The 98,760-nt window shown below is 63.9% G+C and carries 90 protein-coding genes, 2 tRNA genes, 1 rRNA gene and 1 other RNA gene (2 of these 94 only partly in view); 70 read left to right on the forward strand and 24 right to left on the reverse strand.

Annotation, left to right across the window (positions count from 1 at the left end):
- On the reverse strand, positions 1-1,047 hold the 5' portion of the coding sequence (locus VX159_RS00840; RefSeq protein ID WP_371324106.1) for a cation acetate symporter. It extends 615 nt beyond the left edge of the window; the window shows 1,047 of its 1,662 coding nt (coding positions 1-1,047); the start codon lies at positions 1,045-1,047; its stop codon lies off the left edge, out of view.
- Positions 1,047-1,367: a DUF485 domain-containing protein gene (locus VX159_RS00845; protein ID WP_371324107.1), complete on the reverse strand. Its 321-nt coding sequence runs from the start codon at positions 1,365-1,367 to the stop codon at positions 1,047-1,049. Before VX159_RS00845 ends, VX159_RS00840 begins: the two co-directional genes overlap by 1 nt.
- 134 nt (positions 1,368-1,501) lie before the next feature.
- Between VX159_RS00845 and VX159_RS00850 the strand changes: the two genes are divergently transcribed.
- Positions 1,502-2,278, forward strand: coding sequence for an enoyl-CoA hydratase/isomerase family protein (locus VX159_RS00850; protein WP_371324108.1), 777 nt, complete (start codon positions 1,502-1,504; stop codon positions 2,276-2,278).
- Here VX159_RS00850 and VX159_RS00855 read toward each other — a convergent pair whose 3' ends face one another.
- The 5 genes from VX159_RS00855 to VX159_RS00875 all read right to left on the reverse strand — a co-directional run bounded on the left by VX159_RS00855 (position 2,279) and on the right by VX159_RS00875 (position 4,343).
- A complete protein-coding gene (locus VX159_RS00855; protein ID WP_371324109.1) occupies positions 2,279-3,085 on the reverse strand; it encodes a sulfite exporter TauE/SafE family protein in 807 nt (268 codons plus the stop codon).
- A 4-nt stretch (positions 3,086-3,089) separates the two neighbouring features.
- A complete protein-coding gene (locus VX159_RS00860; protein ID WP_371324110.1) occupies positions 3,090-3,548 on the reverse strand; it encodes an EVE domain-containing protein in 459 nt (152 codons plus the stop codon).
- Between the two features lie 67 nt (positions 3,549-3,615).
- Positions 3,616-3,796: non-coding RNA, 6S RNA (gene ssrS / locus VX159_RS00865), on the reverse strand.
- A gap of 32 nt (positions 3,797-3,828) precedes the next feature.
- The gene (locus VX159_RS00870; protein WP_371324111.1) at positions 3,829-4,146 is read right to left on the reverse strand and encodes a cell division protein ZapA; all 318 of its coding nucleotides are present in this window, start codon (positions 4,144-4,146) and stop codon (positions 3,829-3,831) included.
- Positions 4,146-4,343 carry a hypothetical protein gene (locus tag VX159_RS00875; RefSeq protein WP_371324112.1) on the reverse strand — a complete coding sequence of 66 codons (198 nt, stop codon included), beginning with the start codon at positions 4,341-4,343 and terminating at the stop codon, positions 4,146-4,148. Before VX159_RS00875 ends, VX159_RS00870 begins: the two co-directional genes overlap by 1 nt.
- Before the next feature lie 244 nt (positions 4,344-4,587).
- Here VX159_RS00875 and cobO point away from each other — a divergent pair, with 244 nt between their 5' ends.
- The 15 genes from cobO (at position 4,588) to hypE (ending at position 20,391) form a co-directional block, all read left to right on the forward strand.
- Positions 4,588-5,178, forward strand: a complete 591-nt coding sequence (gene cobO, locus VX159_RS00880) for a cob(I)yrinic acid a,c-diamide adenosyltransferase (protein WP_371324113.1) — start codon at positions 4,588-4,590, stop codon at positions 5,176-5,178.
- Positions 5,179-5,217: 39 nt separating this feature from the next.
- Complete coding sequence (locus tag VX159_RS00885; RefSeq protein ID WP_371324114.1) at positions 5,218-6,474, forward strand: cobyrinate a,c-diamide synthase; 1,257 nt, start codon at positions 5,218-5,220, stop codon at positions 6,472-6,474.
- Between the two features lie 99 nt (positions 6,475-6,573).
- Positions 6,574-7,467, forward strand: a complete 894-nt coding sequence (locus tag VX159_RS00890) for a Tim44 domain-containing protein (RefSeq protein ID WP_371324115.1) — start codon at positions 6,574-6,576, stop codon at positions 7,465-7,467.
- Positions 7,468-7,580: 113 nt separating this feature from the next.
- Positions 7,581-10,253, forward strand: a complete 2,673-nt coding sequence (locus VX159_RS00895) for a response regulator (protein ID WP_371324116.1) — start codon at positions 7,581-7,583, stop codon at positions 10,251-10,253.
- A 284-nt stretch (positions 10,254-10,537) separates the two neighbouring features.
- Positions 10,538-11,743, forward strand: a complete 1,206-nt coding sequence (locus VX159_RS00900; RefSeq protein ID WP_371324117.1) for a hydrogenase small subunit — start codon at positions 10,538-10,540, stop codon at positions 11,741-11,743.
- Position 11,744: 1 nt separating this feature from the next.
- Positions 11,745-12,818, forward strand: coding sequence for a hydrogenase 2 operon protein HybA (gene hybA, locus VX159_RS00905; RefSeq protein ID WP_371324118.1), 1,074 nt, complete (start codon positions 11,745-11,747; stop codon positions 12,816-12,818).
- Position 12,819: 1 nt separating this feature from the next.
- A complete protein-coding gene (gene hybB / locus VX159_RS00910) occupies positions 12,820-13,986 on the forward strand; it encodes a Ni/Fe-hydrogenase cytochrome b subunit (protein ID WP_371324119.1) in 1,167 nt (388 codons plus the stop codon).
- A gap of 21 nt (positions 13,987-14,007) precedes the next feature.
- Entirely contained in the window at positions 14,008-15,720 is a 1,713-nt protein-coding gene (locus VX159_RS00915; protein ID WP_371324120.1) for a nickel-dependent hydrogenase large subunit, read from the forward strand.
- Between the two features lie 173 nt (positions 15,721-15,893).
- Positions 15,894-16,373, forward strand: a complete 480-nt coding sequence (locus VX159_RS00920) for a HyaD/HybD family hydrogenase maturation endopeptidase (protein ID WP_371324121.1) — start codon at positions 15,894-15,896, stop codon at positions 16,371-16,373.
- Positions 16,373-16,651: a HypC/HybG/HupF family hydrogenase formation chaperone gene (locus VX159_RS00925; protein WP_371324122.1), complete on the forward strand. Its 279-nt coding sequence runs from the start codon at positions 16,373-16,375 to the stop codon at positions 16,649-16,651. The genes VX159_RS00920 and VX159_RS00925 overlap by 1 nt, the downstream gene beginning before the upstream one ends.
- Positions 16,644-17,204 carry a [NiFe]-hydrogenase assembly chaperone HybE gene (gene hybE / locus VX159_RS00930; protein ID WP_371324123.1) on the forward strand — a complete coding sequence of 187 codons (561 nt, stop codon included), beginning with the start codon at positions 16,644-16,646 and terminating at the stop codon, positions 17,202-17,204. The genes VX159_RS00925 and hybE overlap by 8 nt, the downstream gene beginning before the upstream one ends.
- A gap of 17 nt (positions 17,205-17,221) precedes the next feature.
- Positions 17,222-17,470 (forward strand): HypC/HybG/HupF family hydrogenase formation chaperone, encoded by a 249-nt coding sequence (locus tag VX159_RS00935; RefSeq protein ID WP_371324124.1) that lies wholly within the window; start codon positions 17,222-17,224, stop codon positions 17,468-17,470.
- Positions 17,470-18,609 (forward strand): hydrogenase formation protein HypD, encoded by a 1,140-nt coding sequence (hypD, locus tag VX159_RS00940; protein WP_371324125.1) that lies wholly within the window; start codon positions 17,470-17,472, stop codon positions 18,607-18,609. Before VX159_RS00935 ends, hypD begins: the two co-directional genes overlap by 1 nt.
- Before the next feature lie 58 nt (positions 18,610-18,667).
- Positions 18,668-19,342 (forward strand): hypothetical protein, encoded by a 675-nt coding sequence (locus VX159_RS00945; RefSeq protein ID WP_371324126.1) that lies wholly within the window; start codon positions 18,668-18,670, stop codon positions 19,340-19,342.
- Complete coding sequence (hypE, locus tag VX159_RS00950) at positions 19,339-20,391, forward strand: hydrogenase expression/formation protein HypE (protein WP_371324127.1); 1,053 nt, start codon at positions 19,339-19,341, stop codon at positions 20,389-20,391. Before VX159_RS00945 ends, hypE begins: the two co-directional genes overlap by 4 nt.
- 42 nt (positions 20,392-20,433) lie before the next feature.
- On the opposite strand, the gene VX159_RS00955 is transcribed toward hypE, so the two are convergent.
- On the reverse strand, positions 20,434-20,646 hold the full coding sequence (locus tag VX159_RS00955) for a hypothetical protein (RefSeq protein WP_371324128.1): 213 nt from the start codon (positions 20,644-20,646) through the stop codon (positions 20,434-20,436).
- Between the two features lie 168 nt (positions 20,647-20,814).
- Here VX159_RS00955 and VX159_RS00960 point away from each other — a divergent pair, with 168 nt between their 5' ends.
- The 4 genes from VX159_RS00960 to VX159_RS00975 all read left to right on the forward strand — a co-directional run bounded on the left by VX159_RS00960 (position 20,815) and on the right by VX159_RS00975 (position 26,611).
- The gene (locus tag VX159_RS00960) at positions 20,815-22,503 is read left to right on the forward strand and encodes an enoyl-CoA hydratase-related protein (RefSeq protein WP_371324129.1); all 1,689 of its coding nucleotides are present in this window, start codon (positions 20,815-20,817) and stop codon (positions 22,501-22,503) included.
- The gene (locus VX159_RS00965; RefSeq protein ID WP_371324130.1) at positions 22,500-23,984 is read left to right on the forward strand and encodes a sigma-54-dependent transcriptional regulator; all 1,485 of its coding nucleotides are present in this window, start codon (positions 22,500-22,502) and stop codon (positions 23,982-23,984) included. Before VX159_RS00960 ends, VX159_RS00965 begins: the two co-directional genes overlap by 4 nt.
- Before the next feature lie 4 nt (positions 23,985-23,988).
- The gene (locus tag VX159_RS00970) at positions 23,989-24,999 is read left to right on the forward strand and encodes a HupU protein (RefSeq protein WP_371324131.1); all 1,011 of its coding nucleotides are present in this window, start codon (positions 23,989-23,991) and stop codon (positions 24,997-24,999) included.
- Between the two features lie 169 nt (positions 25,000-25,168).
- Positions 25,169-26,611, forward strand: coding sequence for a nickel-dependent hydrogenase large subunit (locus tag VX159_RS00975; protein ID WP_371324132.1), 1,443 nt, complete (start codon positions 25,169-25,171; stop codon positions 26,609-26,611).
- A 36-nt stretch (positions 26,612-26,647) separates the two neighbouring features.
- Here the strand turns inward: VX159_RS00975 and VX159_RS00980 are convergent, their stop codons facing one another.
- From VX159_RS00980 to VX159_RS00990, 3 genes are all read right to left on the reverse strand, one after another.
- Positions 26,648-27,823 (reverse strand): MFS transporter, encoded by a 1,176-nt coding sequence (locus VX159_RS00980; RefSeq protein ID WP_371324133.1) that lies wholly within the window; start codon positions 27,821-27,823, stop codon positions 26,648-26,650.
- A 240-nt stretch (positions 27,824-28,063) separates the two neighbouring features.
- Positions 28,064-29,125: a hypothetical protein gene (locus tag VX159_RS00985; RefSeq protein WP_371324134.1), complete on the reverse strand. Its 1,062-nt coding sequence runs from the start codon at positions 29,123-29,125 to the stop codon at positions 28,064-28,066.
- 2 nt (positions 29,126-29,127) lie between these two features.
- On the reverse strand, positions 29,128-29,493 hold the full coding sequence (locus VX159_RS00990; protein WP_371324135.1) for a metal-sulfur cluster assembly factor: 366 nt from the start codon (positions 29,491-29,493) through the stop codon (positions 29,128-29,130).
- Between the two features lie 80 nt (positions 29,494-29,573).
- Here VX159_RS00990 and nikR point away from each other — a divergent pair, with 80 nt between their 5' ends.
- The 9 genes from nikR (at position 29,574) to VX159_RS01035 (ending at position 39,059) form a co-directional block, all read left to right on the forward strand.
- A complete protein-coding gene (nikR, locus tag VX159_RS00995) occupies positions 29,574-30,038 on the forward strand; it encodes a nickel-responsive transcriptional regulator NikR (protein ID WP_371324136.1) in 465 nt (154 codons plus the stop codon).
- Positions 30,013-31,500 (forward strand): sensor histidine kinase, encoded by a 1,488-nt coding sequence (locus VX159_RS01000; RefSeq protein WP_371324137.1) that lies wholly within the window; start codon positions 30,013-30,015, stop codon positions 31,498-31,500. Before nikR ends, VX159_RS01000 begins: the two co-directional genes overlap by 26 nt.
- Before the next feature lie 180 nt (positions 31,501-31,680).
- Positions 31,681-32,505 carry a nickel transporter gene (locus VX159_RS01005; RefSeq protein ID WP_371324138.1) on the forward strand — a complete coding sequence of 275 codons (825 nt, stop codon included), beginning with the start codon at positions 31,681-31,683 and terminating at the stop codon, positions 32,503-32,505.
- An 8-nt stretch (positions 32,506-32,513) separates the two neighbouring features.
- Positions 32,514-34,640, forward strand: a complete 2,127-nt coding sequence (locus VX159_RS01010) for a TonB-dependent receptor (RefSeq protein WP_371324139.1) — start codon at positions 32,514-32,516, stop codon at positions 34,638-34,640.
- 103 nt (positions 34,641-34,743) lie between these two features.
- The gene (locus tag VX159_RS01015) at positions 34,744-35,736 is read left to right on the forward strand and encodes a hypothetical protein (RefSeq protein WP_371324140.1); all 993 of its coding nucleotides are present in this window, start codon (positions 34,744-34,746) and stop codon (positions 35,734-35,736) included.
- The gene (gene hypA, locus VX159_RS01020) at positions 35,729-36,070 is read left to right on the forward strand and encodes a hydrogenase maturation nickel metallochaperone HypA (RefSeq protein WP_371324141.1); all 342 of its coding nucleotides are present in this window, start codon (positions 35,729-35,731) and stop codon (positions 36,068-36,070) included. Before VX159_RS01015 ends, hypA begins: the two co-directional genes overlap by 8 nt.
- Positions 36,071-36,121: 51 nt before the next feature.
- Positions 36,122-37,234: a hydrogenase nickel incorporation protein HypB gene (gene hypB / locus VX159_RS01025; protein WP_371324142.1), complete on the forward strand. Its 1,113-nt coding sequence runs from the start codon at positions 36,122-36,124 to the stop codon at positions 37,232-37,234.
- Between the two features lie 100 nt (positions 37,235-37,334).
- A complete protein-coding gene (locus tag VX159_RS01030) occupies positions 37,335-37,547 on the forward strand; it encodes a hypothetical protein (protein ID WP_371324143.1) in 213 nt (70 codons plus the stop codon).
- A gap of 120 nt (positions 37,548-37,667) precedes the next feature.
- Positions 37,668-39,059, forward strand: coding sequence for a CorA family divalent cation transporter (locus VX159_RS01035; RefSeq protein ID WP_371324144.1), 1,392 nt, complete (start codon positions 37,668-37,670; stop codon positions 39,057-39,059).
- 99 nt (positions 39,060-39,158) lie between these two features.
- On the opposite strand, the gene hemL is transcribed toward VX159_RS01035, so the two are convergent.
- Genes hemL through VX159_RS01050 form a run of 3 tightly spaced genes read right to left on the reverse strand, consistent with a single transcriptional unit; the run spans position 39,159 to position 42,001 of the window.
- Complete coding sequence (gene hemL / locus VX159_RS01040; protein WP_371324145.1) at positions 39,159-40,454, reverse strand: glutamate-1-semialdehyde 2,1-aminomutase; 1,296 nt, start codon at positions 40,452-40,454, stop codon at positions 39,159-39,161.
- Between the two features lie 19 nt (positions 40,455-40,473).
- Positions 40,474-41,118, reverse strand: a complete 645-nt coding sequence (thiE, locus tag VX159_RS01045) for a thiamine phosphate synthase (protein WP_371324146.1) — start codon at positions 41,116-41,118, stop codon at positions 40,474-40,476.
- On the reverse strand, positions 41,111-42,001 hold the full coding sequence (locus VX159_RS01050; protein ID WP_371324147.1) for a hydroxymethylpyrimidine/phosphomethylpyrimidine kinase: 891 nt from the start codon (positions 41,999-42,001) through the stop codon (positions 41,111-41,113). The genes thiE and VX159_RS01050 overlap by 8 nt, the downstream gene beginning before the upstream one ends.
- Positions 42,002-42,235: 234 nt before the next feature.
- Here VX159_RS01050 and VX159_RS01055 point away from each other — a divergent pair, with 234 nt between their 5' ends.
- From VX159_RS01055 to VX159_RS01075, 5 genes are read left to right on the forward strand one after another with little or no spacing between them, the layout of a single operon-like run.
- Positions 42,236-42,622 carry a PleD family two-component system response regulator gene (locus tag VX159_RS01055; protein WP_371325480.1) on the forward strand — a complete coding sequence of 129 codons (387 nt, stop codon included), beginning with the start codon at positions 42,236-42,238 and terminating at the stop codon, positions 42,620-42,622.
- Positions 42,623-42,653: 31 nt separating this feature from the next.
- The gene (locus VX159_RS01060; RefSeq protein ID WP_371324148.1) at positions 42,654-43,019 is read left to right on the forward strand and encodes a response regulator transcription factor; all 366 of its coding nucleotides are present in this window, start codon (positions 42,654-42,656) and stop codon (positions 43,017-43,019) included.
- A complete protein-coding gene (locus VX159_RS01065) occupies positions 43,019-43,531 on the forward strand; it encodes a chemotaxis protein CheW (protein WP_371324149.1) in 513 nt (170 codons plus the stop codon). Before VX159_RS01060 ends, VX159_RS01065 begins: the two co-directional genes overlap by 1 nt.
- 25 nt (positions 43,532-43,556) lie before the next feature.
- Positions 43,557-45,659 (forward strand): methyl-accepting chemotaxis protein, encoded by a 2,103-nt coding sequence (locus tag VX159_RS01070; RefSeq protein ID WP_371324150.1) that lies wholly within the window; start codon positions 43,557-43,559, stop codon positions 45,657-45,659.
- Positions 45,660-45,673: 14 nt separating this feature from the next.
- The gene (locus VX159_RS01075) at positions 45,674-51,160 is read left to right on the forward strand and encodes an Hpt domain-containing protein (RefSeq protein WP_371324151.1); all 5,487 of its coding nucleotides are present in this window, start codon (positions 45,674-45,676) and stop codon (positions 51,158-51,160) included.
- Positions 51,161-51,249: 89 nt separating this feature from the next.
- Here VX159_RS01075 and VX159_RS01080 read toward each other — a convergent pair whose 3' ends face one another.
- Positions 51,250-52,101: a 3-hydroxybutyryl-CoA dehydrogenase gene (locus VX159_RS01080; protein WP_371324152.1), complete on the reverse strand. Its 852-nt coding sequence runs from the start codon at positions 52,099-52,101 to the stop codon at positions 51,250-51,252.
- Positions 52,102-52,316: 215 nt separating this feature from the next.
- Here VX159_RS01080 and VX159_RS01085 point away from each other — a divergent pair, with 215 nt between their 5' ends.
- From VX159_RS01085 to VX159_RS01100, 4 genes are all read left to right on the forward strand, one after another.
- On the forward strand, positions 52,317-54,842 hold the full coding sequence (locus tag VX159_RS01085; protein ID WP_371324153.1) for a carbamoyltransferase HypF: 2,526 nt from the start codon (positions 52,317-52,319) through the stop codon (positions 54,840-54,842).
- Positions 54,843-54,933: 91 nt separating this feature from the next.
- Positions 54,934-55,009 (forward strand) — tRNA-Asn (locus VX159_RS01090).
- Positions 55,010-55,049: 40 nt separating this feature from the next.
- Positions 55,050-55,124 (forward strand) — tRNA-Thr (locus VX159_RS01095).
- Positions 55,125-55,178: 54 nt separating this feature from the next.
- Positions 55,179-55,373: a hypothetical protein gene (locus VX159_RS01100; protein WP_371324154.1), complete on the forward strand. Its 195-nt coding sequence runs from the start codon at positions 55,179-55,181 to the stop codon at positions 55,371-55,373.
- A 63-nt stretch (positions 55,374-55,436) separates the two neighbouring features.
- On the opposite strand, the gene waaC is transcribed toward VX159_RS01100, so the two are convergent.
- Positions 55,437-56,387, reverse strand: coding sequence for a lipopolysaccharide heptosyltransferase I (gene waaC, locus VX159_RS01105; protein ID WP_371324155.1), 951 nt, complete (start codon positions 56,385-56,387; stop codon positions 55,437-55,439).
- 41 nt (positions 56,388-56,428) lie between these two features.
- On the opposite strand from waaC, the gene VX159_RS01110 reads away from it, so the two are divergent.
- Positions 56,429-57,217 carry a glycosyltransferase family 2 protein gene (locus tag VX159_RS01110; protein WP_371324156.1) on the forward strand — a complete coding sequence of 263 codons (789 nt, stop codon included), beginning with the start codon at positions 56,429-56,431 and terminating at the stop codon, positions 57,215-57,217.
- A gap of 101 nt (positions 57,218-57,318) precedes the next feature.
- Here VX159_RS01110 and VX159_RS01115 read toward each other — a convergent pair whose 3' ends face one another.
- Complete coding sequence (locus tag VX159_RS01115) at positions 57,319-58,251, reverse strand: DMT family transporter (RefSeq protein ID WP_371324157.1); 933 nt, start codon at positions 58,249-58,251, stop codon at positions 57,319-57,321.
- 108 nt (positions 58,252-58,359) lie between these two features.
- On the opposite strand from VX159_RS01115, the gene VX159_RS01120 reads away from it, so the two are divergent.
- Positions 58,360-59,292 (forward strand): LysR family transcriptional regulator, encoded by a 933-nt coding sequence (locus VX159_RS01120; RefSeq protein WP_371324158.1) that lies wholly within the window; start codon positions 58,360-58,362, stop codon positions 59,290-59,292.
- A gap of 40 nt (positions 59,293-59,332) precedes the next feature.
- Here the strand turns inward: VX159_RS01120 and VX159_RS01125 are convergent, their stop codons facing one another.
- Positions 59,333-60,442: an L-dopachrome tautomerase-related protein gene (locus tag VX159_RS01125; protein ID WP_371324159.1), complete on the reverse strand. Its 1,110-nt coding sequence runs from the start codon at positions 60,440-60,442 to the stop codon at positions 59,333-59,335.
- A gap of 56 nt (positions 60,443-60,498) precedes the next feature.
- Positions 60,499-61,152 (reverse strand): oxygen-insensitive NAD(P)H nitroreductase, encoded by a 654-nt coding sequence (gene nfsB, locus VX159_RS01130; RefSeq protein ID WP_371324160.1) that lies wholly within the window; start codon positions 61,150-61,152, stop codon positions 60,499-60,501.
- Between the two features lie 284 nt (positions 61,153-61,436).
- Here nfsB and VX159_RS01135 point away from each other — a divergent pair, with 284 nt between their 5' ends.
- Complete coding sequence (locus VX159_RS01135) at positions 61,437-62,351, forward strand: LysR family transcriptional regulator (RefSeq protein WP_371324161.1); 915 nt, start codon at positions 61,437-61,439, stop codon at positions 62,349-62,351.
- A gap of 95 nt (positions 62,352-62,446) precedes the next feature.
- Here the strand turns inward: VX159_RS01135 and lpdA are convergent, their stop codons facing one another.
- Genes lpdA through aceE form a run of 3 tightly spaced genes read right to left on the reverse strand, consistent with a single transcriptional unit; the run spans position 62,447 to position 68,563 of the window.
- Positions 62,447-64,216: a dihydrolipoyl dehydrogenase gene (lpdA, locus tag VX159_RS01140; protein WP_371324162.1), complete on the reverse strand. Its 1,770-nt coding sequence runs from the start codon at positions 64,214-64,216 to the stop codon at positions 62,447-62,449.
- 18 nt (positions 64,217-64,234) lie between these two features.
- Positions 64,235-65,866, reverse strand: coding sequence for a dihydrolipoyllysine-residue acetyltransferase (gene aceF, locus VX159_RS01145; RefSeq protein ID WP_371324163.1), 1,632 nt, complete (start codon positions 65,864-65,866; stop codon positions 64,235-64,237).
- Between the two features lie 15 nt (positions 65,867-65,881).
- A complete protein-coding gene (gene aceE / locus VX159_RS01150) occupies positions 65,882-68,563 on the reverse strand; it encodes a pyruvate dehydrogenase (acetyl-transferring), homodimeric type (protein ID WP_371324164.1) in 2,682 nt (893 codons plus the stop codon).
- Positions 68,564-68,800: 237 nt separating this feature from the next.
- Here aceE and VX159_RS01155 point away from each other — a divergent pair, with 237 nt between their 5' ends.
- The 8 genes from VX159_RS01155 (at position 68,801) to VX159_RS01190 (ending at position 77,755) form a co-directional block, all read left to right on the forward strand.
- Positions 68,801-69,598 (forward strand): phosphate/phosphite/phosphonate ABC transporter substrate-binding protein, encoded by a 798-nt coding sequence (locus tag VX159_RS01155; protein WP_371324165.1) that lies wholly within the window; start codon positions 68,801-68,803, stop codon positions 69,596-69,598.
- A 5-nt stretch (positions 69,599-69,603) separates the two neighbouring features.
- Positions 69,604-71,451, forward strand: coding sequence for an ATP-binding protein (locus VX159_RS01160; RefSeq protein ID WP_371324166.1), 1,848 nt, complete (start codon positions 69,604-69,606; stop codon positions 71,449-71,451).
- A gap of 101 nt (positions 71,452-71,552) precedes the next feature.
- Positions 71,553-73,427 (forward strand): thiamine pyrophosphate-dependent enzyme, encoded by a 1,875-nt coding sequence (locus VX159_RS01165; RefSeq protein ID WP_371324167.1) that lies wholly within the window; start codon positions 71,553-71,555, stop codon positions 73,425-73,427.
- Positions 73,424-74,035: an indolepyruvate oxidoreductase subunit beta gene (locus tag VX159_RS01170; protein ID WP_371324168.1), complete on the forward strand. Its 612-nt coding sequence runs from the start codon at positions 73,424-73,426 to the stop codon at positions 74,033-74,035. The genes VX159_RS01165 and VX159_RS01170 overlap by 4 nt, the downstream gene beginning before the upstream one ends.
- 138 nt (positions 74,036-74,173) lie before the next feature.
- A complete protein-coding gene (gene folD / locus VX159_RS01175) occupies positions 74,174-75,031 on the forward strand; it encodes a bifunctional methylenetetrahydrofolate dehydrogenase/methenyltetrahydrofolate cyclohydrolase FolD (RefSeq protein WP_371324169.1) in 858 nt (285 codons plus the stop codon).
- Positions 75,031-75,528: a 5-(carboxyamino)imidazole ribonucleotide mutase gene (purE, locus tag VX159_RS01180; RefSeq protein ID WP_371324170.1), complete on the forward strand. Its 498-nt coding sequence runs from the start codon at positions 75,031-75,033 to the stop codon at positions 75,526-75,528. Before folD ends, purE begins: the two co-directional genes overlap by 1 nt.
- 77 nt (positions 75,529-75,605) lie before the next feature.
- Positions 75,606-76,757, forward strand: a complete 1,152-nt coding sequence (locus VX159_RS01185; protein WP_371324171.1) for a 5-(carboxyamino)imidazole ribonucleotide synthase — start codon at positions 75,606-75,608, stop codon at positions 76,755-76,757.
- Complete coding sequence (locus tag VX159_RS01190) at positions 76,757-77,755, forward strand: L-threonylcarbamoyladenylate synthase (RefSeq protein ID WP_371324172.1); 999 nt, start codon at positions 76,757-76,759, stop codon at positions 77,753-77,755. Before VX159_RS01185 ends, VX159_RS01190 begins: the two co-directional genes overlap by 1 nt.
- Before the next feature lie 95 nt (positions 77,756-77,850).
- Here VX159_RS01190 and VX159_RS01195 read toward each other — a convergent pair whose 3' ends face one another.
- Positions 77,851-78,186, reverse strand: a complete 336-nt coding sequence (locus tag VX159_RS01195) for a 4a-hydroxytetrahydrobiopterin dehydratase (RefSeq protein ID WP_371324173.1) — start codon at positions 78,184-78,186, stop codon at positions 77,851-77,853.
- Positions 78,187-78,308: 122 nt separating this feature from the next.
- Between VX159_RS01195 and VX159_RS01200 the strand changes: the two genes are divergently transcribed.
- The 19 genes from VX159_RS01200 to VX159_RS01290 all read left to right on the forward strand — a co-directional run bounded on the left by VX159_RS01200 (position 78,309) and on the right by VX159_RS01290 (position 96,236).
- Positions 78,309-79,034 (forward strand): YebC/PmpR family DNA-binding transcriptional regulator, encoded by a 726-nt coding sequence (locus VX159_RS01200; protein WP_371324174.1) that lies wholly within the window; start codon positions 78,309-78,311, stop codon positions 79,032-79,034.
- Between the two features lie 63 nt (positions 79,035-79,097).
- Complete coding sequence (locus VX159_RS01205) at positions 79,098-79,952, forward strand: DMT family transporter (RefSeq protein ID WP_371324175.1); 855 nt, start codon at positions 79,098-79,100, stop codon at positions 79,950-79,952.
- A gap of 9 nt (positions 79,953-79,961) precedes the next feature.
- Entirely contained in the window at positions 79,962-80,492 is a 531-nt protein-coding gene (gene ruvC, locus VX159_RS01210) for a crossover junction endodeoxyribonuclease RuvC (protein WP_371324176.1), read from the forward strand.
- A gap of 34 nt (positions 80,493-80,526) precedes the next feature.
- On the forward strand, positions 80,527-81,105 hold the full coding sequence (gene ruvA, locus VX159_RS01215) for a Holliday junction branch migration protein RuvA (RefSeq protein WP_371324177.1): 579 nt from the start codon (positions 80,527-80,529) through the stop codon (positions 81,103-81,105).
- A gap of 15 nt (positions 81,106-81,120) precedes the next feature.
- Positions 81,121-82,176, forward strand: a complete 1,056-nt coding sequence (locus VX159_RS01220; protein WP_371324178.1) for an AI-2E family transporter — start codon at positions 81,121-81,123, stop codon at positions 82,174-82,176.
- Complete coding sequence (gene ruvB, locus VX159_RS01225; protein ID WP_371324179.1) at positions 82,173-83,222, forward strand: Holliday junction branch migration DNA helicase RuvB; 1,050 nt, start codon at positions 82,173-82,175, stop codon at positions 83,220-83,222. The genes VX159_RS01220 and ruvB overlap by 4 nt, the downstream gene beginning before the upstream one ends.
- A gap of 81 nt (positions 83,223-83,303) precedes the next feature.
- On the forward strand, positions 83,304-83,726 hold the full coding sequence (ybgC, locus tag VX159_RS01230) for a tol-pal system-associated acyl-CoA thioesterase (protein ID WP_371324180.1): 423 nt from the start codon (positions 83,304-83,306) through the stop codon (positions 83,724-83,726).
- Positions 83,723-84,400: a protein TolQ gene (tolQ, locus tag VX159_RS01235; protein ID WP_371324181.1), complete on the forward strand. Its 678-nt coding sequence runs from the start codon at positions 83,723-83,725 to the stop codon at positions 84,398-84,400. Before ybgC ends, tolQ begins: the two co-directional genes overlap by 4 nt.
- A gap of 3 nt (positions 84,401-84,403) precedes the next feature.
- Positions 84,404-84,805 carry an ExbD/TolR family protein gene (locus VX159_RS01240; RefSeq protein WP_371324182.1) on the forward strand — a complete coding sequence of 134 codons (402 nt, stop codon included), beginning with the start codon at positions 84,404-84,406 and terminating at the stop codon, positions 84,803-84,805.
- A 2-nt stretch (positions 84,806-84,807) separates the two neighbouring features.
- Entirely contained in the window at positions 84,808-85,599 is a 792-nt protein-coding gene (locus tag VX159_RS01245; protein WP_371324183.1) for an energy transducer TonB, read from the forward strand.
- Positions 85,600-85,631: 32 nt separating this feature from the next.
- Positions 85,632-86,900, forward strand: coding sequence for a Tol-Pal system beta propeller repeat protein TolB (tolB, locus tag VX159_RS01250; protein ID WP_371324184.1), 1,269 nt, complete (start codon positions 85,632-85,634; stop codon positions 86,898-86,900).
- A gap of 29 nt (positions 86,901-86,929) precedes the next feature.
- Positions 86,930-87,472: a peptidoglycan-associated lipoprotein Pal gene (gene pal, locus VX159_RS01255; RefSeq protein ID WP_371324185.1), complete on the forward strand. Its 543-nt coding sequence runs from the start codon at positions 86,930-86,932 to the stop codon at positions 87,470-87,472.
- Positions 87,473-87,475: 3 nt separating this feature from the next.
- On the forward strand, positions 87,476-88,222 hold the full coding sequence (ybgF, locus tag VX159_RS01260; protein ID WP_371324186.1) for a tol-pal system protein YbgF: 747 nt from the start codon (positions 87,476-87,478) through the stop codon (positions 88,220-88,222).
- Positions 88,223-88,861: a 7-carboxy-7-deazaguanine synthase QueE gene (queE, locus tag VX159_RS01265; RefSeq protein ID WP_371324187.1), complete on the forward strand. Its 639-nt coding sequence runs from the start codon at positions 88,223-88,225 to the stop codon at positions 88,859-88,861.
- Positions 88,862-88,877: 16 nt separating this feature from the next.
- Entirely contained in the window at positions 88,878-89,240 is a 363-nt protein-coding gene (locus VX159_RS01270) for a PilZ domain-containing protein (RefSeq protein WP_371324188.1), read from the forward strand.
- Between the two features lie 179 nt (positions 89,241-89,419).
- The gene (locus VX159_RS01275) at positions 89,420-91,621 is read left to right on the forward strand and encodes an EAL domain-containing protein (protein WP_371324189.1); all 2,202 of its coding nucleotides are present in this window, start codon (positions 89,420-89,422) and stop codon (positions 91,619-91,621) included.
- 70 nt (positions 91,622-91,691) lie between these two features.
- Entirely contained in the window at positions 91,692-92,372 is a 681-nt protein-coding gene (gene queC, locus VX159_RS01280) for a 7-cyano-7-deazaguanine synthase QueC (RefSeq protein WP_371324190.1), read from the forward strand.
- Positions 92,373-92,374: 2 nt separating this feature from the next.
- The gene (locus VX159_RS01285) at positions 92,375-93,475 is read left to right on the forward strand and encodes a YeeE/YedE family protein (protein WP_371324191.1); all 1,101 of its coding nucleotides are present in this window, start codon (positions 92,375-92,377) and stop codon (positions 93,473-93,475) included.
- Positions 93,476-93,515: 40 nt separating this feature from the next.
- The gene (locus tag VX159_RS01290; protein WP_371324192.1) at positions 93,516-96,236 is read left to right on the forward strand and encodes a response regulator; all 2,721 of its coding nucleotides are present in this window, start codon (positions 93,516-93,518) and stop codon (positions 96,234-96,236) included.
- Between the two features lie 5 nt (positions 96,237-96,241).
- On the opposite strand, the gene VX159_RS01295 is transcribed toward VX159_RS01290, so the two are convergent.
- Complete coding sequence (locus tag VX159_RS01295) at positions 96,242-96,496, reverse strand: hypothetical protein (RefSeq protein WP_371324193.1); 255 nt, start codon at positions 96,494-96,496, stop codon at positions 96,242-96,244.
- Positions 96,497-96,524: 28 nt separating this feature from the next.
- On the opposite strand from VX159_RS01295, the gene VX159_RS01300 reads away from it, so the two are divergent.
- Together VX159_RS01300 and VX159_RS01305 are read left to right on the forward strand one after the other, a co-directional pair.
- Entirely contained in the window at positions 96,525-97,529 is a 1,005-nt protein-coding gene (locus VX159_RS01300) for an MBL fold metallo-hydrolase (protein WP_371324194.1), read from the forward strand.
- A 395-nt stretch (positions 97,530-97,924) separates the two neighbouring features.
- Positions 97,925-98,760, forward strand: a 16S ribosomal RNA gene (locus tag VX159_RS01305); it runs 700 nt beyond the window's last position.

The following is a 98,760-nucleotide window of genomic DNA, read 5'->3' on the forward strand; positions in this document are numbered from 1 at the left end:
GTGCATGGCAACCATGTTGCCGCCGCCGATCAGCTTGCCGCCGATGGTGCCGCCTTCAAAGAACTCCGGATTCTGGCCGACGATCAGGATGCCGCAGAGACCCATCAGGAAGATCACGTTGAAGAAGTAGGCGACGAAACCAGAAGCGTAGAGCACGGACTTGCGGGCTTCCTTGGCGTCGGTGACGGTGAAGAAGCGCATCAGGATGTGCGGCAGGCCGGCGGTACCGAACATCAGGCCCAAGCCGAGGGAGATCGCGGTGACCGGATCCTTGAGCAGGGCGCCCGGGTACATCAGCTTGTCGCCCAGCTTATGGACGGCGGTTGCCTTTTCCAGCAGGTTGGTGAAGGAGAACCCGAACTCGCTCATTGCCAGGAACATCACCAGCGTGCCGCCGGAAAGCAGCATGCAGGCCTTGATGATCTGCACCCAGGTGGTGGCAACCATGCCGCCGAAGGTGACATAGACCATCATCAGGATGCCGACGACAAAGATCGCGGTGTTGTACTCGAGGCCGAAGAGCAGCTTGATCAGCTGACCGGCACCGACCATCTGCGCGATCAGGTAGAAGCAGACGACGGTCAGCGAGGAAATCGCGGCCATCGTGCGCACCTTGCCCTGGTCGAGGCGGTAGGCGGTGATGTCGGAGAAGGTGAACTTGCCGAGGTTGCGCAGACGTTCAGCCATCAGGAACAGGATGATCGGCCAGCCGGCGAAGAAGCACAGCATGTAGATGTAGCCGTCGTAACCCTGGGTATACACCATCGCGGTCAGACCGAGCAGCGTGGCGGCCGACATGTAGTCGCCGGCAATCGCCAGGCCGTTCTGGAAACCGGTGATGCCGCCGCCGGCGGTGTAGAAGTCGGAGGTCGACTTGGTGCGCGACGCAGCCCAGTAGGTGATCCCCATCGTCATCGCGACGAAGATGCAGAACATGATGATCGCGTGCCAGTTGGTCGCCTGCTTTTCCGTCTGGGCGACGGCGTCGGCGGCAATGGCCAGCGTGGACAGGCTGAGCAGGCTCAGCGTAGTAATCAGTTTGCGCATTACTTGTTCTCCTTCCAGGCTTCCTTGACGATTTCCTGCGTCAGGGCGTCGAATTCAGTGTTGGCGCGCTTGACGTAAACCGCAGTCAGCACCCAGAAGAAAATGAACATGAACAATTCCACGGTCACGCCGACGGTCAGCTTCGAGCCTTCGCTCAGCGGTTGGCCGAGGGACAGCGGATTGAAGGCAACCACCATAACAAACCCGTAGAACATGACCAGAACTACCGCTGCCAAGGTCCAGGCAAAGCGGCCGCGGCGGGCCACCAGCTCCTGGAATTTGGGATTGGCGCGCATGCGCTCATACATCGCACTGCTCATCGCTGGATCTCCTTGTTGATATTTAATTAATAATTACGGAAGCGATTAAACGAACCGCTTTCGCGATTATATCTTATAGAAGACCTTACAATTCCATTTTTTCACTACAAAACGAAATCAGAGAGAACAGCACAATGAGTACGGTCGACCTCGCCGTTGATGGCGAAATTGCCACCCTGACCCTGAACAATCCCGGCAAGCTGAACGCCATCAATCTGGCCATGTGGCAGCAAATCTCGGCGCATTTGCGGCTGATTTCCGCCAGCCCGCAGATTCGTTGCCTGATCATTCGCGGGGCAGGTGACGAAGCCTTTGCTGCCGGAGGCGATCTGGAGGAGTTCGTCACCGGACGGGCAACTCTCGAACAGGCGCTGCATTACCACGGCCAGGTGGCGGAGGCATTGAATGCGATTGCCGAGTGCCCGCACCCGACGGTGGCGATGATTCATGGAGCCTGTGTCGGCGGAGGTCTGGAAATTGCCGGGGCCTGTGATCTGCGCTTGTGCAGCGAAGCCTCGCGCTTTGGGGCGCCGATCAATCGCCTGGGTTTCTCGATGTATCCGGGCGAGATGGAGGGTTTGCTGCGGCTGGTCGGCGCCGCCGTGCTCAAGGAAATTCTGCTTGAGGGGCGGATCATGGGCGCACGCGAGGCTTACGAAAAAGGGCTGGTCAACCGGGTGGTGCCGGATGCCCAGCTGGCCGAAGAGGTTACGGCAACCGCCCGGCGGATTGCTGCGGGAGCGCCGCTGGTTGCCGGTTGGCACAAGCAATGGATCCGTCGCCTGGAAAATGGGCTGCCATTGAGCGATGCCGAAAAGGCGGCGTCCTTTGCCTTTCTGGAAACCGAGGACTACCGCGAGGGGCTGGCGGCCTTCCTGGAAAAGCGTAAGCCGCAGTTCAAGGCGCGTTGATCAGCTACCAAAAACGGTGTGCAGCATCTTCGCCGAAAGCAGGATCAGGACACCGGCGAAGATTTTTTTCAGTGTTGCGACCGGCAGGCGGTGCGCCAGCCGGGCACCGAGCGGTGCGGTGAAGGTCGAAACGGCGCTGATCAGGATCAGTGCCGGCAGATAGACGTAGCCGACCGACCATTCCGGGAGGCCCTCGGTGCTCCAGCCGTTGATCAGATAGCCGGCCGCGCCGGCGAGGGCAATCGGCAGGCCGATGGCGGCCGAGGTACCGATGGCGTTCTGCATCTTGACGTTGCACCAGGTCATGAATGGCACCGAAAGCGAGCCGCCACCGATCGCCACCAGTGCCGAAATCACGCCGATGCCGGTGCCCACGGCGGTCAAGCCGCCACTGCCGGGCAGTTCGCGCGAGGGCTTGGGCTTAACGTTGAGGATCATCTGCAGCGATACGTAGGCCATGAAGGCGCCAAAGAAGATGGCCAGTGGCCGGGTAGGTGCCGCAGCCGCGACAAAGGTGCCAGCGAAGGTGCCAAACAGGACGCCCGGGGCAATCCCCTTGACGATATCCCAGCGGACTGCACCATGGGCGTGGTGGGCGCGCATACTCGACAGCGAGGTCAGCACAATGGCCGCCATTGAGGTTCCCAGCGCCAGGTGCACCATGTGTTCGCGGGGGAATGCCTGGGCGGCGAACATCGTGGTCAGCACCGGGACCATGATCCCGCCGCCGCCGACGCCCAGCAGTCCGGCAAAAAAACCGACAAAGGCGCCAAGCGCGAGATAGGCCAGCAGCCATTCGATGGACATGGGGTTATTCCTTGCAGTGCGTCAGTCCGAGCAGTTGCCCGGTGATGAAACTCCATTCGGCCGGCGTGACCGGGGAGATGGAAAGGCGATTGCCACGCGCCAGCAGCGGCATGGCAGCGAGTTCCGGATGCTGGCGCAGTTCAATCAGCGGCAGCAGGCGGGTTTTGCAGACAAAAGCGATATCGCGCAATAGCCAGCGTGGGTTTTCGCGAGTCGATTTTGCGTCGTAATACGGGTTGACCGTGGAAAACTGGGTTTCGTCCGGATAAGGTTCCGAGGCAACCCGACCAATTCCGGCAATGCCCGGCTGAGGGCAACTGGAGTGATAGAAGAACGTCAGGTCGCCCGGTCGCATGGCATCGCGCATGAAATTCCGTGCCTGGTAATTGCGTACGCCAAACCAGGGAACGTGCCCGAGGCGGGCGAGATCATCTATCGAAACCTCGTCGGGTTCTGATTTCATCAGCCAGTAGTTCAGCGTCCACTCCCAATAGGAAACGGGCGGCAGATCATCTGCCACCCGTTGTCGATTTGCCCCCGCGAGTGCCGTCAGGCCGGCATCCTGAACCTGAGTTCAGAGTGGTTGCTTTCCTCCCGCATCAGGTGCGCCCGACCAAGGGGCGCTCACAACAGCGGTTTAACGGTCTGCAACCGATGCCAATTAGCATTGGTTCAAGGAATCTATGGCCTTAACAAACACCGCAGGGAACCCGGTGGTCGGCATCCGGGCTGCTCCGGGGCGGTTAGAAACCGTTGCTCGGGGCGGATGCCAGCACGGCGTCGAGTCGTGCTCCCATATCGGTGATTCTACGCTTCGTGTCGGCGCTGACAACCGTTCCTTTGGCCCTGGCTGCTGCGAGGTGTTCGTGCGCGATATTCAGGGCGGCCATCACCGCGACGCGTTCGGCAATCGTGGTTTTGGTCCGCTGCGCGATGTCGCGCATCTTGTCATCCACCAGGCCGACCGCTTCCTGCAGGGCCTCACGCTCGTCGGCGGAGCAGGCAACGCGGTACTCGCGGCCAAGTATCTTGACATCGAGGTAGTTTGCCTCGCCAGCCATCAGAGATCCTCGGGCAGTTTGTCGATCAGGCCTTCGAGACGCTGGCGAGCCGCCGTCATCGTCTGTTGCAGGCGCAGTTTTTCAGTCTCCGCCGCAGCCAGCTGGCTGCGCAGGGATTCGTTTTCGGCCCGCAGCTGGGTAACGACTGCAATGACCTTATTGACTTTCGCTTCGAGAGCTTCGATTTCGGTATCCATGGCGCGAACTATAGGGGTGAAAACATCATTGAGTCAAGGACTAAGCTGCTAATCTCAAAGTGCTTTATGCGAAATGGCGCGTAACTTCGTGGAGGTGGGGCGGCACGACGGGTAGAATGCTGTCCGTCCTGATTCCGATTGAACCGGAGAGAATCAAGGCGGTCAATCGCCGCTTGCGGCGACAATTCGCCACTGTTTTTACTGGGCGGGAATTTTCCCGTCATCTTGACTGGAGTTCTGGGCAATGGCGCTGAGCCACGAAGAGCGAATGCAAAAGAAGAAGGCGGTGGTCGATGAGAAAATCGCTGCCGCCCGGCAGGAGCGCGGTGTATTGCTGGTCAACACCGGTAATGGGAAAGGCAAATCCTCCGCAGCTTTCGGTGTCGTTGCGCGGGCTCTCGGGCATGGCCTGAAGGTCGCGGTGGTCCAGTTCGTCAAGGGGCGCTCGGATACCGGAGAGGAGGCGTTCTTTCGGCGCCAGCCCGGTGTCCGCTGGCATGTCGGCGGCGAAGGTTTTACCTGGGAAACCCAGGACAAGGAAAAGGATGCCCGCGCCGCTCAGGCGGCTTGGGGCCAGGCCTGTGCTTATCTGGCCGACCCGGAAGTCGGCCTGGTCGTGCTCGACGAACTGACCTATGCCTTCAAGTATGGCTGGCTGGAGCTTGACGAGGTTCTGCAGCGGCTGGCCGCTCGTCCAACGCTGCAGCATGTCGTGATTACCGGCCGGGGGGCGCCCGAGGCACTGCGTGCCGCTGCCGATACGGTCAGCGACATCGGCAACGAAAAACACGCTTTCAAGGCTGGGGTCAAGGCGATGCCCGGCCTCGATTACTGAACCTGCTCCCCGAAAAACATGCTTTCGTGTCCTGCATTGATGATTGCCGCCCCGGCCTCCGGCCAGGGCAAAACCACCGTTACCGCCGCCCTGGCCCGTTTACATGCCCGCCAGGGGCGGCGGGTCACGGTCTTCAAGTGTGGTCCCGATTTTCTTGACCCGCAGATTCATGCCTTTGCCAGCGGTCGACCGTGTCAGAACCTCGATTTCGGCATGTGCGGCGAAGACGACGCCCGTTGGCGTCTGGCGCGGGCTGCTGCCGACTCGGACCTGATTCTGATCGAGGGGGTGATGGGGCTGTTCGACGGGACCCCGTCGGCCGCCGATATTGCCGAGCGTTTCGGAATTCCGGTGATGGCGCTGATCGATGCTGGCAAAATGGCCCAGACTTTCGGTGCCCTGGCCCACGGCCTGGCCAGCTATCGGCCTGGCCTGCCCTTTGCCGGGGTGCTCGCCAACCGCGTCGCTAGTCCGCGTCATGGCGAAATCTTGCGCGGCAGCCTGCCTGTCGGGATGGGGTGGTATGGGGCACTGCCAAAAAACGGCGACAGCCTGCCGGAACGCCATCTCGGGCTATTGCAGGCGGCGGAAATCGACGATCTGGCGCAGCGTCTGGACAAGCTGGCTGATGCACTGGTTGCAACGGCCACGGTCGACTTGCCTGCTCCCGTGGCGTTTTCGCCGTTTTCTCCGCCAGCCATTCCGAAATTGCTGGCGGGGCGGAGGATTGCCGTTGCCCGCGATGCCGCCTACGGTTTTGCCTATCCGGCAAATCTGGAAACCCTGACGCAACTGGGGGCCGAACTGCTCTTTTTTTCGCCGCTGGCTGGCGACGAACTGCCTGCCTGCGACGCGGTCTGGCTGCCTGGCGGCTATCCCGAATTGCATGCCGCAGAACTGGCAGCCCGGCGTCCCCTGTGGCAGGCGCTGGCAGCGCACGTGACTGCCGGCAAGCCTTTGCTTGCCGAATGTGGCGGGATGATGAGTCTGTTTGAAGAAATTGTGGATAAGGAAGGCTGTGTTCATCGCCTGGGGGGATTGCTGCCCGGCAAGGCGGTGATGCAACCGCGTCTGAGCGCACTTGGCACTCAGTTCGCCGATTTGCCCGAGGGGCGGCTGTCCGGACACACCTTCCATTACTCGCGCAGCGAAAGCGACCTCCAGCCCTTGCTGCGGGCAAGCAAGCAAAATGGCGAACCTGGGGAGGTGATTTATCGGCGGCAACGGCTGACGGCTTCCTATGTACATTTCTATTTCCCGTCATCGCCGGAAGCGACCGCCAGATTGTTTAAATAGTCAGTTTTTATCGAAATAAGACCAATTAAAAATCATGTTTTATCGACGGAGATCAGGGATTAAACTGCGCCCTGTCGAATTCATCCTCAGGAGGGACACATGAAAAACTTCGCATTGATGGCTGCCGCGCTGTTGCTTGGGGCCACGCTTAGCATTGGTGATGCCGAAGCAGCCAAGCGCTTCGGCGGCGGTTCGTCGACCGGCATGCAACGCCAGTCGGTGGCACCCACCAAGTCACCCACTGCCACTCCGGCGCAAACTCCGCAAGCGGCTCCCAGTCCGGCTCACCAGCAGGCCGCAGCCCCAGCCGCAGCGCCGCAAGCTCAGCCCAAGCGTTCGTGGATGGGCCCGCTCGCCGGCTTGGCGGCAGGTCTCGGCCTGGCGGCGCTGGCTTCTCATTTCGGTTTTGGTGAGCAACTCGCTAACATGCTGATGATCGGGTTGCTGGTCATGGTGGTCTTGGCAGTCATCGGTTTCATCATGCGCAAGAAGGCTGCGGCCCAGGCGCCGGCCGGCAATTTGCAATATGCCGGGATCGGTTCCGGTTTCGAGCGTCCGGCACCGTTAATGCCGGCTGAGCCACTGGCTGGTGGTAGTGCTGCTCCGACCGCTGCCCCGGTCTATCCGGCAGGTTTTGATGCCGAAGGCTTTGTCCGTAATGCCAAGGTTAATTTCATCCGCTTGCAGGCCGCCAACGATGCGGGCAACCTTGACGACATCCGCGAATTTACCTCGCCCGAGATGTTCGCCGAGATCAAGCTGCAGATGGGCGAGCGTGCGCAGGGCAAGCAGGAAACGGATGTTGCCCAGTTGAATGCCGAAGTGCTGGACGTTGCTGACGAAGGTCAGCGCTATGTGGTCAGCGTCCGCTTCCATGGCCTGATCCGTGAGGATGGCGGTGCTCCGGAAGCCTTCGATGAGGTCTGGCACATGACCAAGCCGACCGACGGTAGTCGCGGCTGGGTGGTTGCCGGGATTCAGCAAGTCAATTAACTACCGCTCAGCGCAAATAAACGGCAGCCAAGGCTGCCGTTTATTTTCTTCCACGCAGCAGTGGCGAGGGCGCGCTAGAATCAGCGGATACTGATCTGCCCGGGCGCTTGTCGATGCTGAAAATTGCTTTTCTCAGGAATCTTTTCCTGAGCGTGCTGGTGTTGCTGGCCGTGCTGGTGGCTTACATCCATTTCGCCGTTTTCCCTGCTTTCAATCAGTTGCTGATCGCCAATACCGAAGATGAGGCCGAAAGGGTGGCGACACATCTGGCGGTGCTGCTGCTCGCCGAGAAGCAGGTGCTGAGCCGTGAGGCGCTAGCCTCTGACCGGCACTTCTCGGGGCAGATGCACAATTTGCGGACACAGCTGGGGTTGTGGAAGCTGCGCCTTTTCGATTCGACCGGCGAGATGGTCTTTTCAACCCGGCCCGAGGAAATCGGCCGCCGGATCGCCGAGCCGTATTTTTTTCAGCAGGTTGCCCAGGGGCAGCCCTGGAGCAAGCTTGAGCAGAAGGGGGGCAAGTCGGCAGAAGGCGAAGACCTGACCTTGTCGATTGTCGAAACCTACATTCCGGTAATGCGTGAGGGGCGTTTCATCGGCGCCTTCGAGGTCTATTATGATGTAACCCGGCGGGCTGCCGACCTCAATCAGGTGATTCGCCAGTCGGCATTGATCGTCGTGCTTACCTTTGCCACTTTGCTGGTGGTGCTTTTCCTGTTGTTACGGCGTGCTGCCCATGCCCTGTCTGAACGCGAATCTGCTAGTCGCACCATCGAGCAACTCGGACAGCAGCGGGCGCAAATGCTGACCGCGCTCGGCGAAGGGGTCTATGGTGTTGATCCGGCCGGGAAAACCACCTTCATCAATCCGGCCGCCTTGCATATGCTGCAACTTCGGGAAGATGAGGCGATCGGGCATTCTCTGCATCACTTGAGTCATTACCGCCATGCCGATGGCAGCGATTATCCCGAGCCGGCGTGCCCGATTGTGCACACCATGCGCGATGGCGAAACCAGGCATGTCGATCAGGATGTTTTCTGGCGGCGGGATGGCAGCAGTTTTCCGGTCGAGTACACCAGTACCCCTTTGCCGGGGGCTGCTGGCGGCATTGCCGGGGCCGTCGTGGTCTTTCGTGACATCAGCGAACGGCGGGCGACCGAAATGGCACGGCAGGCTGCTGCCGAGGCGGCGGAGCAGGCAAGCCTGGCCAAATCGATGTTCCTTGCCAACATGAGCCATGAAATCCGTACTCCGCTCAACGCGGTGATCGGCATGGGTTCCCTGCTTGAAGATACGCCGCTCGATCCCACCCAGCGCGAGTATGTCCAGACCGTGCGGACCAGTTCCGAATCGCTGCTGGTGCTGATCAACGATATTCTCGACTATTCCAAGATCGAGGCCGGCCATCTCGAACTGGAGTCGCATCCCTTCGATCTCTACGAGTGCATCGACAGTGCCCTCGATCTGGTGTCCTTGCGTGCCGCCGAAAAAGGGCTGGAACTGGTCCATGATTTCAACCCCGATCTACCCCGTACCTTGCGTGGCGACATCACCCGTTTGCGACAAATTCTGGTCAATTTGTTGGGCAATGCGGTCAAGTTTACCGAGCAAGGGCAAGTTGTCGTACGGGTTGAAGTGCTTACCGGTGAGCCCGGGCAGACGATTGGCGAGGGGCGGCCGGTGAGTCTGTGCTTCAGCGTTCGCGATACGGGGATTGGTATTCCGCCGGAAAAAATCGATCGTCTGTTCAAATCCTTCAGCCAGGTCGATGCCTCGACCACTCGTCGTTTCGGAGGGACCGGGCTGGGCTTGGCGATCAGCAAGCGGCTCAGCGAACTGATGGGAGGCGGGATCAGTGTCGAGAGCAGTGGTCAGCCAGGGGGAGGCAGCTGTTTCAGTTTCACCCTGACCTTGCCTGCCGCCCGCGAGGCGCTGGCGACATGGGAAAGCGAGCATCGGCAGGACTTGTGCGGAAAGTCCCTGCTGGCGGTCGATGACAATCCGGCCAATCTCTGTCTGCTGGAAAGGCTCGGGCAGCAATGGGGCATGCGGGTGCTGGCCTTTGCCTCGCCGCAAGCAGCGCTTGCGGCCTTGGACGAGGGTTTGCGTCCGGATGTTGCCGTGCTCGACATGCAGATGCCCGAAATGGATGGCAGCGACCTGGCCAGGGCAATTCGCAGCCGCCCCGCAGGGGTGGCGCTGCCCTGCATCCTGCTCTCGTCGCTGGGGCGTTCCCTCAGCGAGGCCGAGCGTGCACCGTTTGCCGCGCTGCTCAACAAACCCTTGCGTTTCAGTACCCTGTTCCAGATTCTGGTCTCAGTGCTGCCTGAGTCGGGGTTGCATCCTATTGCGAGTTCGTCCTCGCCGGCTGGCACGCCGGCCCCGGAGCAGACTGGCGGGCGGAGTTTGCGCCTGCTGCTGGTCGAGGATAACCCGGTCAATCAGCGGGTAGCCGCCCATTTGCTGGGCAAGCTCGGTTATCAGGCCGATCTTGCAGGGAATGGCCTGGAGGCGCTGGCCGCTCTGGAGCGCCAGGCGTACGACGTGATCCTGATGGATGTACAGATGCCGGAAATGGATGGTCTGGAAGCAACCCGGCGTATCGTCGAGGCCTATCCCGACGGTCGTCGCCCACATATCGTGGCGATGACTGCCAATGCCATGGAAGGTGACCGCGAGGCTTGTCTTGAGGTTGGGATGAACGACTATGTGGCCAAGCCGATCCGTCTGGATGAGTTGCAGGCGGCGTTGTTGCGTGCCGGAGAGCGTCTGCGTATTAGCCGCTGAATCGGTTCTGGGGCTGGCTTTCCAGTGAGGGTGGCCGGCTAATTCCCTGTTTTTTCATATCTAATTATTTCGTATGAGTCCGGGGCTTCCACTTGGGTTGAGCAAGTGGAAGCCCTGTTTCCATTTTGTTGCACTGCAACCTGGTGCAAGTTGTTGAATATTCTGAAATAGTCCATCTGGCACAGCTTTTGCCCTTTCCCTCTCCCGCAATTGGGCGCAGCCGACCTGCCTGCGCCTCACAACCGGCAAAACGCCGGACCAGGACGACAAAAAGGGGGAACTCGATGGCTAAGCAAGACCTGATTACGCTGGAAAGCGATGACCGCATTGGCGCGGCGGCAGACCGCCTGTCGATGGATCGTCGCGAATTCCTGCAATTCTGCGCCGCGATGGCGACCACCCTCGGCCTGCCGCAAGGCGCCGACGCGGCAGTGGCCGAAGCGGTCGCCAACAAGGAGCGGCCATCGGTAATCTGGTTGCACTTCCAGGAATGTACCGGCTGCACCGAGTCGATGCTGCGCGCCGAGCACCCGACCCTGGAAAAGCTGATTCTCGACGTGATCTCGCTCGATTATCACGAAACCCTGTTCGCCGCTGCCGGTCACCAGGTCGAAGAAGCGCGACTGGCGGCGATGAAGCGCCACAAGGGCAAATACCTGCTGGTGGTTGAGGGCGCCATTCCGACCCGCGACGGCGGCGTCTATTGCAAGATTGGCGGCAAGACCGCGATCGAACTGCTCAAGGAATGTGCTGCCGATGCGGCGGCGGTAATTGCAATGGGTTCCTGCGCCTCGTGGGGCGGCATGCCCTCGACCATTCCGTCGATTCCCGGGGCGACCGAGAGCCCCACCGGGTCGAGCGGGGTAGCCCAGGTTCTGGGCAAGCCGGTGGTGACCATTCCCGGCTGCCCGCCCAACCCGTACAACTTCCTGTCTACGGTGGTGCACTTCCTGACCTTCGGCAAGCTGCCGGCAGTCGATGAGAAAGGACGCCCGAAGTTCGCCTATTCCCGCCTGATCCACGAAAACTGCGAACGCCGCGCCCACTTTGACGCCGGCCGTTTTGCCATGGAATTCGGCGACGATGGCCATCGCAAGGGCTACTGCCTGTACAAGCTCGGCTGCAAGGGGCCGGAAACCTACGCCAACTGTTCGGTGATCATGTTCGGCGACGCCGGTGCCGGCACCTGGCCGGTTGCCTGCGGCCACCCCTGTATCGGCTGTACCGAAGAGGGTGTCGGCTTTGCCAAGCCGATCCACGCGATGGCCAAGATGAAGAACATCGAGCCCTCGGTTTTCCTGCCGCGCATCGTCGAGGAAAAGGGCATCGGGGCAACGCTCGGTTCGGCGGCCGTGCTGGCTGCAGTTGCCGGCGCGGCGGCCGGGGCCGGGGCGATGGTGGCCAAGAATCTCGGTCTCTCGCATCAGGCGGCCGAACTCGAACGCGCCAAGCAGGAAGGCAAGCAGGCCGACGAAACGACGGGAGCCTGACATGAAACAACCCTCCCATCCGCACACTGAGCCGGAAGCCGGCAGTCAGGGCCGGCGCAACTTCCTCAAGCGCCTGCTTGCCGGTGGTGCCGCTGCGGCCGCTGCCGTGGCGCCGGAAGTCGCTTGCGCCCGCGATACCCTGCAACGGCCGCCGGAAGCCCTCGGCCTGCTCTACGATGCCACCCTCTGCGTCGGCTGCCAGGCTTGCGTTGCGGCTTGCAAGCAAGCCAATGCCAACCCGGCCGAATTCACCGCCGTCGACAAGTTGTGGGATACGCCGCTCGACACCAGCGGCCACACCTTCAACCTGATCAAGATGTACCGCAACGGCACGATGGAAAACAAGGATGCGGAGCAGAACGGCTTCGCCTTCATGAAGACCTCGTGCATGCATTGCGCCGATCCGTCCTGCGTCTCGGCCTGCCCGGTTTCGGCAATGACCAAGAACCCGGTCAATGGCATCGTCGGCTACGACCCGGACATCTGCATCGGCTGCCGTTACTGCGTCGCCGCCTGCCCGTTCGGGATTCCCAAGTACCAGTACGATTCACCCACCGGCCAGATCGGCAAGTGCGAACTCTGCCGCCATCGGCACAAGGACGGTCACTACTCGGCCTGCGCCGAAGTCTGCCCGACCGGCGCGACGCTGTTTGGCCGCAGCGAGGACCTGCTCGCCGAAGCCAAGCGCCGCTTGGCGCTGAAGCCGGGCGAGTGGACCACCATGCCGCGCGGCCGTCTGCCGGCCAAGGATGAAACGCCGGAACAGGCCGCCAAGTGGCAGGGACCGCTGAACCAGGACTATCAGGCACAAGCCGGCGCCTATCTGCAGCACGTCTATGGCGAGAAGGAGTACGGCGGCACTCAGGTGCTCAAGCTCTCCGCAGTCAATTTCCAGAAGGTCGGGATGCCCGATCTGCCGCCCAAGTCCTCGGCGGCGACTTCGGAAACCATCCAGCACAGCCTGTACGGCGGTCTGGTCATGCCGGTGGCGGTACTCGCCGGCCTGACCTGGGTGGCCCGCCGCAACGTGGTCGCCGAAAGCGCCCAGGATCAAGACAAACAAGGGGAGGCCTGACATGAGCGCGCATCATCCCGCCGTCCCGGTCGGCGGCAAGCTGTTGAATACCGCCACCGCCGTTTGTGGCGTCCTGATCATGGCGATGCTGGCGGTCCTGCTGGTCCGCTTCATCTTCGGCCTCGGTGCCGTGACCAACCTCAACGACGGCTATCCCTGGGGCATCTGGGTCATTTTCGACGTGATCATCGGTTCGGCCTTCGCCTGCGGTGGTTTCTCGGTGGCGATGCTGGTGTACATCTTCAATCGCGGCGAATATCACCCGCTGGTCCGGCCGGCGCTGCTGGCCAGCCTGTTCGGCTACACCCTGGCCGGCGTCGGGGTGATCTTCGACCTCGGTCGCTGGTGGAATTTCTGGCACATCTTCTGGCCCGGTTACGCCAATCCCAACTCGGTGATGTTCGAGGTTGCGGTCTGCATCTCGGCCTATATCACGGTGATGTGGATCGAGTTCTCGCCCGTTTTTCTCGAAAAATGGGGGTTGACCGTGCAAAAGAAGAAACTGGAGAAGGTCCTGTTCTTCTTCATCGCCCTCGGCACCTTGCTGCCGATGATGCACCAGTCCTCGCTCGGCACCATGCTGGTGGTGATGGGGCCGCAGGTCAATCCGCTGTGGCAGACCCCGATCGTGCCGCTGCTTTACCTGCTGTCGGCGATCACCGTCGGCTACGGCATCGTTCTCTTCGAGTCCTGCGTTGCCTCGGCGGCCTACCGCCGCGAGATCGAAATGCACCTGCTGCAGCCGATGGCCAAGATCATGCTCGGCGTGCTCGGTCTCTTCCTCGCGGTCCGGCTCGGCGACCTGGTCGTGCGCGGTGCCCTCGGCCATGCCTTCGCTGCCAGCCTCGAAGCCTTCTTCTTCTGGCTGGAATTGATCTGCTTCGTGCTGCCTTACTTCCTGATCGGCAGTGCCGCTGCCCGGCGCAATCCGGCCCGGCTGTTCCTGGCCGGGATCGCGCTGATGTGCGGCGCGATGCTGATGCGGGTCAACGGCTTCCTGATCGGTTACGACACTGGTCTTGGCGTTGATCACGGCTGGCACTACTTCCCCTCGATTGCCGAAATGCTGGTCACCATCGGCATGTTCTCGGTCGAGGTTCTTGCTTACATCATCATTACCCGTCGCTTCCCGGTCCTGCCGCGTGAAGACGCTGCGGCTGCTCACTGAATTCCGGGATAGGAGAAAAACATGTCGAAAAGAGTCACGATTGATCCGGTTACTCGCATCGAAGGCCATTTGCGCGTCGATGTCGAGGTCGATGGCGGGCGGGTCAAGAAGGCCTGGGCCTCCGGCCAGATGTGGCGCGGGGTCGAGAACATCCTGATCGGCCGCGATCCGCGCGACGCCTGGGCGATCACCCAGCGCATCTGCGGCGTGTGCACCACGGTGCACGCGATGGCCTCGGTGCGCGCCGTTGAAAATGCGCTGCAACTCGAAATCCCGGTCAACGCCCAGTACATCCGCAACATGATCATGCTGGCGCACGGGATTCACGACCACATCGTGCATTTCTACCACCTCTCGGCGCTCGACTGGGTGGACGTGGTCAGCGCTCTCAAGGCCGACCCGGACAAGGCCGCCAGCCTGGCGCAGAGCCTCTCCAACTGGAACGGCAATACCAAGGCCGAATTCAAGAAGGTGCAGGACCGCCTCAAGGGCTTCGTCGGCACCGGCCAGCTCGGCATCTTCACTAACGGTTACTGGGGCCACCCGGCGATGAAGCTGTCGCCGGAAGTGAACCTGATCGCCACGGTCCACTACCTGCAGGCGCTGGAAATCCAGCGTTTTGCCAGCAAGATCGTTTCGGTGCTCGGCTCCAAATCACCGCACATCCAGAACGTCGCCGTCGGTGGTGTGGCCAATCCGCTCAATCTCGATGCCCAGTCGGTGCTGACCATTGAGCGCCTGCTCGCGGTCAAGGAGTGGATCGAGAAGCTCGACGACTTCATCAAGAACGTCTACCTCGTCGATGTCGGCGTGATCGGCGGCTTCTACGCCGACTGGACCAAGTACGGGCGCGGCATCACCGACTACCTGTGCGTGCCGGACATTCCGCTCGACGGCAAGGGCACACAGTTCGCGCTTCCCGGCGGCTTCATCGAAGGCGGCAAGATCGAGAGCTACAAGCCGATCAAAACCTTTGGCGACAAGTATTTCGTCGATGGCGTTTCCGAAGCAGTCAAGCATTCCTGGTACAGCTACAAGGACGGCAACGACAAGTCGCTGCACCCCTATCAGGGCGAAACGACGCCGAACTACACCGATTTCCAGGACAATGGCAAGTACAGCTGGCTGAAGGCGCCGACCTTCTACGGCAAGCCGATGCAGGTCGGGCCGCTGCCGCGCGTGCTCAACATGCTGGCTGCCGGCCATGAACCGACCAAGAAATACGCCACCGCCGCGCTTGATCTCGTCTCCAACATCGCTGGCGCCAAGGTTGGCCTCGACGCGCTGCACTCGACCATTGGTCGCCATGCGGCACGCGCGGTCGGCTGCGCGGTGCAGGTCGACGAATTGATGAATCAATGGAACCTGCTGCTCGCCAACATGGGTAAAGGCGACCTCAAGACCTTCAACAAGCCGGTCTTCCCCAAGGGCGAGCAGATGGGGGTCGGTTTCCACGAGGCGCCGCGTGGCGTGCTCTCGCACTGGGTGGTGATCGAGGACGGCAAGATCAAGAACTACCAGTGCGTCGTACCGACCACCTGGAACGCCGCACCGCGTAACGAGAAGGATCAGCCTGGTGCCTACGAGGCCTGCCTGCTCGACAACCCGGTTGCCGATCCCGAGAAGCCGCTGGAAGTGCTGCGCACGGTGCACTCCTTCGACCCCTGTCTGGCCTGTGCCGTGCATGTGGTCGACCAGGAGAACAACCCGGTTGTTACCGTCAAGGCGGTCTGAGTCCGGATATTCCCGGGGGGCGAGCAGCCAATTTCGCTGGCCCCCGGAGCAGGAATGAAAGCAGGTTTTTGCCTGCCCAATGAGTCGTAGTTGCGGGTTGTTTGGCCCAGGTCAAGGTATCCCGTCGTTTGGGGCGCGACTATGTCGCGCCCTCTTTTTTTGGAGAAATTCGCATGCGTATCGTGGTCCTCGGGGTCGGTAACATCCTGCTTACCGACGAGGGTGTCGGGGTTCGCGTCGTCGAAGCACTGGGCGAGCGCTACCGCCTGCCGCCGGAAGTCGAGCTGATCGACGGCGGCACCTGCGGCATGGAGTTCCTTGAGCAACTGGAGAATCTCGACGCGCTGATCGTCGTCGATTGCGTTCGCTGCCACCAGCCGCCGGCGACGCCGGTGCTGCTCACCGGCGACCAGGTGCCGGTGTTTTTCAAGACCAAGCTGTCGCCGCACCAGGTCGGCCTCTGCGACGTCCTCGCCAGTCTCGAACTGACCGGCCGCGCACCGCGCGAAACGGTGATTGTCGGCATGCAGCCGGTGTCGATGGACTTGGGCATGGAGTTGTCGCCGGAAGTCGCTGCCCGCCTGCCCGAACTGCTGGCGATGACGGTGGCCGAACTGCGCCGCTGCGGGGCGACGGTCGAGGAGTTGGCCTGATGTGCCTGTCGATTCCGAAACAGGTGGTTGCGTGGGAAGGCGAGGGCTATTTCGCTTGGGTCGAGCGCGATGGCCAGCGCGAGCGGGTGAACATGATGTTGCTCGGGCCGCAGCCCCTTGGCACTTGGGTGCTGACTTCGCTCGGCCTGGCCAAGGAAGTGGTCGATGACGAGGCGCGGGCCTTGATCGAGGATGCGTTGGCAGCACTGGCGGCGTCGCTCAACGGCGACTATGATCCGCTGCGCCATTTCCAGGATATGAAGCCCGCACATGACTGAACGCCTCCGTACCCCCGCCCTGGCGCCGCCGCCGATCCGGCCGGCGACTGCCCGCAACGACGATCCCGCCGAGTTTTTCACCGCCCATTACCAGCGCGTCTGGGAAGAGCGGATGCAGGACCTGCCCTTCGTCAATCCGGCCTTGAGCGTCGAAGTGCACGGCTTTGTCCACTATCGCGGCGACTGGCTGGGGGTGGTGATCACCCCGTGGTTCCTCAACCTCTTCCTGGTTTCCGGCGGCGGTGAATTGTGGGGCGACATTCCCGCCGGCGAACGGCGCTACCTGAATCTGCCTTGCGGCACCTTGCAGCTGATTGCCGATGACGACCCCGATCTCGGGCCTTACCAGTATTGTCCGCTGATCGCCCCGGTGAGCACGCTGAGCGACATGGGCAGCGCCCGGCAGATCGCCATCGATGCCTTGAAGTCGGTATTCACCCCGCCGCCCGAGCCGACGCCGGCGCCCGCCACCGCTGCCGAAGAGGCGGTGGCGACCGAAAAACCGCCGGTTTCGCGGCGCGGCTTCCTGCGCCGGCTGGCCGGCCGCAGTTAAGCGACAGGAGTATTTGCATGTGTCTGGCCATTCCCGCGCTGGTGGTTGAACTGCGCGACAACGACAACGCGCTGGTCGAACTGGCCGGCGTGCGCAAGGAAATCTCGCTGGCCCTGGTCGAGGGCGTTGCAGTCGGCGACTACGTGATCGTCCATGTCGGCTACGCGCTCAACAAGCTCGACCCGGAAGAGGCGGCCAAGACCCTGAAGCTGTTTGCCGAAATGGGCGAACAGGCTTTCTCCGACGCGCCGCCGACCCTGCACTGATGAAGTACATCGACGAATACCGCGACGGCGAAACCGCGCAGAAGATCGCCGCCGCGATCCGTGCCGAGATCGACCCGCAGCGCCGCTACCACTTCATGGAATTCTGCGGCGGCCACACCCATGCCATCTCGCGCTACGGCGTCGCCGACCTGCTGCCCGCCAATGTGCGGATGATCCACGGCCCCGGCTGCCCGGTCTGCGTGCTGCCGATCGGTCGCGTCGATCAGGCGATCCGGCTGGTTCTCGACCACGGCGTCACCCTGTGCACCTACGGCGACTGCCTGCGCGTTCCGGCCAGCGACGGCCTCTCGCTGCTCAAGGCCAAGGCCCGCGCCGGAACCGGCGGCGGCGAGGTGAAGATGGTCTATTCCAGCCTCGACGCGGTGACGCTGGCGCAAAAGCACCCGGAAAAACAGGTCGTCTTCTTCGCCATCGGCTTTGAAACCACCACCCCGCCGACGGCGGTGGCGATCAAGCAGGCGGCGGCGCTCGGGCTCAAGAACTTCTCGGTGCTGTGCTGCCACGTGCTGACGCCGTCGGCCATCTCCAGCATTCTCGAATCGCCGGAAGTCCGCCGCTGGGGCACCGTGCCGCTCGACGGCTTCATCGGCCCGGCACACGTGTCGACCATCATCGGCAGCCGCCCTTACGAATTCTTCGCCGAGGAATACCGCAAGCCGGTGGTGATCGCCGGCTTCGAGCCGCTCGACGTGATGCAGGCGATCAAGATGCTGATCCGCCAGGTCAACCAAGGCCGGGCCGAAGTCGAAAACGAGTTCTCGCGCGCCGTCGACCGTGACGGCAACCGCAAGGCGCAGGCCCTGGTCGGCGAAGTCTTCGAAATGCGCAAACAGTTCGAATGGCGCGGCCTCAACGTGCTGCCCTACTCGGCGCTGCGCATTCGCAGCCAGTTCGCTGAGTTCGATGCCGAACAACGCTTCGCCGCCGCTTACCGTTCGGTCGCGGATCACAAGGCCTGCGAGTGCGGGGCGATCCTGCGCGGGGTCAAGCGGCCGCAGGACTGCAAGATCTTCGGCACGGTGTGCACGCCGGAAAATCCGGTCGGCTCGTGCATGGTCTCGTCGGAAGGTGCATGCGCGGCGCACTATACCTATGGGCGGTATCGGGATGCGGGGTAGGGGGGCGGGCTTGGCTCGGCTGGGAGGGGCGTTAGGTCGTTACGGTCGACTGCGGGAGATGCTCTTTTTCAGGCGGTTTTCCGCGCCTGACGCGCGGGCGTACTTTCTTTTTGATGGCAAAAAGAAAGTAGCCAAAGAAAAAGCCACCCCAGGCTACGCGGTCGGCTGCGCCGACTGCCCTGCGCTGCTCGGCAGTCCGGGCGGCTGGCTAAACTCGCCCCTGCGGGGCTCAAACACCGCCAGCCGAAATCCCCCGGCCCGCCTGCGCTGCTCGGCGCTCCACATGGGGCCCAAAGGCGTCGCAGCCGAAAGGCTGGAGCAAAAACCAGAGCAAACTATTTTTTACGGTCGACCGGCAAAAACGTCATTTTTTACGGTCAACCGTAAATCCGAGACGTTTTTCCCTCAGCCCTCTGCGGCGTCGAGCAGCGCAGGGCGGGCGGGGGCCTTCGGTTCGCATTGTTTGAGCCGCAGGCGAATTCATGCGAACCGCCCGCTCGTCCGAGCAGCGCAGAGCACCCGGCGTAGCCGGGCGCCGCAGCGGGCGCGCCTTCTTTTTGGCTACTTTTTCTTGGCAAGACAAGAAAAAGTACGCCCGCCGGTCAACGGCGGAAACCAGCATTTCCCAATGCAACACGCCAACCCGCAGCCCAAACAGGCTTCCTTCTTCCACGGTCGACCGGGAAAAAACCGCATTTCCCCGGTCGACCGTAACCCCCGTCCAACACCATGAGCGAATCCCGTAAACATTACGTCCGTCCCCTCGATCTCAAAAACGGCCGCATCGACATGGCCCACGGTGCCGGTGGGCGGGCGATGGCGCAGTTGATCGACGAGGTGTTTGCCCGGCGCCTTGGCAACGAGTATCTCGGCCAGGGCGATGACGGCGCGGTGCTGCCGGCGGCCGGGGGCGGGCGCTTGGTGATGGCGACCGATGCGCACGTGGTCTCGCCGCTGTTTTTTCCCGGCGGCGACATCGGCTGCCTGGCGGTGCACGGCACGGTTAATGACGTCGCGGTGATGGGCGCGCAGCCTTTGTATCTGGCGGCGTCGTTCATTCTCGAAGAGGGCTTTCCGCTGGCCGATCTGGTGCGCATCGTCGACAGCATGGCGGCGGCGGCGCAGGCGGTCGGGGTGCCGGTGGTGACTGGCGATACCAAGGTGGTCGAGTGCGGCAAGGGTGACGGGGTGTTCATCACCACCACCGGCGTCGGCGTGCTGCCGCCGGGGCGCGAGTTGTCGGGGCGGCGGGCGCAGCCGGGCGATGCGATCCTGGTGTCAGGGACGCTCGGCGACCACGGCATGGCGATCATGGCCGAGCGCGAGAGCCTGGGGTTCGAGTCGCCGATCATCTCGGATACGGCGGCCTTGCACGGCCTGATTGGCGAGTTGCTGGCAACCGGTCTTGATCTGCATGTGCTGCGCGATCCAACGCGCGGTGGCCTGGGCACGACGCTCAATGAAATCGCGCAGCAGTCGGGGGTGGGGATGATGTTGCAGGAGCAGGCCTTGCCGGTGCGGCCGGCGGTGGCGGCGGCCTGCGAGTTTCTCGGCCTCGATCCGCTCTATGTGGCTAATGAGGGCAAGCTGGTCGCGATCTGTGCAGCGGCCGATGCCGAAGCTTTCCTGGCGGCAATGCGGGCGCATCCGCTGGGCCGGGAAGCCGCATTGATCGGCACCGTGCATGCCGATGAGCAGCATTTCGTGCAGATGACTACCGCCTTCGGCGGGCGGCGGATTGTCGATTGGTTGAGTGGCGAGCAATTGCCGCGCATCTGCTGAGCCGCCGGGGCGTTCGGAACGATGCGCGGAGTAGCGGGAAAATCAGGCGCGCTGGGCAATCACCAGCGACAGCAGGTCGCCGACTTCGGAAATTACCAGCGCACGGGCGTCGTCGATATCGTCGGCGTTGCGGACATGGAAAATGTCGCGGCTACCGTCGGGGTAGCGCACCGCCGCAATGTACTCGGGGCGGCGGCGGGCTTCGGATGTGGCCGCGCTGCGGCGCGGGCTGGAACGACGTTTCTGCGTGTGCATGATGTTTTTGTTGGTAGTGATCGCGTTCCGGCCATGTTAGCCAAAGCCCTTCGTTCGCCAAATATCGCCAAAGTTATACAAAAATGCCAATGAAAACATGATTTTGGTAAAAGCCCTTTAAAAACCGTGGTTTTGTTTGCGACAACTTTTTGAAAATACCCTGATGGCATGCGAATTCTCTTCCTGACGCATAGTTTCAACAGCCTGGCGCAACGCCTGTTTTGCGAACTCGCTGCGCGTGGTCACCAGCTCAGCATCGAGTTCGACATCGCCGATTCGGTCAGCGAGGAAGCGGTCGCGCTGTTCAAGCCCGATCTGCTGCTGGCGCCCTTTCTCAAGCGGGCGATCCCGGAAACGATCTGGCGGACGACGCCGTGTTTCATCGTCCATCCCGGCATCGAGGGCGACCGCGGGCCGTCGGCGCTCGACTGGGCGATCCAGAGCGAGCGTGCGGAATGGGGCGTCACCGTGCTGCAGGCCGAAGCCGAAATGGACGCCGGCCCGGTCTGGGCCTCGGCGAGCTTCCCGCTACGGGCGGCCAAGAAGTCGTCGCTTTACCGCAACGAAGTCACCGAAGCGGCCGTGCAGGCGGTCCTGCTGGCGGTCGAACGCTTCGCCGGCGGCGCATTTGTGCCCTATCGCGTGGCCGGTGCCGAGCAGCCGTTGATGCGCCAGGCCGACCGCGCACTCGACTGGACGAGCATGAGCAGCGCCGAAATTCTGGCCCGGATCAACGCCGCCGACGGCTTCCCCGGCGTTGCCGACCAGTGGTTCGCGACCCCCTGCCACGTCTTCGATGCCTGGCCGGAGGCGCAGTTGCGCGGCGCGCCGGGCAGTCTGTTGGCGCGGCGCGAACACGCGATCTGCCGGGCGACCGCCGACGGCGCCTTGTGGATCGGCCATCTCAAGCGCGCCGGCGGGATCAAGCTGCCGGCGACACAGGCCTTCCCCGAAGCCCTGGCCTTGCCCGAGCAGCCGCTGGCCGGCTGGTGGCAGGCCGACTCTCCGACCTGGCAGGACATTGCCTATCGTGAGGAGAACTGCAATGGTCGCAGCGTCGGCTTCCTCGACTGGAATTTCTACAACGGTGCGATGAGCACCGCCCAGTGCCGGCGGTTGACTGCGGCCTTGCGCTGGGCGACGACGCGGCCGACGCAGGTGATCGTGCTCGGCGGCAGTTCTGATTTCTGGTCCAACGGCATTCACCTCAACACCATCGAAGCGGCGGCCAGCCCGGCCGACGAATCCTGGGCCAACATCAACGCCATTGACGATCTGGCCGAGGCGATTTTGAGCTGTTCGACGCAGTTGACCGTGGCGGCGCTGGCCGGCAACGCCGGGGCCGGCGGCTGTTTCCTGGCGCGCGCCTGCGACCGGGTCTGGGTGCGCGACGGGGTGCTGCTCAACCCGCATTACAAGAACATGGGCAACCTGTTCGGCTCCGAATTCTGGACCTATCTGCTGCCGCCCCGGGTCGGCGCCGACGGGGCTGCCGCGATCATGCGCCACCGCCTGCCGATGCCGGCCGCCGAAGCGGTGGCCTGCGGTTTTTACGATGCCTGTCTGCCCCACGCCGGCTTTGCCGAGGAAGTCGCCCGCCGCGCCGGCGAACTGGCGGCCAGCCCCGATTTCCACGGTCAACTCGCCGCCAAGGTCGAAAAGCGCGCTGCCGACGAAGCTGCCAAACCGCTCGCCGCCTACCGCGCCGAGGAACTGGCCGAGATGCAGCGCAATTTCTACGGTTTCGATCCGTCCTATCACGTCGCGCGCTATCATTTCGTTGCCAAATCCCCGCACTCCTGGACGCCGCGCCACCTGGCCCGGCACCGCGACCTCGACTGGATCGTCCCCGCATGAACCCGACCGCCCTGCGCCGCCTGCCTGCCGTCCTCGTCGTCGATGACGAACTGCGTTCGCAGGAGGCCCTGCGTCGCACGCTGGAGGAGGATTTCGAGGTCTATTGCGCCTCCGACGCCGAGAGCGCGCTGGCGATCATCGAGCGCGAGCACAGCGTCGCCAACATCCGCGTCATCGTCTGCGACCAGCGCATGCCCGGCCGCAGTGGTGTCGATTTCCTCAAGGAGGTACGCGCCCGCTGGCCGGACATCGTGCGCATCATCCTCTCCGGCTATACCGACGCCGAGGACATCATCACCGGGGTTAACGACGCCGGGATCTGGCAATATCTGTTGAAGCCCTGGCAGCCGGAACAGCTGTTGCTGACCCTGCAGCGCGCGGCCGAAGTCTGGCGCCTGCAGCAGGAAAACCAGCGCCTCAGCGTCGACCTGCGCACTGCCGAGCCGGTGCTGCGGCGACGGGTCGAGAGCAAGCGCGACAAGGCGCGCAGCCAGCTCGGCCTGGCCGGGCTGATCCGCGCCGAGAGCAGCCCGCTGAATGCGATCTGCGAGCTGATCGAAAAAATCGCGCCCTACGACCTGCCGGTGACGATTACCGGCGAATCCGGCACCGGCAAGGAAATGGTTGCCCGCGCCGTGCATTACCAGAGCCGGCGCGGCGACAAGCCCTTCATCACCGAAAACTGCGGCGCCCTGCCCGATACCCTGCTCGAATCCGAGCTCTTCGGCTACAAGCGTGGCGCCTTCACCGGCGCGGTCGAGGATCGTGTCGGTCTGTTCCAGCAGGCTGACGGCGGCACGCTTTTCCTCGACGAAATCGGCGAAACCAGCCCGGCTTTTCAGGTCAAGCTGCTGCGCGTGCTGCAGGAGGGCGAATTCCGGCCGCTGGGCAGCAACCGTCCGGTCAGCGTCGATGTGCGGGTACTCGCGGCGACCAACCGCGATCTCGAAGAGGACGTACGCACCGGTCGTTTCCGCGAGGATTTGTACTACCGGTTGACCACCATTTCGCTGCATGTGCCGCCGCTGCGCGAGCGCGGCATGGACCTGCCCTTGCTCGCCCGGCAGTTGCTGGCCAACAGTAGCGCCGCACTGGGCAAGCGGGTCGACGACTTCAGCGCCGAGGCACTCGCCTGTCTGGCCGCTTATCGCTGGCCGGGCAATGTGCGCGAGTTGCAGAACGAAATCCTGCGCCTGGTGGCGCTCACCGAGAGCCCGCGCATCGGCGCCGAACTGCTCTCGCCGCGCATCCTGCGCACCCCGGTCGGCGACGCGGCGCCGCCCGACATCGTCTGGCCGGAAGGGCAGGCGCCGCTGTCGGGCAACCTCAAGGAGCGGATGGATCACCTCGAAATGCAGGTGCTCAAGGAGGCGATGATCCGCCATCGCTGGAACAAGTCGCGCGCCGCCCGCGAACTCGGCCTGTCGCGCGTCGGCCTGCGCGCCAAGCTGGTCCGCTACGGCCTCGAACGCGGGGACTGAGGCGATGCCGGCACCCACCGTCAAGGTCCTGTGGCTGCAAGGCGGCGGCTGTGGCGGCTGCACCCAGTCGCTGCTCTGCCACGAGCCGCGCCCGCTGTTTGCCGAATTGGCCGGCGCCGGGATCGAGTTTGTCTGGCACCCGGCGCTCGCCGCCGAGAGCGATCACGATGCGCTGGCGCTGCTCGCGGCCTGCGCCGATGGCAGCCAACCCTTCGACGTGCTCTGCGTCGAAGGCGCGATGCTGCGCGGGCCGGGCGGCAGCGGCCGCTTCCAGCGCCTGGGCGGCAGCGGCGAGGCCTTGCACAGCTGGGTCAGCCGGCTGGCGGTGCGCGCCCGCTGGGTGCTGGCGGTCGGCTCGTGCACCGCCTGGGGCGGTTTTTCGGCGAATACGCCGGGCAACCCGCTCGAAGCCTGCGGCCTGCAATACGAGGTCGACACGCCTGGCGGCCTGCTCGGTGCCGACTTCCGCAGCGCCGCCGGCCTGCCGGTGATCAACCTTGCCGGCTGCCCGGTGCACCCCGGCTGGGTGGTCGATACGCTGGAAAAACTGGCTTTGGAGGGGTTGACCGTGGAAGAGCTCGACGAGCTCGGGCGGCCGCTGCTCTACGCCGAACAACTGGTGCACCACGGCTGCCCGCGCAACGAGTATTACGAATTCAAGGCCAGCGCGCAGAAGCCGGCCGACCTCGGCTGCCTGATGGAAAACCTCGGCTGTAAAGGCACCCAGACCCATGCCGACTGCAGCCTGCGCCCGTGGAACGGCCAGGGCTCGTGCCTGCGCGGCGGCTATGCCTGCATCGCCTGCACCGAGCCGGGTTTCGAGGCGCCCGGCCACGCCTTCCAGCAAACCCCCAAGCTGGCCGGGATTCCCACCGGCCTGCCGGTCGATATGCCCAAGGCCTGGTTCGTCGCGCTCGCCGCCTTGTCCAAGTCGGCAACGCCGAAGCGGGTGCGCGAAAACGCCGTCGGCGACCACCTGCGGGTGCGGCCGGCGATCAAGAAAGGGCAGAAATGAGGGGGCAAGCCGTCTCCGGGGACAGATCAATCCAGATGGCCGCTTTGTCGCTGCAGCGGGTACCGTGCCCGGCCAGCGTTTCGCCCGGGCTTCGCTGCTGGTTGAAAAGCATGCGGGGGGGCGATCAATCGGCATCAATCGGCGCGGTGAGCGGAATGGGGGCTTGCCGATGAGCCGCCGGATTGTGCTCGGCCCCTTCAACCGCGTCGAAGGCGACCTCGAACTGAGTCTCGACCTCGATGCCGACGGTCGCAGCGTCACGGCGGCGCGGGTCAATTCGCCGCTGTTTCGCGGCTTCGAGCAGATTCTGGTCGGGCGCCAGCCGCTTGATGCGCTGGCCATCGTGCCGCGCATCTGCGGCATCTGCTCGGTCGCCCAGTCGGCCGCCGCCGCGCAGGCGCTGGCGCAACTCGCCGGGGTGACGCCGCCGCCCAACGGGCAACTGGCGCAACGGCTGGTCCAGGCGACCGAGAACCTGGCCGACCACCTGACCCATTTCTACCTATTCTTCATGCCCGACTTCGCGCATCCGGCCTACGCCGGGCGCCCCTGGCATGCAGCTGTCGCCGGGCGCTTCCGCGCCGGCAGCGGCAGCGCGGTCGGCGAAGTGTTGCCGGCGCGCGCCCGCTTTTTCCATCTCACCGGTTTTCTCGCCGGCCGCTGGCCGCACACCCTGGCGCTGCAGCCGGGGGGCAGCACCAAGGCGATGAGCAGCGCCGAGCGCATCCGGCTGCTGGCGATCCTGCGCGAGTTCCGCGCCTTCCTCGAACAGACGCTGTTCGGCGATGCGCTCGAAGCCGTGCTCGCGCTGCCCGATGCCGACGCGCTGCAGGCCTGGGCCGCCGGCCGTGCCGGTGATCTGCCGCTGTTCCTGCGCGCTGCGGCCGATCTCGGCCTGGAGCGGGTCGGGCAGGCTTACGAACGCTATCTATCTTTTGGCGCCTACGACTTGCTGCCGGCCGGCATCCGCCAGCCGGGGGCGAACGGCGCATTCACGGTCGACCGGCTGGAAACGGAAAAAATCAGCGAAGACATCCGCCACTCCTGGCTCACCGGCCCTGACACGCTACCCCCGGCGCAGGGCGAAACCCTGGTCGACGCCGACAAGGCCGATGCTTATACCTGGTGCAAGGCGCCGCGCTATGCCGACCAGCCGGCCGAAACCGGCGCCCTGGCGCGGCAGCTGCTCGCCGGTCAGCCGCTACTTGGCGATCTGGTCGCCCGCCACGGCGCCAGCGTCACCGCCCGCGTCGTTGCGCGCCTGCTCGAACTGGCGTTGATCGTGCCGCAGATGGAAGACTGGCTGCGCGCCATCGTCCCCGGCGAAGCCTTCTGCCTGCCGGTCGAACTGCCCGACAGCGGCGAAGCCTGCGGCCAGGTCGAAGCCGCGCGCGGCAGCCTCGGCCACTGGCTGAGCGTGCGCCGTGGCCACCTGGAGCGTTACCAGATCATCGCCCCGACCACCTGGAACTTCTCGCCACGCGACCGCCACGACCAGCCCGGTCCCCTCGAACACGCCCTAGTCGGCCTCCCCGCCGGCCCCGACGCCCCGCCGACGGTGCAACACGTAGTGCGCTCGTTTGATCCGTGCATGGTGTGCACGGTGCATTAGCCGCGCCAGTCGCTCGCAACTCTACGCTTGATCGCCTTATCCCCGCTCCGGGGCTTCCCGCCACAGCGGGCGCAGCGCCAGCAGGCCGAGCAGCGGCCCGGGGAGGAGCAGCCAGGCGATGTGGGTGCCCCAGTCGCCGACCAGGCGGGTGCCGAGCTGGATCGAGCCCATGGTGATCGCGAAGCCGAGGGCGTTTTGCAGGGCCAGGGCGCTGCCGACCATTTCCGGCGGGCAGGCGCGGGCGGACAGCGCCGAGAAGTGCGGCGAGTCGGCGACGACGCTGGCGCCCCAGAGCAGCAGGAGCAGCCATTTTGCCCAGTTTGGCGCGTCGACCGTGAACGGGAAGAGCAGACAGCAAGTGGCCGAGAGCGCCAGCGCCAGCGCCGCCACGCGGGCGCTGCCGGCGGTCCGGCTGAGCACGCCGCCGGCGATGCAGCCGAGCGCGCCGATGCCGACCACGGCAAAGGCGGCTCCGGCCCCGTGGCTGCTGCCCGGCGCGGCAAGCCCGGCTTGCAGCAACAAGGCCGGAACCAGCGTCCAGAAGGCATACAGCTCCCATTGATGCCCGAAATAGGCCAGCGCCGAGGCGCGGAAGGCCGGCCGGGTGAAGCAATGCAGCACCCGCCCGAGTTGCAGCGGCGGCGCGTTGTTGCGGCGTTGCAGGTGGGGGCCGTCGCCCAGCCGGTGGATCATTGCGGCGGCGAGCAGGGCCAGGCCGGACGAGACCAGAATCGCCGCCTGCCAGGCGGCGCCGGTGCCGAGCCAGCGGATGCCGTGCGGCAGCGCGCTGCCCAGGGTCAGCATGCCGACCAGCCAGGCCAGCGCGGCACCGGCGCGTTGCGGTTCCCAGCTGACCACCAGCTTCATCCCCAGCGGGTAGATGCCGGCCAGGCTGAGGCCGACGAGAAAACGTAGCGGCACGCCGCTGGCCAGACCGTCGGCGAACAGCGCGAAAGCACCATTGGCCAGCGCCCCGCCGACTGCGCTGACGGCGAAGATGCGGCTGGCGGCATAGCGGTCGGCGAGGCCGCTCAAGGCCAGCAGCAAGGTGCCGCAGATGAAGCCGAGCTGCACCGCGTTGGTCAGCGTGCCGATCTCGGCCGGCGGCAATTGCCATTGGCGCAGCAGATCGTCGGCGGCGCTGTTGGCGGAAAACCACAGCGAAGTGCCGAACAACTGGGCGACGACGATGATCAGGATGCTGCGTTGCATGGCGAGGGGGCGGACGAAAGCGGCGCGATGAAAAACGCAGCATAAGCCAATTTGCCCCGGCTCAAGCGGCTGCCGCAGGTGCAGAAAAAACGGAGGTCGGTTTGCGGCGAAACGCTGGCCGGGGGCCTGATCTCTCCCCCCATGCGCCGCAATGTCACTGGCTCCGACCGCCGGCCTGCCTTCAATCCCGGCCGCCCGTTGCCTGCATTGCCGCGCTGGAAGCCCGGCAGGTCTGTTCGGTTAGCCGGCCCGCCCGCGTCCGACCTGGATCAGCAGGGTCAGGATGAAGACGCCCAGGGTGACGGCGTTGAACAGCGCCGCGTGCGCCGGCAGCTTGCCGAGCAGCACGCCGCCGACGCGCAGCAGCAGGCCGAGGTGGAGCAGGGCCAGCGGCAGGTAGAACAGCGGGCTCCACGGAATGCGCACGCGCATCACGGCCGGGAAGATGATCGGCGCGTGGCCGATCACCATTGAGAAGATGAAGCCGAGGCCGAGCCCGTGCAGCGCCGCGTCGCGCCAGTCGTGGCCGGGGGCCAAGGCGCCGCTCAGGCCGAGCAGTCCGGCCAGCGCCAGCCAGCCGTAGCCGCACAGCAGGCACAGCGCGACAAAGCGCGGCAGGGCTTCGGCGCGCAGGTTGCGGCGGGCGATGTCGTAGCGCAGCAGCCAGCCGGCGAGCAGCAAGAGACCAAGCGCGAACAGCCGGCCGTCGTCGATGCCGGCCAGCGCGCCGCCGGCGAGCAGCAGTGCAACGATGCCGCTGAAGACCTTCTTTGCGGCGGCCGGGGTCGGCAGGAAGCGGGTCAGTTCGAGGCGTTCGCCGGCGATGGTCAGGATCAGGAACAGCAGCCAGCCGTAGCTGGCCTGCGCGGTATCGCCGCCGAGCAGCCAGTAAAGATTGGCGAGCAGCCAGCAGGCGGCGCCCATGATCAGCACCTGGGCATGCACCGACACCTGCCGCCGCCAGGCCTGGACGCTGGCGGCGACCAGCACCGTCGCGGCCAGCGCGCCGAGCAGGCGGGGCAGCGGCGAAGCGTCGCCGGCGAGCAGCAGGGTGCCGCCCAGCCCGGCGGCCAGCGGCGCCAGGTAAGCCCAGCGCTGGCCGAGCGCAACCGCGCGTTCGAGGCTGACGACGGTGCCGAAAAAGGCCGCGATCATCAGTGGACCGTGGAAGGCAGCGGCTTGCGCGGCTGGCGTCGGCACGTTCCAGCCGAGCCGGGCGAGGCCGGCCAGCACGCCACCGAGCAGCGACAGCATGCCAAGCAGCAGCAGCGGCAAGCGGGCGCGCGGCGGCAGGTCGGCCATGCTCAGTCTTCCCAGCCGAGGCGGGCGCGGCACTCGGGGCTCATCAGCGCCGGCGACCAGGCCGGTTCCCAGACGACCTTGATTTCGACCGGGACCTCCGGCGGCAGCAGGCGCTGCAGTTCGGCGCGGGCGTCGTCGACGATCAGTCCGCCCATCGGACAGGCCGGCGAGGTCATGGTCAGGTCGACGCTGACCCCGGCGGCGTCCGCACGGATTGCATAGACCAGCCCGAGATCGACGATGTTGGCACCGATTTCCGGGTCGGCGACCTTGCTCAGCGCGGCGCGCAGGGCCTCGATGGAAGGCAGGGCCGAGGACGCGGACGGGGAGGCAGGCAGGGAGGCAGGCAGGGAGGCGGGCAAAGACATGGGAGGGAAACCGCTAGAATATTGTCGTCGGCATCGTAGCATCGGCGCCGGCAAACTTTTTTAGCAGGGAGCAAGCTTTCATGGAACGTTTCACCATCTCGCTCGATGCGGCGCTGGCCGGCGACTTTGACGCGCTGATCGCCGCCCGTGGCTACCGCAATCGTTCCGAGGCGGTGCGCGACCTGATCCGCGCCGCGATTGCCGCCGACCGCGCGCGCGAGGCGCCGGCCGGCCACTGCGTCGCCAATCTCTCCTACGTCTATAACCACCACGAGCGCGAGCTGGCCGAGCGCCTGACCGAAAAGCAGCACGCCCACCACGACCTCACCGTCGCTGCGCTGCACACCCATCTCGACCACGAAAACTGCCTCGAATCGGTGATCCTGCGCGGCCCGACCGCGCGCGTGCAGCAGTTTGCCGAAGCGCTGATCGCCGAACGCGGCGTCCGCCACGGCCAGGTCAACCTGATCGCGCTCGAAGCCGAAGCGCACCACGCCCACGACGAACACGGGGAAGCGCATGTCCACTACCGTCCCGCCCGCTGAAGCGTCGGGCGCGCAGCCACCGTCGGTGTCGGTCATGGCGCCTGCCGGGGCCGCGCCGAGTCCGCTGGCCGATGTGCCCGGGGCCGGCCCGCTGGCCGGCGACGGCCTCGGCGAACAGGCCTGGATCGAAGTCATCCAGCGCATGGACGAGGTCTATAACGACCTGCTGCAGTACGAAGTCGCGCTCGAAGAGAAGAACGCCGCGCTGGAGGAATCGCACCAGTTCATCGAAAGCGTGCTGGCGTCGATGTCCGACATCCTGATCGTCTGCGACCGGCCGGGCACCATTCAGGAGGTCAATCCCTCGCTCTGCCATTTCACCGGCCAGAGCGCCGCCGCGCTGGTCGGGCGGCCGCTGTTCGACCTCTTTGCCGACGACGGCGAGCGTGCCCGCGCCCGCGAGTTGTTCGCCCGCTTCGCCCGCGAGGGGGTGCATGACCAGGAGTTCTTCCTGCGCGCTGGCGACGGTTCGACGGTGCCAGTCTCGATCAACTGCACGCCGCGCCTGTCGCAGACCGGCAAGCTGATGGGGGTGGTGGTCACCGGCCGTCCGGTCGGCGAACTGCGCCGCGCCTACCAGGCGCTGCGCCAGGCACACGACGACCTGAAGCGGACGCAGGGACAGTTGCTGCACGCCGAAAAGATGGTCTCGCTCGGCCGCCTGGTCGCCGGCGTCGCGCACGAACTCAACAACCCGATCAGCTTCGTCCTCGGCAACGTCCTCTCGCTGCAACGCTACGCCCGCCGCATCGGCCAGTATCTCGATACGGTACATGCGGCGCCGCAGCCGCCCGAGGTCGACGCGCTGCGCGGCGAATTGCGCATCGACCGCATCCTCGCCGACATGCCGCAGCTGATCGCCGGGATGATCGAAGGCGCCGAGCGCACCCGCGACATCGTCGATGCGCTGAAACGCTTTTCCGCCGTGGACAAGGCGACGCCGGAGCGGGTGCACCTCAACGAGGTGGTCGAACGCTCGGTGCGCTGGGTGGTGCAGAGCGCGCCGGCCAAATTCACGGTCGACTGCGATTTGCCGCCGAATTTGTACTGCCGGGGATCGTCGGGGCAGTTGCAGCAGGTGGTGATGAACCTGATCCAAAACGCCTGCGACGCCACGACCTCGGCCAGCGCCGGGGCCGGCGGCGGGCGGCTGACGATCCGCGCCGCGCTGGCCGGCGGCGAGGTCTGCCTGAGCTTTTGCGACAACGGGCCGGGGATTCCGCCCGAGCACCTCGACCACCTGTTCGAGCCCTTTTTCACCACCAAGCCGGTCGGCCAGGGCACCGGCCTCGGGCTGTCGATCAGCTACGGCATCGTCGACCGCCACGGTGGTCGGCTCAGCGCCGCCAACCGGGGGCCGGTCGAGGCCGCTGGTGCAAGGGGCGGCGAGGTAGCGGGCGAAGTGCCTGGCGACATTGGCGGCGCCTGTTTCCGCCTCTGCCTGCCGCTGGAAAGCAGCTAACCACTCTGTAAGCTGCTGGCGGCACCGCTTGCTGACGGGCGCCGCCGGGGAAATCTGGAAAGTCCTTGATCGGCAAGGCCGCGCATCGCTGGCACAATCCTTGTATGAGGTTTTGCGTTTTTTTCATAAAACGTAAGAGCGGACGGTCGCCGACCGAACCGGATCGAGGAGACAAAGACCATGGATACCTTGCCTGCCGATGCACTGTCGCTGGCCTTGCTGACCTTCGTGCTCGGCATGAAGCACGGTTTCGACGCCGACCATCTGGCGACCATCGACGGCCTGACCCGCTACAACGCGCGGCGCAACCCGGCGCTGGCGCGTTACTGCGGCACGCTGTTCTCGCTCGGCCACGGCGGCGTGGTGATCGTGATCGCGCTGTCGGTCGCGGCGCTGGCCGGGCAATGGGCGGTGCCGGACTGGTTCGAGCTGCTCGGTTCGCTGATCTCGATTGCCTTCCTGCTCGGGCTCGGCCTGCTCAACCTCAATGCCGTGCTGCGCGCCGGGCCGGATCAGGTGGTGCAGCCGGTCGGGCTCAAGGGGCGCCTACTCGGGCAGCTGGGCCAGGTCTCGCATCCGGCGCTGGTGGCCTTGGTCGGGGCGTTGTTCGCGCTTTCCTTCGATACCCTGTCGCAAGCCGCCTTCTTCGCCCTCAGCGCCAGTTCGCTCGGCGGCTGGCAGCACGCGCTCGGGCTGGCCTTGCTGTTCATGCTCGGGATGCTGCTCACCGACGGTATCAACGGCTTGTGGATCGCCCGCCTGATTGCCCGCGCCGACCAGATCGCGCTGGTCGCCTCGCGGGTGATGGGCCTGGTCGTCGCCGGCGTCTCGCTGCTGGTCGCCGCCTTCGGCCTGGCCAAGTTGCTGTCGCCGGCAGTTGAGGCCTGGGCCGACGGCAAGGAACTGGCTTTTGGCCTGCTGCTGGTGGCGATCATCGCCGGCAGCTTCTTCTGGTCGCTGCGCCTGACCCGGCGGCTGGCGCCGGCCGGCTCGCTGGAAGCCTGAGGCCGACGATGGCGCAGCCCATGCTCTACGGTCGACGCGGCGAAAAGCCCAAAACCCTACCGGCCGCCGTGCTGTGGCCGTCCTTGCTCGGCGTCGCGCTGGCCACCGGCACCGCGCCGCTGGCCGCGCACGAGGCCGCCCAACTGTCGACCATCGAGGTCCGCGCGCAAGCGGAAAATCTGCAGGGCCTGGCCCGTTCCGGCAGCGAGGGCATCGTCTCCAGCCAGCGCCTGGCCGCCGTGCCGCTGCTGCGTCCGGGCGAGGTGCTGGAAATGGTGCCGGGGCTGATCGTCACCCAGCATGCCGGCGACGGCAAGGCCAACCAGTATTTCCTGCGCGGCTTCAACCTCGACCACGGCAGCGACTTCGCGACCTGGATTGGCGGCGTGCCGGTCAATGCGCCGACGCATGCGCACGGCCAGGGCTACACCGATCTCAATTTTTTGATTCCCGAGCTGGTCGACCGTGTGCATTACCGCAAAGGCCCGTATTACGCCGAAGAGGGCGATTTCTCGTCGGCCGGCAGCGCGCATATCGACTATTTCCGTCGTCTCGACCGCAATCTGGCGCAGCTGACTTTGGGCGGTTTCGGTAAACATCAGGGCCTGGCGCGGACGCTGCTCGCCGGCTCGCCGCAGGCTGGGGCCGGTAACGAGCGCGGGCAATGGCTGTACGGGCTGGAGCTGTATCGCAACGACGGCCCCTGGCAGGTGCCGGAAAACTACCGCAAGTTGAACGGCGTGCTGCGCTACAGCGAAGGCAGCCGGCGCGACGGCTGGTCGCTGACCGGGATGGCCTACGACGGCCGCTGGACCTCGACCGACCAGATTCCCGAACGGGCGCTGGCGCAAGGGCTGGACCGCTTCGGCAGCCTTGATCCGACCGCCGGCGGGCGCAGCTTCCGCTACAGCCTGGCCGCCGACTGGGCGGCGCACGACGCCGAGCGTCACCGCAAGGGCAGCGTCTGGCTGCTGCATTCCGGCCTCGACCTGTGGTCCAACTTCACCTATTTCCTGAACTCGCCGGCCAACAGCGACCAGTTCCGTCAGAGCGAACGGCGTACTGCCGGCGGCTTTCAGTGGGCGGAAGCGCGCTTTGGCGAATGGCGCGGTCTGGCAGTTGAAAACGCCTGGGGCGTGCAGGGCCGCGTCGACCGCATCGCGCCGCTCGGCCTCTACGCGACGCAGGCGCGGCAGACGCTGGCGACGGTGCGCGAAGATCGCGTCGAACAGCGCAGCCTCGGTTTCTGGGCGCACAACGAGGTGCGCTGGAACTCGTGGTTCCGCTCGACCCAAGGTTTCCGCGCCGATGTCTGGAGCGCCACGGCCAACAGCAATTTGACGGCCAATTCCGGCGAACGCAGCGATGCGCTGCTGACCCCCAAGCTGGCGCTGGTCTTCGGCCCGTGGCAGCGGACCGAGGTCTATTTCAACTACGGCCACGGCTTCCACTCCAACGACGCGCGCGGCACCACCATCCGCGTCGATCCGGCCGATGGCACGACCACGGTCAATCGCGTCGCGCCGCTGGTGCGGACGAAAGGCCACGAGCTCGGCGTGCGCAGCGAAATCCTGCCCGGCTGGCAGTCGACCGTGAGTGTCTGGCAACTCGATTCGGCCTCGGAACTGCTCTTCGTCGGCGACGCCGGCACCACCGAGGCCTCGCGTCCGTCGCGCCGGCAGGGCATCGAGTGGAACAACTTCTACGCGCTGAGCGACTGGCTGGCGCTCGACGCCGACCTCGACTGGTCGCGCGCACGCTTCCGCGACGACGATCCGGCGGGTCGTTACGTGCCGGGGGCGGTGACCACCAGCGCCAACCTCGGCCTCAGCGTCGACCGCCTCGGTCCGTGGTTCGGCGCCTTTCGCCTGCGCCACTTCGGCCCACGCCCGCTGCTCGAAGACAACTCGCTGCGCTCGCGCAGCTCGACCCTGGCCAATCTGCGCATCGGCTACCGGCTCGACCGCCAGACGCAGCTGCAACTCGACGTGTACAACCTGTTCGACCGCCAGCTGAGCGACATCGAGTACGCCTACGAATCGCGGCTGGCCGGCGAGGCCGCCGGCGTGATGGATCGGCATTTCCACCCCGGCGAGGGGCGCAATTTGCGCCTCAGCATCATCCATCGCTGGTAAGACGATGCCGGTTTTTGCCTTGCCGACACGGTCGACCGTGAAAATGCGCATTTTTTGCGCCAGACGGTCGACAGCCGCCGGCCAAAGACACTAGGCTTGCCGGATGGACCCTCGTGCCCCTGTTGCTTCTGACGCTGCCCCTCCCGCCGGCTTGACCACCGCCGGCGAATTGCGCATCCGCGCCACCTACGCCGCCGGCCGGCTGTGCCAACTACAGGCCGACCTGCAGCGGCCGCTGGTGGTCAGCCTGTTCCATGGGCAAAACCCGGAAGCGGTGGTCAAGACCCTGCCTTACCTCTACTCGCTGTGCGCGCACGCGCAACGGGCGGCAGCGCAGCAGGCGGTGGCGGCAGCGCTCGGCCAGCCGCCGCTGGCCGTCGACCACGCCGCCTTGTGGACCGAACTGCTGCACGAAACCCTGTGGCGACTGTTGCTCGACTGGCCGCCGGCGTTGGGGCTGGAACCGGCCAAGGCGGCCTTCATCACCTGGCGCGGACAGCGTCTGGGGCCGGAGGCGCCGGCCGCGACTGCGGCCCTGCTCGCCGGCGAACTCGCCGAACTGGCTGAAAAATGCCAAAAAATCCTGGTCGACCGTGAAGGGACTGAGCCAGCCGTAGCCGCTGCGGCGCCGGCTCGCTTCGTGCCGCTGGCGCCCGCTCCTTGGCTCGATTACTGGCAGGGCCTGAGCGACCTGCGTCCGCTGCCGTTGCAGCCGGTCAGCATTGCCGCCGCCTACGCCGCCTTGCTGCAGCAGGCACAGGCTGGCGCTGCCGCGCTGGCGGCGGCTACGCCTTATCCGCTGGCCGCCGCCGGGCAGGGGCGCTGGGGCGTCGGTCAGACGCTGAGCGCGCGCGGCATCCTGACCCATGCGGTGCATCTCGACCACGAGCGCGGCCGGGTCATCGACTATCGCATCTGGGCGCCGACCGACGCGCATTTCGCCGATGCCGGCGGGCTGGAGCAACTGCTGGCCGGCCGGACCTTCGGCAGCCGCGAAGCGGCCCGGCAGGCGCTGAATCAGGCGGTGCTGGCGCTCGATCCCTGTCTGCCGTTCCGGATCGAACTGGATGTCCCCGAGGAAGCTCACCATGCATGAAATGTCGCTCGCCGAAGGCGTGCTGCAACTGGTCGAAGACACCGCCCGCCGCGAAGGTGCGCAGCGGGTCAAGACCGTGGTCCTGGAAATCGGCCGCCTGTCTTCGGTCGAACCCGAGGCGCTGCGCTTCTGCTTCGATGCGGTCGCCCGCGACACGCTGGCGGCGACGGCCGCGCTGGAGATCGTCGACGTCGCGGGGGCGGCCTGGTGCCTCAATTGCGACGCGACGGTGGCGGTTAGCGAACGTTACGACGCCTGCCCGCAATGCGGCGGCTACCAGTTGCAACTCACCGCCGGCACCGAAATGCGCGTGCGCGAGATTGAAATCGAATGAACCCGCGAGCCAGCCGCTAAACTCTGGCCGATCCATCACGAGGAGAATCACATGTGTACTGTCTGCGGCTGCGCACCCGGCGAAGTCAAGATCGAGGGCGGCGCCCACGCGCATCACCACGACCATGAACATGGGCATCCGCATACCCATGCCGACGGCACCACGCACAGCCACGCGCACGACCATGCCGGCGCCCACGGCCACGGCGGGGCGCACGAGCATCATCACCACGCCCACAGTCACACCCACGCCGATGGCTCGACCCACAGCCATGCCCATGATCACTCCGGCGACCATGAACACGAACATGCTCACCACCACGCCGATGAGCATGCGCACGACCATTCACACGAACACCCGCATCACCACGGCGTTGGCGGCGATCTCGACTACGGCAGCGGCCCGGCGCGCGCCCATGTGCCGGGGATGAGCCAGGCGCGGATGGTGCAGATCGAGCAGGACATCCTGGCCAAGAACGACCGCTACGCCGAGGCCAACCGCCGCTGGTTCGACGAGCGCGGCATCTTCGCGCTCAATCTGGTGTCCAGCCCCGGTTCGGGCAAGACCACGCTGCTGTGCAAGAGCATCGAACTGCTCAAGAACGAAGTCGCGATCAACGTCGTCGAAGGCGACCAGCAGACCGCCAACGACGCCGAGCGCATCCGCGCCACCGGCGTGCCGGCGCTGCAGATCAACACCGGCAAGGGCTGCCACCTCGACGGCCACATGGTTGGCCACGCGATGGAGCGGCTCAAGCCGGCCGACCACTCGCTGTTCCTGATCGAAAACGTCGGCAACCTGGTCTGCCCGGCGGCTTTCGACCTCGGCGAGCATCACAAGGTGGCGATCCTCTCGGTCACCGAAGGCGAGGACAAGCCGCTCAAATACCCGGACATGTTCGCCGCCGCCGACCTGATGCTGCTCAACAAGTGCGACCTGCTGCCCTATCTGCAGTTCGACGCCGACCTCGCCGAGGCCAACGCCCGCCGGGTCAATCCCAAGCTGACCGTGCTGCGCGTCTCGGCGACCAGTGGCGAAGGCATGGCCGCCTGGCTCGACTGGATCCGTGCCGGCCTGCGCGCCCAGGCCGGCAAGCGCGAGGTCAGCGTCGACCAGCTCAAGGCGCGCATCGCCGAACTTGAACGCCAACTGGCCGCGCGTTAAGCGGTGTTCGCGCCAGAACGGAAAAACGGGCATTTTCACGGTCGACCGTGGCGATGACCTTTTTTCCCGCCGGCTGCACTTTTTCTGAGGTTTTCCGCGCATGTTCTCGATCATTGTTGCCTTGTTGTTGCTTGCCGCCGGGGTGGCGGCGATTTACCTGATCTTGAAAAAGATGACCGAGGAGGGGATCGACATTGCCGCCCCGGGCAGCTGCCGGCGTGGCCTGTGCGGCAAGCCCGGCAGTTCGGCTTGCGGGCAGCCGGAGCCGGTGGCCGAGGAGGCACCGCCGGGCGGCGGGCCGCGCGCGGGCTGAGACCGTCGATCAGGGAAAATCCGCTGCCGCCGGCCGCGTTTTAAGCGGCCGGCAAGCACTCCGACAGGCGGTGCAAGTGCTAGAATGGCGGCCCGATTGCGCACTGCACCATGAGCTCCCATGAGTGACGAAACCAACCTGACCGAAGCCGATACCGTCAAGGACGACCTTGCCGAAGTGCAGGATCTGCTCGCCAAGCATCGTCTGGTTGAGGATGTGGTGCGCCGGCAGGAAGGCACGCGGCATGATCTGGTCGAGAACCTCGTGCATCGCCAGCACATCGGCGAATTGCGCGCGCTGTTCGCGCGCCTGCCGACGGTCTCGGTGGCGCTGATCCTCAGCGCCTTGCCCGACGAAGATCGGCTGATCGCGTGGAACGAGATTGCCGAAGAGCGGATCGACGACATCCTCGAACTGCTCTCCGAGGAAATCCGCGAGGATCTGGTCGGCGACGGCCGGCACACCAGCACCAAGGTGATGGTCAATGCCTTCGAACTGCACAACGGCCGGATGCGCCAGATCACCGTCGACCGGCCCGGCCAGCTGGCCAACATCAAGCCGATCTGGGTCGACTTGGTAGCGCCGACGCCGCGCGTGCGCGACTGGGTCGGTCGGCATTTCGGGCTGGAACTGCCGGACCCGGAAGACCTGACCGACCTCGAAGCCTCGGCTCGCTTCTATATCGAAGACAACGGCGAAATCCACCTGCACTCGGACTTCCTGCTCGACCTCGATACCGAGTCGCGCAACGTGCCGGTGGCCTTCATCCTGCACAAGGACATCCTGTTCTCGGTGCGCACCGAAGAACTCCCGGTCTTCCGTCTGCAACGGCTGCGTGCGCGCACCCAGCCCGGTTACGTGACCTGCGGCACCGACGTGCTGCTCGACTTGTACGCGGCCGATGCCGAGTACTCGGCGGATGCGCTGGAGGACGTCTATGCCGACCTCGAATCGGCCGGCCGCCACGTGTTGAATACGCGGATGACCGACGAGGAAGCCGGGCTGATCCTGGCCGACATCGCCCGTCAGGAAGACCTGAACGGACGCATCCGTCGCAACGTGCTGGATACCCGCCGCGCGGTGTCCTTCCTGACCCGTGCCAAGTTCCTCTCGGCGCAGCAGCAGGAAGACGCGCGCCAGATCATGCGCGACATCGAATCGCTCGACGGCCACACCTCCTTCCTGTTCGGCAAGATCAACTTCCTGATGGACGCCGTGGTCGGCTTCATCAACATCAACCAGAACCAGCGCATCAACAAGCTGACCAAGCTGTCGATCGTGTTCATGCCGATCAACATCGTCGCCGGGATCGGCGGCATGTCGGAATTCTCGATGATGACTGAAGGCGTCGCCTGGCCGCTCTCATACGGCGCGCTGACGGTGACCATGGGGATCATCGGCTGGTTGACCTATCTGGCCTTGCGCCAGGCCGAACAGCGCGAAATCCAGCGCAAGCTGGAAAGCACCAGTGCCGCGCTGAAGCGGCCCGGCACGCCGGCGGCCAAAGGCTGAACCGCCTGGTAGCGGATCTCCGCCGGCTTTGCCCGGTTGGCCAATGAAAAACGGCGCCCCGCAGGCGCCGTTTTTGTTGGCTGGTAAGCCGTAGCCCGCTTACTTCAGGCTGGCAAAGTAAGCGTCGGCAGCGGCAACCGTTGCGGCGATCTCGGCCTCACTGTGCGCGGCCGAGACAAAACCGGCTTCGAAAGCCGATGGCGCGAAGTAGTGGCCGGCGTCGAGCATGGCGTGGAAGAAGCGGTTGAAGGCTTCCTTGTCGCAGGCCAGCACCGCGTCGTAGGTGGTCGGGCATTGTTCGGCGAAATAGAGGCCGAACATGCCGCCGACGTTCTGTGCGGCGAAGGCGATGCCGTGTTTTTGCGCGGCAGCGACCAGCCCATCGCAGAGGGTGCGGGTTTTCACGGTCAACGCTTCGTAGAAGCCTTTTTGCTGCACCAGCTTCAGCGTCGCCAGACCGGCGGCAACGGCGATCGGGTTGCCCGACAGCGTGCCGGCCTGATAGACCGGGCCGAGCGGGGCGATCTTTTCCATGATTTCGCGCTTGCCGCCGAAGGCCGCCAACGGCATGCCACCGCCGACCACCTTGCCGAAGGTCGACAGGTCCGGGGTGATCCCGTAGTGGCCCTGGGCGCTGCCGAGGCCGACGCGGAAGCCAGTCATCACTTCGTCGAAAATCAGCACGGCGCCGTGCTGCGCGGTCAGTTCGCGCATGGCCTTGAGAAATTCGGCGGTCGGTGCGATCAGGTTCATGTTGCCGACCACCGGCTCGACGATCACCGCCGCGATCTTGTCGCCGTAGCCCTGGAAGGCTTCGGCCAGCGCCTGCGGGTCGTTGTAGGGCAGGACTACGGTGTTCTCGGCGATGCCGGCAGGGACACCGCCGGACGACGGGTTGCCGAAGGTGAGCAGGCCGGAGCCGGCTTTCACCAGCAGGCTGTCGGAGTGGCCGTGGTAGCAGCCCTCGAACTTGACCAGCAGGTCGCGGCCGGTAAAGCCACGCGCCAGGCGGATCGCACTCATTGTCGCTTCGGTGCCGGAGGAGACCAGGCGGACCATGTCCATCGACGGCACCAGGTCGCACAGCAGGTCGGCGATTTCAATCTCGCGCTCGGTCGGTGCGCCGAAGGACAGGCCGTCGACGACGGCGGCCTGCACGGCAGCGATCACTTCCGGATGCGCGTGGCCGAGGATCATCGGGCCCCAGGAGCCGACGTAGTCGGTGTACCAGCGGCCGTCGGCATCCTGCACCTGGCTGCCGGCACCCTTCTGGAAGAACAGCGGCGTGCCGCCGACCGAACGGAAGGCGCGGACCGGCGAATTGACGCCGCCGGGAATGTGGCGCTGGGCGCGTTCGAACAGTTGCTGGTTGCGCGAAGGGGCTTGGGCAGTCATGGGCGTTTTCCTTGAAAGATCATTGCGCGAAAAGTTGTTGGTACTGGCGGGCGCGGGCGGCGATGTCCGGCGCCGAAAACAGGTCGCTGATCACCGCCAGCAGGTCGGCCCCGGCGGCGAGCAGCGGCGGCGCGTTGTCCAGGGTGATGCCGCCGATGGCGCAGGTGGCGACGGCAAACTCGCTTTTTGCCGCCGGGAACAGGTCGACCGTGGCACGCGGCGCATCGGGCTTGACCGACGATGGATAGACCGCGCCAAAAGCGACATAGTCGGCACCGGCGCGCGCGGCGGCGCGGGCACGTGCGATTTCGCCGTAGCAGGAGGCGCCGAGCAGCTTGCCGGGGCCGAGGATGGCGCGGGCGGCGGCCAGGCAGCCGTCGTCGCCGCCGAGATGTACGCCGTCGGCATCGACCAGCCGGGCCAGCGCCAGGTCGTCGTTGATGATCAGACAGGCGCCGTGCTGGCGGGTCAGCGTGCGCAACGCGCGGGCGCGGGCGACGCGCTCGGGCATCGGGCTTTGCTTGTCGCGGTATTGCACGATACGGCCGCCACCGGCGAGCACGGCCTCGACGGCGGCGAGCAGGCGGCTACCATCCGGCTGTTCCGGGGTGATCGCATAAAGGCCGCGCAAGGGGCCGGGTTGCGGCAGGCGAGGTTCAGTCATTGCCGTTCTCCGCCGCCGGGTCGGTGTCCTCGCCACCGGTATCGCGGGCCCAGAACAGGCGGTCGGGGATGAACTGGCCCATGCCGCCGCGAAAACCGTTCTTCAGTGTCTGCCAGGTGTAGTCCTGCGCGTCGCGCACCGCTTCCTCGACGCTGGCGCCGCCGGCGATCATTCCGGCAATCGCCGAGGCCAGCGTGCAGCCCGAGCCGTGGTAACTGCCCGGCAGGCGCGGCCAGCTATCGGCGCGCAACTGGCCTTCGGGACCGTAGAGGGTGTTGATCACTTCCGGGGTGTTTTCGTGGGTGCCGGTAATCAGCACGTACTGCACGCCGAGTTCGCGCAGGCGCTGGGCGCATACTTCGATCTCCGGCTCCTGTTCGTCCTCGTCGCTTTCGACCAGGCGCCGCGCTTCCGGCGCGTTGGGGGTGAGCACGGTGGTCTGCGGCAGCAGCAGTTCGCGCATCGCGGCGATCATTTCCTCACCGGAGAGGTTGTCGCCACGCCCGGAGGCCAGCACCGGATCGAAAATCAGTGGAATTTCCGGATAATCGCCGACGATCTCGGCTACCGTGACGATGTTCTCGACGCTGCCGAGCACGCCGATCTTGAAGGCTGCGACCGGCATGTCCTCAAGAATGGTGCGCGCCTGCTGTTCCAGCAGTTCGGCGCTGGTCGCGTGCACGCTGCGGACGCCGACGGTGTCCTGCACGGTGAGTGCGGTGATCGCGGTCAGTGGATGGCAGCCGAGGCTGGCCAGGGTCAGCAGGTCGGCCTGGATACCGGCGCCGGAGGAGGGGTCGCTGGCGGCAAAGACCAGCACCTGGGGCGGGCAGGGAGCAATCGGAGAAGGCAAGGTCGGCAGGGGCAGGGAATACTGAAGCAAGCACACAACGGGGGCCGCAGCCACCCGGACGGGCTGCCGATTGTATCCCGAATCCCCCGCCCGGCAGGACGAACTGGATCAACAAACAGGCTGCATTTTTTCGCCGGGCGTCCTTCCGTAGTATGATCCGGAAGTTAAGGAAAAAGCGCCGGCCAGGCCCGGTCAGGCAATTTTCCCGACTTCGGGGAGGGACGCAAATTGGTCGATTCAGCGAAACTGGCAGGTCTGACCGTGATGGTCATCGATGACAGCAACACCATACGCCGCAGCGCCGAGATTTTCATGTCGCAAGCCGGCTGCAAGGTCGTTCTGGCCGAAGACGGTTTCGATGCCTTGGCCAAGATCGCCGACCACCAGCCCGCCCTGATCTTCTGCGACGTGATGATGCCGCGCCTCGATGGCTACCAGACCTGTTCGCTGATCAAGAAAAATCCTCGTTATGCCCACATCCCGGTGATCATGCTCTCGTCCAAGGACGGCCTGTTCGACCGGGCGCGCGGCAAGATGGTCGGTTCCGACCGCTACCTGACCAAGCCCTTCACCCGCGACAGCCTGCTCCAGATCGTAGCGGCCTATGCCGAGGCACAAGCCCAGGAAGCAGGTGTGGCCAATGCTGCATGATCTGTCTCTGTAACACCCCAACGAAGCACCCATGCCAATAAAAAACATTCTCGTCGTCGACGACTCCCCGACCGAACGCTATTTCACCGTCGACATCCTGACCCGTGCCGGTTATCACGTGACGACCGCCAATAATGGCGAAGAGGGTATTGCCAAGGCGCGCAGCGAGCGCCCCGACCTGATCCTGATGGACGTGGTGATGCCCGGCCTGAACGGCTACCAGGCGACCCGAACGCTGACCCGCGACGAAAGCACCAGCAATATCCCGGTCATCGTGTGTACCTCGAAAGGCCAGGAGACCGACAAGATCTGGGGCATGCGGCAAGGCGCGGTCGATTATCTGGTCAAGCCGCTCAATCCTGAAGAACTGCTGCAACGGATCGCTGCTCTCGCCTGATGCCGCACAAGACCAGCCTGCGCGAATTCCAGTCTTATCTTGCCGACCGCCTGCAGCAGGCGGTCGCCGGATGCACTACCGCTTCCTGGCTGGGAATCGAATCGGGCGGCGAAAACTGGCTGGTCGATCTTTGCGATGGTGGTGAGATCGTGCCGACGCCGCAGATCAGCGGCGTGCCGTTGACCCGTCCGTGGTTTGCCGGGGTGGCCAATGTACGCGGCACGCTGTACGCGATTACCGATTTTTCGGCTTTTCGCGGCAAGGCAGCGACGCCGCGCAACGCGCATGCCCGTCTGCTGCTGGTTGGTTCCCGGCATGGCGTTAATGCCGGCCTGCTGGTCGGTCGCACACTCGGGCTGAAAAACCCCGAGAGCTTTGCCGAGCAGGCGGCGGGCGGTCGCGGTCCATTGTGGGGGACCCGGCGGTTTGCCGACCCTCAGGGGCGGCTCTGGCACAAACTCGACGTGCGGGCGCTGCTGGCCAGCCCCGAGTTCATGAATATCGCAAACTGAGCCGGCTCAAAAGGAGGAAGGCAAGGTGTTCAGCATCCAGAATCTGCGCGGCAAGGAGCTTGCCAATGGCATCGCTGGCGGGCTGGCTGCGGTCGCAGGCGACCGCCCCGAAGTTGTCCGCCGGGTCAAACTGTTCGGCGGTGCTCTCGCCATCCTGCTGCTGACGACCGCCGGCCTGGCCTATTACGACAAGCGTGAGTCGGCGCACGCCACGGCTTATGTGGCGGCGGCGGGCGAAATGCGGATGCTGTCGCAGCGCCTGGCCAAGGCCTCGTCGCTGGCTTTGCAGGGGCAGCCGCAGGCCTTCGGGCAGCTCAGGGAGTCGCAGCAGAAGTTCTCGCAACTGCTCGACAGCCTGATGCAGGGGGGCGATGTCGGCAGCAGCGAGGTGCCGCCCTCGCCGACGGCGGTGGCGGCACCGCTGGAGGCCTTGAATGCCCGCTGGCGACCGACCGAGAAGGATGCGCAGGCGCTGATCGCGCAGGAAAAGAATCTGGTCGCGCTGGGGCGTCATGTTGCCGTGATCGATGCCAAGAATACCGAGTTGCTTGAACTGACCGAGCAACTGGCGACCCTGAAGCTGCAGGCCGGCGCGGTGGCACGCGAGATTGCTGCCGCCAACCAGCTGGTGATGCTGACCCAGCGTACCGCCAAGAACGCATCGGCGCTGCTGGTCGGCCACGAGATCAATCCCGAAGTGGCCTTCCTGCTGGGCAAAGACACCAACAGTTTCCGCGACCTGCTGCATGGTCTGCTGCGCGGCAGCGAAACCTTGCGCCTGTCGGGCAGCAACGATGGCAACAGCCAGGACAAGCTGAAACAGCTGGAAAAGGCGTTTGCCAACTACGACAGTGCGATCACCGGCATCCTCGGCAACCTGCAGGTGCTGACCCAGTCCAAGCAGGCTGGTGCACGCATCTTCAACGATAGCGAAAACCTGCTCAAGGCGACCGACGAACTGGCGACTGCCTATCAGGAAAATCTCGGTGAGCGGACGCTGACCACCAGCCTGCTGCTGGTGTTGACACTGGCGGTACTGGTCACGCTGGCCTTGCTGATCCGGGTTTACTTCGCCGACAGCGCGCGCCGGGCGCAGGAGGCGGAGGAGCATCGGCAGGCGTCGGAAAAGGCCAACCGCGAGAATCAGGAGGCGATCCTGCGCTTGATGAATGAACTCGGCGACCTGGCCGACGGTGACCTGACGGTCACTGCCACGGTCACCGAGGACATCACCGGGGCGATTGCCGATTCGATCAACTACACCATCGAGGAGTTGCGGCTGCTGGTCGGGCGGATCAACGATGCTTCGACCCGGGTCAATGCTGCGACCGAAATCGCCCGCAAGACCTCCGGTGAGTTGCTTGCCGACGCGCAGCGTCAGGCTGGCGAGATTCGCGGAGCCGGCAAGATGGTGCTGGACATGGCCCAGTCGATGAAGGCGATTTCCGGCAAGGCCTCGCGTTCGGCCGCCGTCGCCGACCAGTCCTTGCAGGCCGCCGAAAAGGGCAATGCCGCAGTGCAGGATTCGATCAAGGGGATGAACGAAATCCGTGGGCAGATTCAGGAGACCGCCAAGCGGATCAAGCGCCTGGGGGAAAGCTCGCAGGAAATCGGCGAAATTGTCGAGTTGATTTCCGATATCACCGAACAAACCAACGTGCTGGCGCTGAATGCGGCGATCCAGGCGGCGACCGCCGGCGAAGCCGGGCGCGGCTTTACCGTGGTGGCCGAAGAGGTGCAGCGGCTGGCCGAGCGCTCGGCCGAGGCGACCAAGCAGATTGCCGACATCGTACGGACGATTCAGGGCGATACCCAGGATGCCGTTTCGGCGATGGAGCGCTCGACCCAGGGGGTGGTCGAGGGGGCGAAGCTTTCCGACGCAGCCGGTCAGGCGCTGATCGGTATCGGCCGTGTTTCGAGCGATCTGGCAACGCTGATCCGGCATATTTCCGCCGACACCCAGGGCCAGGCCGATACCGCCCGGGCCGTGGCGGCGCGGATGCAGGAAATTCTCAAGCTGACTGGTCAGACCAACGCCAACTCGCAGCGTACCGCTCAGGCGGTCGATGAGTTGACGGCGCTGGCCAACGAACTCAAGGGCTCGGTGGCCGGCTTCAAGGTCGGCTAGGCAGGAACGCAGGCATGAAGCAAGCAGATCATTTCGATACCGCCCGGCTGGGCTGGATCAAGCCCGACCTGGAGCGGGCCCTGGCGGCCGCCGGCGCTGCCCTGGAGGGGTTTGGCAGCGACGGCGATGCCGGACATTTGCTGCAGGCGCGCGAAGAGTTGCATCGGGTCTCCGGTGCCCTTACCTTGCTCGGCGGTCTCGACGGCCTGCTGCGGCTGGTTGTCCGCTGCGAAGAGATTCTCGCCCGGCCGGCCTATCCCCCCGACCGCGCCTTGCTTGCCCGGCTGCAGGCCGGGGTGGCCGAAATCCGCAGCTATCTTGACGATCTGCAGGCCGGTCAACCCAATCAGGCGCTACGGCTGTGGCCGGTCTATCGAGAGTTGTGCGAAAGTGACGGTCAGCCCGCTCAGCGGGTTGATCTCTTCCATCCGGTGCTGCAGCCGTTTCCGCCGGTTGGCGGCGATGATGCTGCCAGCGTACCGGCCGAAGAGCGGTCGGCACGGCTCAAGACCGCCCGGCTGGCATACCAGAAAGGCCTGCTGCTGTGGCTCAAGAAGCCGGATGAGGCCGAAGGCGGGCGTCGGCAGATGCGGGCGGCTGTGCAGGTGATTGCTGATTGTCACGAGGCGGGTGACGAACGCTCGCGCTGGCGGGTGGCCGTGGCTTTCCTCGATGCACTGGTGCTGAGTGCGGTCGCCGGCGAACCTTCGGCGCGCAACCTGTGTTCGCAGCTCGATGCCCGAATCCGTCGCCTGCTGGAAGGGCGGAGCGGTGAAGATGGCGAATTGCTGCGCCAGTTGCTGTTCCAGATTGCCCAGGTCGCGCCGCAGACCAGCGACGCAGTCGCCGCCGTACATGCAGCCTTTATGCTGGCGCTGCAGGCACCGAAGAGCCTGGCTGGCAGCGCGCAGGAGCCGGCACTGCGCCGCCTGCGCGAAATTCTGCAGGCGGCCGAGGACGACTGGCGGCGTTTCTGCGCCGGCCAGGCTGCCAGCCTGGCCGATTTTGCCCAGCAAATCCTGCAGGCCGCGCTGCTGTCGCACGAACTGGGTAACACCGACCTGCGCCGGCTGGCGCAAGGGCTGACTGCGGTCGTGACCTGGCTGGTCGAGGCGCCGTCGCGCCACCGCGACGCAGTGGCGATGGAAGTGGCAACCGCCATCCTGCTGTTTCAGAACGCACAGCAGCAGTTCCAGCAGCTGGATCGCGAATTTGCGCAGCAGGTCGACCGCATGGTCGATCGCCTGCATGCCTGCATTGCCGGCCGCATCCCGGTCAACGACGGCGAGCCGGCAGCGCTCGACGAAATGACCCGCCGGGCGCAAGAGTCGTTGCTGGTCGAGCAGGTCAGCCGGCAGATGCGCAACAATCTTGCCGGCGTCGAGCAGATGCTTGACCAGTATTTCCGCCAGCCGACCGCCGAAACCGACCTGACTCCGCTGGAAGGACCGTTGCGGCAGGTTGCCGGTGCCTTGACCATGCTTGGCCACCTGCCGGCTGCCGCCGCTGTTCAGTCCTGCCTGGCCGACATCCGCCGGCTCGACCCCGGCGTCCCGGATACGGCATTGTGTGCCTCGCTGGCCGAGCGTCTGGCACTGCTTGGCTTCTTTGTCGATGCGCTGCCGCAGGGCGAGCACGATTTCACCGCTTTTTGCCGGCGGATTCAGGGGGAAGCGGCGGCCACGCTGCTGGCGGCTCCACCGGTTCCCAGCCCGGCAGCGGTTGCTCCGGCGATCGACGGCGAATTGCTGGCCATCTTCCTCGAAGAGGGCGACAACGTACTCGCCAGTCTGCAGGAACAGGCTGCGGTCTTGCGCCGCAACCCCGGTCAGCGCCAGGCGCTGACCGATGTCCGGCGGGCTACGCATACGCTGAAGGGTAGCGGTCGCATGGTCGGCTTGCACCAATTGGGCGAGGCCGCCTGGGCTCTGGAGCAGGCCTATAACCACTGGCTGGCACAGGATCTGCCGGCCAGCCCCGAATTGCTGCAACTGCTGGCCGGGCAACAGACCTTGCTGGCCGACTGGCTGGCCCATCTGCGCTCGCCGCAAAGCCATCCGGCCCCCGACCCGCAGCCGCTGGTGCGGGCAGCCGAAGCCTTGCGCGGAGTGGTTGGCGTGCCGCTCGAAGATGAAATCCCGACGCTCGACGACGTTGTTCCGACCACCTCCGAGCCGCTGCCGCCAGAGAGCCCGGCAGTGCCGGCTCCCGGGGAGCAAACCGCCGAGGAGCCGCCCAGTGAGTTGGCCGCAGATCCTCTTACCGCACCGGCAGCGGAAAATCCATCGCTGCCACGGTCGACCGCGGATCACGGCGATTTTCCCGCCACCACGCCGAGCGAGTCGGTCGCCTACACCGAGCCACCCAGCGGTCAGACGATCTCGATCTCGGCAACCCTCTACGACATTTTCCGGATCGAGGCGCGCGAACACCTGCAAACCCTGGCCGCTGATCATGCCGACCTGCTGGCCTGCCCGCTGATGCCGACTCCGTTCGAAATGGCCCGGGCCGCACATACCCTGGGCGGGATCGCCGCCACGGTCGGCCTGATGCCATTGAACCACCTGGCGCTGGCGCTGGAGCGTGCGCTGCTGCGGCGCAACCAGACCCTGGTGCCGAGTTGTCGCCACAGCCTGGAAATCCTGCGCCAGGCAATCGTCACGCTGGACGACATGTACGTCGCTGCCGGCGACGAGGAGTTGGTCGAGAAAGACACCTTGATCGCCGCCCTCGATGAACTGTTTCCGTCGGAGTTCGCCACGGTCGGGCCGGTGGAAGCCCCGGAAGCCCCGGAAGCCCCGGAAGCCCCGGAAGCCCCGGAAGCCCCGGAAGCCCCGGAAGCCCCGGAAGCCCCGGAAGCCCCGGAAGCCCCGGAAGCCCCGGAAGCCCCGGAAGCCCCGGAAGCCCCGGAAGCCCCGGAAGCCCCGGAAGCCCCGGAAGCCCCGGAAGCCCCGGAAGCCCCGGAAACCCCGGAAACCCCGGAAACCCCGGAAACCCCGGAAACCCCGGAAACCCCGGAAACCCCGGAAACCCCGGAAACCCCGGAAACCCCGGAAACCCCGGAAACCCCGGCGGCCGGGGGCGACGAGATTGATCCACGCCTGCTGGCGATCTTTCATGAAGAGGCTGCCGAGCAGTTGCCGGTGATGGCGTCGCTGCTCCGGCAGTGGCGCGAGCATCCGCGCGACCCCGAGCCGCCTGCCGCGCTGGCCCGCGTGCTCCACACTTTCAAGGGCAATGCGCGGATGGCCGGGGCGCTGCGCCTGGGCGAACAGGCGCATGCACTGGAGTCGCGGCTGGAGGCCGCGAGTTGCGGCCGTGAGCCGCTCAGTCTGGCCTTTTTCGATGGCTTCGAGGCCGAGTGCGATGCGCTGGCACTGGCCACCGACGCCCTGCGGCCGGAGGCCGGGGCCTTGCCGCTTGCCGGCGGTGGTGCGGAAAACCAGGCCCTGCCGTCCTTGCTGCCGGCCGCCGAGGCGCCCGACGTCACCCCGCTGCCGGCGCTCAAGCCGCCGCAGCTGGCATTGAGTCTGCTGCCGCCGGAGCCGCCGCCAACCAGTCCGGCACCGTTGCCGGTGGTCGCCACCTTGTCGCCGCCAGCAACGCCGACGCCGAGCGAGGCGCCGCAGCCGTCACCGGTGGCCGGCGACGGTGCCGCAGCGGAGGCCGGCGAAACGCGCGGATTGCTGTTGCGCGTGCGTGCCGAACTGGTGGACCGCCTGGTCAACGAGGCCGGCGAACTGTCGATTGCGCGCAGCCGGATCGAAGGCGAGATGCGCAACCTGAAGTCGTCGATGCTGGAATTGACCGACAATGTGATCCGCTTGCGCCGCCAGTTGCGCGAGATCGAAATCCAGGCCGAAACCCAGATGCAGGCACGCGTGGCGCAGACCAGCGAGAGTCACGACCAGTTCGATCCGCTGGAACTCGACCGCTTTACCCGTTTCCAGGAATTGACCCGCTTCATGGCCGAGTCGGTCAATGACGTGGCGACCGTGCAGCAGAACCTGCTCAAGCATCTCGACGATGCCAATGCCGCCTTGCTGGCCCAGTCGCGGCTCAATCGCGATCTGCAGCAGGAGTTGCTGGGCATGCGGATGCTGCCTTTTGCCAGCCAGGAAGAGCGACTGCACCGGGTGGTGCGACAGACGGCTCGGGCGACCAGCAAGCGGGCGCGCTTTGAAATCGTCGGCGGCCAGGTCGAAATCGACCGCTCGGTCCTCGACCGGATGCTCGGGCCGATCGAGCACATGCTGCGCAATGCGGTTGCGCACGGGATCGAGACTGCTGCCGAGCGGCAGGCGGCGGGCAAGGACGCAATCGGCGAAATCCGCCTCAGTCTGGCCCAGGAAGGCAACGAAATTGTACTGGTGCTCAGCGACGACGGGCGTGGCCTTGATCTGCAGCGGATTCGTGCGCGGGCAGCTGAAATGGGCCTGCCGCAGCATGCCGGAGAGGACGCCGGGGCGCTTTGCGAACTGATTTTTCAGCCCGGTTTTTCGACAGCTGATACGCTGACCAGCGATTCCGGCCGTGGCATCGGCATGGATGTGGTCAAGACCGAGGTTTCGGCGCTGGGCGGGCGGATCGAAATCGAAAATCATCCTGGTCAGGGCTGCCAGTTCCGCATCTACCTGCCGCTGACGCTGGCGGTGACGCCGACCGTGCTGCTGCGTGCCGGGGCGCAGGTGTATGCGGTGCCGGCGGCGATGATCGAGCAGGTACTCGAACTCAAGAGCGGCGAGTTGCTCGAGGTCGTGCAGGCCGGCGAGGTGTGCTGGCACGACAAGACCTATCCCTTCCACTATCTGCCGCACCTGCTGGGCGACAGCCAGGCCGAGCCAGAGAGCCATCGCCTGACCTGGGTGCTGCTGCTGCGTTCCGGGACCCAGCGGGTGGCGGTACAGATTGATGAGTTGCAGGGTAATCAGGAAGTGGTGGTCAAGAACATCGGCGAACAGCTGGCGCGGGTGGTCGGAATTTCCGGCGCGACCGTGCTCGGCGACGGCCGTATCGTGCTGATCCTCAATCCGGTGGCGCTCGCGGCGCGGCGGCCGGCCTTCAATGTCGCGGCGCAGCTGGCGCCGGTCGAGGTTGATCATGGCATCGAGCAGGATGCGCCGACGGTGATGGTGGTCGATGATTCCCTGACCGTGCGCAAGATTCTGACCCGGCTGCTGACCCGCGAGGATTACACCGTGGCCCAGGCCAAGGACGGGGTCGATGCGCTGGAGCAGCTGGCCGACCCGGAGCAGGCGCCGCAGGTGATCCTGTGCGATGTCGAGATGCCGCGGATGGACGGCTTTGACTTCCTGCGCAGCTTGCGCACCGATCCGCGTTACCAGTCCCTGCCGGTGATCATGATCACCTCGCGCACCGCCGACAAGCACCGCCAGCATGCGCTCGAACTGGGCGCCAATGCCTACCTTGGCAAGCCTTACGACGAGGGCGAGTTGCTGCGTCTGCTGGCCTCGTTCTGTCCGCGTCCGGGGGCGGGCTAGGCGGTCTGCCGGCGCGGCCGCAGGGGGGGGGGCGTAAACGCCAACAGGCCCGCGCTGGGCGGGCCTGTCCGGGATTTGCTGCGGTCGGCTTATTCGTAGGTGTAGAAGCCCTTGCCGACCTTGCGGCCGAGATAGCCGGCTTCGACCATTTCAACCAGCAGCGGGGCCGGGCGGTACTTCGGATCCTTGGTCCCTTCGAACAGCACCTGCATCACCGCCAGTTCGACGTCGAGGCCGATCATGTCGCACAGCGCCAGCGGGCCGATCGGGTGGTTGCAGCCGAGCTTCATCGCTTCGTCGATCGAGGCGGCGTCGGCCAGGCCTTCGCCCAGCGCGAAGATGGCTTCGTTGATCATCGGGCAGAGCAGGCGATTGACCACGAAACCCGGGCTGTTCTTGACCTGCACCGGGGTCTTGCCGACCGCCTTGGCCAGCGTTTCGACTGCGGCGTAGGTGCTGTCGCTGGTCTGCAGGCCGCGAATCACCTCAACCAGCGCCATCATCGGTACCGGGTTGAAGAAGTGCATGCCGATCACCTGGGCCGGGCGCTTGGTCGCAGCCGCCAGCTTGGTGATCGAGATCGACGAGGTGTTGGAGGCGATGATCGCATCCGGCTTGGCCAGGTCGTCGAGCTGCTTGAAGATGCGCGTCTTCAACTCGAAGTTCTCGGTCGCGGCTTCGATGATCAGGTCCACGTCCTTGAGCGCGGCGACATCGGTCGCGGTGCCGATCAGGGCCAGTGCGGCGGCCTTCTGCTCGGCGCTCATCTTTTCCTTCTTGATCAGGCGGTCGAGGCTGCCGGCGATGGTGGCCACGCCTTTCTGCACGGCGGCTTCCGAAATGTCGGCCATGATCACGCGGAAACCGGCGACTGCGAATGCCTGGGCAATGCCGTTGCCCATCGTGCCGGCGCCGACGATACCGATTGTTTTGATGTCCATGTTTGCGTCTTTCTGTTCTCTAAGTGGTGTTATGGTTTTCTTCCATACGTGGGCGTATGGAAGACGGCACTTTAATTAACTTGCCGGGACTCTGCAATCGGGAAAGGAGACGGTGCAAACGCCCTATGCCGGCTGTTTTTAATCCGGGTCACGCCGGCTACGGCGAGATTGGCGTAAGCTCCCGCCGCGACGGCAGGAACAGGAAAGGACGGGAAATGCGCGGATGGCGGGTGCGCGGCTTGGTGCAGGGCGTGGGCTTTCGCCCCTGCGTGTGGCGGCTGGCCAGGGAAATGGGTTTGTCTGGCTGGGTGCGCAACGATGCTGCCGGAGTGACCCTGGCGTTGCAGGCAGATGCGGTCGCGGCGGAGGCGCTGCTTACCCGTCTGCGTTCCGAATTGCCGCTGCTGGCGCCGCTGGCCAGGATCGATGCGATCGAGGAAATCACGTTGGCGGCCGACGATCCACCCCTGCCGGCCGCTGGTTTCGTGATTGTCGACAGCCTGGCCGGCGCTGCTGCCACGGCCATCGGCCCGGATGCCGCGATCTGCCCCGCCTGTATCGCTGAAATGTGCGACCCCGCCGGGCGCCGCTGGCGCCATGCCTTTATCACCTGTACCCACTGTGGCCCGCGCTACACCGTCAGCGCCGGCATTCCCTACGACCGCGCGCGTACCAGCCTGGCCCCGTTCCCGCTCTGTCCGTCCTGTGCGGCGGAATATGCCGATCCGGCTGACCGCCGCTTTCACGCCGAAACCACCTGTTGTCCGGCTTGCGGCCCGCGTTTGCAATGGCGGGAGGCAAAAGACGGGAGATTCACGGTCGACCGTGAATCCGGGGCAAAAAGCGGCGTAAGCGAGGGCGCGTCCGGCTTGGCCCCGGTGGTCAGCGGGCTGGTCGAGCCTGCCGCTGGTGATCCGATTGCCATTACGCTGGCCTGGCTGCGCGCCGGGCGGATCGTTGCGCTCAAAGGACTGGGCGGTTTCCATCTCGCCTGCGATGCCGACAATCCGGCTGCCGTCGCCGAGTTGCGCCGGCGCAAGGCGCGCGATGCCAAGCCCTTCGCGGTGATGGCGCTGAACGCAGCTTCGGTCGCCGATCTGGCGCAGCTTGCACCGGCTGACGAAGCTTTGCTGCGGTCTCCGGCGGCGCCCATCGTGCTCTGCACCAAAGGTCCGCGTGATCTGCCTGGCGTCGCGCCGGGCTTGGGCGAAATCGGCCTGCTGCGCCCGGGGACGCCGCTGCATCTGCTGCTCTGGCACGAAGCTGCCGGGCGGCCGGCCGGCGTCGACTGGATGATGGCGCCGTCGCCGCTGCGGCTGGTGATGACCAGCGCCAACCCCGGCGGCGAGCCGCTGGTGATCGACAATGCCGAAGCCGTGGCGCGGTTGGCCGGGATCGCCGACGCCTTCTTGCTGCACGACCGGGCGATTGTTGTCCGTTGCGACGACAGCCTGCTACGGTCGACGGCGCTGGGGCCGCAATTCCTGCGTCGGGCACGCGGTTACGCGCCCTTGCCGCTGCGCTTGCCGGCTGGCGGCACGCCGGGCCTGGCGCTGGGCGGCTACCTGAAGAACACGATCTGCGTGCTGCGCGGTGAGCAGGCTTTCTTGTCGCAACACGTCGGCAGTCTCGACAATGCCGCGACCCTGGCCTTTCTCGATGAAGCCGTCACCCACCTGCTGGCGATTCTCGATGTCCGTCCGGCCTGGGTTGCGCACGACGCGCATCCCGATTACCCGTCAACGCAACTGGCGCAGCAACTGGCGGCGCGCTGGGGCGTGCCGGCACTGGCGGTACCGCACCATGCCGCGCATCTGGCGGCGGTTGCCGCCGAGTATGGCGAGCGCGGGCCGTTACTCGGGCTGGCGCTTGATGGGGTCGGGCTGGGCAGTGACGGGGGGCTGTGGGGCGGCGAATTGCTGGCGCTTGATTTACGTCCCGAAGCGGGGGAGGAAGCTGCGGCGGTGCACCCCTGCCGCCGGCTCGGCCAGTTGCGACCGCTGGCCTTGCCCGGTGGCGATCGTGCCGCGCGCGAACCGTGGCGGATGGCCGTCGCGGCCTTGCATGCGCTCGGATACCACGAGCGAATCTCCGGTTGGCTGGCGGCGACCTGGCCGGAGCAGGATTTGGGGCCGCTGCTGCAGATGCTCGACCGGGGGCTGCGCTGCCCGCCGACTTCCAGCCTTGGTCGAGTCTTCGATGCGGCGGCGGGGCTGCTTGGCTTGCGCGCGGTCGCAGCTTACGAAGGGCAGGCGGCGATGGAGTTGGAGGCGCTGGCGCGTTGCTGGATCGTCGAACACGGCGAGCCGGCCCCCCTCGCCGACGGCTTTCATCTCGGCGAGAACGCTGCCGGGAGGCTCGAACTGGACCTGCTGCCCTTGCTCGCAACGCTGGCCGCCTTGGCCCCGTCGGAACGCGAAGCGCGAGCGGCGGCAGCGGCGCTATTCCACGTGACGCTGGCAGCAGCACTGGAAAAATGGCTGCTGGCCACGGTCGACCGTGAATCAGGGCAAAAACCCGGGGGGCGGGCAATTGCCGGAGATGGGGGGGCGGCAGGGCAGCCTGCGGGACCGGTTTGCTACCTGGCCGGCGGCTGTGCGCAAAACACCTTGCTGGTCGGCTTGCTGGCTGCGCGGCTGGCGGCGTCCGGTGGCGAATTGCGCCTGCCGCAACAGGCCCCGGCCAACGATGGCGGGCTGGCCTTGGGACAGGCCTGGTGGGCGCGTTGTCACATGATTTAAGTTTTTTTCAGAAACCTCTTGTCTTTTCCTGGAACTTGCCTATAATGGCGCTCCTCACGACGCCAAACGTGAAAAACATTTGGTGAAGTGTTCCCCGATAGCTCAGTCGGTAGAGCGCCGGACTGTTAATCCGTAGGTCCCTGGTTCGAGCCCAGGTCGGGGAGCCAAGTTGCTTGCGGCTCGCGGTGCGAGCCGTTTTTGCATGTTGCCCATGTGGCTCAGTGGTAGAGCACTCCCTTGGTAAGGGAGAGGTCGGCAGTTCGATCCTGCCCATGGGCACCACGCCTTCTTCCGGATACCGCCCGGAAGTTCCATTCCCCCATCTCCCCGTCCGCCATGTCGCATCGTCTGTATGCCGCTTTGTGCCTGTTGCCCTTGCTTTCCGGCTGCTCGGTGATCGCGGTCGCAGATGCCGCCGTGACGGTGGCTGCAACCACGGTCAAGGTCGGGGCGACTGTCGTCGAAACGGCGGTGGATGTGACGGCCGCCGGGGTTCGCGCAGTCGCCGGCAGCAACGATAAAGAAGATTGAGCAGGCCGAGGCCTGCGTCCGTGCCAGCAGGGGCTGGCGGTGTCCCAACTGTTTTGCTGAAATTCAGCCGGCTTCGGCCAGGGCGCCCAGCACCGCCTTGACCGCTGGAGTCTTGCCTTTGCCGCCCAGATTGCGGCAGAAGGCACGGCCATAAACGCCGGTCAGGCCCGGATCAGTGGCGGTGTACAACGCCACCGTCGGGGTATCGAGCGCCACCGCCAGATGGGTCAATCCGGTATCGACACCGACTACGGCGCGGGCGCCCGCCAATAGTGCGGCAAGTTCGCCGATGCCTTGCGGCGGCACCGCGATCGCCTCCGGAATCGCCGCAGCCAGCCGTGCCGCGCGTTCGCGTTCAACCGGGTTGCCGCCCGGCAGCAGTGCGCGCAGGCCTTGCCGGTGCAACTCGTGGCCGAGTTCGATCCAGTGGTCTTCCGGCCACAGCTTGTCGTCGCGACTGGTCGCCGAGAGCAGCACGACATAGGGACCTTCCGGCCGCCAGGCAAAGTCGGCGGCGGGGGCGGTGATCCCGTAATCGGGGCCGCAATCAAGGTTGTAGCCGAGGGCGGCAGCGGTCAGCAGGCGGTTGCGCACGACTGCGTGCAAGTCGCGGGAAACCCGGTAGCGGCGCTCGTAAAGACGGCTGGCCAGCGGTTCGCGGATGCTCTCGGCGTCGTAACCGGCATGCGGCGCTGCCACCTGGCGGGCGAGCAGGGCGCTTTTGAGCAGACCCTGGCTGTCGATCACCAGATCGTAACGGGCCGCCTGCAGGCGCTGGCGCAGGGCGCCGATTTCGTTCCAGGTCTTGCCTTGCAGCAGTTGCTTGCGCCAGCGGCGCAGGGCGACCGGAACAATTTCGCCGAGTGCCGGGTGCAGCGGCGGGATCGCCGCGAAGCTTTCCTCGACGCACCAGTCGATGCGGGCTTGCGGGAAATGGCGGCGGATGTCGCTGAGCGCCGGCAGGTAATGAATCACATCGCCGAGCGACGAGGTTTTGACGATCAGGAGGCGCATCGGCAGCTAAAATGGGCGTTTTGCAGAAACCCGGATTATAAATGCCCGCCACTCGCCAGCCCCTGTCGGTCGTGATCATTACCCTGAATGCCGCTTCGCAACTGGCCGATTGTCTGGCCAGCGTGGGCTTTGCCGATGAGGTGGTGGTGGTCGATTCGGGCAGCACCGACGGTACCCGCGAACTTGCGGCCGCTGCCGGCGCGCGGGTGATCGAGCAGGCCTGGCTGGGTTTTGGCCGGCAAAAGCAGTTTGCCGTCGATGCCGCCTGCCACGATTGGGTGCTCTGCCTCGATGCCGACGAGCGGGTCAGTGAGGAACTGCGGCGGGCGCTGGAAAATGCGCTGAATTCGCCGTCGACCGTGCATGCCTACCGCTTTGCCCGCTGCAACCGCTTTCTTGGCCGCTACTTGCGCCATGGCGAAGGTTACCCGGACTGGTCGCTACGCTTTTTCGACCGCCGCCAGGCGCGCTGGTCCGACGACGCCGTGCATGAAAAGGTGCTGGCCGGTGGCCCGGTCGGGACTTTGCCCGGCGATCTGCTGCACGACTCGGCCGAGACGCTGGCCAGCTACCTCGCCAAACAGAACCGCTACACCAGCCTGGCCGCCGAAATGGCGGTTGCCGCCGGCAAGCGGGCCAGCGCCGGGCGTCTGGTGTTCAGCCCGCTGGTCCGCTTCGTCAAGTTCTACCTGTTTCGCCAGGGCTTCCGTGACGGCTTGCCCGGCTTGATCCACATCGCCATCGGCTGCTTCAACAGCTTCTGCAAGTACGCCAAGATGCGCGAGCTGGCGCTCACCAGGGAAACCGGCGAGCTGCGCCAGCCGGACTAGGCGAGGAGTGCGGCCGCTCGCCCGGAAAAATCGGGCTTTTTGTGGGTTGACCGTGGATAGGGGCCAACTGCGCTGAGGGCGCCTGATTTTGCCGCTGTCTTTCAGCGGGCGCCGGCTTCGGCCGGTAGCGCCGCCGGGGCGTCCGTTGGCGGCCGCTCCGGCAGGCTGACCCAGACGGCCGCTCCGGCCAACAGCAGGCCGCCCAGCCAGCCGCTGGCGGCGAGCGGCTCGCCCAGCCAGAAAACGGCGAACAGAGCGCCCCACAGCGGTTCGCTGCCGAGCAGCAAGGTGACCTGGGTCGGGCTGCTGGCGGCCAGCGCGCGGTTCATCGCCCAGAAGGCAAAGAGCGTGCAGAACAAAGTCAGGTAGGCGATGGCTATCCAGAAAGCAGGGGCCGTTGGCCAGGCAGGGAGGCTGCCACCGGGTGGGGCCAGCCCGAGGATGGCGAGTGCCCCGCCGCCAACCAGCAAACCCTGGGCGGCGGTCAGGCCGAGGCTGTCGACCGTGCGCTCGCGCAGCAGGCGGGTGGTCAGGCAGGTCTGGCCGGCGCGGATCAGGGCCGCCAGCAGCATCAGTGCATCGCCGAGATTGAGTCCGTTGGCAGCGAGCCCGGTCAGTAACCAGGTGCCGAACAGCGAGAGCAGTGCCGCCAGCCACAGCCTGGCGGCCGGGCGGCGACCAAACCAGGCCCATTCGACGCCCGGCGTCAGCAGCAGGCAGAGGCTGACGAGAAAGGCGGCATTACTCGCGCTGGTCCGCGCTACCCCCGCCGTTTCGGCAAGAAAGATCGCCAAGAGCCCGAGACTGGTCGGGGCTGCGACTGCCAGAGTCGCTCTTTGCTGTGCTGCCGGCAGTCGCAGCCAGTAGGGAGCGAGCAACAGCGCGGCAAACAGGAAGCGGAGGGCAATCACCCCGGCGACCGGGTACCAGTCCAGGGCTGTCTTGACCACACTGTAACTGCTGCCCCAGATCGTGGCAGTAAGCAGCAGCAGGGCTGCAGGCGGTAGAGACAGGGCGGGCGGCAGAGCGAGCATGGAAAGTAGCGGCAACCGTTGTTGGCGATGGAAGAAAATGATCCTGCTTAGTATGAATCCCGGCTTGTTGATTGATAATCCTGGTTTAAAGCAAAGGATTTGTGCTCGATGAGAACAAATGAATTGTTGCCGCTGTTGCCGGATCTGGCCGCTCTGGTTCAGGTGAGCGAGGCTGGCTCATTTACGGCGGCAGCCCGCCTGCAAGGGAGTACCCCGTCGGCGGTCAGTCGCCAGATCGCCCGGCTGGAGGCGGCGCTGGGTCTGACCGTACTGGAGCGCAGCACCCGCCGGCTGCGCTTGACCGCCGGTGGGCAGGAGGTTTTGCGCCATGCCCGGACGATGCTCGATGCGGCGCGTGCGGCCTGCGACGGTGCTGCCAGTCATGTCAGTCGTGTCGAGGGGCGGGTGCGGATCGCGGCTCCCAAGGCCGCCTTGCGGCAGTTGATCCATCCCGAGCTGCCGCGTCTGCTTGATGCTCATCCCGGTCTTGACCTGGAACTGGCAGTCAGCGACCACGCTGTCGATTTCATTGCCGGCGGGGTGGACATTGCGCTGCGGTTTGGCGATCCGCCACCAGGTTATGTCGCCCGTCCGTTCATCGAGGTGCGTACCCTGCTTTACGCCAGTCCCGCCTATCTGGCCCGGGCCGGGGTGCCGCAGCAGCCAGCCGATCTGGCGCAGCATAGCTGCCTGCATCTGGCCGAGCAGCCGGGCGACGACGAGTGGTGCCTGGTCAGTGGCGACGAGCGGCGGCTGGTCAATGTGCGCGGCCGCTACGCCAGCAATCACAGCGAAATGCGACGGGAGGCCGCCGAGGCGGGTTTCGGGATTGCCTGCCTGCCCGACTTTACCGCCCGCCAGTCGCTGGCGAAGGGCCTGCTGCTGCCGGTGCTGCCCGGCTGGCAGCTATTGGGCCGCTATCAGGGCAGCAACTGGCTGGTATACAGCGCCGACCGCTATCGCGCGCCACGGGTCCGCGTGGTGGTTGATTTCCTGCTCGGGATAGCCGACCGCCTGGGGCAGGGAGCGGCGGCGCGGTGAAGGAGGCGTGGCGGCCGCCGTTCGCCTGTTGCCATGGCGCTTAGCGCAGTGAACGCTGGTTGCCCGGCGTACCGGTCCATACCCGCATGATCCGGTATGGCGGCTGGCCGAGATCCGCGCCGCCGGTAAAGGCCGGGGTCAGGTGCAACTGGTTGACGGCGATATAGAGCCAGGAGTCAGGACCAAATTGCACGTTGTCCGGCCAGTGCAGGCGGGGGTCGCGGATCAGCGGGCTGAGTTGGCCCTGCGGATCGAGCCGGTCGATTCCGTGGTCGTTGAGGTTGGTGAAAAAATGGTTGCCGGCATCGTCGGTAGCGGCACCGTCGGATACCGGTTTGCGACCAACGCTGCGGATTTCGGCGGCGATTTGTGCCGGTGTGCCCTCGCGCAGCAGTTGGCTGGGCACGCTGTACCAGTGGGTTCCGTTCATGGCGCCGAAATAGATCGTCTCCCCATCGCGTGACAGGGTGAGCGGATTGACTCCGACGCTGGCCGGCTGGCCGCCGAACCGGGTGGCTTGTCCATCCACCCGCATCGCCGCCCCAGGTTCGGCTTGCAGTGCGGCGTGTCCGTCGAAGCGGCGTGCCTTGCCGGTCGCAATCTCGACCGCGAGCAGCCCCGGCGGTGCGATGTCGGCCAGGTAAATCCAGCCTTTTTCGGCGTCGACCGCGAGATCCTGGACGAAAGCTCCTGGCGGGGCGACTGCGGCAGGCAGTTCAATCTTGTGCAGCAGCTTGCCGCTGGCAATGTCAAAGCCCCAGATCCGAGTTTTGCCGAGATTGAGGCCCATGTCGGTAACCCACAGGCGGCCAGCTTGATCCTGGGCGATGCCAAGCGGGGTGTCGAGGCGCTCGTCACTCTGGCTGTGTGGTGGACTCTGCAGGCTGGCGTCGGGCCATGGGCGGTAGGCAGAGGGACCGCCTATTTCGATCAACTGCAGGCCGGCGGGCAGATCGAGTGGATGCACGGTGGCAAAAATGCGGCCGCTACGGGTCGCGGTGACATTGCCGGGGCGGATGGGAAGGGTGGCAACTTCTTCGAGGGTGCCGATGGCGGGTGATGCTGCCCAGGCTAGCTGCGCCGCGCCCAGCAGGACGGCGGCGAGCAGGCGGCAAGGCGTGCGCAGAGTGGGTTGTTGGTCTGTAATCATGGTCGTTTGATCGTGTTGCTTGGGGTAATGAGGAATGGGGAAAGGCGGTCTGCTGCTCAGAGCATGGTGAAGACCTTGTCCTCCGGCAGGCGGGACTTGGGCAGTCTGGCGTTGAAGTCCTCCTCGCTGCGGTAGCCGAGCGAGAGGATGACAACACTGGTCAGGCCTCGGGCGCGCAGGCCGAGTTCCTCGTCAAGGCGGCAGGCGTCGAAGCCCTCCATCGGGCAGGCGTCGATGCCAAGCCCCGAGGCACCAAGCAGGGCGCTGCCGAGAGCGAGGTAGACCTGCTTCTCCATCCAGTGCTGCAGGTCTTTGGCATCGTAGCGGTGCAGGTCCACATAAAAACTGCGGGCGCTGTTCTGGCCGGCTTGGGCCTCCGGTGTCGCAAAGCGCCCATCGCGCTCTTCCTGGGCCAGCAGGTCGGCGAGGTGGTTTGCGTCGAAGCTGGTGCGGGCGCAGAAGACAATCACATGCGAAGCGTTCCTGATCTTGGCTGCGTTATAGGCATAGCCCGTTTCGGTCGCTTGGGCGATGCGTGCCTTGCTTGCGTCGGTGCTGGCCACGACAAAATGCCAGGGCTGGGAGTTCACCGAGGAGGGCGAGTGGCGCAGCAGGGTGCAAAACTGCGCGAAAGTCCCGGCAGGTATCTTGCTCTCGGGAGCAAAGGCTTTGGTGGTATGGCGACTCTTGGCGTGCTCGACGATATTCATGGTCGGTTCTCCTGGATTAGTTTGGCAATCAATCGCTTAATCGGCGTCACTGCCTGTTTTTTGCTCTGAGTGCCGTAAGACGTGGAGCCTGGTGGGGGCTGGAGTGTTCGCTTTGCGGCATCAGCACGGGGGGGGCGAAGAGCAGCGGAGAGAGGGGCTGCTTTTCCGGTCGCGAGGTGACCAGCGCATGATGCGCCCTGGTCAGTTAATTAAAAACCGGTTGAATTGATATTTACTTTCAACAAATTATTGAAAATCCTAAGGCAGGCCCTTAGCATGTCGCGATGCGTATGTTGCGGGACATGGAAGTATTCGTTCTGGCTGCCGATACCGGTAGCCTGTCGGCGGCTGCCCGTCGTCTCGATATGAGTCCGGCGGCAGCCAGCCTGGCGGTCAAGCGCCTTGAGGATGAAGTCGCGGCTGCTTTGTTCTTGCGCACCACTCGCAGCCTGCGCCTGACCGCAGCTGGGCAGGTATTTCTTGAGCCTTGCCGGCAGGCTTTGCAACTCTTGGTCGATGGCCGCGATGCGGCGTTGTCGGATCCCGCAGCGATGTGCGGAGTGCTGCAGTTGTCGGTTCCTTCCGACCTTGGGCGCAACATCCTGCTCGACTGGCTCGACGAGTTTCAGTTGCTGCATCCGAAAATTCAGTTGCGTTTGCAGTTATCCGACCGTCCGACCGACATCTATCGGCAGCATGTCGATCTGGCCTTGCGCTACGGCGCCCTGCCCGATTCCAGCTTGGTTGCCCTGCCGGTCGCAGCCGGCAATCGGCGCATTCTCTGTGCGGCACCATCCTATCTGGCACGAGCCGGAACACCGGCGGAGCCGCAAGCGCTGGTCGAGCATAACTGCCTCTGTTTTACCCTGGCCGACAGCGTGCATGATCGCTGGCAGTTCTCCCGTGGCGGGAAACTGGTCTCCGTTCAGGTCAAGGGCGACCGGGTGGCCGACGACGGTGATGCGGTGCGGCGTTGGGCCTTGGCGGGGCATGGCATTGCCTGCAAGTCGGCGCTGGATGTGGCGGCCGATTTGCAATCCGGGCGTTTGCTGCGCTTGTGTCCGGAGTGGCAGGCTGAGGCCTCGCCCTTGCATCTGGTGTGTGCCGAGCGGCGGCAGATCAGCCCGCTGGTGCAGGCCTTGCGGCATTTCCTCGGAGAACGCTGCGCTTCCCGACTGGCCGGGCTGGCGCTGGATTAACGGCGACGGTGGACAAAAAAAGGCGACGGGGATTAGCCGTCGCCCAAACCGAACGCCAAGGGGGCCTTGGCGTACCGCAGAGGTTCTTGAAAGCTTTATTTCTTGCGCGGCGGCGGAACGTCCGTGCAGGAGCCGTGCGCGACTTCGGCGGCCATGCCAACCGTCTCGCCCAGCGTCGGGTGCGGGTGAATGGTCTTGCCGATGTCGACCGCATCGCAACCCATTTCGATGGCCAGGCAGACTTCGCCGATCATGTCGCCGGCCGACGGACCGACGATGGCGCCGCCGATCACGCGGTGCGTTTCGGCATCGAAGATCAGCTTGGTGAAGCCGTAGTCGGCACCGTTGGCGATGGCACGACCGGAGGCCGCCCACGGGAACTTGGCGGTTTCGATCTTGCGCCCTTCCTTCTTGGCCTGATCTTCGGTGTAGCCGACCCACGCCACTTCCGGATGGGTGTAGGCCACGCCCGGAATCACCTGCGCGTCGAAGGCGGCCTTGTGGCCGGCGGCGACTTCGGCGGCAACGTGGGCTTCATGCACGGCCTTGTGGGCGAGCATGGGCTGACCGACCAGATCGCCGATGGCGAAGATGTGCGGGACATTGGTGCGCATCTGGGTATCGACCGGAATGAAGCCGCGGTCGGTGACGATGACGCCGGCCTTCTCGGCGGCGATCTTCTTGCCGTTCGGCGCACGACCGGCGGCTTGCAGGATCATGTCGTACTTGACCGGCTCGGTCGGGGCGCCTTCACCTTCGAACTTGACGTACAGGCCGTCGTCCTTGGCGTCGACCGCCACGGTCTTGGTCTTCAGCATGATCTTGTCGAAGCGGTGCAGGTTCTGCTTTTCCCAAACCTTGACGGCGTCGCGGTCCGGGCCTTGCATCAGGGCATCGGCCATTTCAACGACATCGACCTTGGCGCCCAGCGTCGAATAGACGGTGGCCATTTCCAGACCGATGATGCCGCCGCCGATGACGAGCATTTTTTCCGGCACGAAGCGCAGTTCGAGGGCGCCCGTGGAGTCAACGATGCGCGGGTCGCGCGGGATGAAGGGCAGATGCACGGCGGCCGAACCGGCCGCGATGATGCACTGCTTGAACTTCACGATCTTCTTGGCGCCGGTCTTGTCCTGGCCGGCACCGTCGGTCACCTCGACCTCGATGTGGTTCGGGTCGATGAAAGCACCGTAGCCGCGCACGACCTCGACCTTGCGGCCCTTGGCCATACCGGCCAGACCGCCGGTCAGCTTGCCGACGACCTTTTCCTTGTGAGCGCGCAGCTTGTCGATATCGACTTGCGGTGCCGCGAAGGTGACACCCAGGTCATTGGCATGACTGGCTTCGTCGATGATTTCAGCGACATGCAGCAGGGCTTTGGACGGGATGCAGCCGACGTTCAGGCAGACGCCGCCGAGCGTGGCGTAACGCTCGACGATGACCGTCTTCAAGCCGAGGTCGGCCGAACGGAAGGCCGCCGAGTAGCCGCCGGGGCCGGCGCCGAGCACGAGCATGTCGCACTCGATGTCGGCACCGCCGGCATGGCTGGCGGCCGTCGGCGCTGCCACGGGGGCCGCCGCCGGGGCCGCTGCGGCTTGCGCGGCAGGTGCTGCAGCGGCGGCGCTGGCGCCGGCCTCGACCTTGATCAGCAGGGCGCCTTCGCTGACGCGCGAACCCAGCTGGACCAAAACTTCCTTGACCACGCCGTTGACCGTGGAAGGTACGTCCATGGTGGCTTTGTCGGACTCCAGCGTGGCAATCGCATCGTCAACCTTGATCGTGTCGCCAACCTTGACGAACAGGTCGATCACCGGCACGTCGGAAAAATCGCCGATATCCGGGACTTTGACTTCTACGAGACTCATCTTGATCTCCTTCCCGGATTACAGCGCGACGCGACGGAAGTCGGCCAGCAACTGCGCGACATAGACGTTGAAGCGGGTCGCCAGCGCGCCGTCGATCACGCGGTGGTCGGCGGTCAGCGACAGCGGCAGGGTCAGGCGCGGCACAAACTGCTTGCCGTCCCAGACCGGCTTCATGGCCGACTTGTTAACGCCGAGGATTGCCACTTCCGGAGCGTTCACAATCGGCGCGAAGTAGGTGCCGCCGATGCCGCCGAGCGAAGAAATCGTGAAACAGGCGCCGGACATGTCAGCCGGTTTGAGCTTGCCGTCACGCGCCTGCTTGGCCAGGTCGCCGGATTCCTGGGCGATCTCGAAGACTGACTTCTTGTCGGCATTCTTGATCACCGGTACGACCAAGCCGTTCGGGGTGTCGGCCGCGAAACCGATGTTGAAGTACTTCTTCAGCACCAGGTTGTCGCCGTCGAGCGAAGCGTTGAACTCCGGGAACTTCTGCAATGCCTTGACGCAGGCCTTGACCAGGAAAGCGAGCATGGTCAGCTTGGCGCCACCACCCTTTTCATTTTCCTTGTTCAGCTGCACGCGGAAGGCTTCCAGATCGGTGATGTCGGCGTCTTCGTGATAGGTCACGGCCGGGATCATCACCCAGTTGCGGGAGAGGTTCTGGCCGGAAATCTTCTTGATCCGCGACAGCGGCTTGACCTCGATTTCGCCGAACTTGGCGAAATCGACCTTCGGCCAGGGGAGCAGATCGAGCACGCCGCCGCCGGTGATACCGCCCGAAGCCGTGGCGACCGGGCCGGAAATGGTACCGGACATCACGCCCTTGACGTACTTGGTCAGGTCTTCCTTGACGATGCGGCCCTTGGGACCGGTCGCCGGCACTTTGGACAGATCGACACCCAGTTCGCGGGCATAGGCACGGACCGACGGCGACGCGTGGACCTTGGCGCCGATCGGCAGGGCCGGAGCGAGGGCGGCAGGGGCGGCCGGAGCAGCTGCCACGGTCGACGCAGCGACCGGGGCAGAAACCGGAGCGGCTGCGGGGGCTGGCGCGGCTACTGCGGCAGGTGCGCCGGTACCGGTTTCGACCTTGATCAGCAGCGCGCCTTCGCTGACCTTGGAACCCAGCTGAACGAGCACTTCCTTGACCGTGCCGGCCACGGTGCTCGGCACATCCATGGTGGCCTTGTCGGATTCGAGGGTGGCGATGGCGTCATCCACCTTGATCGTGTCGCCGACCTTGACGAACAGGTCGATCACCGGCACGTCGGTAAAGTCGCCGATATCCGGCACCTTGACTTCAACCAGTGCGCCAGCTGCTGCGGGGGCGGCCGGAGCCGGTGCAGCAGCCGGAGCGGGGGCCGGGGCGGCGGCGGGTGCAGCGGCAGGCGCGGCCACGGCACCGGCGGCGCCGGTGTCGACCTTGATCAGCAGTGCACCTTCGCTGACTTTGGAGCCGAGTTGCACCAGCACTTCGGTGACCGTGCCGGCGACCGTGCTTGGCACATCCATGGTGGCCTTGTCGGATTCGAGGGTGGCGATGGCGTCGTCAACCTTGATGCTGTCGCCGACTTTCACGAACAGGTCGATGACTGGCACGCTGTCGAAATCGCCAATGTCCGGGACTTTGACTTCGATGATTTGGCTCATGTTGGTCTCCTTCCCTTAAACCGACATCGGATTCGGCTTGGCCGGATCCAGGTTGTACTTGACCAGTGCGGCGGCAACCTTTTCGCGCTCGATCTTGCCTTCGTCAGCCAGCGCCTTCAGGGCAGCCAGGGTGACCCAGTGGCGATCGACCTCGAAGTGGTGACGCAGCTTCTCGCGGGTGTCGGAACGACCGAAGCCATCGGTGCCCAGCGTGACGTAGCTGCCCTTGACGAAGGGACGGATCTGCTCGGCGAACAGCTTGATGTAGTCGGTCGCGGCAACCACCGGGCCTTCGCTGCCGGCGAGCTTTTGCTCGACGTGCGACAGCTTCGGTGCTTCGAGCGGGTGCAGCATGTTCCAGCGGGCGGTGTCCTGGCCGTCGCGGGCCAGTTCGTTGAAGGACGGGCAACCCCAGATGTCGGCTTCGACGCCCCAGTCGGCCTTGAGCAGGTCGGCGGCGGCAATGACTTCGCGGAAGATGGTGCCCGAGCCGAGCAACTGCACGCGCAGGTCGCCGGCGCCGCCCTTCTTGAACGAGTACATCCCCTTGATGATGTCGGCTTCGGCACCGGCCGGCATTTCCGGGTGCTCGTAGTTTTCGTTCATCACCGTCAGGTAATAGAACACGTCTTCCTGCTCGACATGCATGCGGCGCAGGCCGTCCTGGGTGATGACAGCGACTTCGTACTGGAAGGTCGGATCGTAGGAGACGCAGTTCGGGATCAGGTTGGAGAGGATCAGGCTGTGACCGTCTTCGTGCTGCAGACCTTCGCCGTTCAGCGTGGTGCGACCGGCGGTGCCGCCAATCAGGAAACCACGGGCGCGTTGGTCACCAGCCGCCCAGCACAAGTCGAGCACGCGCTGCATACCGAACATCGAGTAGCAGATATAGAAGGGGATGGTCTGCACGCCATGCACCGAGTACGAGGTGGCGGCGGCGATCCAGTCGCTCATCGCGCCGGATTCATTGATGCCTTCCTGCAGCACCTGGCCGTCCTTGGACTCCTTGTAGAACATCAGCTGGTCATGATCTTCCGGCACGTAGTTCTGGCCTTGCTGGTTCCAGATCCCGACGGCGCGGAACATGCCTTCCATGCCGAAGGTGCGGGATTCGTCCGGCACGATAGGCACGACGTTGCGACCGACCTGCTTGTCCTTCAGCAGCATGTTCATGATGCGGACGATGGCCATGGTCGTGGACAGTTCGCGGCCTTCGCCGGAGGCCTTGAGCAGGGCATCGAATTTGTCGAGGCTCGGAATGGCCAGCGGCTCGGCCTTCTGGCGACGCTTCGGCAGGAAGCCGCCCAGTGCCAGGCGACGATCGCGCATGTACTGGTATTCCGGACTGTCCTCGGCAAACTTGAGGTAAGGCAGTTCTTCGAGTTGGTCATCCGGCACCGGCAGGCCGAAGCGGTCGCGGAAGCGGCCGATTTGCTCCTTGTCCATCTTCTTCTGCTGGTGGGAAATGTTCATCGCTTCGCCGGCCTGGCCCATGCCGAAGCCCTTGATGGTCTTGGCCAGGATCAGGGTCGGTGCGCCCTTGTGGGTGACAGCAGCGTTGTAGGCAGCGAAGATCTTGAAGATGTCGTGGCCGCCACGATTCAGCTGCCACACTTCGTCGTCGGTCCAGTCGGCGACCAGCGCCTTCAGTTCCGGCGTATTGAAGAAATGTTCGCGGACGTAGGCGCCGTTCTTGGCCTTGAAGGTCTGGTACTCGCCGTCGCACAGTTCCATCATCCGCTTTTTCAGGATGCCGCTCTTGTCGCGGGCAAACAGTGCATCCCAGTGGGTGCCCCAGATCAGCTTGATCACGTTCCAGCCGGCACCGCGGAATTCCGATTCGAGTTCCTGGATGATCTTGCCGTTGCCGCGCACCGGGCCGTCGAGGCGCTGCAGGTTGCAGTTGATCACGAAGATCAGGTTGTCGAGCTTTTCACGCCCGGCCATGCCGATGGCGCCGAGCGATTCGACCTCGTCGGTCTCGCCGTCGCCGAGGAAGGCCCAGACCTTGCGCTGTTCGGCCTTGGCGGCATCGATCAGGCCGCGCGACGCCAGGTACTTCATGAAGCGGGCCTGATAGATCGCCTGGATCGGGCCGAGGCCCATTGATACCGTCGGGAATTGCCAGAAGTCTGGCATCAGCCACGGATGCGGGTAGGAGGAGATGCCTTTGCCGTCGGTTTCCTGGCGGAAGTTGTCCATCTGCTCTTCGGTCAGGCGGCCCAGCATGAAGGCGCGGGAGTAAACGCCCGGCACGGAGTGGCCCTGGAAGAAGATCAGGTCGCCACCGGTTTCATGGTCGATGCTCTTCCAGAAATGCGAAAAGCCGACGTCGTAGAGGGCAGCGGCGGAGGCGAAGGAGGCAATGTGGCCGCCGACGTTGGTGTGCTTGTTGGCGCGGACGACCATGGCCATGGCGTTCCAGCGGATGTAGGAGTGAATCTTGATCTCCATGTCCGGGTTGCCCGGGTACTTGGGCTGCTGGTCGGCGGGAATGGTGTTGATGTATTCGGTATTGGCCGAATAGGGGATGTCGATGCCGTCTTCGCGGGCCTGGCTGATCAGTTTTTCGATCAGGTAGTGAGCGCGTTCGGCGCCTTCCTGGGTGATCACGCCTTCCAGCGCTTCAATCCATTCACGGGTTTCCTGCGGGTCGACATCCTGCGGATCGGGCAGTGCGTTCGGCTGGTCGGCCATGGTTCGTCTCCTACGATGGTTGCTCTTATGTCGTGCCGGGTGGGCGCGACAACTCTAACGCTTTCGGGAGTCGCCGGGGTATCCGGAAACTCCCTGTATCCAAGAATGATTTTTCGCATTGTAAAAACTGAATTCGTATTGCGCAATATGCCGTGACAAATTATTTGCAGCCCGGTTGGGGGGAAAACCATTCTTCAGGCGTGGGCGTACAATCGCGGTTCGAAAGGAATCTTCGAAATGCATCTTCGTGCCGCTTTGTTCCTGTTCTGGATTTGTGCTCTGGTTCACGCCGACGAGGCGATTCTGAGTTTCGGGATACTCAATCAGCAAAGTCCGCAACTGACTGCCGAGCGCTGGAATCCCATCTTCCGCTACTTGAGCGAGCAGACCGGTTTGCGTTTTCAGTTGCGGATGGGGGCGAATGTGCAGGCAACCAATGCCATGATGCAGGCAGGAGAGTTTGATTTGCTGTTCAGCAATCATAATTTCCGCCCGGAGTACGACGGTACCTATCGAGTGATTGCGCGCTGGGGCAATGCGCCGATTTTTGGCGTGATTGCCGTGCGTGACGACAGTCCGTTGCGGCAGCTGTCCGAACTTGAAGGGCGACGGGTTGCCTATCCTTCGGTCCATGCCTTGGTCGCCTACGCGGTGCCCAAGCAGGCGCTGCGCAAGGCCGGTATCCACGAGGTGGAAGTGATGGCGGCGAATCAGGAGGGAGGGCTGGCGCAGCTTGATAGCAGACAGGTCGACGCGGTTGCGGTCAATTCGCGTTACCTGTCGCAGTATGCTGCACGTAAGGGCTTGCGTTATCGCGAGTTGTACACCTCGGGGCCGTATCCCGATCTGGCGGTATCGGTGCATCCCCGAGTACCGCGCGACAAGGTTGTGGCGATCCAGCAGGCCTTGCTCAAAATGCGCCAGGACCCAACGGCGGCCGCGCTGCTTGAGGCCAATCAGTTTCCGGGTTTCTTTCCGGCAGGTGAGGCGGATTACCTGTCTGTGCGCAAAGCTTACAAGCTGGTTCGGGATTAAGGTCGATGCTGCCCCGCCTGGCTCTCTCGACACGCCTGCTGTGGCTGGCTGGCTGGGGCTTGTTGCTGGTCGGGATGATCGGTCTCGGAATCCTGTTGGCGCAGCAGGTGGAGAACGAAAAGAGGCTGGCTGACGAATTGTCCGAATCGATCGCTGCCGCGCTCGCTCCTTCTCTGCTCCAGGCCCTGGTGGTGGGCGATCTGGAAACCGCGCAGCAGGCAATTCGTCGCTCGGTAGTGAGTCGCTCGCTCGATTCGATTGAAATCCTGCAACCGGAAAATGGCCGGATCTTGATCGAAGCCAGGGAGATGGCCGCATTTTCCACTCCGTCCTGGGTGGTGCAAAGCCTGCAGTTGAAGATCGGGGGGCATGACTATCCCTTGGTTGCGGGGGGGCGGGTCTATGGCATCTTGCGGGTTCAGCCTTCGGCGGGCGCGATCGTTCACGATACCTGGCTGGCGATGCGCAATGCTGCGCTGGTCTGGGGCCTGTCCGGGCTGCTGTTTCTCTCGTTGTTTGCCCTGGTTTTGCGGCGCAGTCTGCAGCCGCTGGCACGTCTTGAGGCGGGGGTCGAGGCGTTTGGGCGCGGTGCGCTGTCGGAGCGGGTGAGTGTTTCCGGGGCGCCGGAAATCGCCGATACGGCAGTCGCCTTCAACCTGATGGCCGACCGGATCGAGAATCTGCTGGCTGAACTGGCCGCAGCACGAGTTGCCGCTGAAAGCGCGAACGCGATCAAGGGCGAATTTCTGGCCAATATGAGCCATGAAATCCGGACGCCGATGAATGCCATCATCGGCATGACCGAGCTGGTGCTGGCGACCCACCTCAATTACGAGCAGCGGGACAGTCTGCAGGCGGTGCATGGTTCGGCCTTGCACTTGCTCAAGGTGATCAACGAAATTCTCGATTTTTCCAAAATCGAAGCTGGCCGGATGGAGTTGCAAAGTGAGCGTTTCGAGTTGCAACCGATGCTGGAAGACAGTTGCCGGATGCTTGAAGCGCGCGCAGCTGACAAGGGTATCGCCTTGCGGTTGCTGGTGCCGCCGGATTTGCCGTCGCACTTGTTGGCGGATGAGCAGCGTTTGCGCCAGGTTCTGCTTAATTTGCTGGGCAATGCCGTCAAGTTCACTACTCGGGGCAGCGTTGACCTGGCGATACGGGTGCTTGGCGCCACCGCGACCCAGGTCGAACTTGAATTTTCGGTACGCGATAGCGGGATCGGTATTCCGCCGGAAAAACTGGCGCATATCTTTGATGCCTTTACCCAGGCCGACAGTAGTATTTCCCGGCGCTTTGGCGGGACCGGGTTGGGGCTGGCGATCAGTCGCCGGCTGGTTGAGTTGATGGGGGGGCGGATTCGCGTTGAAAGCGCCGTCAATCAGGGCTCACTGTTCATTTTCACTGTCCGTGCCGGTAAGGTCGAGGCTCCGCCGCAGACGACAGCGGCACCGGTCTGTGCCTTGCTGCCGGCCGGGTTGCGGATTTTGCTGGCGGAAGACAATCCGGTTAACCAGAAACTGGCACTACGGATACTGGAAAAGCGTGCTTGTCAGGTCGTGCTGGCGGTCAATGGCCTTGAGGCGGTGCAGAAATGGCGCGACCAAGGTTGCGATCTGATCCTGATGGACATGATGATGCCGGAAATGGATGGCCTGGAAGCGACTCGCCAGATTCGCGCCGAGGAGACGGCCGAGGCCAGGGGGCGAACTCCGATTGTGGCGATGACCGCCAATGCCATGGAGGGCGACCGTGAGCGCTGCCTGGAGTCCGGAATGGACGGCTACGTCAGCAAGCCGGTGCGGGTCGAGCAGCTGTTTGCCGAAATCCAGCGTTGTCTGCCGGCAGCAAAGTGATACATTTTTCCTGGATTGTTGCTGGCGATTGAGTTACATCAATCGTCGGTTGTGATAACCCTCCTAGAATCCAAGGTTTTGCACTGTATTCTGGGGGTTCCATGGCAGCAGTGATGCCAGCGCCGGCGGCCAGCCGGCTCTTCCTGTCCGGTAATGAAGCCGTTGCCCGCGCCGTCTGGGAGGCCGGCGTCAAGGTGGCCGCCGCCTACCCGGGCACACCGTCGACCGAAATGCTCGAGGTCATTTCGACCTATCCCGATCTTTACGCCGAGTGGTCGGTCAACGAGAAGGTCTCGCTGGAGGTGGCAATCGGTGCTGCCTATGCCGGCTCGCGCGCCTTCTGCTGCATGAAGCACGTCGGGATGAACGTCGCCTCGGATGCGCTGATGACCCTGACCCTGACCGGCGTGGTCGGCGGGCTGGTGATCGCGATTGCCGACGACGTCGGCCTGTCGTCGTCGCAGAACGAACAGGATTCGCGCTTCTGGGGGCGTTTTGCGCATGTGCCGGTATTCGAGCCGGCCGATTCGCAGGAAGCCTACGCGATGACGCTGGCTGCCTACGAACTCTCCGAGCAGTTCCAGGTGCCGGTGATCCTGCGCATGACCACCCGCATCAACCACGTCAAGGGGCTGGTCACTGTCGGTGAGCGCGTGCCCTGCGTGGCCGCCGGCTTCAAGAAGGATCCATCGCGTTACGTAATGGTGCCGGGCAATGCCGGCAAGCGGATCCCGCTGATGTTCAAGCGCGACGGCGAGTTGCGCAGTGCGGCCGAGCAGTCGCCGCTGAACTACATCGTTCCCGGCAGCGACCGCCGGATCGGTTTCATCACCTCCGGCCCGGCCTTCGAGCATGTGCGCGAAGCCTTCCCGAATGCGCCGGTGCTGAAGTTGGGCTTCTCCTGCCCGCTGCCTGTCGACAAGTGCCGCGAACTGGCGGCGCAGGTCGACCAAGTAGTGGTAGTCGAGGAAGTCGAACCGCTGGTCGAGACCGAACTCAAGGCTCAGGGCATCAAGGTGCTGGGCAAGGACATCCTGCCGCTGCAGGGCGAACTGGCGCCGACCGTGCTGCGCCCGGCGATTGCCCGCCTGCTCGGCGAGCCGGTGCCGGAAATGCCGCCGGCGCCGGCGCAACTGTTTCCACGGCCGCCTACGATGTGCGTCGCCTGTCCGCACCTGGGCGTCTATTACACCCTGTCGCAGGTGCGCAACCTCAATATCTCCGGCGACATCGGCTGCTACACCCTCGGCGCCGGCCATCCCTGGCAGGCAATGGATACCTGCGTCTCGATGGGCGCCTCGATGGGTATCGCGCTGGGCATGGACAAAGGTCGCGGCGAGGCCGACAAGGACAAGCGCATCGTTGCCGTGATCGGCGATTCGACCTTCCTGCACATGGGCATGCAGGGCCTGCTCGACATGGTCTATAACAAGGCCAATGTCACCGTGCTGTTGCTCGACAACCGTGCGGTCGGCATGACCGGCGGTCAGGACAACCCGGGCAACGGCCGCGACATCTACGGCGAGGACGCGCCGCGCGTCGACTTCGCCAAGCTCTGCGCGGCCCTCGGGGTCAAGCAGGAGCGCATTCACACGGTCAACCCCTACGAATTGCCGGTTTTGTTCAAGACCGTCCGCGACGAGGTCAAGGTGCCGGACGTGTCGGTGATCATCACCGACCAGCCCTGCGTGCTGATCAAGGACTACCACAAGCTCAAGCCCTACGAAGTGCATGACGACAAGTGCACCGGCTGCGGCAACTGCCTCGACGTCGGCTGTCCGGCCATCCACGTCACCCGTCGCGGCAAGCAGACCAAGGCTTCCGGGCGCGAGGTCGATCTCGCCTTCGTGCGCATCGAGTCGTCGGTATGCACCGGCTGCGGCCTCTGCCTGCAGCCCTGTGCGCCGGATGCGATCCAGCATTACGTGCCGGTGTCGCCGATCAAGCTGGTAAACAAGGGAGGCTGCAGCGCATGAGCACGACCAGCAATATCCTCGTGGTCGGGATTGGCGGCCAGGGGGTGATGACCGCGACCGAAATTCTTGCCGAGGCCGCGATTGCCCTGGGGCATGATGCCAAAAAAACCGAAGTGGCCGGCATGGCGCAACGCGGCGGCGTGGTTTCGTCGCATCTGCGCTTTGGGCCCAAGGTCCAATCGCCGCAGATTCCGCCGGGCGAGGCCGATGTCCTGCTCGCCTTCGAGGCGGCCGAAGCCTTGCGCTGGCGGCACATGCTGCGGCCGGGCGGGATCGCCCTGGCCAACAACTCGCGGCTGGTGCCGCCGGTGGTCGAACTCGGTCTGTTCGATTATCCGGAAGATCCGATTGCTGAGATCCGTGCCGCCGGCACCGACGTGGTTGCCTTCGATGCGACTTCGATTGCGCTGGAGCTTGGCGAAATCCGCCTCGGCAACACCGTGATGCTTGGCGCCATCGCCGACCATCTGCCGTTCCCGGCCGACGACCTGCTTGCCTGCGTGTTGCAGCGTTTTCAGCGCAAGGGCGAAAAAATGGTCGAACTCAATCGCCAGGCCTTTGCCGCTGGTCGCGCGGCGGTGCTGCAGGCGGAAGGCGCTGTGGCTTGAGAGCGGGCAGGGAGCGACCGCTACAGGTACCCACACGAGGTGCCGGCGGCGACCAAGCCGCCGGTCTCTGGTAAAATCCTGAAAGTTCAAAGGGAAAGGCCCGGCCTTTCCCCTTTTTCTTTTTGCTTGGATGCGACGATGACGGCACAAATTATCGATGGCAAGGCGCTGGCGGAAGAACTGCGCCAGAGCTTCAAGGCCCGTGTGGAAACGCTCACCGCCCAAGGGCATAAGCCCGGTCTGGTGGTGATTCTGGTCGGCGAAGACCCGGCCTCCCAGGTCTATGTGAAGAACAAGGTCAATGGCTGCCTGGCCATCGGCATGCATTCCGAAAAGATCGTCTACGAGAAGGACGTAGCCCAGCAGGTCGTCCTCGACAAGATCGCCGAACTCAACGCCGATCCGTCCATCCACGGCATCCTGGTGCAATTGCCGCTGCCGAAGCATTTCGACGAAGAGAAAGTGCTCGAAGCCATCTCCGCCGAGAAGGACGTCGACGGCTTCCACGCCGAGAACGTCGGTGCCCTGTCGCAAGGCGCACCGCGCTTCATTCCGTGCACCCCGTACGGCGTGATGAAGATGTTCGAGAAGGGCAACGTCGATCTGACCGGCCAGGAAGCCGTGGTCATCGGCCGTTCCAACATCGTCGGCAAACCGATGGCGATGCTGCTGATCAACGCCGGTGCCACCGTCACCGTCTGTCACTCCAAGACCCGCGACCTGAACTTCCATACCCGCCGCGCCGACATCGTCGTTGCCGCCGTCGGCAAGCCCAAGTTCGTCAAGGGCGACATGCTCAAGCCGGGCGCCGTGGTCATCGACGTCGGCATCAACCGCCTGCCGGACGGCAAGCTGTGCGGCGACGTTGATTACGAAGATTGTCTGAATGTCGCCGGCCAGATCACCCCGGTGCCGGGCGGTGTCGGCCCGATGACCATCACCATGCTGCTGGCCAACACGATCGAGGCCGCCGAGCGCAAAGCGGGGATTCGCTAATGACCGATAAGAAAATTGTTGTCGGCATCGTCATGGGTTCCGACTCCGACTGGCCGACCATGCAGGCCGCTGCCGTGATCCTCAAGGACTTCGGGGTGGCTTTCGAAGCCCGCGTCGTTTCCGCCCATCGCACCCCCGATCTGCTCTTTGAATACGCCGAAACCGCCGGCCCGCGCGGCCTGCAGGCGATCATCGCCGGTGCCGGCGGTGCCGCCCACCTGCCGGGCATGCTGGCCGCCAAGACCACCGTGCCGGTGCTCGGCGTGCCGGTGCAGTCGCGCGCACTGTCCGGGGTCGATTCGCTGCACAGCATCGTGCAGATGCCCAAGGGCATTCCGGTCGCCACCTTCGCCATCGGCGAAGCCGGTGCCGCCAATGCCGCGCTGTTCGCAGTGGCGATGCTGGCCAACAGCGATGCGGCTCTGAACGCCAAACTGCAGGCCTTCCGCCAGGCCCAGACCGACAAGGTGCTGGGCATGAAGCTGCCGGAAGTGTGAAAAACCCGGTTTTTTACGGTCGACCGTGAATTTCGGCCAATTTGCGCCGTGCCGATGAGGTGAATGCTTTGCCCAACATGATTCTTCCGCCCGCGACGCTGGGCATGCTCGGTGGCGGCCAGCTTGGCCGCTTCTTCGTTTCCGCCGCCCACGAACTCGGCTATCAGGTCTGGGTGCTCGATCCGGACAAGAACAGCCCGGCGGCGCAGATCGCCGAGCGGCATTTCTGCGTTGCTTACGACGACTATGCGGCGCTTGACGAGTTCGCTGCCGGTTGCGCGGCGATCACCACCGAGTTCGAGAACGTGCCGGCCGGCACTCTCGATTACCTAGCCAAATTCGTGCCGGTGCGCCCGCACGCCGGTGCCGTCGCGATTTGCCAGCATCGAGTGAGCGAAAAGAGCTTCCTGCGTGATAACGGTTTCCCGCACGGCCCGTTTCTCACGGTCGACAGCGAAAGCGACCTGAAAGCGGCGCCAGCCAGCCTCTTCCCGGCGATCCTCAAGGTCGCCCGCTTCGGTTACGACGGCAAGGGTCAGGCGACGGTCAACAACGTCCAGGAAGCGCTGCTCGCCTTCGGCCAGTTCAAGGGCGAGCAATGCGTGCTCGAACAACGCCTGCCGCTCGATTACGAAGTCTCGGTGGTGCTGGCGCGCGATGAACAGGGCCGGGTTGCCTGCTTTCCGACCGGCGAGAACCAGCACACGCGCGGCATCCTCGATGTCTCGATCGTGCCGGCCCGTGCCAGCGGCTGCGTGATGAGCGACGCCGAAGAGATCGCAGCCCGGATCGCCGAAAAGCTTGGCTACATCGGCACCATGGGCGTCGAATTCTTCGTCAGCCGGGGCCAGCTGCTGGTCAACGAAATGGCGCCGCGCCCGCACAACAGCGGCCACTACACGATTGACGCCTGCGTTACCAACCAGTTCGAGCAGCAGGTGCGCGCCCTGTGCGGCCTGCCGCTCGGCGAAGCGCGCGCGCATTCGGCGTCGGTGATGGTCAATTTGCTCGGCGATCTCTGGTATGAGAATGGCAACCCCAGCGAAACCTACCGGGAACCGGATTGGGCCAAGCTGCATGCGATTCCGAATCTGAAACTGCATCTGTACGGCAAGCACCACGCCCGCCCTGGCCGCAAGATGGGGCACTTCACCGTGATCGGCAACGACCCGGCACAGGTGCAGCAGGCTGCGCTCGCCGCCCGCGCCGCAATCGGTATCAAGGACTGATGGTTCCGAACGCCGCCGATTTTGCCCGCGCCGTCGAGCTGCTGCTCGCCGGCGAACTGGTCGGCCTGCCGACCGAGACGGTCTATGGCCTGGGCGCGGATGCCGCCAACCCGGCAGCGGTGGCCAAAATCTTCGCCGCCAAGGGCCGCCCGGCCGACCACCCGCTGATCGTCCATGTCGCCGGCCATGACGCCGTCGATCAGTGGGCCGAGCAGGTGCCGCCAGTGGCCTGGGAGTTGATGGAAACCTTCTGGCCCGGCCCGCTGACGCTGATCCTGAAAAAGCAGGCCTGGGTGCCGGACGCCGTCACCGGCGGCCAGGATACGGTCGGCCTGCGCGTTCCCGGCCATCCGGTCGCGCTCGAACTGCTGCGCCGCTTTGCCGCCGCCCGCCCCGGTGTGGCTGCCGGCATCGCGGCTCCGTCGGCCAACCGCTTCGGCCGGATCAGTCCGACCACGGCGGCGCACGTTGCCGAGGAGCTGGGCGACGCCGTGCCGCTGATCCTCGACGGCGGCGCCTGCGCGGTCGGCATCGAATCGACGATTATCGACTGCTCGCGCGGCGAACCGGTGGTGCTGCGTCCCGGCCATATTTCGCCGCTGCATCTGGAGGCGGTGCTCGGGCGCGTGCCGGCGATTGAAATCAGCCACGGCGCACCGCGCGTCTCCGGCTCGCTCGAAGCCCACTACGCGCCGCTGACGCCGCTGCGCTTGGTCGCCGGCGAGCGCCTGCTCGATTTCCTCAACGCCCAGCGTCATCGCGGCGGCAAGTGCGCGGTGATCAGCCCCAACCAGCCGCCGCAGGCTGGGATGCCGCACGTTTGGCGGCTGCTGCCGGCCGATCCGGTTGGTTACGCACACGACCTCTACGCCGCACTGCGCGACATGGACCACGCCGGCGTCGACCTGATCGTCGTCGAGTCGCTGCCGACTTCCGCCGACTGGGCCGCCGTTGCCGACCGCCTGCGCCGTGCCGCCGCCGGTTCCGGCGGCGCCTGAAGCGGGCGCGGACCGCGAGGAAGAAATTCCCGGCGGTTTTTGCGCTTTTTCACGGTCGACCGTGCAAAAGCACAAATTTCTCCGGTCGGTCCTGCCTACAGATTCATCAACTTCTCGACCTTGGCGGCGCAGATCAGGTCGTTGTCCGAGAGCCCGCCAATTGCGTGCGTCGAGTAGAGCACGCGGACTTCGCGGTAGCTGACGCGGGTGTCCGGGTGGTGATCTTCGCTGTGCGAAATCCAGGCCAGGGCATTGACGAAGGCCAGCGCCTGGTAATGGTTGGCGAAGACGAAGGTTTTGCCGATACCGATGCCGTCGATTTCCCAGCCGGGCAGTTCGGCCAGTTGTGCCGCCACGCTGGTGGGGTCCAGCGGGGGAATGCTGCCTTCGCAGGGCTGGCAGCGGCGGGTGGCGAGGGGGCAGGCGATCATGGTCGGGCTCCGGGTTGGGGATTGTCGGGTAGACCTTGACCCCGGCCGCCGGTTCGCCGCGCTGTGCTTTCAAGCTAAAATAGGCGGTTAGCTTTTACCGCATTCTTATTGAAAGGGTCAGCATGGCCGGACATTCCAAATGGGCCAATATCCAGCACCGCAAGGGTCGTCAGGACGAAAAGCGCGGTGCGGCCTTCTCCAAGATCGCCAAGGAAATCACCGTGGCGGCCAAGATGGGCGGCGGCGACGCCGGCTTCAATCCGCGTCTGCGGGTGGCGATTGACAAGGCCAAGGCCGTCAACATGCCCAAGGACAAGATCGACACCGCGATCAAGAAGGGGACGGGCGAACTCGAAGGCGTCGATTACATCGAAATCCGCTACGAAGGCTACGGCATCGGCGGCGCCGCGATCATGGTCGACTGCCTGACCGACAACAAGACCCGTACCGTTGCCGAAGTCCGCCATGCTTTCAACAAGTACGGCGGCAATATGGGCACCGAAGGTTGCGTGGTCTTCCAGTTCAAGCACTGCGGCCAGATGATCTTTGCGCCGGGAACCGACGAAGCGGCGCTGATGGACGCGGCGATTGAGTCCGGCGCCGATGACGTGGCGACCAACGACGACGGTTCGATCGAAGTGATCACCGCCCCGGCCGAGTTCATCAACGTCAAGGACGCGCTCGAAGCCGCCGGTTTCAAGCCCGAATTTGCCGAAGTGACGATGAAGCCGGAGGGCGAAACCCCGCTGGCGGGCGACGACGCCGCCAAGATGCAGAAGTTGCTCGACGCGCTGGAAGGCCTCGACGACGTGCAGGAAATCTACACCACGGCGGTGATGGACGAATAAGCAGGGGTTTTTCCGGCAAAAAAAGGCGGCGGACCAGCCGCCTTTTTGTTTTAATCCCCGTCCATGCAAAAGTTCTATCCCTTCTTCTTCGTTTTCCTCTGGAGTACCGGCTTCATCGGTGCCAAGTTTGGCCTGCCGCATGCCGAGCCGCTGTCCTTTCTGCTGGTTCGCTATTTGCTGGTGATCGGCCTGCTCGGAGCCGTGGTGCTGGTGACGCGGGCGCCGTGGCCGGCGCGGCGCGACTGGCTGCATATCGGTATTTCTGGCCTGCTGGTGCATGCGCTTTATCTGGGCGGCGTGTTTGTTGCGATTGCGCATGGTCTGCCAGCCGGGGTGACGGCGCTGGTGGTCGGGATGCAGCCCTTGCTCACCGCCGCTGCCGCCGGCTGGCTGCTCGGCGAGCGGGTGGTCGCCCGCCAGTGGCTGGGGCTGGCGCTGGGTTTTGTCGGCGTCGCCCTGGTCCTGGCCGGCCGCTTCAGCCTTAACGCCGAACTCGGGCCGCAGCTGCTGCCGGCCTTGCTGGCGCTGCTCGGGATTACCGGCGGTACGCTCTATCAAAAGCGTTTCTGCCCCAAGTTCGACCTGCGTAGCGGTGCGTTGATCCAGTTCGTCCCGAGTGCGCTGCTGACCGCGCTGGCGGTCCTGCTGTTCGAGGATTTCCGCATCGACTGGCGTGGCGAGTTCGTCTTTGCCCTTGGCTGGCTGGTGCTGGTGCTATCGCTTGGCGCGATCAGCCTGCTCAATCTGCTGATCCGCAGCGGCAGCGCAGTCAATGTCGCCAGCCTGTTTTATCTGACGCCACCGACCACGGCCCTGCTGGCCTGGCTGCTTTTTGGCGAAAACCTGACGTTGACCGCAGGACTGGGCATGGCGCTGGCGGCTGGCGGCGTCTATCTCGTTGCCCGGCCGGGCAAGTAAGGGGGGAGGATGACGGTCCGGATTCTGGGGATCGACCCCGGCTTGCGCGTTACCGGCTTTGGCGTGATCGAACAGCACGGCAACCGGCTGGTTTATGTCGCCAGCGGTTGTATCAAGTCGAACGAGCGGCAATTGCTGCCCGAGCGTCTGGGTACTCTGTTTGCCGGCATCGGCGAGGTGATCGCCGCCTACCGCCCGACCCAGGCGGCGATCGAAAAGGTGTTTGTAAACGTCAATCCGCAGTCGACGCTGTTGCTCGGCCAGGCGCGTGGCGCGGCGATCAGCGCGCTGGTGCACGGCGGCCTGCCGGTGGCCGAATACACTGCGCTGCAGGTCAAGCAGGCGGTGGTCGGGCACGGCAAGGCGGCCAAGGAGCAGGTGCAGCACATGGTCGTGCGCCTGCTCGAACTCTCCGGCGCGCCGACTGCCGATGCCGCCGATGCGCTCGCCTGCGCCATTTGCCATGCCCACGGCGGTCAGGGTTTGGGGGCGCTGGCGACGGCGGGGTATCGCGTTCGCGGCGGCCGGCTGTTACGATGAGAACCTGTTTGAACATACAGTATCGCGAATCATCATGATCGGACGCCTGACCGGCAGCATCCTCGAAAAAAATCCGCCGCAGATCGTGCTCGACGTCGGCGGTGTCGGCTACGAAGTCGATGTGCCGATGAGCACCTTCTACAACCTGCCGCCGGGCAAGGACAAGGTGACCCTGCTCACCCACTTTGCGGTGCGCGAAGACGGACATTTCCTCTACGGCTTCCTGAGCGAAGCCGAACGCTTCGCCTTCCGCCAGTTGCTGAAGATTTCGGGGATTGGCGCCCGTACGGCGCTGTCGGTGCTGTCCGGCCTGTCGGTCGGTGATCTGGCGGCAGCGGTTGCACAGCAGGAAATCGGGCGCCTGATCAAGGTGCCGGGGATCGGCAAGAAGACCGCCGAGCGCCTGCTCCTCGAATTGAAGGGCAAACTCGCCGATGCCGGCGGCGTCAGCCTCGCTGCCACGGTCGACGATAGCAAGAGTGATATTTTGAATGCGCTGCTGGCGCTCGGTTACAACGACAAGGAGGCGACGTCGGCGCTCAAGCAGCTGCCGGCCGAGATCGGGACCTCCGACGGTATCCGCCAGGCCCTCAAGCTGTTGTCCAAGGTCTGAGCCGGTATCGTCCCCATGTTCAGCGAGGAAAATCCCAAACGTCTGGCCCAGGTGGCGCTGGTGGCGCTGCTGATCGTCGGCTGTGTCGCGGTGCTGCTGCCCTTCATTGGCGCGGTGCTGTTTGCTTTCGTGCTGTGGATGTGTACCTGGTCGTGGTACTCGCAAAAGCTGCTGCCCCGCCTCGGCGGGCGGGCGACGCTGGGGGCCTCGTTGATGACCTTGCTGCTGGTTCTGGTGATGCTGCTGCCGACCGTGTTTCTTGCGGTCTCGCTGGCCAGCGGTGCCGACGGTCTGGTCGAGCTGGCGCGGCCGTATCTGGAGCGCGGCCTGCCGGCCGACCCGCCTTTCGGCCTGGCGCAGTTGCCGTTGATCGGTGGCGATATCGATGCCTTCTGGCATCAGGTCGCGGGCAGCCGCGAGGAATTCAACCGTGTCGTCAAGCAACTGGCCGGACCTGCCCGCAAGCTGGCGCTGGCGGCCGGGGCGATTGCCGGCAACGGTTTGCTGCAACTGGCCCTGGTGCTGTTCGTTGTGTTCTTCCTCTATCGCGACGGTTTTGCCGTCGACAAGGCGCTGACCACGGCGGCGCGCAAGCTGGGCGGCGAACTCGGCGAGCACATGCTCAATAAAACCAGTGATACCGTACTCGGGGTCATGCTCGGGATCGTCGGTACAGCCGCCGCGCAGGGCGCGGTGGCGATGCTTGGCTTCCTGATCGCCGGCGTGCCGACCGCCGTACTGCTCGGCTTTGCCACCTTTTTCCTGTCGATGATTCCGGTTGGCCCGCCGCTGATCTGGGGCGGCGCGGCCGCCTGGCTCTACGCCGAAGGCCAGACCGGTTGGGCGATCTTCATGGCGCTCTATGGCCTGCTGGTGATCAGCAGCATCGACAATTTCGTCAAACCGCTGTTGATGGCGCGTGGTGCCGGCTTGTCCATCGTCCTGATCGCGCTCGGCGTGCTCGGCGGCGTGCTGGTCTTCGGTTTCATCGGCATCTTTCTTGGTCCGGTGCTGCTGGCGCTCGGCCACATGCTGTTTACCCGTTGGACCCGCGAGGAATTGCCCGCATGATCGAAACCGACAAGCTTTCCACGGTCGACCGGCTGATTGCGCCGGTTTCCAAATCGGCGCAGGAAGAGGCGCTGGAGCGCGCGCTGCGGCCCAAGCGTCTGGCCGATTACACCGGGCAGCAGAAAATCCGCGAACAGCTGGAAATCTTCATCCAGGCCGCCAAAAATCGCGGCGATGCGCTTGATCATGTGCTGCTGTTCGGGCCGCCCGGCCTGGGCAAGACAACCCTGGCCCACATCGTTGCCGCCGAAATGGGCGTCAATCTGCGCCAGACCTCGGGGCCGGTGCTCGAACGCGCCGGCGATCTGGCGGCGATCCTGACCAACCTCGAACCGCACGACGTGCTGTTCATCGACGAAATCCACCGCCTCAGCCCGGTGGTCGAGGAAATCCTCTACCCGGCACTGGAGGATTTCCAGATCGACATCATGATCGGTGAAGGCCCGGCTGCCCGCTCGGTCAAGCTCGACCTGCCCCCGTTTACGCTGGTTGGTGCGACGACCCGGGCCGGGATGCTGACCAACCCGCTGCGCGACCGTTTCGGCATCGTCGCTCGGCTGGAGTTTTACAACGCCGACGAGCTGCAAAGCATCGTCGGCCGCTCAGCGACCTTGCTCGGCGCCCCGATCGATCCGGCCGGGGCGCTTGAAATCGCCCGCCGCTCGCGCGGCACGCCGCGCATCGCCAACCGTTTGTTGCGCCGGGTGCGCGACTACGCTGAGGTCAAGGGCGATGGCAACATCACCCGCGAGATCGCCGACAAGGCCCTGCACATGCTCGACGTCGATCCGGCCGGGCTTGACCTGATGGACCGCAAGCTGCTGTCGGCGGTGATCGACAAGTTCGGCGGCGGTCCGGTCGGCGTCGATAACCTGGCGGCGGCCATCGGCGAAGCGCGCGATACCATCGAGGATGTGCTGGAACCCTACCTGATCCAGCAGGGCTACCTGCAGCGCACCCTGCGCGGCCGGATCGCAACGCCGGCGATTTATCGTCATCTCGGTTTGCCCGTGCCGGCAACAGGAGGCGCTGTCGGCGGCGATTAGGCGTAGCGGCAGGCGATCTGAATCCCAAGAAGAAACAGATCGTTACACATTGTTGTTGCGGCGCAATGTAAAATCCCGTGGATGAAATACCAGCCAAATGCGACTGCCTTTACCATTCCGGTGCGGGTCTACTACGAAGACACCGACGCCGGCGGCATCGTTTACTACGCCAATTACCTGAAGTTTTTCGAGCGCTGCCGCACCGAATGGATGCGACAGGCCGGCCACGATCAGTCCCGATTGGCCGACGAGCAGCGGGTGCTGTTCGTGGTTCGCAAGGCTGCCTGCGAGTACCTGCGGCCGGCGCGACTCGACGATTTGTTGACTGTCGGCCTGGAGGTCGAAAAGCTGACCCGGGTCCGCGTCGTCTTCCGTCAGCACGTCCGTTGCGGTGAGCTTGAGCTGGTCAGCGGCAATGTCGAGATTGTTTGCGTCGATGCCGACAAGCTGCAGCCGGCGCCGATTCCCGATTTTCTGTATTCCCAGTTGGAAGCCCTTAAATGAATGCTGCTCAGGATCTTTCCATCCTTCACCTGATTCTCGAAGCCAGTGCCGTCGTCCAGATGGTGATGGCCCTGCTGGCCGGGGTCTCCTTCATGTCCTGGTACTACATCTTCATGAAGTGGTTTGCGGTGCGCGAAGCGCGCGCCAAGACCGAGACCTTCGAACGCGATTTCTGGTCCGGTGGCAATCTCAACAGCCTTTACAACAGCGCGGTTAACGACCGTCACCATGCCGGTTCAATGGAGCGCATCTTCGAGGCCGGTTTCCGCGAATTCACCAAGCTCAAGGGGCAGAGCAACCTTGAAGCCAAGGACATCGTCGATGGTTCGCGCCGCGCCATGCGCGCCACCTACCAGCGCGAGATGGATGCGCTGGAAGCGCACCTGGCCTTCCTCGCCTCGGTCGGCTCGGTCTCGCCGTATATCGGCCTGTTCGGCACCGTGTGGGGGATCATGCATGCCTTCCGTGGCCTCTCGAATGTTGGCCAGGCAACCCTGGCCTCGGTCGCCCCCGGTATTGCCGAAGCCCTGGTGGCGACGGCCATCGGCCTGTTTGCGGCGATTCCGGCGGTGCTTGCCTACAACCGCTTCTCGCATGAAATCGACCGTCTCGCGGTGCGTTACGAGTCGTTCATGGAGGAGTTCTCCAATATCATCCAGCGGCAGATGCGGTAAGCCATGCGTCAGCGCAAGCTCAAGAACGAAATCAACGTCGTTCCTTATATCGACGTGATGCTGGTCCTGCTGGTGATTTTCATGGTTGCAACGCCGATGATGACCACCGGCTCGGTCGATCTGCCGACTTCCGGCACCGCGCCGCAGAAGCCCGACAAGTACCTCAAGGTGCAGGTCGAGCAGGGCGGCGAGTTGACGGTTTTCGACGCTGACGGCAAGTCGACCAAGCTGAAGGGGATCAAGGAGCTCAAGGCGACTCTGCAGCCCCTGCAGGAGGCAGATGCCAAACTGGCGGTGCTGGTCGCCGGCGACAAGGAAACCGCTTACAAAAACGTGATCGAAGTGCTCGACGAGGTCAAGAAGCTGCGCTTCGACAAGGTCGGCCTGGAAACCAGCAGCAAGTAAGCATGATTCCTGAACGTCCCGCAGAACCCGGAAAAAAATATGCGCTGGCGCTGACTGTGCTGGTGCATGCGGCGCTGATCGGCGCGCTGTTCCTCGGGGTGCAGTGGAAACGCAGCCAGCCCGAGGTGTACGAGGTCGAACTGTGGTCGGCCAAGCCGACGCCGGCGACCTACGTACCGCCGCCGCCACCGCCCGTGGAGCCGAAACCCGAGCCGAAGCCGGAACCCCGGCCGGAGGTGAGGCCGGAACCCAAGCCCGAGCCGCCGCCGAAAAAGCCGGACATCGTGCAGAAGGAAGAAAAGAAAAAGCCGGAAGAGAAGAAAAAGTCCGAGCCGGATAAGAAGCCCGAGCCGGTCAAGCCCGAACCGCCCAAAAAATCCGAGCCCAGACCTGCGCCACCGGATTTCAGCGATCTGCTTAAACGCGAGCAGAGCGAGAGCAAGCCAAAACCGAATACACAACAGATGGCCAATGCGGCCGCTGCCGAGGTCGAGAGCCGGGCTTCGGCCAGTCGGCGTGGCCTGGACAGCTACGCCAGCAAGATTCGCGGCAAGATTCGCGGCAACATCGTGCTGCCGCCGAGCATTCAGGGCAACCCCGAGGCGCAGTTCGAGGTCAATCAGCTGCCATCTGGTGAGGTGCTCTCGGTCAAACTCAAGCGTTCCAGTGGCAACGCCGCCCTGGATACGGCGATCGAGCGGGCGATCCTCAAATCTTCGCCCTTGCCCAAGCCGGATGATCCTTCACAATTTCAGCGCACGCTGGAAATCAAATACAAGCCGTTTGAAGAGTAAAATCGGCCAAATTTTTGTCCAAGTCCATGCCAATGATCCGTACTACCCGTCGGTTTTTCCTGTTGCTGGCCCTGTGCGGGGCAGCGACGGTCAACGCCCAGTTGTCGATTGAAATCACCGGGGCCGGTGCCAGCCGGATTCCGGTAGCCATCGCCGATTTTGCCGGTGATCCGGTAGCCCGGATTGTGGCCGGTACCGCTCGTTCTGATCTGGAGCGCAGCGGTTTGTTCCGGCTGGTCGATACCGGTAGTGCCCAGTTTGATGAAAATACTCCGATCAATGCCGGCGATTGGCGCGGTCGGGTCGATGCACTGGCCGCCGGTAGTGTTGGCCGCAGTGCCGATGGGCGGGTCGAAGCCCGTTTCCGTCTGCACGATACGCAAAAGGGCGGAGTGCTTGCCGCCAAGGCCTTTGTTACCGGCAGCGAACAGTTGCGGCTGGCCGGACACCGGATTGCCGACGAAATTTATGAGAAGCTGACCGGTGAACGCGGGATTTTCTCAACCCGGATTGCATATGTGGTCAAGGCCGGCGGCAACTATCTGTTGCAAATCGCCGACGCCGACGGCCAGAACGCCGCAACGGCCCTGAAGTCTACCGAGCCGATCATTTCGCCGGCCTGGTCGCCGGATGGCGGCAAGCTGGCCTATGTCTCTTTCGAGAAGAAGAAGCCGGTGATCTATGTGCATGCGCTGGCTTCCGGCCAGCGCCATATCGTTGCCAATTTCAAGGGCTCGAACTCGGCGCCGGCGTGGTCGCCGGATGGTCGTCGCCTCGCCATCGTGCTGTCCAAGGACGGCAATTCCCAAATTTACTCGATCAGTGCCGATGGCAGTGGCGCGCCGCAACGTCTTGCCAGTTCGCCTGGGATCGATACCGAGCCGCGCTATTCGGCGGATGGTAGTGTCATCTACTTCACTTCCGATCGCGGCGGCAGTCCGCAGATCTACCAGGTCAGCACCAGCGGCGGAGATGTCCGGCGCGTTACCTTCGAAGGCAGTTACAACGTCTCGCCGCGACCGTCTCCCGACGGCCGCAGCCTGGCCTTCATCACCCGCCGCGAGGGCCGTTTCCAACTCGCGGTGATGGATCTGGCCAGCCGCCAGGTACAGGTGCTGACCGACTCGCACAAGGACGAGTCACCGAGTTTTGCCCCGAACAGCCGGATGATCCTGATTGCCACCGAAGTCGGCGGTCGCGGCATCCTTTCTGCTGTATCCAGCGACGGCCGTATCAAGCAGCGCTTGACGGTGGCCGCCGGCGACGTACGCGAACCGGCCTGGGGGCCGTACTCTCAATAATCCACATCGTTCCATTCGGAGTTTTTGTCGTGAAAAAATTGCTTCTCCCCGCTCTGCTGTCGGCTCTGATCGTCGGCTGTTCGTCCACCCCGGTTGAAGAGACCGGTGGTGCCCCGGTTGAGTCCCGCAGCGGTGCCGGCACCGGCGTTGCTCAGGTGGTCGCCGGTGGCGTCGATGCTAATGGCTTGCCGCGCGAACTGACCGATCCGAAGAGCAAGCTGTCGCAGCGCAGCATCTTCTTCGATCTCGACAAGTATGAAGTCAAGGCCGACTACCAGGATCTGGTTGCCGCCCATGCCAAGTACCTGGTCAATAACCGTGGTTTCAAGATGCTGATCCAGGGTAACACCGACGAGCGCGGCAGCCGTGAATACAACCTGTCGCTGGGCCAGAAGCGTGCCGAGGCGGTCAAGCGTTCGCTCAAGCTGCTGGGGGTTAATGACGATCAGCTCGAATCGGTCAGCCTGGGTGAGGAGAAGCCGCGCAATCCGGGTCACGACGAATCCGCATGGGCGGAAAACCGTCGCGCCGATATGCTGTATCGTGCTGCCGACGGCCGCGGCGAGTTCTAAATCATGCGCCCGCATCGAATTGCGCCGCTGGTCGGCGCCCTGTTGTGCTGCGGCTTGTTCGCCCTGCCGGCGCAGGCCGGGATTTTCGACGACGAGGAAGCCCGTCGCCAGATTGGCGAACTGAAGGCCAGGACCGAGGCGCAATTCGATCTGCAGGCCAAGGCCAAGCTGGATCTGTCCAACCAGATCCAGCAGCAGGCCGAAGAAATTTCCCGCTTGCGCGGGGTGGTCGAGACCTTGCTTTATGAGCTTGATCTGGCCAAGAAGCGGCAACAGGATTTTTATCTCGATCTCGATACGCGACTGCGCAAGTTTGAGACGGCGGCATCTGCCGCGCCTGCCGAAGGTGCCGCAGCCGCACCGGCTGCTGCCGACCCGGCGCGCGAGGGGCAGGACTATGAAGCTGCGCTGAACTTCTTCAAGGCCGGCAAGTACAAGGAAGCGGCGACTGCCTTTGCCGCCTTTGTGCAGAAATACCCGGACGGCCAACTAGCGCCGAATGCCCAGTTCTGGCTGGGCAATGCCTGGTATGCACAACGCGATTGCAAGCGTGCGGTCGAAGCCCAGGCGGTAGTCACCAGCCGTTATGCCGAGAGCGCCAAGGCGCCGGATGCCTGGCTGGCGTTGGCGACCTGTCAGCAGGAGTTGGGTAATGCCGCCGCAGCCAAGCGCTCGCTGGAAACTCTGGTGGCCAAATATCCGAAGTCACCGGCTGCCGAAGCGGCGCAACAACGTTTGAAGAAGAAGTAATTGGCGCTGCGTCTGACTGAAATTTTCTACTCGCTGCAAGGCGAGGCCTCGCGGGTCGGTCTGCCGACGGTGTTTGTCCGGCTGACCGGCTGCCCGCTGCGTTGCACCTGGTGCGATACCACCTATAGCTTCACCGGCGGAGAGCCGGCGACTATCGAAGCCGTTCTGGCCGAGGTTGCCCGCTATCCCGCGCGTCAGGTTTGCGTAACCGGCGGTGAGCCGCTGGCGCAGAAGGAGTGTCCGGCGCTGCTGACGGCGCTGTGCGATGCCGGCTATGAGGTTTCGCTGGAAACTTCCGGGGCGCTCGATATTTCCACGGTTGACCCGAGGGTTTCGCGGATTATGGATCTGAAGGCCCCCGACTCCGGCGAGTGTGAGCGCAATCGCTGGGAGAACCTGCCCTTCCTCAATGCCCGCGACGAAATCAAGATCGTCATTGCCTCGCGCCTGGATTACGAGTGGGCGCGCGAACAGCTGGCCGGTCACGCGCTGGCGCAGCGCTGCCCGGTCCTGCTTTCACCGGCCCAGGGGCAGTTGCAGCCGGCCGATCTGGCCGAGTGGATATTGGCCGATGGCTTGCCGGTGCGTTTCCAATTGCAGTTGCACAAGCTGCTTTGGGGTAACATGCAAGGTAAATGATCCCCGGGAGACTCGCATGACCGCTGAACGTCGACAGTTTTCACGCATTTTTTTTCAGACCCCCGGCCGTCTGTATATACAGGGGCAAGAGTTTCCGGTCGAGATCGCCGATTTGTCGTTGAAGGGGGCGCTGATTCGCCCTGAGGGGGGCGAGAGCCTGCCCTTGCAGGCGCAGGGGATATTGCAAATCCCCCTCGGCGAAAGCGGGGCAGCGATCCGCATGGAAATCACTTTGATGCACCATGAAGGCAGCTTGTACGGTCTGGCTTGCCGGGAAATCGATCTCGACAGCATTACCCATCTGCGCCGTCTGGTTGAACTTAACCTGGGTGACGAGACGCTGCTGGAGCGTGAGCTCTGGTTGCTGGTGGCACACTGAGCTTCTGAAAGCAACTCACCAAGTCGGTAATGCTTGCCATGCTGGTGCTGCGCTGGCGATAATCCGGGTCTGCCGATCCGGCCTGCATCTCGGGCCGGGGCAACCTCGGAAGCCACCATGTCACACCTTGCCGTAGCCGCCTTGCCCGCAACTTTGTCGGGTTGCGCCGGAGCTTTGCAATGACCCCGGTCGAGTTGCACTCCGCGTCTGCCATCGGTCATCGCGATGCGCTCGCTCGTGCCGGTCTGCGCGATCTGCCGCAAACCATCCTCGAACAGACTGGCCAGGCGGTGATCGCGACCGATCTCGACGGCACCATCATTTACTTCAATCGTGCGGCACAGGCTTTGCTCGGCTATGGTTGGGACGAAGTGGTTGCACGCTGCTCCCCGCTAACGTTTTTGCTTCCGGAAGAGCTGGCGGCGCGAGGCCGCCAATTGGTCCCCCGTTTGGAACTTGGGTGGGCACGCGATTTTTCGCTGCTGGTTCAGGGGCTGCCTGCCGCAGGCGTGGATGCCCAGCGGTGGACGTTGCAACGCAAGGATGGTCATTTCTTTTCTGCCTGGCTGAGCATTTCGGTTTTGTCCGATACCGCCGAGCAGCCTTGCGGCTACCTGCTGCTGGTTAGCACGAGCGAGGTGCCGGCTGCAGAGGTGGAGGAGTTGCAGACCCTGGCCTTGGCATTCGAGTCGCAGGCGGCAATCATGATTACCGATGCCCAGCAGGTGATTCTGCGGGTTAATCCGGCATTCTCCCGTCTGACCGGCTATCGTCCGGAGGAGGCAATTGGCCAGACGCCCAGAATGCTGAAATCGGGGCGTCAGTCCGAGGCTTTTTACCGGGAGCTCTGGTCCGAGCTGGCAAGTGTGGGGCACTGGGAGGGGGAAATCTGGAACCGTCGCCGTTCGGGTGAGGTTTATCCCGAGTGGCTGACGATCCGGGCTGTTGGTCATGCCAGCGGGGCGGTAACCCACTATGTCGCCACATTTTCCGATATCAGCAAACTGAAGCAGGCCGAGGAGGCTGCGCGGCATCTCGCATATTACGATGCACTGACTGGGTTACCCAACCGGCGCCTGCTGCTGGAGCGCCTAGCGGTGGCATTAGCCGGAGTGCAGCAGCACGGCCGTTACGGGGCTTTGCTGATGTTTGACCTTGATCGTTTCCAGTCGATCAATGATGTTTGCGGGCATGCGCTTGGCGACCGATTGTTGCGGGCTGTTGCCGAGCGGGCCCAGCGCTGGGCCGGGTCTGAGCGGACGCTGGCGCGGTTGGGGGGGGACAAGTTCGTGGTCCTGCTCGAATCCCTGGGGGGTACGCCGGAAGCTGCGGGCCTGCGGGCTGAGCAGGCGGCCGAAGCCTTGCGCTTGCAGTTGGCTGCCGTCTATGAGTTGCCGGAACTCAACGATGTGCTGGCTTGCACCGCAAGCATCGGCCTAATCCTGTTTCAGACACAAGATAAAAGCAGTGAAATCTTGCTCAAACAGCTGGATATTGCGCTGACCAAAGCCAAGGAGGCTGGGCGTAATACGATCCGGTTTTTCGATGATCGCATGCAGCAGGCGATGGATCGACGGCTCAGCCTCGAATCCGGATTGCGTCGGGCGCTGGCTGAGAACGAGTTGATCTTGTTTGTCCAGCCGCAGGTCGACCCGGCGCGGCGCCTGATCGGGGCCGAGTGCCTGCTGCGCTGGCAGCCCCCGGGGCAGCCAATGATTGCTCCGGGCGAGTTCATTCCTTTGGCCGAAGAGACAGGCCTGATCCTGCCGATCGGACAGTGGGTGCTCGATAATGCGTGTGCGCATTTGCGGCGCTGGGCCGATTCGCCGGTGATGAGTCGTCTGGATCTGGCGGTGAATGTCAGTGCCCGCCAGTTTCGCCAGCCGGATTTTGTCTGGCAGGTGCAGTCTGCTCTGGAGCGGCATGGGGTTGACCCGCGGCGGCTGAAGCTAGAAGTGACCGAAAGCCTGTTGCTTGATAATGCCGACGATGTCGTGAGCAAAATGCAGCAGTTGATCGACCTTGGCGTGCGTTTTTCGCTGGATGATTTCGGTACCGGCTATGCCTCGCTGGCTTATCTGAAGCGCTATCCCTTCGAGCAACTGAAAGTAGATCGTTCTTTCATCCGTGATCTCGGATGTGACCGCGATGATGCGGCGATTGTCGGTGCGATCCTGGCAATGGGCAATGCCTTGCGCCTGAATGTGGTTGCGGAAGGAGTGGAAGAGGGAAGTCAGCTGAGTTTTCTGGTTGAGCATGGTTGCCGTTATTTTCAGGGCTACCTGTTTGGTCGGCCGATGTCCTTTGCCGAGTTCGAGCAACTGGTGCCGCTTGAGACTTGCGGCCGCTTCCCCGGTTCGACCCAGGCGCCGGCTGGCTGACTATCCGGCCGAGCCGGATGGCGGGCCGATGTCCACGGTCCACGGCAAATTTCGGGTATATTCGCGCCCCATGATGAAGCCTGCTGTTGTTCTCCTTTCCGGCGGACTTGACTCCGCTACCTGTCTGGCGATTGCCCGCGATGCGGGGTTCGCCTGCTACTGCCTTTCCTTCGATTATGGTCAGCGTCACAACGCCGAGTTGCGGGCGGCCGAACGGGTGGTCAAGGCACTCGGTGCGGCCGAGCATCGTGTGATCAATTTTGGATTGGCCCAGTTCGGCGGTTCGGCGCTGACCGATACCTCGATCGCCGTGCCGACCGGCGGCGTCCAGGCCGGCATCCCGGTGACCTATGTTCCGGCGCGCAATACCATCATGCTCTCGCTGGCTTTGGCTTGGGCCGAGGTGCTGGGTAGCCGCGATATTTTCGTTGGGGTCAATGCGGTCGATTATTCCGGCTACCCGGATTGCCGACCGGAATACATCGCCGCTTTCGAGAAGATGGCCAATCTTGCAACCAAGGCCGGCGTCGAGGGGCAGAACCTGCACATTCATGCGCCACTGATCGATCTGTCCAAGGCTGAAATCATTCAGACCGGTCACCGTTTGGGCGTGGATTACGCGCTCACGGTTTCCTGTTATCAAGCCGATCCTGCCGGTCGCGCCTGTGGCGTCTGCGATTCCTGCCGCCTGCGGGCAGAGGGCTTCGCCGCCGCCGGTGTTGCCGATCCCACCCTTTATCATTCTTCCTGATCATGGATCTCGCAGCCCAGACCGATCTCGTCCTGTGGCTGGCTTTCGCCGTTGCGTTTATCTTCGGGGCGATTAGCCAGAAAACCCATTTCTGCACGATGGGGGCGGTGTCTGACATCGTCAATATGGATGACTGGAGTCGCATGCGGATGTGGTTGCTGGCGATTGGTGTGGCGATTCTTGGAGCCGCTGGTTTGCACGCAGCCGGGTTGATCGACCTCGACAAGACTTTTTATCGGGCAGCTCCGTTCACCTGGTTGTCGTATCTGGTTGGTGGTGGCTGTTTTGGCGTCGGAATGGTGCTGGCTTCCGGTTGTGGGTCGAAAACGCTGATCCGGATTGGTGGCGGCAATCTCAAGTCGGTTGTGGTGTTTCTGGTCCTCGGAGTCGTCGCCTACATGACCATGCGCGGTGTGCTGGCAGTCTTCCGGGTCAATCTGCTTGACAGCTTTGTCTGGCCTCTCGCCGGCGCACAGGATTTGCCGGCGATGTTGGTGCGGGCCGGGCTGGAGCCAAAGTGGGCTTTTTGGTTGCCGGTTTTGGGTATAGGCGGCGGGTTGACCGTGTTTGCCCTGATCCGTCGCGAATTCTGGACGCTGGATAATCTGTTGGGCGGGTTCGGCGTCGGATTGGCGATTGTCGCCGCCTGGTATGTCAGCGGTCACCTCGGCTACTTACCCGAACATCCGGAAACGCTGGAGGAGGCTTTTCTCGCCACCAACAGCGGACGTATGGAAGCGCTGACGTTTGTTGCGCCGCAGGCTTATACCCTGGAGTTGTTGATGCTGTGGTCGGACAGTAGCCGCAAGATGAGCTTTGCGATTGCCGTGGTCCTCGGGGTGATCAGCGGCGCCTGGCTGAGTGCCCTGTTGACCCGCAGTTTCCGCTGGGAAGGTTTTGCCAGCATCGAGGATACCGCCAGTCATTTGCTCGGGGCAGCGCTGATGGGCTTTGGCGGGGTGGTTGCGATGGGATGTACGGTCGGGCAGGGAATCAGCGGCTTTTCAACTTTGGCGCTGGGTTCGGTGCTTACTTTTCTGGCCATTGTCGGAGCCGCGACGGCAACTCTTAAATTCCAGTACTGGCGTCTGATGCGCGGGTAGAATGGCGTTCTGCCCCCTGACGCCGGTCCGGCGACGAATCATGAATATCCTGCTGGTCGACCATACGACAATCTATCGTGACATCTTGCAGCAGGCCTTGCGCGGTTATCGCGATCTGACCCTCAGTTTGGCAACAGATGCGGCAACTGCGCGCGAAATGACCCCAGGCAGCGAATTTCATTTCGTCATCGTTGCTCGGCATTTGCCTGATATCGATGGCGTCGATTTCGTGCGTGAGCTCCGCACCTCGGGGCAGTTCATGTTCGAGCCGATTGTGCTGCTGACCAGCAGTCCGACGGCCGAACTTGCTGCGCTGGCAGAGCGTGCCGGGATTACCGAAATCTTCCGCAAGCACGATATTGACGAACTGGTCAGTTTTTTGCGCCGTTTTCTCGGGGTCTATACCCCCTTGCGTGGCAGGGTGCTCTATGTAGAGGACGCGCGTGATCAACGCATGGCCCTGGAGGCTCAACTCCGCACCTGGAATCTGCAGGTTGACGCAGTTGATTCCGCAGAGGCAGCTTGGGAGGCATTTCGCCAGAATGAATATGATCTGCTGATCTGCGATATCGTATTGCAGGGGCGGATGACCGGTTCGCGTCTGGTTAACCGGATTCGTCGTACCTCCGGGCGTAAAGGGGATATTCCGATTCTTGCGATGACGGCCTTCGATTCTGCGGCCAAGCGGATCGAACTGTTCCACGTCGGTATCGATGACTACATCAGCAAGCCGGTGGTTCTGGTCGAGTTGCACGCGCGAATTCATGGCATCTTGTCGCGCAAGCTGGTCTCCGATCGCAATCGGACCTTGCTTGATGCTTCCTCTCTGGCGGTGCTGTTGACCGATGAGCGAGGAGTGATCAGTACGGTCAACGACGAGGCTGTCTCGCTATTCGGATGTGGCAGCAGCAATTTTTGTGGCATCGATATCGCCCAGTTCCTGCCCCACGCGGAGTGTGTCGACGGGAGCGAACTGGTGCATCGGTTCGGGGTTAGCCTCGATGCGATTGCCGCTCGTGGGCTTCCTTGGGAAACCTTGGCCCAGCGGCGCAATGGCGAGTTTTTTCCGATTCGTTTTTCGGTTGTCGAAACAGCCAGCATGGGGGTCCAGCGCCAGTTTGCAGTCTTGGTTCGCGATATTTCCAGTGAACGGGAAATGGAAAGCCGCTTGTTGCAGGCCAAGGAAGGTGCTGAGGCGGCTACCCGGCTCAAGAGCCAGTTCCTGGCCAACATGAGCCACGAAATCCGGACGCCCATGAATGGGATCATGGGCATGATGCAGTTGGCGCTCGACGGAGAGTTGCCGGATGTCGAGCGGGCCTATGTCGGCAAGGCTTATGATTCAGCTAGATTCCTGTTGGGGATTCTTGATGACATTCTCGATTTCTCGAAAATCGAAGCCGGCAAACTGGCTTTTGAACTTCAGCCTTTTGACCTTGAGTTGCTCTTGCGGCGGACGGAGGATCTGCTCGGAGTGCGGGCGCAGGAGAAGGGGATCGGTCTTTCGCTGAATTGCTCGCCTGATGTTCCCCGTGCCTTGGTTGGCGATGCCTTGCGTCTGTCGCAGATTCTGAACAACCTGGTCGGGAATGCGATCAAGTTTACCCGTGAGGGTGGCGTCCACATCGAGGTCGAGTTGACCGAGCGCGATGCTTTGGCTGAGCGCGTTCAGGTGTTATTCACAATCCGGGATACCGGAATTGGAATTAGCAGCGTCCAGTTGGAGCGGCTTTTTCAGCCTTTCGGCCAGGCCGAAGCGTCGACTAGTCGTGAATTTGGCGGAAGTGGTCTCGGCTTGGTGATCTCCAGGCACTTGGTTGAGCGCATGGGTGGTCAGATTTCAGTTGAGAGCATGTCCGGTATCGGTAGTGTGTTCCGGTTTTCCGCTTGGTTTGGCTTGAGTGCGGCTTTGCCGGCATCGTTGCTTCCGGTCGAGTCCGATCAGGTGTCGGCAGTGCTCTCTGGTGTGCATGTATTGGTTGTTGAAGATAATCCGGTCAATCTTGAACTGGTTTGCCAATACTTGCGAAGGGTTGGCGTCACAACCGATACTGCGGTTGATGGCAAGGAGGCTGTCGCCCTGGTGCTGGCAGGGCCGGAGCGCTATCGGGCGATCCTGATGGACATGCAGATGCCAATCATGGACGGGATCGAGGCTACGCGTCTGATCCGCGAGGATCCCGCCTGCGATCAATTGCCGATTATTGCGTTGACCGCAAACGCCATGGCCGAGGACCGCCAGCGTTGTTTTGAGGCTGGGATGCAAGGCTATGTAGCGAAGCCGATTGATCGGGAGCATCTCTACGCGACATTGGTCAGGTGGTGTGCCTCTACCGAGACGCAGGTACTGCCTCGGGCGTCTTCGGGAGAGGGCGAAGTTGCGGTGTTGCCGCAGGTTCCCGTTCCTCCGGAACTTGATGGGTTCCCAGTGGCGCTACGGCGGATGGGAGGCGATCGCGAAATGTATCGATTCATGTACGCAGAGGTCCTTTCCGGGCAGGAAAAGGTGGCGGATGAACTGCGTGATGCCATTTCAGGAGGAAATTGGCAGTTGGCCAAACGTCTGGCCCACACATTAAAGGGCCTGGCCGCTACTTTGGGGGCGACTTCGCTGCGTTCGGCAGCAGAGATGCTTGAGCTTTGTTGTGCCAGGTCCGGCGAGGAGGCAGCAGCTGATTGCCAGTTATTGCTGGGAGAGATTGAGATCGGTTTACAGCGCCTGGCTGAACTTTCAACGCATCCTTTGGTGCAAGGCAACTGAAGGTTCTACTGCTCGGCCTCTTGAAGGCGTCTCAATATTAAGGGGAATGCCGCCGAGCCGAATAGCGCCAACGCCGAAACGATGAATGCCAGTCCGGCCATCGGGTCTTCGAGCAGAGGGTGTAGCCAGCCGCCGAATCCAAGCACGCTGCCCAATCCGGGAATTGCTGCAGCCACGCCCAGCAGGCAAAGACTGATGAATGACAATGGATATTTTTTCATTGCGGTAGTGTAGACGAAGGCTGAAATCGGCGCGATCATCAGCATTTCATCGTGTGTTGGAATTCTTATGAAGCGTCGTGATTTTCTGCGGTTGTCGGGATTGGCGGCAGGGGCGGCAACTATGATGTCTTGGGAGGGGTTGGCGGCTTGGGCGGGGGAGGTTGATGCCTTCGTTCGTGGTCCGGCCGTTGAGGACCATCCGCTACGGCAACTGTCCCCGCACGTATGGGCCATCATCGCGCCGGATGGTTTTCCTACTCCGGAAAATCGCGGCATGATGTGCAATCTGGTTTTTGTGGACACTTCCGAAGGCTTGCTGGTTATAGACACTGGTGCGTCGGTTCAAATCGGAGAGATGGCCATTCGTCAGTTGCAGCGCCAATTCGCCAAGCCGGTGATTGCTGCATTCAATACCCACTACCATGGTGATCATTTTCTCGGAAATGCGGCGTTTGCAGCAGCATTTCCTGGGATGCCGATCTATGCCCATCCGCAAACCGTGCAGGCGATCGCTGGAGTGCAGGGCGATTTGTGGCGAAGATTGATGGAACAATGGACCAATCAAGCGAGTTTGGGGACGGAGGTTGTAGTTCCTACGGCCTCGGTAGCTCACGGGGATGAATTCAGGTATGGCAACCTGTTGGTCCGGATTCATCACTACGGTACTGCTCACACGCCTGCGGATATTTGCATCGAAGTGGTCAACGATGCGGTCGTCTGCGTGGGAGATGTAGCAATGGATCGCCGTATTGCCAATATGGATGATGGCTCTTATCTTGGAACGCTAAATGCCTATCGTCAGTTGGAGCGAAACGCGCGGGCTAAAATCTGGGTGCCGGGGCATGGCCAGCCTGGGGGCGGGGTGCTTGACTGGAATCGCGAGTTGTTCGAAGGGATATACCAATCCTGTGAGCGGGCTGTGGCCGAGGATCTGCCGTTGGCAGAGGCAAAAACGCGAGTGTTGAGTGATCCCCGGGTGGCGAGCAAAGCAAGCGAAACCAAGGGCTTTGAGTCGAATATCGGGAAATATGTCAGTCTCGCTTATCTTGAGGCAGAGGCCGCTGCTTTCTGATTCGAGAAATTTCGTCAAAGGTATTGACGTATTTTTAAAGTTGAGTAGAATGCGCACCTCTTCGACGCGACGGGGATTCGGAAACGAGTCAGGAAGCGAAGCGGCGAAGAGTGAAGCGGTTTTTTAGGTATTGTTTTTCGGTGGTTTCGAAAAAGAAATTTTAAAAAAGTGCTTGACGAGAAGTGAGGAGTTGTTCATAATCTCGCTTCTCTGCTGCAGACGACGAGTTGTTTGAAACGACGAGTTGGCGCGGTAGTGATCTTTAACAATTTGGACAACCGATAGGTGTGGGTGTCTTGATGCGAAAGCGAGCAATCGCAAATAGTATTAAGGCAAATACACCGAGTAATAGGTAGAGAAATCTACCGTCAGTGAATTTGCGAGTTTGTTGGATTGAACTGAAGAGTTTGATCCTGGCTCAGATTGAACGCTGGCGGCATGCCTTACACATGCAAGTCGAACGGCAGCGGACCTTCGGGTGCCGGCGAGTGGCGAACGGGTGAGTAAAGTATCGGAACGTACCTTTCAGTGGGGGATAACGTAGCGAAAGTTACGCTAATACCGCATATTCTCTGAGGAGGAAAGCAGGGGACCTTCGGGCCTTGCGCTGATAGAGCGGCCGATATCAGATTAGCTAGTTGGTGGGGTAAAGGCCTACCAAGGCGACGATCTGTAGCGGGTCTGAGAGGATGATCCGCCACACTGGGACTGAGACACGGCCCAGACTCCTACGGGAGGCAGCAGTGGGGAATTTTGGACAATGGGCGAAAGCCTGATCCAGCCATGCCGCGTGAGTGAAGAAGGCCTTCGGGTTGTAAAGCTCTTTCGGCCGGGAAGAAATCGTGTGGGCTAATACCCTACATGGATGACGGTACCGGAATAAGAAGCACCGGCTAACTACGTGCCAGCAGCCGCGGTAATACGTAGGGTGCGAGCGTTAATCGGAATTACTGGGCGTAAAGCGTGCGCAGGCGGTTTGGTAAGACAGGCGTGAAATCCCCGGGCTCAACCTGGGAACTGCGCTTGTGACTGCCTCACTAGAGTACGGCAGAGGGGGGTGGAATTCCACGTGTAGCAGTGAAATGCGTAGAGATGTGGAGGAACACCGATGGCGAAGGCAGCCCCCTGGGCCGATACTGACGCTCATGCACGAAAGCGTGGGTAGCAAACAGGATTAGATACCCTGGTAGTCCACGCCCTAAACGATGTCAACTAGTTGTTGGGGGGGTAA

It is taken from the genome of Dechloromonas sp. ZY10 (genome assembly GCF_041378895.1).
GTDB classification, from domain to species: domain Bacteria; phylum Pseudomonadota; class Gammaproteobacteria; order Burkholderiales; family Rhodocyclaceae; genus Azonexus; species Azonexus aquae.

Bases quoted from the DNA above. Each gene is read 5' to 3' on its own strand.
- VX159_RS00845 (WP_371324107.1), bottom strand. From the start codon at position 1,367: ATGAGCAGTGCGATGTATGAGCGCATGCGCGCCAATCCCAAATTCCAG.
- VX159_RS00850 (WP_371324108.1), top strand. From the start codon at position 1,502: ATGAGTACGGTCGACCTCGCCGTTGATGGCGAAATTGCCACCCTGACC.
- VX159_RS00855 (WP_371324109.1), bottom strand. From the start codon at position 3,085: ATGTCCATCGAATGGCTGCTGGCCTATCTCGCGCTTGGCGCCTTTGTC.
- VX159_RS00860 (WP_371324110.1), bottom strand. From the start codon at position 3,548: ATGAAATCAGAACCCGACGAGGTTTCGATAGATGATCTCGCCCGCCTC.
- VX159_RS00870 (WP_371324111.1), bottom strand. From the start codon at position 4,146: ATGGCTGGCGAGGCAAACTACCTCGATGTCAAGATACTTGGCCGCGAG.
- VX159_RS00875 (WP_371324112.1), bottom strand. From the start codon at position 4,343: ATGGATACCGAAATCGAAGCTCTCGAAGCGAAAGTCAATAAGGTCATT.
- cobO (WP_371324113.1), top strand. From the start codon at position 4,588: ATGGCGCTGAGCCACGAAGAGCGAATGCAAAAGAAGAAGGCGGTGGTC.
- VX159_RS00885 (WP_371324114.1), top strand. From the start codon at position 5,218: ATGATTGCCGCCCCGGCCTCCGGCCAGGGCAAAACCACCGTTACCGCC.
- VX159_RS00890 (WP_371324115.1), top strand. From the start codon at position 6,574: ATGAAAAACTTCGCATTGATGGCTGCCGCGCTGTTGCTTGGGGCCACG.
- VX159_RS00895 (WP_371324116.1), top strand. From the start codon at position 7,581: ATGCTGAAAATTGCTTTTCTCAGGAATCTTTTCCTGAGCGTGCTGGTG.
- VX159_RS00900 (WP_371324117.1), top strand. From the start codon at position 10,538: ATGGCTAAGCAAGACCTGATTACGCTGGAAAGCGATGACCGCATTGGC.
- hybA (WP_371324118.1), top strand. From the start codon at position 11,745: ATGAAACAACCCTCCCATCCGCACACTGAGCCGGAAGCCGGCAGTCAG.
- hybB (WP_371324119.1), top strand. From the start codon at position 12,820: ATGAGCGCGCATCATCCCGCCGTCCCGGTCGGCGGCAAGCTGTTGAAT.
- VX159_RS00915 (WP_371324120.1), top strand. From the start codon at position 14,008: ATGTCGAAAAGAGTCACGATTGATCCGGTTACTCGCATCGAAGGCCAT.
- VX159_RS00920 (WP_371324121.1), top strand. From the start codon at position 15,894: ATGCGTATCGTGGTCCTCGGGGTCGGTAACATCCTGCTTACCGACGAG.
- VX159_RS00925 (WP_371324122.1), top strand. From the start codon at position 16,373: ATGTGCCTGTCGATTCCGAAACAGGTGGTTGCGTGGGAAGGCGAGGGC.
- hybE (WP_371324123.1), top strand. From the start codon at position 16,644: ATGACTGAACGCCTCCGTACCCCCGCCCTGGCGCCGCCGCCGATCCGG.
- VX159_RS00935 (WP_371324124.1), top strand. From the start codon at position 17,222: ATGTGTCTGGCCATTCCCGCGCTGGTGGTTGAACTGCGCGACAACGAC.
- hypD (WP_371324125.1), top strand. From the start codon at position 17,470: ATGAAGTACATCGACGAATACCGCGACGGCGAAACCGCGCAGAAGATC.
- VX159_RS00945 (WP_371324126.1), top strand. From the start codon at position 18,668: ATGCTCTTTTTCAGGCGGTTTTCCGCGCCTGACGCGCGGGCGTACTTT.
- hypE (WP_371324127.1), top strand. From the start codon at position 19,339: ATGAGCGAATCCCGTAAACATTACGTCCGTCCCCTCGATCTCAAAAAC.
- VX159_RS00955 (WP_371324128.1), bottom strand. From the start codon at position 20,646: ATGCACACGCAGAAACGTCGTTCCAGCCCGCGCCGCAGCGCGGCCACA.
- VX159_RS00960 (WP_371324129.1), top strand. From the start codon at position 20,815: ATGCGAATTCTCTTCCTGACGCATAGTTTCAACAGCCTGGCGCAACGC.
- VX159_RS00965 (WP_371324130.1), top strand. From the start codon at position 22,500: ATGAACCCGACCGCCCTGCGCCGCCTGCCTGCCGTCCTCGTCGTCGAT.
- VX159_RS00970 (WP_371324131.1), top strand. From the start codon at position 23,989: ATGCCGGCACCCACCGTCAAGGTCCTGTGGCTGCAAGGCGGCGGCTGT.
- VX159_RS00975 (WP_371324132.1), top strand. From the start codon at position 25,169: ATGAGCCGCCGGATTGTGCTCGGCCCCTTCAACCGCGTCGAAGGCGAC.
- VX159_RS00980 (WP_371324133.1), bottom strand. From the start codon at position 27,823: ATGCAACGCAGCATCCTGATCATCGTCGTCGCCCAGTTGTTCGGCACT.
- VX159_RS00985 (WP_371324134.1), bottom strand. From the start codon at position 29,125: ATGGCCGACCTGCCGCCGCGCGCCCGCTTGCCGCTGCTGCTGCTTGGC.
- VX159_RS00990 (WP_371324135.1), bottom strand. From the start codon at position 29,493: ATGTCTTTGCCCGCCTCCCTGCCTGCCTCCCTGCCTGCCTCCCCGTCC.
- nikR (WP_371324136.1), top strand. From the start codon at position 29,574: ATGGAACGTTTCACCATCTCGCTCGATGCGGCGCTGGCCGGCGACTTT.
- VX159_RS01000 (WP_371324137.1), top strand. From the start codon at position 30,013: ATGTCCACTACCGTCCCGCCCGCTGAAGCGTCGGGCGCGCAGCCACCG.
- VX159_RS01005 (WP_371324138.1), top strand. From the start codon at position 31,681: ATGGATACCTTGCCTGCCGATGCACTGTCGCTGGCCTTGCTGACCTTC.
- VX159_RS01010 (WP_371324139.1), top strand. From the start codon at position 32,514: ATGGCGCAGCCCATGCTCTACGGTCGACGCGGCGAAAAGCCCAAAACC.
- VX159_RS01015 (WP_371324140.1), top strand. From the start codon at position 34,744: ATGGACCCTCGTGCCCCTGTTGCTTCTGACGCTGCCCCTCCCGCCGGC.
- hypA (WP_371324141.1), top strand. From the start codon at position 35,729: ATGCATGAAATGTCGCTCGCCGAAGGCGTGCTGCAACTGGTCGAAGAC.
- hypB (WP_371324142.1), top strand. From the start codon at position 36,122: ATGTGTACTGTCTGCGGCTGCGCACCCGGCGAAGTCAAGATCGAGGGC.
- VX159_RS01030 (WP_371324143.1), top strand. From the start codon at position 37,335: ATGTTCTCGATCATTGTTGCCTTGTTGTTGCTTGCCGCCGGGGTGGCG.
- VX159_RS01035 (WP_371324144.1), top strand. From the start codon at position 37,668: ATGAGTGACGAAACCAACCTGACCGAAGCCGATACCGTCAAGGACGAC.
- hemL (WP_371324145.1), bottom strand. From the start codon at position 40,454: ATGACTGCCCAAGCCCCTTCGCGCAACCAGCAACTGTTCGAACGCGCC.
- thiE (WP_371324146.1), bottom strand. From the start codon at position 41,118: ATGACTGAACCTCGCCTGCCGCAACCCGGCCCCTTGCGCGGCCTTTAT.
- VX159_RS01055 (WP_371325480.1), top strand. From the start codon at position 42,236: ATGGTCATCGATGACAGCAACACCATACGCCGCAGCGCCGAGATTTTC.
- VX159_RS01060 (WP_371324148.1), top strand. From the start codon at position 42,654: ATGCCAATAAAAAACATTCTCGTCGTCGACGACTCCCCGACCGAACGC.
- VX159_RS01065 (WP_371324149.1), top strand. From the start codon at position 43,019: ATGCCGCACAAGACCAGCCTGCGCGAATTCCAGTCTTATCTTGCCGAC.
- VX159_RS01075 (WP_371324151.1), top strand. From the start codon at position 45,674: ATGAAGCAAGCAGATCATTTCGATACCGCCCGGCTGGGCTGGATCAAG.
- VX159_RS01080 (WP_371324152.1), bottom strand. From the start codon at position 52,101: ATGGACATCAAAACAATCGGTATCGTCGGCGCCGGCACGATGGGCAAC.
- VX159_RS01085 (WP_371324153.1), top strand. From the start codon at position 52,317: ATGCGCGGATGGCGGGTGCGCGGCTTGGTGCAGGGCGTGGGCTTTCGC.
- VX159_RS01100 (WP_371324154.1), top strand. From the start codon at position 55,179: ATGTCGCATCGTCTGTATGCCGCTTTGTGCCTGTTGCCCTTGCTTTCC.
- waaC (WP_371324155.1), bottom strand. From the start codon at position 56,387: ATGCGCCTCCTGATCGTCAAAACCTCGTCGCTCGGCGATGTGATTCAT.
- VX159_RS01110 (WP_371324156.1), top strand. From the start codon at position 56,429: ATGCCCGCCACTCGCCAGCCCCTGTCGGTCGTGATCATTACCCTGAAT.
- VX159_RS01115 (WP_371324157.1), bottom strand. From the start codon at position 58,251: ATGCTCGCTCTGCCGCCCGCCCTGTCTCTACCGCCTGCAGCCCTGCTG.
- VX159_RS01120 (WP_371324158.1), top strand. From the start codon at position 58,360: ATGAGAACAAATGAATTGTTGCCGCTGTTGCCGGATCTGGCCGCTCTG.
- VX159_RS01125 (WP_371324159.1), bottom strand. From the start codon at position 60,442: ATGATTACAGACCAACAACCCACTCTGCGCACGCCTTGCCGCCTGCTC.
- nfsB (WP_371324160.1), bottom strand. From the start codon at position 61,152: ATGAATATCGTCGAGCACGCCAAGAGTCGCCATACCACCAAAGCCTTT.
- VX159_RS01135 (WP_371324161.1), top strand. From the start codon at position 61,437: ATGCGTATGTTGCGGGACATGGAAGTATTCGTTCTGGCTGCCGATACC.
- lpdA (WP_371324162.1), bottom strand. From the start codon at position 64,216: ATGAGTCTCGTAGAAGTCAAAGTCCCGGATATCGGCGATTTTTCCGAC.
- aceF (WP_371324163.1), bottom strand. From the start codon at position 65,866: ATGAGCCAAATCATCGAAGTCAAAGTCCCGGACATTGGCGATTTCGAC.
- aceE (WP_371324164.1), bottom strand. From the start codon at position 68,563: ATGGCCGACCAGCCGAACGCACTGCCCGATCCGCAGGATGTCGACCCG.
- VX159_RS01155 (WP_371324165.1), top strand. From the start codon at position 68,801: ATGCATCTTCGTGCCGCTTTGTTCCTGTTCTGGATTTGTGCTCTGGTT.
- VX159_RS01160 (WP_371324166.1), top strand. From the start codon at position 69,604: ATGCTGCCCCGCCTGGCTCTCTCGACACGCCTGCTGTGGCTGGCTGGC.
- VX159_RS01165 (WP_371324167.1), top strand. From the start codon at position 71,553: ATGGCAGCAGTGATGCCAGCGCCGGCGGCCAGCCGGCTCTTCCTGTCC.
- VX159_RS01170 (WP_371324168.1), top strand. From the start codon at position 73,424: ATGAGCACGACCAGCAATATCCTCGTGGTCGGGATTGGCGGCCAGGGG.
- folD (WP_371324169.1), top strand. From the start codon at position 74,174: ATGACGGCACAAATTATCGATGGCAAGGCGCTGGCGGAAGAACTGCGC.
- purE (WP_371324170.1), top strand. From the start codon at position 75,031: ATGACCGATAAGAAAATTGTTGTCGGCATCGTCATGGGTTCCGACTCC.
- VX159_RS01185 (WP_371324171.1), top strand. From the start codon at position 75,606: ATGATTCTTCCGCCCGCGACGCTGGGCATGCTCGGTGGCGGCCAGCTT.
- VX159_RS01190 (WP_371324172.1), top strand. From the start codon at position 76,757: ATGGTTCCGAACGCCGCCGATTTTGCCCGCGCCGTCGAGCTGCTGCTC.
- VX159_RS01195 (WP_371324173.1), bottom strand. From the start codon at position 78,186: ATGATCGCCTGCCCCCTCGCCACCCGCCGCTGCCAGCCCTGCGAAGGC.
- VX159_RS01200 (WP_371324174.1), top strand. From the start codon at position 78,309: ATGGCCGGACATTCCAAATGGGCCAATATCCAGCACCGCAAGGGTCGT.
- VX159_RS01205 (WP_371324175.1), top strand. From the start codon at position 79,098: ATGCAAAAGTTCTATCCCTTCTTCTTCGTTTTCCTCTGGAGTACCGGC.
- ruvC (WP_371324176.1), top strand. From the start codon at position 79,962: ATGACGGTCCGGATTCTGGGGATCGACCCCGGCTTGCGCGTTACCGGC.
- ruvA (WP_371324177.1), top strand. From the start codon at position 80,527: ATGATCGGACGCCTGACCGGCAGCATCCTCGAAAAAAATCCGCCGCAG.
- VX159_RS01220 (WP_371324178.1), top strand. From the start codon at position 81,121: ATGTTCAGCGAGGAAAATCCCAAACGTCTGGCCCAGGTGGCGCTGGTG.
- ruvB (WP_371324179.1), top strand. From the start codon at position 82,173: ATGATCGAAACCGACAAGCTTTCCACGGTCGACCGGCTGATTGCGCCG.
- ybgC (WP_371324180.1), top strand. From the start codon at position 83,304: ATGAAATACCAGCCAAATGCGACTGCCTTTACCATTCCGGTGCGGGTC.
- tolQ (WP_371324181.1), top strand. From the start codon at position 83,723: ATGAATGCTGCTCAGGATCTTTCCATCCTTCACCTGATTCTCGAAGCC.
- VX159_RS01240 (WP_371324182.1), top strand. From the start codon at position 84,404: ATGCGTCAGCGCAAGCTCAAGAACGAAATCAACGTCGTTCCTTATATC.
- VX159_RS01245 (WP_371324183.1), top strand. From the start codon at position 84,808: ATGATTCCTGAACGTCCCGCAGAACCCGGAAAAAAATATGCGCTGGCG.
- tolB (WP_371324184.1), top strand. From the start codon at position 85,632: ATGATCCGTACTACCCGTCGGTTTTTCCTGTTGCTGGCCCTGTGCGGG.
- ybgF (WP_371324186.1), top strand. From the start codon at position 87,476: ATGCGCCCGCATCGAATTGCGCCGCTGGTCGGCGCCCTGTTGTGCTGC.
- VX159_RS01270 (WP_371324188.1), top strand. From the start codon at position 88,878: ATGACCGCTGAACGTCGACAGTTTTCACGCATTTTTTTTCAGACCCCC.
- VX159_RS01275 (WP_371324189.1), top strand. From the start codon at position 89,420: ATGACCCCGGTCGAGTTGCACTCCGCGTCTGCCATCGGTCATCGCGAT.
- queC (WP_371324190.1), top strand. From the start codon at position 91,692: ATGATGAAGCCTGCTGTTGTTCTCCTTTCCGGCGGACTTGACTCCGCT.
- VX159_RS01285 (WP_371324191.1), top strand. From the start codon at position 92,375: ATGGATCTCGCAGCCCAGACCGATCTCGTCCTGTGGCTGGCTTTCGCC.
- VX159_RS01290 (WP_371324192.1), top strand. From the start codon at position 93,516: ATGAATATCCTGCTGGTCGACCATACGACAATCTATCGTGACATCTTG.
- VX159_RS01295 (WP_371324193.1), bottom strand. From the start codon at position 96,496: ATGATCGCGCCGATTTCAGCCTTCGTCTACACTACCGCAATGAAAAAA.
- VX159_RS01300 (WP_371324194.1), top strand. From the start codon at position 96,525: ATGAAGCGTCGTGATTTTCTGCGGTTGTCGGGATTGGCGGCAGGGGCG.